Raw genomic sequence first — 115,343 nt, 5'->3', positions numbered from 1 at the left:
GCCAAACCAGTCCACTTCATTTTTTTCATTGTCTTTCGTGTTGTCTATTTATAAGGACTCAACTGATGATAAATGCCAGAATAATTTTGCAATGGCAGCTCAGCTGATAAATATAGGAATTGTAATTTTGAATTCAAATGATACAAGTAATGCTTTAGAATCAGATATTAGCAAATATTAACCTATAAAACATCCCAGATGAAACGAATTTTCTTTACATTTCTTATCACTGCCTTTTCGTTAAGTGCATTTTCGCAGGGACTCCCTGCCGGTTCGGTTATTCCTAAAGCTACTTTTTACAAGGCAGATGGGACCAGTTTTACCACAGATCAGATTCCTAAGGGAAAGAAATCCCTGATCATGTTTTTTGATGCGACCTGTGGCCATTGTCAGACGGTGGCAACCAACCTGTCAAAAAGCAGCAAGGAATTGTCGGGCGCAAACCTGTACCTGGTTTCTCAGGATGTTTTTCGCTCTATCAATTATTTTATGGATACCTATGCAAAACCCCTAAAATCAATGAAGAATGTAACGACCTTACAGGATAAGGACTATGTTTTCATTCCATTGTTTCATCCGAAACAATATCCTTCATTATATCTTTTTGGTGCGGATAAGAAACTGATCATTTTCAGCTCAAGTGAAAAAGATGTGCCTAAGGTCCTAAAACTTGTTAAATAGCGTCCTTAAACACATCTTTTAAAGGGGTGTTACTTTTTATAAGTAATACCCATATTGTAAAACAGGAATGCCCAACGATCGGCAATTTCTTCTATCGCCTTATCTGTAGGTTTACCGGCACCATGTCCGGCATTGGTCTGAATACTGATCAGAACAGGGGCATCACCTGCCTGGTCTTTCTGTAAATTTGCTGCAAATTTGAACGAGTGCGCCGGAACCACACGATCGTCATGGTCAGCCGTCGTCACCAATGTTGCCGGGTATTTAGTTCCTGCCTTTAGCGCATGTACAGGTGAGTATTTATACAAATAATCAAACATCTCTTTCGAATCTTCAGAAGTTCCGTAATCATAACTCCAGCCTGCTCCGGCCGTGAATTTATGGTAACGCAACATATCCATTACCCCTACTGCCGGGAAAGCCACTTTAAAAAGATCCGGACGTTGTGCCAGTGTTGCACCAACCAACAATCCGCCATTCGAACCGCCCATACTGGCCAGGTAATCTTTCGAAGTATATTTATTGGCAATCAGGTATTCTCCTGCTGCGATGAAATCATCAAATACGTTTTGCTTTTGTAGTTTTGTTCCTGCCAGATGCCATTTTTCGCCATACTCTCCACCACCGCGAAGGTTAGCCACTGCATAAATCCCACCCTGGTCCATCAGGATAATATTTGCCGTACTGAAAGAAGGTGTCAGACTCACATCAAAGCCTCCGTATCCGTACAATACTGTTGGATTTTTCCCATTCAGGGCAATCCCTTTCTTATAAGTAATGATCATCGGAACCTTCGTTCCATCCTTAGAAGCATAAAAAACCTGCTTAGATTCATAGTTCGCAGGATCAAAGTCTACTCCCGATTTTTTATAAACTTCGGATTTACCCGTTTCAATAGCATACCTGAAAATGGTAGCCGGATATACGTAAGAGGTAAATGTATAATACAATTCTTTTTCCGATTGCTTACTTCCAAAACCAGAGGCAGAACCGATACCCGGTAACTTAATCTCATGTTCCAGTTTACCATTTCTGTCGTATTGCAACACCATAGATACTGCATCTTTGATGTAATTGGCAAACAGCTTACCACCACCGGTAGAAGGGCTCAATACATTTTCCGTTTCTTTGATCAGGTCTTTCCAGTTTTCAACTCCCGGACTCCCCGCATCAACGGTAACCACCCGCCCGTTAGCCGCATTAAGATTGGTATAAATGAACAGTTTGCTTCCCACATTATCAATGATGTTATGGTTCTTATCGAAATTATTTACAATGGGAACAATTGCGCCATCTTTAGCTTTCAGGTCCTTGATGTAAAGTTCATTTCCAGAAGTTGAATTTGCGGCAGAGATGACGAGATAGCGTTCATCTTCCGTTAATCCTGCGCCAATATAACGTCTTGGGGTTTTATCACCTCCAAAGATCAGCTGATCCTCTTTCTGTGCGGTCCCTAGTTTGTGATAAAATAATTTATGGTATTGAGTCAGACCAGAAAGCTGGCTTCCTTCTGCCGGTTTATCATAGCTGCTATAATAAAAACCATCGTTCCCCTGCCAGGAGATTCCTGAGAATTTAACATCTGTTATGGTTTCTCCAACAACCGTTTTATCGGCAGATTTCATAACGATGACCTTTGTCCAGTCGGAACCACCTTCAGACAACTGATAGGCCAGCAGGCTTCCATCTTTAGAAAAGCTGATTCCGGCAAGTGAGGTAGTGGCATCCTTAGAAAAAGTATTTGGGTCCAGAAAAATCTCTGGCTCCCCTCCTTCTTTCTGACGGTACAATACACTTTGGTTCTGCAGCCCTGTATTTTTATAATAATAGGTATAACCTCCTTCTTTGAATGGCTGAGAATATTTCTCATAATTCATCAAATGTTTCAAACGCTCTTTAATGTCGTTGCGGTAAGGAATTTGCGACATGTATTTCTGCGTCACCACGTTTTGTGCAGTTACCCATTGTTTTGTATCCTCAGAACGGTCATCTTCCAACCATCGGTAAGGATCGTCTACACTCGTTCCAAAATAGGTGTCTTTTACATTTTCTTTTTTCGTTTCCGGATAAATCATAGTTTTCTTTCCTGTATTACTGAGCTGTGCTTCTGCAAAAATCGGAAGCATAGTTGCCAGAAATATCAATGCGTTTTTTGAGCTTTTCATCAGTTAATTATTGTTTTTTCGTTTAGTTTATTGATTTCCAATGGTTCTCAAGCGTTCAAAAGCACAGTTAATGATTCTTAAGCACTCCTAAACCGGTTTTAAGGTGATGAAGATCATCCGCGTTAAAACCCGGTTCCTGATATCGCCTAAGCAACATGATCACGATGACTTTCCAGCTATTCCCTTGAAATTCGAATTTAAGTAATACTTTCTCAATCTTCAATTTCTAAACTTAAAATTACACGAAAATAGAAATCTTGATAAATAATTCCGATTATCAGTTTCCTTGCATTATTATTGCACAAAACGGATAAGAAACGATTTCAATTTTTAATGGCGCACAGAATATACTTATACAACTTAAACCAAGGCCTGCTTCCGGAAAAGATGACTGACACAGCAGAGAATCCGGACTTTTTAGCAAGCATTCTGGCAGGGATAGGTGGCAATACCGAAGACAACCTGCTGATGGTAGAATGGAACTATGAATTCCCTCTATTTTTACACCCTTTGTTTGCACATCAGCCGATGATTTCAACACCGGTATTCAATGGGACTGAGGGCGGAATCTATGCCCCTGCTCCTTTGGGAATTCAACGCATCAAAGCTTTTTATGATTTTATAGACAAACATAAAGCGGAGCTCATCGATGATGAAAACGCTTTTGACATGGCCAAACAACGCATCTTTAAATTTCTGGACGAAAAAGTCGTTCATGATTTTTTCCATCTGGATGCCTGGGACGTCTTTAATATGGATGATGCGCCACATAAAATACAGGCCATTAAAATGCTGAATGACCTCAATACCACCAATGCCATCCTAAAAGAAGCCATGGAACAGGACGATCCTTCCTTATTGGACAACTGTCCGGAATTTAACCAGGGCTCGTATCACTTTCAAAGCTTCAAACCTTACCTGAACCATTCCGGCTATGGTTATGGCTGGCAGGTCATCAGCTCCGGTGTATATGACGATGAAGAAACCGAAGACAACGAGTTTCCTGATCAGATTTTTTACACGGAAAATGACCTTAAAGGAATGAAAGATGATGCCGGGCAGGTGCTGATTCCTGCACTTTACGATGAGATTTATTATTTTCCGGAAGGAGAATCGTTTGCACTCGTCCAAAAGGATGGTAAATATGGATATGTCAACCGTCAGGGAGAAATAGTTGTTCCTCTTCAATATGATGATGCCTTCGACCTGAGTAAAGGAACAGCCATTGTAAAATTAAACGACAAATATGGCTTCCTTCAGCCAGGTCAAAATATGGAGGTGGCTTTCCTTTACGACGACATTACCGACCTCAGCCTCGAGCCTCATTATTTTAATGTTTGCAAAGAAGAAACCTGGGGAGTAGCCAATGCCAGCAACGACATCTTATTGCCTTTTGAATATATAGAGGAAATCATTTGCCATGGATTTGATGGCTATAACTATTATTCTGGCGTCCACAAATCTAATAACCAACGACACTTCTTCCTACAGGACTTCAAAAAAATAGGAACGCATAACGTCATAGAGGTACAATGGGCAGGTTTTGAGCAGGAACAGCATTTTTTCGTACCAACTGAAATTGCATCTGCAGACGGAAAAAAGAGCATAAAACTGCAATCGCTGATCAGACAGGATGGCCAGATCATCCTTCCCCCGGAATATCAGGAGATCATTTACTGCAGCGGAAGCCAGGCTTACATCCTGAAGCAGAAGGGGAAATTCGGACTGTTCCGTATCGCGGATGGCATCTTGCTCCCTTGCATTTACAAGCGCATCGATGAGCTCAATGAGGGGTGTTTCCGTATATTTCAAGACGGAAAAGTTGGCTTCTTTGATGCCATGGACGGAAGAAATATATTTATCAGTCCTCAGTTTGATTCCATGAGGGATGATATCCGTAGAAATAAGGACGGCAGCTGGGAGCTCCTGGGTTTCCTTGACAAGCATGTATTCCTCGTTTACAGTGATCAGCGGATGAAGCCTGTAGACCATGAAATTGCAGCCAGGCAGCTCTCTAAAGGTTACTACCCCGAAAGCCTGGCAGATGAGCAACGGGAAATCCTGGCCGATCTGGCAGGAACCAATGCGCCGGCCCTGGACCTTTACCATAAAGGATCAAAGGCATTTGATGAGGGAGATCTTGATAATGCCATCAAATACCACCTGCTTGCAGCAGAGAAGGGAGATGCTGATTCGATGAACGACCTGGGCTTTATTTACAGCAGCAATGGCCCTCATTACGATGCGGACAAGGCTTACTTTTGGTACCATAAAGGAATGAAAGCCGGTTCCATAGATGCGATAAACGGACTCGCCGTCTGTTACCTCAACGGAATCGGTGTAAAACAAGATATTGACCAGGCGATCCGCTGGTATGAAAGGGCTGCAGAATATGGGGATGGAAGGGCACATGCAAATCTTGCAGACCTTTACGTGGAAGGAATATGGGTTCAGCAAAATCTGGACAAAGCATTAAAACATTACCAGCAGGCAGAGCAGCATGATTTCCCCAATCATGGCAGACATGCCTATGTACTTTATCTGAAGGAAGACTATGTAGCAGCAATCGCTTATTACAAAACAAGTGCAAAAGAAGGCGATGCACAATCCGCCCACAACCTTGCAACCATGTACGAACTTGGTCAGGGTTGTAAGCCGGATATCCGTAAAGCATTGTCGTTTTATCATCAGGCACTAGAACTTGGCCAGACCAGCGCTTATCTGGAACTGATCAGGCTGTACCGATATCACGATGAAGTAAAAGACAAAGAAAAAGCACTGGAATTGGTGGCTTTAGCCAGAGCGGCAGGGATTGATCCGCCAGATGAAAATCCCCCAAAAAAGTGGGGGTGGTTCCGTTAACCTGCCAAAGAATCCAGATAATCGTTAACAATGGGAATATCCGCTGCTGCCCAATCACAACCCCGCAAGGCGGATGTTTCCATCCAGCTATAGGAAGCATGCTCTTTCAATAATACATTACCGGCAATGATCCTGCAAACAAAAGGTATCAGCCGAATGGCAAATTCCGGATATACATGCTGATGTGCGGGCCTTTCGGACAGGATCTGAATGTCGACATTCAGTTCTTCCCTGATCTCCCTGATCAGACAGGCTTCAGCACTTTCTCCCGGTTCGATCTTTCCACCCGGGAACTCCATCTTCAGGGGCAATAACATCCCCGCACTCCGTTGAGCAACCAGGACCTTTCCTTCTCCATCAACAATAATTGCACAACAAACATCAATCATAGCCGAAGATAATTTTTTATCCCTACATTCGCTTCATATTACTTCTTAATACATATCTAAACAGGATTTCTAAGAATCCGACCTTGTAGACAGGAAAGCTATTGCCTGGATATAGAAAAGAGTCTGTTGAAATTTACTGAAGCGCAGTCATTTCAAACAGTCCCGGATAGGAACTGACCAGGCCAGATCCATCAAACTTTATCAATGCTTTAAAATCGTTTTCCGTATTTTCATATTTATACCGGTCGTCCGTTAACCTGGTATATATCTGTTCTACCCGTCTTACCTCAAATTTCAGCAGGTCAAAATACAGTACACTGATGCGCTGGCTTTCGCCCAGTTTCATCCTTAACCGCTTTATTGGAAGTGAGTTGGTAAAGGGACTAAGCATGATGTCAATTTCAATACAGCCTTTAAAATGGCTAAGTTCCAGTCCCTCTGCATCGAACCAGTTCCCTGCACCATCGCTCGTATAGACCAATTGCTTAAAATCTCCCTCGATCCTGTTCAGTACAGATACCGATAAAGTGCGCCAATTGGCATCGGTATGGATCCGGTAAGAAAAATTCACTTCCCTGCCATCTGCTGTACCTTCAACTACGGCAGATGCAATCATCCGATGCTCTTCCAGCAACAACTCACAGTGTTCAGTGGTCTGGAGCTTGTTTAACCCTTTCCAGGTAATGCTTTTCTTCATTAGAATTTTAACTGATCACAATTTCACCCCGGTGATGGGTAACCTCACCTACCGTATGCTGGATCATTTCATATCTCGACATCTGAAAATCACCATGTCCGGGAATATCAAATGTAACCTTTTCTTTTAAGCGCTCTTCCGACAATTCGGAGACATAATCAAGGAGATTTTCAGATTGAATCACCAGGTCTTTCAGCAAGGCATCAATGGCACCCTCAAATACCTTTTCTTCGGGAGAACGGTCTTCCCGACATTGTATTTTTCCCATCCATTCTGCTTCCGCAGATAAGAGCTTCGATAGTTTTTGGTTGATATGGGGTTGTTCAGGAGAAACAGCTGCAGTTCCTTCTTTTCTTTCTGTAAGCCGGCTTACCAGCTCATTATTTGCCCATAAATTATAGGCGCATAAGTCTTTTGTCAGGGTTTGCAAATTCATCTTCATTTCGTTCTATGTTTATGATTCAAATTTCAGTGCCAACACTGACAACCCTATGGCAGTCTGAAAAAATATAATATTATCTTTGAAAAAAAGACAGCCATGCCGATTACTTTCAGAACCATCCAAGCCCGCGACAATGAGCAACTTGCCAAAATCATCCGTACTTCTTTAGAAGAATTTAAGGTTCCTAAAATAGGGACAGCACATTCTGATCCAACAACAGACGATTTATTTAAGCTATTCCAAACAGCAGGAAGTTCTTATTTTGTGGTCGAGGAAAACGGTCAGCTTCTTGGAGGGAGCGGCATATATCCTACTGAAGGATTGCCGGAAGGTTGCGCCGAGCTGGTAAAGCTGTACTTATCAGAAAATGCACGGGGGAAAGGAATAGGAAAACAGCTTTTAGAAAAGTGTTTTGAATCGGCCAGACAGCTGGGCTATAATCAACTGTATCTGGAAACATTGCCGCAGTTGGCACAAGCAGTAGGTATGTATGAAAAGGCCGGGTTCAAAGCATTGGATACTGCGCTGGGAAACTCCGGCCATTTTGCCTGTAATATCTGGATGCTTAAAACGCTGGATTAATCTAAAGAAACGAACAACTCCGACTGTGTCAGCCAGACGCCGTTAATTTTTCGCCACATGGCCGAGTAATTTCCTCTGAAAGCCTCGGTCTTATAACTCCAGCTGCCACTTTCCCAAGCCAGAATACCACTATCGCCAATGATGATGGAGCTAGGTAAACGCTCAAATGAAGGTGATTTTTTCGAAAACATCTCTTTCCATACTTTCAGCAGCTTTGCTTTCCCGGAATACTGACCTCCTTCGCCGGAGATCACGACAATATCTTCCATCCAGTATTTGGCCACTCCGGCCACATCCTGATTGGAGATCGCCATATTTGAATCCATCCTTGACAGGCGGATTGCTTCTTCTTCTTGTCTTTTAAAAAATGTGGTATTGTTCAGTGAATTCATATAAAATCAGGTACCGTTAGGAATCAATTACTGGTCGCTAAGATGAGAAAAAATTTAGGATTTACGCTCCAGTAATGTTCTCCAGGCAATCATTAATAAGGCCATCAGCCCAAAACACATCCCCACCCATGGGCTCTGTTTCACCCCCATATCGGCAATTACCCAGCCACTTAACATCGTTCCGACAGATACGCCGAGGTTCCCAAAAGAAGTGGACAAACTATTGGCAAATTCCAGTGCATGAGGTGCCGCCGAAATCAGGTAAGCGGAAGCATTGAGAAAGGTTGGCGCATATAGAAAGCCCCAGATGGCAATCACCAGAATCGTACTCCAGCCACTCCCTCCGGAATACTCCAGCATAAAAGGGACAAGCACCGTTCCGGTAAGAAAGAAAGCAGTGGTTCCGGGAATACTGATACTCAGCATCTTTCCCGCCAGCCAGTTGGCGAAAACACCAGTTATGCCAAATAAGAACAGCATATAACTAATCATTTCCGTATCCATTCCCTTTACCTTTCCAAGGTAATCTGCAAAATAGCTGTAGGTAGAAAACCAGGCAGCTACCATCAGGGAATTCATCATTGCACTGATCAGAAAAGCAGGCTTTTTCAGGATTTTCAATTGCATTCCGTACGACTTCTTTTCTCTGACCGGCATTGAGGGCATTCCTTTGAATATGGCGAGGAGTGCAAGCCCGGTAACCAATGCCTGGACGACAAATGAGGCTTGCCAGTTAAATACACTGGCCATATAAGTGGCAAAAGGTACGGTCGTCACCATCGCAATTGCAATCCCCCCCAATACAATTCCCATCAGTTGATGTGCTTTCTTTTGATCTGCATCAACAAGGGCCGCTGCGATGGCAGTAGAGATGAAAACGGGTTGTAAAAAGGCCGGCAATAAACGTACAAGTATCAATAACCAGAAAGGTGGCGCCAAAGATGAGACCACACCGGTCAGCAAAAAGATGGCAATACTGAGCATCATGATCTTTTTACGGTCAAATCCGGAGGACAATAGCGTCATCAATGGTCCCGTCAATGCGATCACCAATGCAAATGCACTCAGCAGTATCCCTGCTTTGTCAATGCTGATCTGATAATGTTCCGCGACTTGAGGTAAAATCCCTATAACCCCAAATTCTGTACTGATGATGCCAATTAACCCGAGGCATCCGATATATGCAATTTTCTTCATCTGTCTGTAATATGAGCAGCAAAAGTAAAAGCTAAGCCTTAGATTTGCCGGCCGTACTACCCGTTGTACGGAACTAACAAAAAAGTAAGTATGGCCGAAAGAAAAGAGAACTCCACCAATAGCCTGAACAGGAAGTGTATTGTCGAAAGCAATAACCTTAGTTATGCGATAGACATGGTTGGTGGTCGCTGGAAGCTGCTCATTCTCGTCAATCTGGAAAAGAAAAAGTTAAGGTTCAACGAAATCCAGAAAGCGATGTCCAACATTACCGAGCGGATGTTGACCCTGCAACTGAGAGAATTGGAAAATGACGGATTGATCAGCAGAACAGTATATGCGGAGGTTCCTCCAAGGGTAGAATATGAATTGACAGCAATCAGCACAGAACTCATCCCAATATGGAAAAAGCTCTGTGCCTGGGGAGCAAAACATAGAAAGAGCAGGGCTTAATTATTCACCCTGTTTTTTTCTGCTTCTGCGCCGGTCTGGTTGTGTTTCCGAAGATCAGAGAAGGTTTTACCGAAGCGATAGCTGAAGCTCAGCAATACTGTTCTGGAGTCTGAGCGATTTCGCCAGCCTGCCGTAGTCATTGCCAGGTTATTGATTTCCCCATTAACGATTCTGGTATAAAAGATATCACTGGCATTCAGTTTCAGCGTGGTACTTGGAGATAATTTCTTTTGGACGCCTGCATTTATCGCATAAAGTTTGCCGATGGTAAACTGGGCATCATTGATCTTTGTCCGGTACATCCCTCCCAGCTCTGTGCTCCAGCTCTGGTTCAGCTTAAATTGAAAAGTATTGGTTGAAAAGAAAAATGTCCCCTTACTGTTCAGTACGCCATTATAGAAGTCGCTGCTCTTTGAATTTAAATTGGTCAGCTCTCCATAAAACTGCCAGTTCAGCCAGGAAGTGAGGTCTAGCCCGGCATTTACGCTCATACTTTTTACAATCTTGCGGCCAATATTACCTGGTCTGCTATAATAAAGTCCGTTTTTGATTTCGATGGTTTCATTCACCTCATCCTTGGTGTCGCTATAGCTAAAGGTCGTGGTAATCTTATTTTTAAAAGTATGAGAAAGCTCGATACTATGCGTAAATGAAGGATTCAGGAAGGGATTTCCAAGATAATAGGTAAACTTATCCAGGGGAGAAATAAAAGGATTCAACTGCTGAAAGTAGGGACGGTCTACCCTTCTGCCATAGTTTAAACCGATCTGGTTATGACCTGCGGTATCCAGTTTATAAGAAAGATATATCGTCGGAAACAGGTTGGTATAACTCCTTTTGAATGCAGAATCAGGCTTTAGCGGATTCCCCATCTGATGTCCGTCGGAATTGGTATGTTCCAGGCGCAATCCCATTTGAAAAGACCATTTTCCAGCTTCTTTATTCATATTCAGGTAACCTGAATTGATGTTCTCCTTATAGATAAAGTGGTTACTCTTTTCATAGTCAGGTTTCGTCACCTGATTAATCGTATAGCTATACTCCCCTACATTATCCGTCTTTGTATAACTCGTCTTAGCGCCCAACTCCATTTTCCAGTCGTTTTTAAAAGGCTTGCTGTAATCTGCCTTCAAGGTATAAATCTTAATATTGGAAGGCAGTTTCCCCATCAGGATATCTTCCGATTTTAAGCTTTGATCCGGTAAATAAGAAGAATTGTTGATCACCTGGTCATTTTTTGTATTGTACACCAGATAATCGGCATCAACCGTCAGCTGTTGTCCTTTTTTATCAAACTGATGGCGGTAATTCATATTCAGCCCCAGATTTTTAAAGATCTCGTTCTCTTTGGTCAGCGCTTTCACAATAGAATCCAGTCCGCGTTGTGCATTTAAAAGATTGCTGACATTGTTATTCGTTTCCGGTGAGGTTCTGTGCATTCCTGTAAGCACCATGCCCCAGGTCGTTTTCTCCGTCTGGTAATAATCCATCCCTGCTTTACCGTTAAAACCGATACCTTTTCTGCGGATATAACTGTTTTGTTCAAAATAGGATTTCGTACTTCCATCTTCGTTTTTATACTTGCGGAAAAGATCCAGATCTGTAAAATTATTCTGAAAGGTATTGCTCAGGCTTCCAAAGAAATTCAGTTTATGATGGCGGTAGTTCAGGTTAAAGCTATTGTTGCTTCTGGCCAGTTCTCCCTGGGTATAAGCCAGGTTTATCCCCCCGTTAAACCCTCTGGAATTGGTCTTTTTTGTTTTGATATTGATCACTCCGGCTTTTCCTGCAGCATCATATCTGGCCGGTGGATTGGTCATCAGTTCTATCTGGTCTAAGGAAGCCGAAGGCAGGGAACGCAGGTAACTTTCCAGGTCTGCGCCCGACAAATAAGTAGGTTTATCGTCAATAAATATGGTGACGCCCTGTTTTCCCTTCAAACTGATCACTCCATTCTGATCCACCGATACGCCGGGAGATTTTTCGAGTACATCCATTGCTGTAGTTCCTGAATTGGCAATCAGTGCATCAACGTTGACTACCGTTCTATCGATCTTTCGTTCTACAAAGGCTTTCTGTCCTACAATAGACACTTCCTTTAGGTTTTTCGTCGTCGCCATCAGGCTGATATCAGGCAGTGACAGCCCTGAGTTCATTGCAGTGATGTGAAGCACTTCCGTCTGGTAATTCTGATAACCCATCGCCGAAATTTTTATGCGGTAATCTCCTTCGTTCAATTGCTCAAAAGAAAATTTACCATCCTGTTCCGTAAAGCTGCTCTTCAGCAAGGTGCTATCCTGAACCCTGAATAAGGCTACTGTAGCCAGGTCAAAAGCTTGTTTTTGTTCGTTTAACACCTTACCGGAAATCTGCCCTTTGCCTGTACTTTTAGGCGTTACGGAAGACTGAGCAAAGGCAAAATTAGCGGCAATACCTGCCCATGCGACTAATATAGTCACGATACATAGTTTCATTAATTTAGGTTTAGGGGGCTTTAAGAGATCCGGTTAAAGTATTGCTGATTATTTAATTTCATAGTTGTAGGCCAGGATCCAATCGGGACGCTTCAGGTACTTCTTTGCGTACTTTTTATGGGTACTTTCCGGTAAGGTTTTTCCATTCACCACAAACTCGTTCTTATCAATTCTAAAAGAAAGCTTTTCATTTTTCCAGATCAGGCCATCCCTGGTTAAATCATTGGCGATATAGGTAGATGTATTTTCGTCAAATTCTCCTTTATTCAGATAATCCGCCGTAATTCCAGTCTTTAGGGTTACTTTCCTTTTTTCAGGATTGTTATCACTCTCCCGAACTGTAGTTCTGATCGTCTGGCTCGTCGAGGTTTTTACTTTCAGGTCTAACTTCAAATTTTCTTCCACGCTTAACCGATCTCTTTCTGCAGCGGATTTATCTCTTTCCGAAGCCAACCTATCCCTTTCCAAAGCTAATCTCTCCCTTTCCGCAGCCCTTGCATCCTGACCTTTCGCTAAGCGGTCTTTCTTTTGTGCCTGCAGGTCCCGAAAAGCAGCCTGTTTATTCAGCAAGGTTGCTTGTTGATCTCTGAAAGTAGCTTGCTGGTCGCGGAAAGTGGCTTGTTGATCACGTAAAGCGGCTTGTTGATCGCGTAGTGCAGCTTCCTTATCTTCCAGTATTTCCGGCTCCAGACCAGAACGATTTTCAACAGGAACCAGCCCTTTATCGGTTTTAACCAAATGCTGTCCTGATTTGGTTACCGAACTTTTCTGAATGGTCGAATTCAGCTGTTTCTTCTTCAACCTCAGTGTATCCTGCAAGACGACATTGTTTTTCGGCTCCTTTCCTGCACGTTGTGGTCCTGAGAATGCAGCGGTTAAAGTCACTGCAGCCACCAATCCTACGGCAAGTATCCCTTTTTCAATATTATTCAAACTGGGAGTGTCATTAGAGACCATTCTTTTCACCCGCTGTACCAGCTGATCATTCTTTCCTGAGATCGCCATGGCATACTCCGGATTTCCCGGTTGAAACTCCTGGCAGGAAATCAACGCGCTAATATAATTGACCTTATCATGAGTACTGGAAATCGTCATATCATCGCAGCAGCTCTCTCTTTCTTCCCGGATCAGCTTGCTAACCCACAATACTGCAGGATTAAAGAAGAAAACAATCTCCATCAGGCTTTGTAAAATATTAACCAGATAATCCCTTCTTTTAATGTGTGCCAGCTCATGACAAATGATTGCCTCCACTTCTTTTTCTGACAAACCATTGATCAGCCCTATTGGAACCAGGATCAATGGTTTAAGATGTCCGACCACCATAGGTACCTTTACAATCCCTGACTGAACGATCTGTACCACCTGAGTAATTCCAAACTGGAGGGCCAGGGCTTTCACCTTGTTTTCCCAATATATTCCTGCCGGGCTTACCTGTGTATTTCTGATTCTTTTAATGCTGTAAAGTCCTGCGAAAAGCTGAACGCTTCTTGCGCAAATCACCAGGAACCAGATCAGCACTATAGTAGAAGCATAACCACTAAAATACCGAACCGCCTTTTGAATCAGATCTACCGGCTCTGCTCCGGTAAGGGGAACATTCGCCTGAATTTGTTGATCATCAACCGAAGGAGCAATAACTCTTAAAGTTTCAAAGTCAGTCTGAGTTGATTGCTGCCATTCGTAAACGAAGGAAAAACTGCTGCTGACTGCAAATAATATCAAACCCGAAATCAGCAGGTTATAACGCAGTTTAGCACTGGACTTACTCGTAAACACCAGCATCAATGCTGTGATTAAAGCAAGCGCAAGCCCTTGCCAAAGAGAGTGTAATAAGGTTTTAAAAATGATCGTTTCCATTCCTGTGGTTCTTTAAGGATGAATTATTTTTGTTCCAATTGATTCAATAGTGCTTTAATCGTTTCCAGATCTTCTTTCGAAGTTTTTTTATTGCCCATCAGCTGCATCATCAAGCTGCTGGCAGAACCATTATACATGGTATCAATAAACTTCTCTAATAAAAAATCTTTGGTCGTTTGCTCCTTCTCCGCCACATGATAAATGTGCTTCATCTGACTTTCATCCCTGGTCAGGATTCCTTTATCCGCCATGATCTGCATCAGCTTCAATGTCGAGGTATAATTTACCTCACGGTTTTCATTTAACTTATCATTCACGAGACGAACCGTCAGCGGGCCCTGCTCCCACAATACCTGTAAGATCTCCAGCTCGGATTTCGTTGGCTCTATTTGCCTGTTATTTTCAGTGGTCTGTGCTTTCATAATCTAAAGGTAGGAAACTTTTCGTACGAAACAATACTTAGGTTAATTATTTTTAATTATTTCGTTATAAACACACTTAAAACCTCTTATCACCTTGATTAATAAAGATTAACAAAAGAGATATTGTCTAATAAAATTACCTTACAAAAACACAATATCACTATTATATCAAAATTATTACTAAAAACATAATGCATTTTATAGCTATCTTTCGTTATAATTATTAACGTTTTTTATGAAGGATAATGGCTTTATGATAGATTCGGATGGAATCTGCCTATTCATCACCCTCACACTCAGAACCTCTTTAGCCGGGAGGCTGGTCCTTATTTTTTTGAACACGATGTGTGCAGGCATTATTATTCTGGCCACCACAGAAAGAATTACGGCACTCGCTCTGGTGTCGGCATTGGTCTTTTTGTTTCTGATCAGGTACTCTCTATGGAATTTTTACGGTAAAGAATACCTGACCATCAATACAAAATCTATCCGTTATCAGCACGATTACGGATTCTTCAAAACTACTCCTCAAATCAGTAAGATTGGAACAAGTCTGATGGTTCAGGGTCAAAACATCTACCAAACCGGGAAATCGAAACAAGTGCGGCTGGTTTTCATATCACATAATGAACATGACTTCCCGGAGGAAGTGTATCATGTGGCCATCCCCATCACACAAAAAAATGCCAATGCCGTGATCAGGGGGATCAACCTGCTTTACCTGGACAAAGTAACTGACGATTATTCTTTACCGCCAATACACATGAACTAACGTTTACGGTCCAAAATCGCACGATAAGCGCCATCCCAAAGTCCGATTCGCTTTCTTAAAGAGGCCATACTCATCTCTTCCGCAGCTTTCCAGTAGGATTCATTGTCGCCACAAAGGTCAGACGTCATTTCTAATGCCAAATGGCTATGATGATCGCCATCCACCTCAATATGTCTGTCCAGATAGTACTTAAACAAAGAAATCTGATCAGGGAATTTTTTATTCAGGTCGTTCACAATAGATAAGAACATATTTGGAATCAGGTCTTCTCTTCCGAAAGTAAAAGTGCTGGCCTGTACATGAGTTTGCCCGCCATTGATCACACTAAAGGTGAAATCAACAAAGTCGATGGCCTCCTGAGGAGTTCCGGCCAGCTGATAAGCTGCCTTAAAATCTGCTCCGTTTTTTAACGCATTGATAAATCTGCCAATCTCCGTCGTATCTGCTCCGCATTGTTCCATGGCATCCAGGTACATCTCAAAATGGCTCTTCTTATTTCCATGGGCATCTATATCCGATTCTTCACCAGCTACAATCTCATTGATCAGTGACCTGATGTTACCCGATCCTACAGGAAACCAGGGCAGGCTTGTACAGGTCAGGTTAATTTGCAAGGCTTTCAGTAAGGACATAAAGTCCCACACCGCATAAATATGGTATTCCATAAAGATTCGAAGGTCTTCCAGATCGTTGATCACGGAATATACTTTATGGTTGATGATCTCCTGTCTTAACGGCTCAATATCGCGTTGAATTTGTTCAAGGGTACTGCTTATTCTGTTCTCCATTATCATAAAAATGCAAATGTAAACATTCAGTATGATTGAATATTGCTATCTTCCTCTAACTTATTTAAATATGACAATACTTATCATTACCGGCATTGCACTATTGCTCCTGATTGGCAGTATTTTAACTTACAATCAGCTGGTTAAAAAGAGAAACCTCATGAAGGAGGGCTGGAGTGGAATTGATGTTTATCTTAAAAAAAGATACGACCTCATCCCGAATCTGATTGAAACGGTTAAAGGTTATGCTACGCATGAGCAGCAGCTGATGGAAAACATTACCCGATTGCGCAATAATGCCATACAATCCAGCAACAAATCCGAAAAGATTCTTGCCGAAACGGGACTTACGCAATCCGTTGGACAACTGATGATCCTTGCCGAAAACTATCCCGATTTAAAAGCAAACACCAATTTCCAACAGCTTCAGTCGCAATTGGAAACCATAGAATCGGAGATAGAAATGTCCAGAAGGTATTATAACGGAACTGTAAGAGAAAACAACATCCTCATTGAATCTTTTCCATCCAATCTGCTGGCCGCTGCTTTTAACTTCCAGCAAGGCAGTTTCTTCGAAATACAACGCCCTGAAGAAAGGGAAAATCAAAAAGCATCCTTTTAAAATAACGTCATCATGAACCACAAATTTTTCCGATACTACTGTTACCTGCTCTTCTTTATTCTCCTTCAGTTTCCTCAGCAGCTATCTGCACAAACAGAAAGAATTCTTTCTTTTCATTCCGACATTAAGATTGACAGCTCAGGATTGGTCAGGATCACCGAGCTGATCAAGGTAAATGCCAACGGAGACCAGATCAAAAGAGGCCTGGTAAGAACACTGCCCTTATACCGGAAAGATATTTATAGCACCAGGAAAAAGATGGACTTTTTAGTGGAGCATGTTGTCAAAAATGGTATTGAAGAACCTTTTTCTACGAAAGAGGCCGACGGCATGAGGTCTATTTATATCGGACGCGAAAGCGTATTGCTCGAGCCTGGTATTTATGAATACAAGATCGTTTACAGCACCAGAGGACAGGTTGGATTTTTTAAGGATTACGACGAATTGTACTGGAATGTAACCGGAAATGAATGGGCCTTCCCTATTGATACCGCTTCTGCCAACATCCAATTCCCCAAGGGAGCAAAAGGCGGAAATACCGTTTGCTATACCGGCATTGCAGGGTCTAAAGCCCATGATTGCAATTCTTTTAGCGAGAGCGATGGCAGCATCACTTTTAAAACCAATCAGCCCCTTAACCCTGGCGAAGGATTTACCGTTGCTGCGGCCTTTAGTTCAGGCTTCATCAAAAAGCCATCCTTTACCGAGCGGCTGTTTACAGAATATAAGGAAATCGCCATTACCGCGTTGCTGCTAATTGCACTTGGAGGTTATCTTTTCTTCACCTGGCAACGTTATGGAGTAGATCCGGAAAGCCCGACAGTCATTCCCAGCTTTAATGTTCCCGGAGATTTCTCTCCTGCAATGCTCCGCTACTTCAATAAAAGAAAATCAGACCAAAAAGGTTTTGCCACTTCTGTGGTCAATATGGCCGTTAAGAAAGTCATCAGGATCCGAAAAGAGGCAGATGATTATGTGTTAGAGCGTGCTTCTGACGACATCAGTGTACTTAGCCCGGAAGAACAACAACTCTATCAGCATTTACTGGGTACCAGGTCAAAAATTTCCATTGACCAATCCAATAACAATACCATATCCACGGCCAGAAGAGCCTATGAAACCAGTGTAAAAGTGAAGCTTGACTTTGAGAAATACTTTGTTAAACACAGCAAACACCTGATCAAAGGCGTTCTCGCAACTATCGCGGCATTCGCCTTGTTCATGTATTTTGTAGGCGGAGGTTATCCCCTGGTCCTTCTTTTCTTTGCTCCCTTTCTTGGGGCTGGGTTGTTTTGCATTTATATCGGAATAAAAGGTCTGCGCTCCACCTATGGAATCTCTCTTTTCTTAGTTCTATTCGGACTCGGATTTGCAGGTGCCCCAGGCTGGATGCTTTTCCAGTTCATAGGAAAAATGGAACCTACCAGTGCGGTTTTTATCATTCTTGCGACCCTAATGTTCCTCTCTTTTATTTATCTGATCAAAGCGCCAACCCTTTATGGAGCGGCCATGCTCAGTGAAATCGCAGGCTTTAAAATGTACCTGGAAACGGCAGAACAGCATCGGCTGAACCTGCTGAACCCACCGGAACTCAGTCCTCAGCTTTTCGAGAAGTTCCTGCCTTATGCCATGGCACTGGATGTAGAAAATGCCTGGGGAGCTAAATTTGAACAGATCTTTGACGGAACGGATTACCAGCCGGACTGGTACTCCGGAAACAGCTTCCCTTACCGCTCATTCGGCTCAGGATTCTCGAAACCATTAAGTTCTGCCTTTGAAAGTGCCACACCATCGATCAGTACATCTTCAGGCTCAGGTTCTTCTTCCGGCTCTTCCGGAAGTTCCAGCTGGAGTTCTGGCAGCAGCAGCAGCGGATCTTCCGGAGGTGGAGGCGGTGGAGGTGGCGGCGGAGGCTGGTAAAAGCTTCCGGCCTATTTCCCTGCAGCAACGATCACAATATCGCGCTGAACAGCTGTACCTAAATTACTTTGGGTATTGTCCTTTTCTTCTATAACTTCCAGGATATGAAAACCTGCCTCTTTCAGCAGCTCACTTAACATCTGCGCAGTATAAAGTTGAAATTCCCATTTTGTAAATGGCAGCTGCTCCATAAATTCTTTGGCCGCAAATGCGATACAGAAACGGCCACCGGGTTTTAATACTTTGTAAATCTCCGCTGCATAGGCCTTGGGATCTTTCCAGAAATAAAGGGTGTTCACTGTAAAAATCTTTTGAAAGGTATCTGCCGGAAAAGCAAGGTGTTCTCCATCAGACAGCTCAAAAGAAACTGATCCTGACTGAACCAGGTCCTCGTTAATCCTCGCTGCCTCTTCCATCATCGTTGTAGAAATATCCGTTCCGATATATCGTAAGCCTGTTGCCTTTTCCATCAGCAAACCAATATGGCTGCCGTTCCCCTGCCCGATCTCCAAAACCTTTTCATCAGCACTTAGCTGCAAAGATTCAATCGTTCTGGTAATCATATTTTCATTCGAAATTGCCATCCGCTCACCAGTCTTTATTCCAGCCTCACCTGTAGGTTGACTCAGCTGACTGGCCACTGCTCTCAATTCTTCTTCAGTCCATTCTTTTTTCATTATTACTATGTTTTTATTTATTGGGAATGTAAATCTCCATAAAATACCGTTTATCACCTGCTGTTTTTAAGAAATTTACATTCCTAACAAAAAATCATCAGGACAGACAAACAGCCCAAAAGAATGGGACAATTTGTGATAACCGGGAGTCGCTGATGATCAAACACATAAGTACAAAACCGAAACCCTATAAAAAAGATTTACACGAAAACAGCGTTGATACCGGCCGGAAAAGAGATTTTTTTCCTGCTTAATAATGACGATAAGCCAAAGTATTCCGATATTGCGGCTTTATTGGGCATCTCTATAAATACTGTCAAGACACAGATTATGCTTGCCTATCAGTTTATCAGACCATACAATACGAATTAACAACAATGATATTTGCACTAGTCGCCATTAACACCCTAATCTTTATCTTTCTTTCTTTGTTGCACATCTACTGGGTTTTTGGAGGAACCTGGGCCTTAAAAAATGCGTTACCGGTAAGAGTTAGCGGGGAACAGGCCATGAAGCCGGGTAAGTTTGGAACCCTGATCGTAGCATTGGGACTTGCCTTATTTGCTTTTACTACCCTGGCAAACCTTGGCATTGCCGATTCAATGATCGACAGAAGGTACATTCACATTGGCACTTATGTGATTTCCGGGATCTTCTGCCTTCGTGCCATCGGAGATTTCAAATATATCGGACTGATGAAAAGCATCAAGGGAACCAATTTCGCAAAAGAAGACACCAGGACTTATGTTCCGCTCTGCCTTGTGCTTTCTTTATTTAGCTTATCGATCCCATTGATGACCTGCGGACAATAAGCAGGTCCTTACCACCAGAATCCCTGTACTTTTACCGCAGCATCAAAATCTGGCAGTTTCCGGATTTTTTGTTTCAGGCCAACCACCATAGGCACATTTCCGGCGATATATATCGCATTGCTTCCCCATTGCTGTTCTTTTAACCAGTCGTGCAGGTTATCAATGTTGCTGCTCAGTTTTGCAGGAATCGCTTCGAGTAAGGTATCAAAATAACTGGCAAATTCAGCGCGGTGGTTTTCTTCTTTGATGACCAGTGCACCGGCCACATTTCCTTTCCCTACCAATTGCTCCAAAGCCAGGAAATGTCCGACACAGGAGCTGTCGCCAAGACATAAGATTTTCTTACCATCTATAGGTTTTGCGTTGGTCCCTCCTATCCCGAGGTAACAGATCTGATCCCCTTTACGCAATTGAGAAGCCCATCTACTGCCATCGCCATCATGTGAAGCGTCAATATAAAGGGTACAGGTTTGTGTTTCCGCATCCCAACTGGCAGGCGTATAATCCCGGTATACATGTTCCGCGACCTTTGTTTTCATATGTTGCACCGAAGTCCATTTGTTCATATCTACTCCCGGAAGGTGCAGGTCAACTTCGTAAAAGGTAGAAGGGTTCCAGCTTCTGACCTCCAGGACAATCCCCGTTTTTCCCAATTGACGTTCGATTAATTGCAGTGCTTTCCTCTTTAGCATATTCATACCGTATCATTTTATAATCCATTACAAAACAACATTAAAAAGAAGGCAACAACAATGCAGGATCAAGGGTAACTATTGGACGATTAGCGGTAACTCTTTCTAAACTTCCCTGCTGAACCACCGGAAACCTTGGTAAACAATCTCGAAAAATAGGTATGATCGGTGAAGCCCAGGGAGAAGGCAATCTCCTTTAGGCTAAGGTCAGTATGGTATAATAGCCGTTTTGCTTCCAGGATAATTTCATGATGAATCCAGTAACTCACCGGAAATCCCGTATTGGACTTTACCACTTCATTGAGGTAAGTGAGGGAAATATTCAGTTTAGCTGCATACTCAGCAGGCCCCTTTACCGTTTTAAAGTCCTGAAGCAGCAATGTTCTGAATTGCCGGGTCAGCTGCACTGGCCTGGTATTTAAGGCTTCACTTTTAGGCTTAGTCAGCAGGTAAGCTTCGGCCAGCATCCCGATATAGGAAGAGAGCAGGGAATGAACAATCTGTTTGCTCAGTGGCTGATTCATATCCAGGAACCTTTCATGCACCAGCTGAATACATTGTTTAAACTTATTCTTGCCGCCCTCGTCCAGCAGCAGGGACTCCTGCTCCAGAATCACATGTTCCAGAATCTGACGGTATTCTTCTGCGACCAACAAGGTTTCCACTGCAAGAAACCAACCCGAGGAGTTTTCGGTGTTCAGGATATGGTGTACCTGCCCGGGGATGATGTACAATAAGGCACAGCCCTCCACATTGATCGTTTTAAAATCAAGCATGACCTGCGTACTTCCCTCTTCCTGAAAAATGAAAATATAATGATCATCTCTATGTGCCCCCAACAGGGTTGCACGTTCCTTATTTACGCTTTGGAAATAAAGCATTTCCAGGCCTATGCCATTGCGTTCGGCCATTTTATGGACAGGGATATGTTGTTTCATTTGTATGTAGCTCAATTATTCAAATATTCAGAAAAAAGACGATTAAGGAATTAAAGAAGCGATGATCTGGATTCCCCGTTCCAGTTCTGCTTCGTCCAGTGCGGCATAGCCCAGACGTAAGGCATTTAAGGCTTTTCCATTGAAAGAAAACCTTTCCGTAGAGATCACCTGGACACCATGTTTCAATAAGAGTTCTGAGAAGGCCACAGTGTCAACCGGTTTTTTAAACCTTAACCAAAAGGCCAGTCCACCTTCAGGGAGTTGATAATCCGCTTTTTCTTTTAAATACTGGTCCAGGTATTTACTCATGACCGACCTTCTTTCGCGATAAATGCCCAATGCCCGTTTCGCATGTTTATTGACAATCCCTTCTTCCATCAATTCTGCCACTGCATTTTCCATTACCGGGTCTCCCTGCCGGTCTATGGTCATCCTCAACGCTGCTAAAGAATCAATAAAAGAAGCCGGACCAGCCACATAACCTACCCTTACTGCCGGAGCGATGAGTTTACTCAAAGAACTAATGTAAATCACATTCTCTGCCTGGTCATAACTGGCAAGTGGCAATAAACTCCTCAGTCCAAAATGGTAATCATGGTCATAATCATCTTCTATAACCGCAAATCCATATTGATTGGACAGTGCCAGCAACTGCAACCTCCGGTCGGCTTTCATACTGACGGTAGTGGGAAACTGATGGTGCGGGGTGACATAAACCGCTTTCAGCTGACTTTTCTTACACAGCTGCTCCAGTTCCGCAATGCGAATGCCCTGTTCATCGATCTCTACAGGTGCAATGGTTGCTCCTGCATGCCTGAATGCTTCAAAAGCAGGCCGGTATCCCGGTGTTTCCATGGCCACGATATCCCCCGGCTTGATCAGGATCTGAGCCGTGAGGTACAATGCCATCTGGCTCCCCCGGGTAATGCAAATCTGATCAATTCCGAAACTTAAGCCTCGGTCCATGGTCAACATGGTTGCAATGGCGGTACGCAGCCGCTCTTCTCCCCTTTCATTGGCATAACCCAGCATTCTCCACCTTGCTTTTTGCTGAAAAATCCGCTTATAGGCACGCGCCAGTTCATCCAGAGGCGCCAGTTTTACATCAGGCAATCCATCATTAAAGACAATCAAAGGGACATCCGCGTTGACACTTGCCGGCATTCCGGAACCAAATGCAGTAAAAGAAAAGTTCTTTACCGAAGCGATGCTTTCCTCATTTCTTTGCCTGCGCCGTTCTTTTTGCTTTGGCAGTTTTTCAGAAACAAAAGTTCCTTTTTTATAAGCAGTTTCCAGCCAGCCCTCCGCCATCAGTTCTTCATAAGCAAGAACCACCGTTTTACGGTTTACACCAATGTCGGCAGCCAGAATCCGGCTTCCCGGCAAGGACATTCCCGGTTTTAGCCGCCCCTTTTTGATCTCTCCGATAATCCCGTCCGCAATCTGCTGGAATACAGATTTATGACTTCCCAATTCGATGTTCAGTATGGTTTTCCAAGGTCTCAGCATCTGGCCCATTAGTTTTAGTAAAAACTGGATGATTTTAGTCGTCCAAAAATACACAAAATTTGTCCTGTCAAAAGGAATTGACATTTAATAATTTTTCATTCTTTAAAATTCAATATCATGAAAACAACAGCAGAAAAAACAGCACAACTATCTTCAAAAGATTTCCACCAAACCTTTGCCCGTCCAAACTATGTAAGACCTGAGAAGTTCATACACAGGAATGTAGAGCAGGCAGGCGTTCATAACCAGTTCTCTACAGAAAGAAAACACCCGGTGTTTTTTGTAGACCTTCCTACCAGAAATGTAAGCATGACCATCGGCGGACTTTTACCGGGACAGCTCACCAATAAACACCGCCATACCTATGAAACCGTATTGTTTGTCATTGAAGGAAAAGGTTATACCGAGATCGAAGGTGAAAAAGTAGAATGGCAGGCCGGAGATGCAGTATATATTCCGGTATGGGCATGGCACCGTCATCAGAACCTGAGTGATACAGAACCGGCAAAATACATTGCCTGCGAAAATGCACCTCAGCTACAACACCTGGGTGTAGCCTTAAGAGAAGAAGAAGGCAGAGACCTGTAAAAATTTATTTTTTAATTCAAAATTCCAATTACATGAATAACCATACATTTAAAGGCATTATCGCCTACCCCATTACCCCTTTTAATACCCAGGAACAAATAGACCTTCCCCTCTTCAAAAAACTCGTAGAGCGTTTGGTTACTTCTGGTTCCCACGGTATTGCACCGCTTGGCAGTACAGGAGTAATGCCTTATCTCAACGACGAAGAAAAGGAAGCCATCACTGAAGCCACCATTCAGCAGGTTGCCGGAAGGCTTCCTGTAGTTACCGGGGTCTCGAATCTGACCACAGAAAGGACCATTTATCATGCTAAATTTGCAGAGAAAGCGGGAAGTACAGCAGTAATGATCATTCCTATGAGTTACTGGAAACTAACGGACAACGAGATTTTCAGTCATTATGAAGCCGTAGCCAAATCGATCTCTATACCGATCATGGCCTACAATAACCCGGCTACAGGAGGAATAGATATGTCTCCGGCCCTGTTGAAAAAGTTACTGGAGATCCCGAATGTGACGATGATCAAGGAAAGCTCCGGAGATCTGCAGCGCATGCATACCCTCCGCAGAGATTTAGGAGAAGAGGTCGCCTTTTTTAACGGTTCTAATCCCCTTGCTTTGGGCGCTTTTGCTGCAGGAGCTTTAGGCTGGTGCACCGCAGCGGCGAACCTGATTCCTGAATTGAACATTGGTTTGTACGATGCCATTCAAAAGAGCGACTTACCTTCCGCTCAAAACCTTTTTTACAAACAGCTTAATTTGTTAAAATACCTCTTGGCAAAAGGTCTTCCAAGGGCAATTAAATCTGGTCTGGAAATCCTTGGCGAAGAGGGTGGTGAACTGAGAGGTCCGTTAAAACCACTGAACAGTCAGGAAGTAACAGAATTGGCTACTTTGCTAAATGCGCTAAAAGCATAAGTCTAACGATTCTTAACCCGGGCATTCCCAACTGGGTTAAGAATTATCTTTATTCACGTGATCTGCAAGTTCATAACCACCAGGTGCTCCTTTATCCTCTAAAAACAGCAACACGATCAGCGAGACAATAGGAATCAGAAAAGAAATGAAAAACCAGAAGAAAAAGCTCCTGCCCATACTTTTCGCAAGAATCCCCGCCACGGTCTGTGGAATCATTAAAACGCAGATTAAGAGTATTTCCGGCATACTGAACGCACTATTTAAAGACCATCACCTGGTTCAAATATAGCAAAACAGGTGATAAAATTTCAGTATAGAACTACAGATATCTGAAAACACAAAATCCCGGCAATTGCCGGGATTTTGTGTTTTCAGATATTAAAGAAATTAATTCCTGGAAATCATCACTATTGATAACCTGGGTTCTGCTGACCTTTTAAAATAGGGTTCGCATCTGTTTCTACCTGTGGAATTGGGAACACCAATTTGTTATCGCCTGGTTGGAAGTTTACAATTTTCCAATGGCTGACTCCAGATCTTGTAACCGGGGTTTTCGTTCTCAACAAGTCAAAAAACTTATGTCCTTCTCCATACAATTCTTTATCTCTTTCCACCATAATTTCGTCAATCAAAGCCTGACCGGTATTTAGTGAAATTACGGTAGCCGTTCCAGCTCTTAACTGAATTGGCAGAAGCGCAGCTTTTGCAGCAGCCTCATGCGTCAATCCCTGCCTGGCTTCAGCCTCCGCTTCAATGAGATACATTTCTGAAGAGCGAATCAGCACCTGATTATTGGCAGGCGTCGTATTAAAATCAAATTTATTGATCAGATACCCTTCAGTACCTCTCCTGCGGTACATTGCCGTACTTGGAGACGCATTTAAACTTTCCTTCACTAAAAACTGTTGTTTACGAACGTCTGTTTCACTAAATGAATTTAAAAACTCATCCGTTACCCTGAAACTAGAGTAACCAACATCATAAGGATCGTAGAAAGAACTCACTGCAATAAAGCCCTGGTTATCATCTGTTCTTACGTTAATGGCATAAATCCATTCCGAACTTGGGTTGCTAAAACCGGCCAGCAAAGAAGCCGCATTACCTAATGGTCTTGATGCTCTTGCCAATTTAGCATATTTACTTGCTTCCGGATAATTTCCCATGTTAAGGTATACCCTGGCAAGCAGTCCCTGAATGGCAGCACCATTCATTCTATAGATATTGCTTCTGGCAGGAAGGTTTGCTTCTGCAAATTTCAGGTCTGCAAGAATAAAATCATAAACTTCTTTAACCTTAGCTCTACCCGGAGGGGTGTCGTTAGGACCTAAAGGAAGTTTCACAATAGGAACCCCAGGTGCTTCCGGATCCAGATTATATGGTTTTCCGTACCACCTCACTAACCAGAAATAAGCATCGGCGCGAATTGCTCTTGCTTCTGCAAGGTAAGCCGTTTTTTGCGCTTCAGTGATGGGTGCAGTTGGAATATTTGCTTCAAATTGATTCGCATTTCCAATTACCCTGTAGGCAACAGTCCAATAGTTCGAAGGCTCTACGGAGTTCACTGTTTCAATGAACTGGTATCCGTTTACAAAGCGACCATAATTTCCCGCTCCGCTCACCACCATCACATTACCACCTTTTACATCATTATTTAAGATCATGTTATTGGTGTAATCTCCGGTACTGGTCAAATCATACAGACCCGTCATCGCTACTGCGATTTTTTCCGGAGAGGAGAAAGCGTCCTTTGCATTTGTCTTGTCATTTGGCGTCACTTCCAAAAACTCTTTTTTACATCCACCAAGTCCGGCAAGGCAGATGACCGCACCATATACTGCGATTTTATATATATTTTTCATGTCCTTTTCTGTATAAAAATTAAAATCCTACGCTTAAACCAACAGAGAATGTCTTGATATTAGGGATATCATTGTTACTCAATCCGCCCAAATCTGTCTCAGGGTCCAGACCTTTATGTGCAGCCCATGTAAGTGGATTTTCAGCCATTACATAAACACGAACGTTAGACATCTGAACAGGGTTCAACCATTTTTTCTTCAAGGAATAACCAAGGGTAATATTTTTAACCCTCATATAAGAACCATTGAAAAGGAACCTGTCTGAAACACTGTTTGAAAGATCTCCGTTACCGGTAGGTAAAAATCTTGGAATGCTGTTCACCTCTCCCGGGGTTTTCCATGCTTTCAATACATCTTTACTCATTTGCTGTCCCGGACTGATCCCGTTGTGCATTAGAGAAGCATACAAATTGTCGTAAATTTTTCCTCCAACTGAAAAATAAGTAAGTACGCTCAGGTCAAATTCCTTGTATTTGAACGTATTGGAAAGACCTCCGTTAAATTTAGGAAGAGAGGTCCCCAGGCCATCATATCTGGTCGCCGCTGAGTAGCTCTTAGTCGTGATTTTATTTCCTGTACGGACGCCGTTTGCATCAAGCTCATCAGTATACCACATCGGACTTCCATCATTAGGATCAACACCTGCGTATTGTCTTAGGAACCAAGCATATCTGTCGCCACCAATTTTTAATCTTTTCGTTCCATCCTCAGTATCAATGATCTCATTCTGAGTCATTTTCTTGATTTTATTCTTATTTGAGGTGATGTTAAAAGAGACATTCCAGGTAAAGTTGTCATTCTGAATCGGGGTACCGTTTAACAAAATCTCCACACCGGAGTTGTCCATAGAGGCCAGATTGGTTTTGATCAGGTTAAAACCGGTAAGTCTTGAGATCGGTTTATCAAATAGTAAACCTTTAGATCCTCTTTTATAGTAAGAAACTTCCCCGGTAATTCTATGGTTCAACAATGCAAATTCAAGACCTATGTCTGTAGTTGCATTTTCTTCCCATTGCAATGCCGGATTTTCCAATTGAGTATATACCATACCCGATTGTCCTTCATAGTTTCTGCCTAAAGTATACAGACCTTGTGCATCGTAACGTCCAATCCTGTCATTTCCTGAAGTACCGTAACTTGCGCGAAGCTTTAAATCATTCAATACAGAACCTGTATTGAAGAAGGATTCTTTGCTGATTCTCCAGGCACCACCTACGGAGTAGAAGTTTCCATATTTATTTCCGACACCGAATACGGATGAACCATCTCTTCTAAAACTTCCTGATAAAAAGTATTTTTTATCATAATCATAGGTTGCTCTGGAGAAGTATGATGATAATCTTTTTTCCGTAAAAGAAGAAGTTGCTGTATTTGGCGTAGAAGCTGCGATCAATTCCGTTGCTCCCGGAAAAGCAAAGTTCGTTGCCTGTGCGTAGATGTTATCCAGTTTAGTACGATAAGCTTCCTGACCTAACAATACATTCACGCTATGCAGACCAAAAGTTTTATCATAAGTAATTGTATTTACAAAGGTCACGGTAACATCTTCCCTGGTATAGCGATATCCTCTTCCTTTTACACTTACTCCGTTTCCATGAGTAGGGTTATAGAATTGGCGCTCGCGGTTGTTGATGTAATCAATTCCGACTGCAGACTTTGCCGTAAAGTCTTTTAAGAATTTAAGCTGAACATAAGGACTGGTAATGACACGTGAAGTAATCGTGTTATACTCGTCCAGTTCAGCAAGCCCTACCGGGTTAAAGTCAGGAGAAACCGGGTTTAGATAGCTATATGTAGGCTTACCTTTTGCATCCAGCACTGGATTTCCTGCAGCATCTCTTACATATAAAGAATAAATATTAGCCGCCAGATCTCCGAACCTTACCGGGTTTGCACCTCCACCAGCACCTGCCGGTGTATTTTGATTGGTACGTGACAGGCTATTGGTAATTCCAAAAGAGAAATTTTTAGTCACATCATTAGACAGGTTAAATTTACCTGTAAATCTTTCAAAATCAGAACCGATAACGATACCTTTTTGATCAAAATAACCCCCTGAAACGTAATACTTAAGCTTTTCAGTACCACCACTTGCCGAGACATTTACGTCTTTTGTTACTCCACGACGCAGCACTTCATCTCTCCAGTCTGTATCATAAAGCAGGGAAGCACCTGAGCTCAATGCGCCATCAGCACCAAATGGGTTTGGGGTATTGAAAGGATTTACCGTTAATTTGTCTCTGGTCAATTTATTAGCCTCAGTGGCAGCAAGATCAGGTGCAGATCCTGCTGCAATACGTCTTGCATAATAGCTGTCAAAATATAACTTATAATATTCCATGGCATTGAGTGTCTCATGTTTTTTCACCGCCTGCGAAGAATAACCACCTGAAACACTTGCCGAAAATTTAGTATCTCCCCGCTGACCTTGTTTGGTTGTAATCAAAATTACCCCGTTCGCAGCTCTAGATCCGTAGATTGCAGCAGCGGTTGCATCTTTCAAAACGGTTACTGAAGCAATATCATTAGGATTTAAAGAAGAGAGTACATCAGAAGTTTGTGCAACCTGACTAAGATCACCATTTGTAATGGCGATACCGTCAACTACATATAAAGGTGAGCTCAGTGCATTTGAGAATGAGCCGACTCCGCGGATACGAATAGAAGAAGTAGCACCTGGCTGCCCCGACACACTAGTCACCTGTACCCCCGCTGCCGCACCCTGAAGCGCTTTCTCAAAGGAAGTATTTGGCCTGTCGGCGAAAGTCTTCGCACCTACACTGGAAGCCGATCCGGTGAAGTTCTCCTTTTTTACCGTTCCATAGGCGATGACAATCACCTCATTCAGGTTTTTGGTGTCTTCTGCTAAAACGACATTAATCACGTTTCCGGAAGCAATAGAAACGGTTTGGCTGACATAACCCAGGGAAATAAATTCCAATGCATTGACTGATGCAGGCAAGCCAATAGAATACTTGCCATTTGCATTTGTTTGGGTGCCACGTGCGACACCTTTAGCCTGGACTGTAACGCCTGGTATTGGAAGTCCGTCCGCCCCCGTTACTGTTCCAGATACTGTCCTTTCCTGTGCCATTGCCGAAAAAGCAAAGAACATAAGAATGGTCAAACTTTGTAAAAGTTTTTTCATAATCAATAAAATTTAGGTTAGTTATTAAACCCGAATATATCAAATCCGACTATTTTGCTTGATTTATCAAGGAAAGCAATCCTACAAATGACACTTTAATGACTGAAAAATAAATTATTTTAAGTATGGTTTCAAGATAAAAAATATAATAATACTTTTAAAACGATATACAATTCAGATATCTATTCTTAAATACAATAAAAATAGCTTTGTAACGAAAATGTTTAATTTTATTTAACATAAAATACCGGATAAAATTCACATATAAATGTTACTCAGCGGATGCAATAATTAGAGAAAAAGAGCGTCTTTGCAGCGGCAAAATTGCTGGAAATCAAAAAAGCCCGGCTACGCTTGGTAACCGGGCTTCCATGTCAAACAGGAAAAAGGCAATACCTAATGATCGTAACTGATCACCCTTGTCATTTTCCATGCACCATCTTTAAGTTCCCAGATCTGGACAAACTTAAAAATACCGACCTCTTCTTTGCCATTCTCTACATGGGTAAACTGATGAACCCCTACTTCTATTGCTCCAAAATCTTTAAGCGGATACACCTCAATATTACCAACCAGAGTTCTTTTCAACGGAGAAGCAGTATTGCTGGCAAACATTTTTTTAAAACTTTCCATCGTTTGCTGATAATTGGTCACCTTCCCGCCATCGTTATAAAACTCTACGTTCTCTGCAAAAACACTACTCAATGTTTTCAAATCCCGGGCATTAAAAGCATCAAAACAAACGCTGTCCATGTGCGCAATTGTCCGATACAATTCGGCATCTTTTATTACATAGGCTTTCCCCTGAGCTTTCAGAGCGGAACTAAAAACAAAACTACTAAGCAACAGGACCGTTGCGCTAAAAAAATGGACATTGATTCTTTTCATGGTTTGTTGTTGATTATTCAGTTTTAAGACATTTAACCGGATCTGCAGCCGCTGCCTTGATCGATTGTACGGCCACCGTAAGCCAGGAGATCAGTAAAGCGAGAAAACCTGCTGCAACAAAATACCAGATTTGTAATTCTATTCTGTAGGCAAAGGTATTGAGCCAATATTTGGTCATGATATAACTTAGCGGAAGCGCGATAAAGATCGCTCCTATCACAGGCTTGGTAAAATCTTTTGATAAGATCATGATGATGCTCATCTCTGAAGCCCCCAATACCTTTCTGATGCCAATCTCTTTTAGCCTTCTCTCCGCAGTAAAGGTAGCCAGTCCGAATAAACCCAAACAAGAAATGATCACCGCCAGTGCGGTGAAATAACGGGATAAAATGGCTACTCTATTTTCCGCCACATATTGTGCCTGAAAATCCTGATCCAGGAATTTATAGTCAAATACGAAGCCGGGGTTATAACCTTTATAAAATTTCTGCAAGGCCGCAACCGTCTGTTTTTCCTCTCCTGCTTTGATCCTGATCATCACCCGGGTTAATTCGTTAGGCTCAAACCTAAAGAACATCGGCTTCACATCGGTATGAAGGGACTCAAAATTAAAGTCTTTCAATACCCCGATAATCTGATAATCTTTACCCCAGAGTCCAAAGACCTTACCTACCGGATTTTTGAGCCCGGTTACTTTGATTCCTGCTTCATTGATCAGAATCTTAGTGCTATCCGATCCATATTGACCTGAAAAGCTACGGCCGGCAGCCATCGTCATCCCCAATGTTTCAATCAAACCAGCCCCAATCCTTCCTTTTTGAAATTTGATCAGCTCTTTAGGGTTGCGCCCCTCCCAGTTGAAATCACCAGTGGTCGCACTGAGGTCACCCAGCAGATTCCGATCCATTCCCGCAGCATTCAGCACACCAGGAACCTTTTTAACCTCCGATAAAAAAGCGTTTACATTCGTCTTTAACCGGCCTTCCGTTTCAAAATACAATACATTGTCTTTTTTAAAACCCGGACTTTTAGTCTGTACAAATTCTATTTGTTTATAGACTACAAAAACGGATACGATTAAAATAACAGAAAGGGTAAACTGAAAGACCACCAGACCTCTCCTGGTCCACAATTCACTCATCGTAGATCCAAGTCTCCCCTTTAATGCAGCAGCTGGATTAAACCCAGAAAGATAAAGCGCAGGGTAACTGCCGGAGAACAACCCCGTAAACAAGGCGATCCCCATGAAGATCAACACCATATTCAGGTTAAAATCCAGTACTAAATGTTTATCTGTAATCTGGTTAAACTGTGGAAGAAACAACTCTACGCCTAAAAGCGCCAGGAACAGCGCTAGAAATGTCAGCAGCACAGATTCCGATAGGTACTGCAGGATCAATGACTTTCTGCTCGCACCCATTACCTTTTTTATGCCTACTTCTTTCATCCTTCTGGATGCTTTGGCGGTCGACAAATTCATAAAATTGATACAGGCAATCACCAGGATAAAGATGGCGATCAGCGAAAACAAATGCACATAATCGATTCTCCCTCCGGTCATCACCCCATTTTCGTACTTACCATACAGATAGGCATCGGCATAAGGCCTGATGAACAATTCCCGGTAAGCATGGCCTTTTCCAGCCATGTATCCTTTAATTTTTTGTTCAAACTGACCGGGATCTGCCCCATCCTTCAGGACGACAAAAGTGGATGGGCCATGATTTCCCCATTTAAGGTAGTTGGAGGTTTTAAACAAAAATTCCAAAGGAACCAGAAAATCAAAGTGATCTGAGGAACGGTCTGTTGCATTTTTGAAAACTCCGGAGATCAGCACATGATTTTCTCCTTTTAGTTCTGAATTTCTCCAGGCCATTTCTTTTCCGACCACATCTGTGGTATGGAATAATTTCATCGCCAGCGCTTCAGAAATCACGATATTATTGATGCCACTTAGTATCTGATCTTTATTTCCGGAGATCAGGGGATAAGAAAATACTTTTAAAAAGTCTTTACCTGCAAATTTCCCTGCTGCTTTAATCGCCGTGCCGTTCCCAACATATACTTTACTCTCTTCCAGCCAATAGCTGGGAGAAGCGGTTACCGCCAGCCTCACTTCGGGCATTTCTTTGGCCAGTGATTCTCCGAGTAATCCTGAAGTCCCGTCTCCCGTGCTGACACCCGTTGCCGTCTTTTCATTTTCCATCACCTGAAAAAGCCTGCTGTTGTTCGCATGGAATCTATCCATTCCCAGTTCATCCGCTACCCAAAGGTAGATCATCAGCGCACAGCAGAGCCCCGCTGAAAGCCCAAACAGGTTGATTAAGAAAGAGCTCTTATATCTTTTGAAGTTCCGGTAAATCAGTAACAGGTGATGTTGAAACATAATGCTGGTTGTTTTCATCCTTCAATGCCAATCACATGCCATAGCCAAAAACCTTTATTAATGCTATGGAGAGGCGCTTTTCAAATAAAGGTGTTCATATACGGACAGTTTTGCTGTACAAATTCGGACAGGACCACCAGCTCCTAAATCGTTACTTTGATTTATGCTGATCTTCTTTGATCTGGTTAAAGGCATCCGAACCTCCCCTTGGGATCGACAAAGAAGTCCAGCTTTCCGAGCACAGCATTTTACCTATAAATACAATTTGTCCGATATGGTAAGGATAATGAGCCAATTGCCTGTTGACCGCCTCCGTTACAGAGAGGGCTTCATGACGAATCAAAATTTCTCTGGTAAGATCGGCTTCTTTTAAATCATAAATCACCTCCAGAAAACACTTCCATCCTGCATCCCAGCAGCGCAGGAGCGCTGTCCTGGATTGCAGGTCATTGTCGAATTCTGATTCCCGGTTTCTGTTCTCTTTCTCTCCATCGGCGGTAAAGAAATCCGTCCACCTGGAGATCATATTTCCGGAAAGGTGTTTTACAATCGTTGCGATGCTATTGCTTTGAGGATCATATTGCCAGAACAGCTGTTCATCAGAAAGCTGGGCAAAAGTTTTCTCTCCCAAAGCCTTATAATACTCCAGTTGCTGCTTTACACTTTCAAGATAGTTTTTAGCCATCCGATAAAATTAGAGAATTATTTAGCCAAAACCATCTTTTTGTTTCTGCTGATCAACATCCAGGCAAAAAGTGCTCCTGTTAAAGCCATAACCGTTCCTACCCATACCGGCGAAGTATAATCATAACCCGCAGCCAATGGCAATCCGCCCAGAAAAGCACCCAATGCATTTCCGATGTTAAAGCTCGCCTGACTCACCGAAGCGGCAATCATTTCAGAACCTTTAGCCGTATTGATCATCAACATTTGAATTGGCGCAGCAAGCGCAAAAGCAACAGCACCAGTGATAAAGGTCATCACAAGAGAAAGCACCTGATTGCCGGAAATATAGTGGACAATGAACAAAGTGATGGCCATTGTGATCAATAAAGACACAGAAGCTTTTGCCGGAGAGAAACGGTCTGCCAGTTTACCCCCGATAAAGTTCCCAACCAACATTCCCAGGCCTGCCAGCACAAGGATATAGGTAATGGAATCCGGAGAGAAACCGGAAACATCGGTCAGCAATGGTGCAATATAACTGTACCAGGAGAATAGCCCTCCGGTTCCGATAGCGATCATCAGAATGATCAGCCATGCTTCAGGCAGTTTGAAAAAAGAAAGTTCTTTTTTTAAATCCCTGTCTTTGGTTGCAGGAAGGTTCGGCATCCATAGTTTAAGGCTTAACAAGGTGATCAGCCCTACAATGACGATGATCACAAAGGTATACCTCCAGGAATAATGATGTCCGATATAAGTTCCCAGGGGAACGCCGATCACATTTGCGATGGTTAAACCGGCAAACATGAGTGATACGGCTTGTGCTTCTTTTCCTTTTCCGGCGATGCGGCTGGCCACAACAGAACCTACACCAAAGAAGGCACCATGTGGAAGACCGGCCAGAAAACGGGCGGCAAGCATGGTGGTATAATCCGGAGAGAAAGCGGAAAGGGCATTAAATGCGGTAAACATCACCATTAATGCCAAAAGAATCTTTTTCGGAGGATAACTTCCGGCAATGGCAACGAGTACCGGAGCCCCTACTACCACACCTAAAGCATAGGAAGAAATCAGGTGCCCTGCCTGAGGGATAGTAATATTGAGGTCTTTGGCAATATCGGGCAACAAGCCCATCATTACAAATTCGGTAATGCCAATCCCAAGTCCGCCAAGGGTTAAGGTGAGTAAACTTTTCTTCATATTCCGCTAAACGTTAGTGTAAAAAATACACCGCGCAAATTTAGCAAAATTAAACAGGGAGATTCGTCGTACTTAGGTCATATCGAACCTTCACAACTACAGGTTTCTTTTTCCTTTTCTTCCACCAGATGATAAATCCGGTAACGGGCAGACTTGCAGAGATTAAGCTGGCAATAAAAGCAATGATTTTACCAAGCCAACCAAAGAGTTGTCCGGTATGCAGGTCGTAGTTTGTAGCCTCGTAGAAATCGGCTTTGTTAAAATCCTTGTACAACTTGGAACGTAGCAATTGTCCACTGGTTTCATCGAAAAAGAAAGAATTCTGATTTCTTGCCCAGCGATAAGGATACATTGTTCTCAACCGGATTTCTCCATTTTTCCTAACCGATATCGAGGAAGAAGTTACTCCAGGATACTGAAGCAATATGGACTGATACATCTGATGATAACGGCTTGCAAGCGGTTCATGATTTTCCTTCGCTGCAACATTTTTCTCTTTCCTGCCTTCGCTTAGCTTGCTGCCTGTGAAAAAGCTGACCCCGGTTTTCACCTCTTTAAAAGCAAAATACAATCCTGATAAAGAAACCACGATTAAAATCCCGGAAGCATAAAAGCCAAGCACGTTGTGAAGGTCATAATTGACTCTTTTAAAAGAGGCTTTCCATTTGATAGAGAGCGACTGCCGCAACAAACGCATTTGATTGGGGAACCATAAGACCAGCCCCGTCAGCAACATCAATACGAAAACCACCACAGACCAGCGTTGAATAAACTTCCCTGTTTCTCCCAAAAGCAGGGTCATGTGAAGATCCAGCACCACACTCAGCCAATCAGCCGCTCCTTTATTGACCAGCTGACCATCATAGGGGTTAAAATAATACACCTTTTTCTTCTTGCTGCTCACCGCAACCGTTGCATTGGGTTCAGATTCTGTAATGCGGATCAGTGTGATCTTTTCTTTTGGCGCCAGCTGTTCGAAGTTCCTGATGATCTGATCCAGTCCGACAAATGGCTTTTGCTGAACCGGAACATATTTATATTCCTTTTGCGTTAAATCCCTGATCTCTTCTTCAAAAACATAAAGACATCCGGTTACACTGATGATAAACACCACCAGCCCGGTACCTAAACCGAGCCAGAGGTGAATTTGTCTTATCGCATTTTTAAATTGCTTCATTCTTTTTATTAAAAGGCGTAGCCTACAGCAAGGTTAAACCTTCGTCCATTGCCCCTTACATAGTTGATGTCACTTCCGTAGAACTGAGATATACTCGGGTAATAGCTTTTGTTCAATAAGTTTTCAATTCCAAGGTTTAGGCTCAAAGCCTGATTTACTTTATATGCCGCGGCAAAATTAAACAAGTCGTAAGCCTTTACCGGACCTTCGCCTATCAAATACTTCCCTGTTTTTTCGTTGCGCTTGAAGCGGTCTCTACTGCCCACATGCACCCAGTTCAGGTCTATGCTCAGGCTTTTAATTCCTGAATACTTTAGGTAAGCCGTAGTTTTAGAAGGAGGAATCCGGGTGGTATTCAGGTAAACATCTGTTGGCCCATCGAATTTACCGTTGTCATCCACATCTCCTTTACCTTCTACTTTTGCATAGTTACCACCGATCAGCAAACCATCCATGATCGGATAATCCGCCTGAATTTCAAATCCATATACCCTTTCCGGGATTCTTTGAGAAATGTAAACACCATTCACCTCAAGCAGGTTTGCACCCAGCTTCGAGGTACTTAAATAATAGGCTGCACTTAAGTTTAGTTTGCCCAATGCACTGCTGAAACCCGCCTCATAATTATTAACGATGATCGGCTTTGTTTCCAGTTGGGATAAAGTATTGCTGGTGGCCACTCTAAGTACTCTTCCCACTTCAAATACAGAAAAAGACTGGGCATAACTCACAAAAGGATTGAACACTTTCCAGGCAGAATACCTTGCGCCTGCATTAAACACAAATGCATTATAATTTAAGGTTCCACCTTTTACTGCGATATTTCCCGCGCCATTTGGCCCGGCCAGGGTGGTAAAGTCATTCACCTTAATGTCCATATTTTCAGACCTTAAGCCTGCTTTAATCGTCAGATCGCTCAGGATATTTGCGGTAGCCTGAACATAAGGAGCCAGGTTCAGCATGTTCATTTTAGGCACCCATTCCCGGCCATCAACCAGGTTCTGGGATGTTTTATCATTCAACACATCCAGGCCATAATTTACCTGCATCAGCACAGCCGGAGAAAGCGAAAAAGGGGTATTTAAGTTTAAACGCGCTCCCTTTTTCGTAGATAAAAGGGCCGATTGTCCGCCGCCCAGGAAGGAAGCACTATTGGAATAGATGGTATAAAAATCCTGATAATATACGTTTGCAGTAAGGTCTGTATTTCCTGCTATTTTCTGATTGGTATATTGAAGGTTTGCATTGTGGTTAAAACGGGTCCCTTCATCCACACCTGGCCTGATCCCCCGGACACCAATAGCCGGTGAGCTGCCATAAACTCCGGCCTTGGTTACATAACGGGAATCCTGTCTGGAGCTAAAATAGTTATACATCAGGTCCAGTCGTTGTTTTTCAGAAATGTCGTAACCCAGTTTTGCGTAACCATTGTAGGATTTAGTTTCTCCAAGACCGTATTCCGGCGAGATCACCAATGCTTTGGCATCCCGGTATACCCCTGTTTTTTCATACATACCGCTAACGATATAATCGAACTTTTTCAGTTTACCATAGAACTGCTGCGTTGCGCGATAGCCAATGGTGCTGTCTCCTTTCGTATTTCCAGTCAGGCCGATTTGCGAATACCCGCCAAATGTTTTTCCGGAATTGCCTTTTTTTGTGATGTAATTGATCAATCCACCTTCTGCACCATTTCCATAAATGGCAGTTGCTCCTTTGATCACTTCCACACGTTCGATCACAGAAGGATCAATGCTTCGGATATCCCTTCCTCCTGCCCTTAATGGCGTAGATTGAGGAATTCCATCAATCAGGACCAATACATTTCTCCCGCGAAGGGTTTGTCCGGAATTCCCGGTTTGATTGGTCGCCATTCCCAATCCCGGAACGCTGTACGACAGAATATTTGCCAGGTTAGGACTGATGATGGATTGGGTATTGATGTCTTTTGCGGTCAATATCGTTACCGAAGAAGGTGTTTGCGACAATGATTCTGCCCTTCTGCTGGCAGAAACGATTACCTCCGACAAGTCCGCTTGTTGTTCTTTTAAGATGACCTGAAGATCTGTGGTCTCTGCCGCTGAAACAGAGACTTCTTTTTGTTGTTTTTCATATCCGGTTATCGAGATCGTTAGCGCATGATTTCCCGCTGGAACTCCGCTAAGCATGAACTTGCCGTTTTTATCTGAGCTGGTTTTCAGTCCCAGTTTTTTGATGCTGATGTTAGAAAAAGGGATATGTTGATTTAAGGAATCTGTTACTGTTCCTGTAATTGTTCCTTTGCCATTCTGGGCAAATAGATTCCAAGGCAAAAAGAGTACAAACAGTGCGGTAAGTAAAAGTAAAGGTTTAAGCTTCATGAATGGAGGTTTTGAGCGGCAAATATATATTAATTTAGATTAATTACAAATAGAATACGATATTGTGATCCATCCTGTTCTTTGAGCTAATTCATTTTTTTTCAAACACTTTGAAAAATCAGCTGTTGCTATACCAAAGGGTAACTCCCTATTATATGTGATCTACAAAAACATAATCCTATGAAATACAATAATTTTCGAAAAGCAATCTCTTCTTTAACGACTCAGAAATCAGATTCCACCCTGCCTGTTGTGGCGCTTTTAACCGGACTTGCAGTGGGTGCTGTTATTGGTGTTTTATTTGCACCTGAAAGAGGAGCTGACATCAGAACCAGGATTTCGGATAAGGCAAAAGACCTTTCCGATACTGCGAAAGACAAATTGCAAACGGTAAAGAATAAACTCCGGACCAATGGCCAGGAATTATCTGAGCTGAAAGATGAGGTCGTGGATCAGGTAAAGTCTAAAGCGAAAGAAGCAGAAGACCTGAAAGATGAAGTGGTAGATGAGGCGAAGTCTAAAGCTAAGGATATCTCAGAAGACGTTAAATCTGCTGCAGATAAGGTAACAAACAGCTAGTCTAAAAACATACAGCATAAAAAGAGAATTGGGTATATACTTTATCAGGAGGTTTCCTGCATAAAGTATATACCCTTAATTGTAAGCAACAATACCCTATTGAAGCTTGAAGCTATCGGATAACAGGTGTTTAACAAAAGTTTCCTTCAAATAATGTTCATCGCCCTTTTGCGTAATGAAATAGAAACATCTTTTAATATCAAGGCCTTTCACATCAATAACTTTTAATTCTCCGCTTTTAAGCTCCTTTAGCATCGAGTGAATAGAAAGAAATGCAAATGATTGTGAATTCAGAAGATAAGATTTTATACTCTCTGTGTTTTCCAATTCCATATCGATATTTAAATTTGATAGATTTACATCTACATTTTTTAGCGCTGAGGTGATTACTTCCAAAGAGCCTGAACCAGGTTCTCTGAGCACCATAGGTAATTTTTGCAGTTCAGCGGTAGATATGGTTGTTTTTTTCGAGACCGCATTGACATTACTGGTACATAGAACAATTTCATCCCTGGCAAACGACCTGTAATTAATGTACTGACGTTTGGTTTGTCCCTCCACTAAACCAATATCTATTTTATTCTCTAACAACAAATTCTCGATCGTCTCTGTATTATTTGAAATGAGCGCAATTTTCACTTCAGGAAACTTCAGTTTGAATGATGCAAGATATTTTGGTAAAAAATAATTTGCAATCGTTGTGCTGGCCCCTATCTTAAGCGACCCCTTAATATTCTTTGAAAGTGCTGCAAGATCAGACGCTATATTACGGTGCAGGTTAAGCAGTTCTTCCGAATGTTTCAAAAGCAAAACCCCCGCTTGCGTTAACTTAATTTTTGTCCCGTTACGTTCAAAAAGTTTAGTTTTGTAGAATACCTCAATTTCATGTATATGCCGGCTTACTGCTGGCTGAGTGATAAACAGCTCTTCTGCTGCCCTGGTAAAATTAAGTCGCTTTGCTACGATATAAAAAACCCTGAGTCTAAAATCAAACATAAATCCCCCTTGCTAACCTCTCAATTTTCATGCTTTAAAAGTATCTTTTTCTTAAGAATTCGCCTAATGATTATAACCGTTAGTCGTTTGTGGTAAAACCATATTTACGATAAATTTCCTTGCCCTTTTTACTGATTATAAAGTCCATAAAATCTTTCGCCGCCTGTTTATGTGGTGCTTTTTTTAACTGCCCCGCCATATAAGTCGCCTGAATATTTTCTTTATCGGGGATTTCAATAATTTCTATAGGGTGATTGATCATCTTCTGATAATATGCTTCAGAGTACCAGACCGGTCCGGCCTGCGATTCTCCATAAAGAATGCGCATCGGGGTTTGCCGGTGATGTATTTGCGTAAGATAAGTAGATTTATCCTGCACCTTATCTATCATAATCTTCTTTTTTAACGCTACTCCACCTGCTTTAACATAAGCTTCCTCTATTCTTTTTCCAATTCCCTCCCATTCAGGATTTGGCATTGCAACTTTAACATCAGCTCTACTCAGATCTTGTAAGCGTTCAATTCTGGCAGGGTTTCCTTTTTGAACCATGATTGCAAGCTTATTTTTAGCATAAACTTCAGTTCTGGAGAACCAATCTGAAAACGCTATAATCCTTGACTTGCCGGCAGTATATACGTCCGGTAGATGTGAGATTCTCATATTACCAATAGTTATTGAACCGCTCTGTATTTGCTTCGCCAGGATCCCCGGAGGAAGCGTTTCTGCAAAGATACGGGTATATTGAGGGTAAGTTTCCTTAAAGCCCTTAAGCAAATCATCGATCACCATAAATTGGTTCCCGGCAAAAAAAATGACCAATTGCGGGTCAGTGATATCTCCATAAAGATCGGGTACATTGTCAATTCCTTTGATCGTAAAATTCAGTCCATCATTGAAAGGCTTATTCCATGGAGGGTCGAATTTATATTCCTGGGCATGCGTATTGAAGGTCAGCAACGTTGTCGTGGTTGCCAGTAAAGCGGCATAAATCAGTTTCATGTTATTTCAGATAAGATTAAAATTAAGGATGAAGAATTGCCCAACCCTCACTTTGGCGGATGATCAGTTCTCCGTTACCGCTAGGCACAAAGGAAATAAAGCTATAAAGTTCATCTTTTCCAATGTTGCGCTCTTTGAGCGTATTCTCACACTGCGCAAGTAAAACACCTTTTTTTTGGAGTTCCAGAAGCTGCTGTTCATAGGCTGAATCTTTTTTAAATGCAACAACACCTCCGCCATGAACAACCAATTCCACCTTAAGCTTTCCTTTCAGCCTTGGGTCTTGTAAAGCATTGTTGATATTTTTTAACGTAGCAACAATCTTCTTGTCATCTTCTGTATTCAACTGATATACCACCTTATAGATTTTCTTTACTGCAATGGCTCCATGGAAGGGTTTCGATACGTCTTGCTTTTCCTGAGCTACCGCATTTAAGCTGAACAGCAAAGCAGCTGTGACCGCCAGGAATTTAATTTTTTTCATAGGATCTTTAGTTTATTTTGAGTTATTGATGAGTTGTACCATTGGCTTGAATGGCCCGTATTTGTGTTGCCGCTCTGTAAATCTATCACTATAGGGCCCATAGGGATAATCAACCGGTTTTTTCGAAATGTCTTTCCAATCGTCCGCCTGATTTTTATGAGGTCTGGGTTGCGAATTTACGAAAGCAGCGATGTCCCATGATTCCTCATCTGTCAATAGCTGATTTTCGTAAGATGCGCCAAAAGGCATATTATTTTTAACGTATCCTGCAAAATTGGAAATTCTGTACAAGCCTGCGGCATCATTATAACTTTGCGGTCCCCATAAAGGAGGATACACAAAGGAATTTTTATCTTCTGTCAATATCCCCTCGCCCTTAGCACCATGACAAGAGCTGCATTTTGATTGATAAATCAAAGCTCCCCTTACCGGATCAGCTGCCCGGTCAAGATACGCGAGCTTTTCCAGTCCTGCGCCCTGTGGAATGCTGTCTTTTTTTACGCCTGTCCCCAAAAACCTGATGTATGCGACCATTGCGTTCATTTCCGCAGGTCCAGGTCTGCTGCCATTAAGGCTTCTTTCAAAGCAATCTGAAATGCGCTTCACGATCGTTTCCTTAGTTCCTGATCTTGCCCTGAACTTTGGATAAGTAGAATAAACAGCTGAATAATTATTTCCAAATGGTTTAGTGCCAGCATCCATATGGCAATTCTGACAATTCATACCATTAGTCAGTTTTCCAACCGTACCATTAGGTCCTAAATACCTGGAAGTATTGGCAATCAGGTCTCTGCCATATTCCACCAATTTCTTTTCATCCTCATCTGTTAGGGAACTAATGTCCGGAGCTTTCCACATCGTCTTTTTTCTAGTTTCTTCGAATGATGATGCAGGATCTTTACCTTCCACTTTAGCCAATAAAGAAGATTCAGGGAGTATATTAACGACCACCATACCGACCATCAAGCCTAACATTACAACGATAAGTAAGATGACTACAATCAGGCCACGGCGAAGCTGTTTTAAAATATCTTCCATTATTTTCAGGGTTTTCACAGCAGCTAATAGCTTTTACTGCCTGACAAAAGTGGATGAAACCGGAATGAAGAAGAAATTCAATAATGTTATCGCCTATAACAAAAAGTTATCAGAAAACACAAAATATTTAACCTATATAATAGATAGATTTTATTAAAGATCAAGCCGTATTTTACGACAAGGTGTTTTTTGGGTTTTTTAAGTATACTTTTCCTATCCTACTTAACTTTCGTTCCCATCTTCAAGATTGGTGATCTGGCTGTCAAAAGCAGCATAAAACATCTATCATAAAATTATGTTTCAATTTTTGACGCTACCCTATTTTTTGCTGATGGTTAAAGAATAAGCGGGTAATCGGAATCAGTAATAAACCGCAAAGTGCGAAGATGATGAAAGAAACCCTCAGGTTGAAAGCGTGTGCGAGATAGCCGATCAATGGTGGTCCCAATAACATCCCTGTAATAGAATAGGTGGCAATAATAGAGATTGCCATTCCCGGGGAATATTTTTTTGAAGCTCCTGCCAGTGCATAAGACATGGGAATGATGGAGGCCGTACCAAAACCTACCAATGAAAAGCCCGCCATAGCCGTCCAGAAAGTCGGAAAGATAATCGCAAGGCTAATACCGGATATAATAAAGGCCGCACTCATAATATAAGTTTTAGGCATTCCAAATCTGGCAATAATAATATCTGAGAGGAATCTGGAAGCTGCCATAAAGGTCATAAAGATCAGGTAACCATAAGTAAAGATTTCTACTTTGATAATTTCCTGAAAATAGATTCCACTCCAGTCAAACATCCCTCCTTCACAGATGGCGCATAAAAACACCACTACTCCAAGGTAAAAGATATACGGGTCAGGTTTGCTTATAATGAGCTTATTTCCCGTTTTAGAGCGATCACCACCAAGTAAGAACTGATAAGAATATACGGTTACCAATAGCATAATGGCCGCTACAATAGAAAAATGGAGGTGAATAGATACATTTAAGCTCAACAATAAGGTAGAGAGCAAAATTCCCGCGATTCCACCGATGCTCCAGTATCCATGAAACGAGCCGATGATCTTCTTGTCAAATTGCTTCTGAAGGGTCAATGCCTGCGTGTTTACAGAAATGTTAAAGATCCGCGTAGTGAAAGCAAACAGGACCACCGCCACAACAAGGCTATAGACATTTTGGGCAAAACCAATTAATGCCAGGGAAAAAGCATTCAATGCATATCCGCCAGCCAATGGTACTTTACTATTGAACCTGGAAATCAACCAGCCTGAAATGGGAAGCCCCAGCAAGGAGCCAACTGGCAGTGCCAGTAAGATGCTCCCCAGCTCCGCTTCATTAAAGTCGAATGTTGTTTTTATCGTTGGAATTCTCGATGCCCAGGTGGCAAAGCTAAAACCTGAAATAAAAAAAAACAGACTTAGGAAGAAACGGTGTTTTTGCTTGGAAATCATTGGGGGTTATTTTTATGCTGCAAATTTAGCAATTCATTTTGGTCCATCCCCTTAATCAGGCATAGAATATAGATTTCATTTGTACCGCTTCAGTTCCCGTTTATCTCATTTTCATTACAAATCAACTTATTAAGTAGAATTGTTCTAAATAACTTGCGTAGCTAGTGTAAAATTTACACTTTTGCGGCAGGGATTAGAATCAGTCTAAATTGAAATTACTTTACAAACACTTACCAGTCATAGCATTATGCATGCTTAGTCTGCATAGCTATGCGCAAAAAACATCGATCAACATACAGGGCTCGGTTAGGGATGAGCAGAACAAACCTTTGGATTTTGTAACCGTTAAGCTCAAGGAGGCAGATCGGGTTACCTATACCGACCGGGAGGGAAAATTCAACTTTTACCTTAACCCGGGCGAATTAAAAACCCTTTCTCTTTCTATAGCAATGGTAGGAATGGCGGGTAAAGACACGTCAATTGTGCTCGCCAATTTCTCAAAGGAACTTCATATCGTACTCAAAAACTTAACGCTGAAACTGAACGAAGTTCAGATCAGTGAAGAAAGAAAAATTCTTTCTTCTAATTCTTCCATCCTATTTGGAAGACAGGCCATAGAACAGATCCAGGCATTTAGTCTGGCAGACATCCTCAATAACCTGCCTGGTAAAACGATCACTCCACCCGATCTTCAGAAGCCACTCAGCATCACTTTAAGGGGACAAGCCTCAGATCTACACGGCATGAACAATGCGATGGGTGTGGCCATTATCATGGATGATATCCAGCAATCGAACAATGCCAACATGCAGAATCGAAGTGTCGGAAAATGGGGAATGATGAGTTCAGGAATTAACAATAGAACTTATGGAGGCTTTGATGTCGCCTTTTCAGGCATTGACATCAGGGAAATTCCGGCAGACAATATCGAAAGTATAGAAGTCATATCCGGAGTTGCCCCCGCAAAATATGGAGACTTAACAGACGGTGCGGTGATCATCAACCGCAAAGCAGGGAGAACTAATTATCAGTTTACCTCCAGAATCAATGCTGCAACCAGCAATTTTGCCCTATCCAAAGGCTTCCAGTTACCTGGAAAATCCGGTGCATTAAACCTCTCTCTAAACTACCTGCTCAGCGAACAGGATCCCAGTGATCCGCTGAAATCATATAAAAGAATCAGTACAGGCTTAATGTGGAGTACGAAGCTATCGAAAACGATCAAGAACACCATTTCTTTTGATTACAACACACGCCTTGACAATGTTAAAAAAGATCCTGATGTAGGACAGGATTACATGACTTATGCAAAAACAAGAAATCTGTCGGTATCCAACAGAACATCTATTCAAATTAATGGAGCCATAGTCAAATCGTTAGATTTCAGCGCAGGTTACAGTTCCGCTTTTCAGGAAACCTATAATCAACAATACCTGAACGGCCCACCCGAAGCAATTGCAGATAAAGATACCATAGGCCTATACGAAGGCTATTTTATTCCAGGAAATTTTGTAGCTGTAGATCATGTTAAGGGCAATCCTAAAAACCTGAATGCTAACCTCAGCTTAAATAACGAATTTACAACAGGCAAGCTCATTCACAGGTTAAGTATGGGCCTTAACGCTTATTATTCAGCAAACAGTGGCCAGGGCGTTATCGTAGACCCTACCACCCCCCGCTGGGCAAACCAATCCTACCAAAACGAAAGGCCGTATGATTACGAGTCCCTCCCTTCTATATTCAATTACAGCCTTTATTTACAGGATGGCTTTCAATTCGACTTTCTAAAAAGACCAATGAACGTGAATGCAGGACTCCGTTACGACATTCAGAACAATATAGGAACCTTACAGCCCAGGGTAAACATGAATTATGCCCTTGCTAAAAACTTCGGCATCAACGCGGCATTCGGCCTCTCTACTAAATCGCCAGGCCTTTCTCTCCGATATCCAGCCCCGGTTTATTTTGATCTTCCAGTACACAACTCCTATACAGGATACGCAATCGAAAGCCTTTACCTCGTTTACACCGACAAGATCATCCCGGATAACAGTAAATTAAAACCTGGCAGATCCAGTCAGCTTGAGCTTGGATTAACTTACAAAGACCACTTTTTCAATAGCTCACTAACCACTTATTACAAACAAAATAAAGACGGCTTTAGCAACAGGAACAATTACAGAACCTATACAACGGATGAATATACCTTCGTTTACCATCAGGGGCAACGTCCGGATTATTTCCCGAATGGGAAGAAAAAGGATTGGATTACCAATTACAACACCTCAGTCAATGACCTTAGCAGCAATAACTTCGGAATAGAATGGATCATCAGCACCAAAAAGATCTCCGCAATCCAAACCAGCTTTAACCTCAGCAACTCCTTCGGCTATTCCAGTTCCAAATCAGCCATGGAATACACTCAAAAAGCAAACGAGCAGTACACAAATGACAACTATAAAGGCTGGTTTGGGGTCTATAAAGGAAAAAGTACAGAAAACTACGTAATAACCAGCAAGTTATCTACCACTACACATATTCCCAAACTAGGATTTGTGATCAATCTCCGGGCAGATATTTTCTGGCAGAGCTACGAAAAAATACGGAACGACACCTACCTTCCAATCGCCTGGCTGGACAAAAACATGGTAAAGCATGAAATCCCCTCCTTTGACGCAAACAATCCGGACTATAATTACCTGGCACTAAGCTCTAAAGCAAACGCTGCAACCAAACAGCCATTCGTTTACACCAACTTAAGCATGTCTGTCGCTAAAGAAATAGGCAAACACATCAAAATGTCCCTAAGCGCCAATAACGTGTTTAATATCAGAAACAGATATTACAACCCCAATACAAATGATGTAGTAAACTATACTTACCCGGTAAGTGTAGGCGCAGAACTTTCCATTAAATTTTAAAATCAATAAAATGAAAAAAAAACAACTACTTTCTACCCTTTTTCTATCCATAGCGATGCTAACCGCATGCAAGAAAGACAATCCTGAAGCAGAAGCGATCTCCATATCTTTCCATGTCAAATTTGATGAGCAGGCAGCTGCGTTAGGACTATCTCCTGCAAATACGGAAATCACCATCACCAATCAAACCAATGGCCTTTCCAACAAGGGAAAAACAGATGCCAGTGGAAATGTTAAATTCGAAAGCATTACTCCCGGTAATTATAGCGTAGTTTCCAGCTTGACCATCAGCGCCGCTGATTACAGCATCGCATCGGGCTCCCTTACACAAGAAGATGTGGTGTTTAATGCCAACCTGAACCAGTTCCTCAATAAAGCCACTGGCAACTTAGAACTGGTACTCAAAACCGGCAGGCTTGGCGACTGGTTGCTGAAGCAAATTTATTACGGTGGCTCGCACAACATAAACGGAGCGGTATTCAGAGATCAGTTTATAGAAATATACAACAACTCGAATGCAGTAATGTATGCAGACAGCCTATACATCGGATTGGTAGCTGGTGTTGCAAATACAAATTCTGATGTTAGCAAATCCTGGTTTTTACCTTCCGGGCAATACAACTGGACAGACGCTTTAAATATGAATAATGCGAAAGCAAATACAGATTATGTATACCTGACCACGGCCGTACGAATTCCCGGAAACGGAAAACAATACCCTGTACAACCAGGAACAAGTATCATTATTGCACAAAATGCGATCAACCATAAAGTGCCTTATACAGACAACGCCGGAAAAGCCATCAGCGTAAAAAATCCGGAGCTGACCGTAGATTTAAGCAAAGCCGATTTTGAAGTTTACTACGGAGACCAGCCAGGCATTAACCGCCTTTCCTCGGATATTGACAACCCATTGGTTCCGAATTTAGAGGTGATATACCGGGTTTCAGACAGAGACTTTATATTAGACAACAATGGAAGAGAAGCGGTGGTGTTGTTTAAAACAACGGCAAACCTGAACAGCTATCCTAAATTCCCAACGCCGAATGTAAAAACCATAACCGGGGCCACTTCACAATACATTCAGATGCCAACCTCCATCCTTATCGATGGGGCAGAAATGGCCTATACTTTAGAAACCAAGCGTGTTCCGCACAGACTTCCAGCGACCATCGATGCAGGTTTCACTTTTTCTACCGGTGGACCATACAGCTCTCAATCCGTCATCAGGAAAACGAGTAAAACGGTAAATGGCAGAAGAATCCTTAAAGATTCGAACAACTCTTCACTGGATTTTGAATCCTTAACCAAGGCCGACCCAAGCAAAGCGGCTTTTAAATAATAATGAAAGTACAATTACTAGTTATACTATCCTTACTGTCGGCCGACTTATTTTCCCAGGAGAATAAGTCGGCGGATAGTGTATTTTTCTATGAGCAGCGAGAAAGACACTTTGAATTCAGCAAGCAAAACGCAACCCTGCTGCTGAAAAACACCGAAAATCAAATCGGAAAAGTTTCATTGATCTACGACTACAGCTCCGGAAATCTGAAAAATGCACAGCTGCCTGCCAGCAGCTCCAACATTCAGTTCAGCTCGGACGGAATCAGAACACTGGGCCGGTTAAAATTGTATGGAGATTTCAGCTATTCCAGAATCAAAGACCGTGGACTGGGAAACTCATTAAGAGGAGAAGAGATCGATGATCAGCCTTTCTATTACCTTGCTGAAAAAGAAAGTGATGTCCAGCGACAAAAGTACCATGCTAAAGGAATCATCAGTTATGAACTGATCAGGGACAAAATCTATCTTTCTTCCGGCTTTAACTACATCTATTACCTCGCAGACCGACCGGTTGACCCTAGAATGTCCATAAAATGGTTCGATTTTATCGTCAAACCTGAATTGACATGGGTAAACAAACATTTCCATCTCGGATTAAGTGGACTTTGGGGTTATGGGACAGAAAATACAGCCATAAAGTATAAAAACAAGGACTATTCCAATGGAAGTGCTTACCCTGACCGCATTACTTATCTCAACTACGGATACGGCTACACGAGAAAGATGTACGAAAATTTTTCACGCAGAAAACAGTACAAAGGATTGGGGGTTCATTTGGCAACAACGCTTGATTCCTGGAATACCTTGCTGAACCTGGATTATAAGGTAGCTGAAGACATCAATAATAAATCGTTAGAGTCTTCTTTAAAAGATCAGGTGTTTAGCACTTATCAAAGTGATCAACTGGAAGGACAGCTCCTGTTAACCCAACAAAAGGATCATCAGATTCAACAAATAGAAGCGACTTACCGTACCCTGATCGGCGAAGATTACCTGGAAGCCCTCGCCGCAAAGAATTACACCGCTAAAAATCAAATGGCTTATTTGTCCTATTCAAATTTGAAGACCAAAGGAAATCATTCCTTTGAATGGGGTGTACATACCCGTTATTTATCTGCTTACAAAAAAGACGCGATCACCAGTCATTTATTTGAATACAGCTACATACAACCAGGATTAAAAGCCGGATATTATCAGTCGAATCCCGGAAAATACAGGTTCTCGGCAATTGTCTCCCCATCTTTGATCCTTCCCTTGCAAACCATTGCCAATGTTGCAACAACCCAGGTAACGGAATTTACAACCACCGTCACTTATCCGGACTACGCCTTCCGAAAAATCACTTCAGGAAGGGTTGACCTTAAACTGCAATACATCAATCAAACATTCAGCAAAGATTTCAGAACCGGCATCACCTTAAACGCAGGGATGAGCAAAGCACTGGATAAACCAACCATTGAATATGACAGTAAATTTTTACCCGGAGATCAGCGGTTTTCTATGAATCTTTCCTTAAATCTTTATTTTTAGCCTATGAAAAAGGTCTTTTCTACCCTTAGCGGATTATTGTGCATTTTGTTATTTCTCTCCTTCAGGTCTTACGATTTTCTTCCTGATGATGAAATTCCAATAGACTCTTTGCGTAAGGTTTATTCCAAATCTCCGGATCAATGGCCAAAACCGAACCTGGATTCGGGAGTTAAATTTGTAGAATTAGGTGTACTCCCACCTTCCCCGCTGGAAGGACAAAAAGGAAAACTAAAAGGCATCATCGCATTGGGAAAAACATTATTCTTTGACCCACGCCTTTCAGGCTCCAATCAGATTTCCTGCTCCAGCTGCCACGCATCGGACTTAAACTGGACGGATGGCCGTGAGGTCGCAATCGGTCATGATCATGCCGCAGGGAAGCGGAATACGCCTACACTGGAAAATATATGGGCCTTCAAGAAGCTTTTCTGGGACGGCCGTTCGGAAGGACTGGAAGATCAGGCTGCAAATCCAATCAGCAATCCAATAGAGATGCACCAGGATTTGAAAAAGCTGCCCTCAAAATTAAAGCAGATCAAAGGTTATCAGCCCTTGTTCAGCGCCGCTTTCGGCGATAAAAAAGTAACAGAAGAACGGATCCTCTCCGCCCTTGCCACCTATCAAAGAACGATTGTAAGCAGAAAAGCAGATTTTGACTATTTTCTGGAAGGGAATAAAAAAAGAATGTCTGATCAGCAAATCCTGGGTTTGCATCTGTTCCGTACCAAAGCCCGTTGCGTCAATTGCCATAACGGACCGCTGTTTACGGACGGGGACTTTCACAATTTAGGACTGACCTATTACGGCCGGAAATACGAAGACCTTGGTTTGTATAACATCAGTAAAAAACCAGAGGATGTAGGAAAGTTCAGAACTCCGGGATTACGCAACGTGATGCGCACAGGTCCATGGTTCCACAATGGTTTATTTGACAATATGGAGGGCGTCATGAACATGTACAATGCAGGCATGCCTCACCAAAAGCGCAGACCGGGACAGGAAAATGATCCGCTATATCCAAAAAACGATAAGCTGCTCCGTGGCTTGATGTTGAGCAAAATGGAAAGAGATGCGATTATTTCTTTTATGGAGGCGATTTCCGGAGCGTCGTGGAAAGAACGATCGCCGGAATTGCCTCAGTAAACAGGCCTAATCAATAAATGATTTGCATAATGACAGCAGGAGATGTTATGTTTGTGGAAGGAAAAAATAAAACCATCCCATGAAACAAATATTCATCTGCCTGCTATTTTTTTGTTTAAAAGGATATGGACAGGAACTTAAAGAGTTCCGCCCTCCTGCCGGTTTCAAACAAGTAATGAAAGCAGAAGGAGATCTGGATAGGGATGGCATCAATGAATTGGTTTACGTCTATAATACCACCCGAAAAAGTGGAGAAGAGGGATTTTTCAGGGTGCTTTACCTCTGTAAAAAACAAAACGGGAAGCTGAAGCTATGGAAAGAGAATCACTCCGTGATCTGGGAATATGAACGTTATGGCCGCATCTTTGAAGAAGTTCCGGACCTGAACATGAGCATCAAAAACAACACCCTGATCGTTGAACAGGTTTTCAATTCCAACTCCAGGCATTCTCATAAATACAAAAGCATTCTCCGCTATCAAAATGGAGACTTTTACCTGATCGGTTCTACCTACAACGACTTCGACACCTGCGAATGGGACTTTCAGTACGACATCAATTTCTCTACCAAAAAGGTAAATATCGATTATACTTATGGAACATGTGAGGACGACAAAACCCCTCCTGAAGATGAATTCCTGAACTTCAGCTACCCGTTTAAAAAGATGCTAAAAATGGACGAATATATTCCCGGGCAAACGGAACATAAAATACCAGGCAAATCCAAATACTTTTATTACTAGCGCCATGCTGACCGGCTACCTTCCTGACCAGGCTATAAACATATTATTCGATTTTAATTTATGATTTCTAAAAAACAGCCTGCAAAGCGACCATTCGTGTTTTCCGGCAAAAATCAGGTACAGCTTTAGACTTTTTTCATGGTACAGCATCAAATGGACAAGATGACCTGCCACTGCCCAAAAGATTCAAAAAAAACAGCAGCTTTGTCTAAATAAAGTCATTATTTAAACCTTATAATTAATCTAAAAAATATTAATTATCAAAATTAAGTACATTTATTTAACCCGAAAATCACCTGCTTTCCGCTAAATAACCTTTCCGGCATTTCCCTTATTCCGCCTTCTTAACCTCTGTTTTCCATCTATACCCAGGCCTATATGACGCCGTACTAAGTCCACAGTAAGTCCACAGTGAGTCCACGGTGAGTCCACGTTTTACTGAAAAAAGCTGGACTCACCGTGGACCTACTATGGAGCAGCCCTGGATTCAGTACGAACTTAACTTTGACGAGACCTTAATTATGATTAACTTCAACTTAAATAAACCTAGAAAATATGGCAAGATTTAAAGGGAAATTTCTTATTGGTTCAATAGGCAACCTCACATTTAAGAAAAACAGAAAAGAACAGATCGTTCAGACCAAACCTGGAAAGAGAGGGATAAAACAGACCATAGCCACGAAAAAGACAGCCCTCGTGTTTGGCAAAGCGAGTAAATTCTCCAATTGCATCAGGACAAGTTTTAGTTGGTTAACCGGACGCAGTTATGATGGGGAAATGATCAACCGTTTAAACAAAGAGAACTTTGCGATCCTCAAGCAATGTTATCAGCCTGAAACGGAAAGGTACGAGTTTAAACCGGATAGTTTCAGAAGACTGAATGGTTTTGATTTTAACAACAATTCGCCGCTAAAGGATAGCTTATGGATAGAACTTTCCGTTCGGCTGGAGGAGCAGGAATTGCGGATTCAACTTCCATCCCTTGAAATTCCCGCTGACCTCAAATTCCCGAACCGCAGCAATACCTGCAACCTGATGTTAAAAGTCTACCTCCTATCGATCAGAACAGGCTTTGAGAAAGAGATAAACCTGGAAACCCTGCAAATTTCCAATGACCAGAAAACCCTGCCCGCCAGGGAATGGAAACTGGAAATCCCGGATGGATGTATCTGCGTTACCGGCATGGTCTTGGATTATTACCGCATTCAGGGGAATTTGATGACCGCGGTAAATCATAAGGAATTTAATCCGGCAGTGATTTTAAATGCGACCGTCAGCGATGGAGAATTTAACCTGCCCTGGGATTCCAGCTGGCAATATTCCAGATTCAGCTTCCAGCCCGATGTCGAAAATGAGGATGCCCCGAACGACCTTTCAAGTTCTGAAACGAAAACGGAATAAAATGACAACCGCTCCATCATGAAGGAAGCATCATCAGTATGCCGCAACAGAATTGAAACGTTACTCCCAGGAGCAACGTTTCTTTTTTTCAAAAAAATAATCTAGTTTTACAAAAAAACTTTAGGGGTGCCTTGCGCTGAGAAATACCCTTTGAACCTGATGCAGTTAGTACTGCCGAAGGGAAAAGTAGAAGCAACTTACGTTGCCGTCTTTTCATGCCTGTAAAAAGGTCATGCCTATAGTTTTTCCAATTTTTTAAAATATGGAAATAACTGTAAATCAAAAAAACTACCAGCTTAACGACACTTGTTCCCTGGAACAAATGCTAACAGAGGTCCTCAAAATTCCTGTTCAGGGAATTGCTGTGGCCATCAACCAAAACATTATTCCTAAAACCGACTGGCCCAAACGGGAACTTCAGGCCGGCGACCGCATCACGGTCATCAAAGCCACCCAGGGCGGCTAGACTCATCGAAACATACCAATTCCAACAAATAAATCTGCTTAACCAAGAAATCATAAATTATGAAACACGAAAAGACACCAGACGAACAAGTCATCAGCCGAACTCCTTTTCCGGCATCCAAAAAGATTTTTGTTAAAGGCCAGCTCCATGATATCCAGGTGGCAATGCGTGAAATTACGTTGAGTGATACCAAAATCCACAACGGATTTGGTGCTACAGAACCCAATCCACCGGTAACGATTTACGATACAAGCGGTCCTTACACAGACCCGAATGCAGATATCGACGTCAAACGCGGCTTACCAAAACTACGGGCAAGCTGGATCACCGACCGGAAAGATGTGGAACAACTGGATCACATTTCTTCAGATTATGGTCAGGAGCGCCTGGCAGACCCAAAACTGAACGAACTCCGCTTCGCCTACATCAACAAACCTTACAAGGCGACTCCCGGCAGCAATGTTTCTCAGATGCATTATGCCAAAAAGGGAATCATTACCGCCGAAATGGAATACATCGCCATCAGGGAAAATCAAAGGATCGATCTTTTGAATGAACAACTGGGCGCACAATACGGCGTAATGGCACATCAACATCAGGGACATAGCTTTGGCGCAAATACGCCAAAAGGATACATCACTCCGGAATTTGTCAGAGCGGAAGTGGCATCCGGAAGAGCAGTCATCCCTTGCAACATCAACCACCCGGAACTGGAACCCATGATCATCGGCCGGAACTTCCTGGTAAAGATCAATGCCAACATCGGAAATTCAGCAGTCACCTCTTCGATCGAAGAAGAAGTAGAAAAAGCGGTATGGGCCTGCAGGTGGGGCGCAGATACGATCATGGATCTATCTACGGGTAAGAATATCCATGAGACCAGAGAATGGATCATCCGCAACTCCCCTGTTCCGATTGGAACGGTTCCGATTTACCAGGCTTTGGAAAAAGTAAACGGCAAGGCCGAAGATCTAACCTGGGAATTGTTCAGGGATACCCTGATCGAGCAGGCAGAACAAGGGGTGGATTATTTTACCATCCATGCCGGTGTACGCCTTCGCTATATCCCTATGACCGCAAAAAGGGTGACAGGCATTGTATCCCGGGGCGGATCTATCATGGCAAAATGGTGTCTTGCACATCATAAAGAAAGTTTCCTGTACACTCATTTTGAAGAAATCTGCGAAATCATGAAAGCTTATGATGTTGCTTTCTCACTGGGCGACGGCTTAAGACCGGGTTGCATCGCAGATGCAAACGACGAAGCGCAATTCGCAGAACTGGAAACCCTGGGTGAACTGACCAAGATCGCCTGGAAACACGACATCCAAACCATCATCGAAGGTCCGGGACATGTACCGATGCACCTGATCAAGGAAAATATGGAGAAACAACTGGAACATTGTTCTGAAGCCCCATTTTATACCTTAGGTCCGCTAACGACTGATATCGCCCCTGGCTATGACCACATCACTTCTGCAATTGGCGCTGCGATGATCGGATGGTTCGGAACCGCGATGTTGTGCTATGTAACACCTAAAGAACACCTCGGACTGCCCAACAAGAAAGATGTGAAGGATGGCGTGATCACCTACAAGATCGCGGCACATGCTGCTGATCTTGCCAAAGGACATCCAGGCGCGCAGTACCGCGACAATGCATTGAGCAAGGCGAGGTTTGAGTTCCGATGGGAAGATCAGTTTAACCTTTCCCTGGATCCGGATACGGCAAAAGAGTTTCACGATGAAACCCTTCCTGCAGATGGTGCCAAGATCGCACACTTCTGCTCGATGTGCGGGCCGAACTTCTGCTCGATGAAAATCACACAGGATGTGAGGGACTATGCGGCCAAACAAGGAGTAGACGAAGCGGATGCTTTGAGCAAAGGCATGGCCGAGAAATCTAAAGAGTTCACAGAGAAGGGCAGCGAAATTTATTTGTAATTGGAACTGATCGTCATTTCTAAACCAAGCTTTTTTGAAGGGGAAGCAGCACTCATCAACCAACTTTTTGAGTCGGGGATGGAGCGCTTTCACCTGCGGAAAGAGGGGGCAGAAAAACACGAATATGAAGAACTGCTGGGCAACATCCATCCGGAATATCTGGAGCGTGTTGCCTTGCACCAGTTCCATGAACTTGCCGCTGATTTCGGAATTCAAAGACTCCATTTTCCGGAGGCACAAAGGAAGAGCGGGCAACACCTGCTTCTTCGCAGTTCTGAGGCACAAAACTTAAGTACTTCTATACATCAAACAAATCAATTGGCTGATTTAGAAAATTTTAAATATACTTTTTACGGACCAGTATTCCAGAGCATCTCCAAAAAAGATTACCCTTCTGTGGTTCCGGATGGATTTAGACTAAGGAATCCAGAGGGGCCTAAAGTCATCGCCCTTGGCGGGATCACACCTGAAAAAATTGACCTGGTCAGACAGATGGGTTTTGACGGCGCCGCCATTTTGGGGCTGCTTTGGACCGTACCGGAACTGGCCGTAAATCATTTCAAAAAAAGCTTAGAAAAATGTCAGACCACAGACCCTATGTAATCAGCATCGCCGGCTTTGACCCCAGCGCCGGAGCAGGAGTCCTCTCCGATCTGAAGTGCTTCGAAGCACATCGGGTTTACGGCTTTGGGATTTGCTCCGCCCTGACGATTCAGACGGATTCAGATTTTTTAAAAAATGACTGGCTCAGTGCCACGCAGATCATCGACCAGCTCCATCCATTGTTAAAAAAGTTCGAGGTTCCGGTGGCCAAAATCGGATTGATTCAGGACCTCGGCACCCTGGAAGAAGTCTGCATTCATTTGAAGCAGCTCAATCCGGAGATTAAAATTGTCGTAGACCCGATTTTAAAGGCCAGTGCCGGATATAAATTCCATGAATGGAATACGGAGGCCGAAAAATTAAAAAGTGTCTTAAAACGGCTCTATTTGATTACTCCTAATTTTCAGGAAATGAAAAGTCTTGGAGAAGGCCGGGAGGTACATTCACTAAGCGAAGAGTGGTCGGAGCATGTTGCCGTACTGCTGAAGGGCGGCCACAATCCGGATGCACCGGGCTGGGATTTTCTCTATACCGGGAAACAACGTCTGGAGCTGAAGCCGGAACAGACAGAGGTCTTTCAGAAACATGGTTCCGGATGCGTACTCTCCGCCGCCATCACCGCCCGCCTTGCCCTGGGAAATTCCCTCGCCGAAGCCTGCCTTCAGGCCAAGCAATACACCTATACTTTTCTTCACAGTAACACCAGCCTTTTGGGCTACCATTCCTCATGATAGACAGACTACATTACATCTCCCAATCCAGTGCAGAACTCAGCCATTTGGAGGCCATAGAACAGGTCCTGAATGCCGGCGGAAAATGGATTCAGCTCCGGGTAAAAGACCAGTCAGAAATAGAAGTTTTAAACCTGGCTAAAGCTGCAAACGAGCTCTGCAAAAAATTTGCAGCCCACTTAATTATCAACGATTTTCCGGAGGTTTCCAAGGCCGTTTTTGCCCATGGATTACATTTAGGATTAAATGATATGAGCATCATAAAGGCCAGATTAATAACAGGTAATAAAATTACAATAGGTGGAACTGCAAACACTTTTGCAGACATCCAAAAAAGAGTTGCAGAAGGGGCCGATTATATCGGTTTAGGCCCCTACCGCTTCACGGGTACGAAGAAAAATTTAAGCCCGGTTCTCGGACTGGAAGGCTATGCAGAAATCATGAAACAAGTCAAAAAGTCAGGCATTAATATACCGATAATTGCCATTGGCGGAATCACTCCGGAAGACCTTCCGGCACTCCTGAAAACAGGGCTCTACGGGGTCGCTGTCTCGGGCGCATTAACCGGAAAACCCGATGCCCGGGAACGGATAAAAAACATGTATACTGAGCTCGAAAAACACCCGGTTCCACACTCCCTAAACCCTTAAAGAAAATGTTAAAAATAGCAGACAAAACATTCAACTCCCGCCTGTTTACGGGCACCGGAAAGTTCAGTTCTCCGGAAGCCATGGAGGCCGCATTACTCGCCTCCGGCTCGGAATTGGTTACGGTTGCCTTAAAACGGGTAGACCTGAACGATGCGGCAGATGACCTTTTAAAGCACCTCAGACACCCACAGCTGAACCTTTTACCCAACACCTCCGGCGTCAGAAATGCCAAAGAAGCGGTCTTTGCTGCACAAATGGCCAGAGAAGCACTGGAAACCAACTGGATCAAACTGGAAATCCATCCGGACCCGAAATACCTGATGCCAGACCCCATCGAAACGCTCAAAGCAACAGAAGAACTGGCAAAGCTAGGCTTCATTATCCTGCCTTATATCCATGCAGACCCTGTTTTATGTAAACGGCTGGAAGATGCGGGAACGGCTGCTGTGATGCCACTGGGTTCCCCGATAGGCAGTAACAAAGGCTTAAAAACCATAGACTTCCTGGAAATCATCATCAGCCAGAGCAATGTTCCGGTCATCATTGACGCCGGAATCGGCTCCCCTTCTGATGCCGCCAAAGCCATGGAAATCGGTGCAGATGCAGTATTAGTGAACACCGCTATTGCCGTATCCGGAAATCCGACAAAAATGGCAGAGGCCTTTAAAATCGCTGTTCAGGCAGGCAGAATGGCTTATGAGGCGAGATTAGGTGCTATTTATTCACATGCTGTAGCCAGCAGCCCTTTAACTTCATTCCTTGACGATGAGTTTTAACGAAATTTTTGAAACCTATAGCTGGGAAGAGACCAGCAGGAGCATTTACGCGAAAACAAGCGCAGATGTAGAACAGGCATTAACTGCGACAAAAAGAACTTTGGAGGACTTTAAAGCACTGATCTCCCCTGCGGCGGCTCCTTATCTGGAAAGAATGGCGCAACTGAGCCAACAGCTTACTTTAAAGCGGTTTGGGAACACGATTCAGATGTATGTGCCTTTGTATCTCTCCAATGAGTGCAACAACATCTGCACGTATTGCGGCTTCAGCTACGACAACAAGGTGAAACGCAAGACCTTAACTTCGATGGAGATCATGGAAGAAGTTGCCGTAATTAAAGAAATGGGTTACGACCATGTGCTTCTGGTGACTGGGGAAGCCAATCAAAGCGTCCATACCGATTATTTCAAAAAGGTGCTGGAGCTGATCAGACCACATTTCGCACACATTTCGATGGAGGTACAGCCTCTTGACCTTTCCGATTACCAGGAACTGACCCCTTATGGCCTGAACACGGTATTGGTTTATCAGGAAACCTATCATGAGGAAGATTATAAGAAACATCACCCAAAGGGTAAAAAATCAAACTTTCAATACCGGCTGGATACGCCAGACCGCCTGGGGCAGGCCGGAATCCACAAAATGGGCCTGGGCGTACTGATCGGCCTGGAAGACTGGCGGACAGATTCCTTTTTCACCGCCCTGCACCTGAACTACCTGGAAAAGAAATACTGGCAAAGCAAGTATAGCATCTCCTTTCCCAGACTCCGTCCATTTAGCGGCGGACTGGAACCTAAAGTCGTCATGAACGACCGGGAGCTGGTGCAGCTCATCTGCGCCTACCGTCTCTTTAACGAAGAAATAGAATTGTCGATCTCGACGAGGGAATCCATCGCCTTCCGGAATAACATCATCAAACTGGGCATTACTTCCATCAGTGCAGGCTCAAAAACCAATCCCGGAGGTTATGCTGTAGCGCCGCAATCCCTGGAACAGTTTGAAATTTCGGACGAAAGAACAGCTCCGGAAATCGCAGAAATGATTCATCAACAGGGATATGAAGCAGTATGGAAGGACTGGGACATGAACTTAACCAGGTAAAACAATGAACAATCAGGAACTTAAACGATACGATCGCCAGATTTTACTGGAAGAAATGGGCATTGAGGGGCAGGAAAAGCTACAAAAGGCCTCGGTACTGGTTATTGGTGCCGGCGGACTGGGCTGCCCGCTCCTATCCTACCTTACCGGAGCTGGAATAGGAAAAATTGGGGTGATTGATGGCGATGTGGTGGAAGAAAGCAACCTGCACAGACAGGTAATTTATCAGCAGAATGACATCGGAAAGAACAAGGCTCAGGCCGCTGCAGCAAGGCTCAACCTGCTCAATCCAGGGGTAGAAATACAGGCCTACCCCCATCAGCTGAACGCTCAAAATGCAGTAGAAATCATTTTGGATTACGACCTCGTGATCGATGGATCTGATAATTTCCCCACGCGTTACCTGGTCAATGACTGCTGCGTAGCACTGAAAAAAACACTGGTATTTGGTTCGATATTCCAGTTTGAAGGACAGGTTTCTGTGTTTAATTACAAAGGAGGTCCGGACTACCGGCTTTGTTACCCGGAAGCTCCGGCAGCAGAAGAGGTGCCAAATTGTGGTGAGAGTGGTGTTCTTGGCCCCCTGCCGGGCATGATCGGGAGCATCATGGCCAATGAGGCCCTAAAAATTATTTGTGGGTTTGGAACAACGCTCTCCGGAAAACTACTTATATTGAATGCTTTAAATTATGACATGCAGATTTTTAACATTCAACCTGAAAATCCAGAGAAAGACCAGCCAGGCCCGGTAAAAACCAAGACAGCAGCCTATCAGGAAATCGACATCAGGGACCTGGAGGAATGGAAAGAAAATGCAGAACCTTTCCTGTTGATCGATGTGCGGGAAGCCTACGAATTCGAAGAACACAACATCGGAGGAACCCACATTTCCCTTTACGATCTGAAAGAAAAAATAGACAGCATCCCCTTCCAACACAAGCTTGTTTTATGCTGCGCCTCAGGAGCAAAAAGCAGAATGGCGGTCAAAATCATCAATAAAAAAAGAAAAGAAGAATTATTTATAATCAGCCTGTTAGCACAAAATAACTAAACCTCCTGTTTAGCAGGAGGCTTTAAATTTCCCGCAGGTCTTTCTTGTCGTACAAGAAAGAAAAGTACAGGAGATATCCGAGTAAAATCAACAGGCTATAAAGCAGGTAGTAATGTGTGAGCACGATAAACATGCTGACAAAAAAGAAACCGAGCAACCATTTCAGGTATTGATCCTGATCGAGTTTCACCCGGTATAACATCAATTGTAATCCCATTAAACCGGATAAACCAAAGAGCAATCCAGCGCCAATATGCAGGGGTTGATATCCTGTCCTGTGGATATAGAAAATGATCTCGGGAACAAAGAGCAAGAGCAAAACCAGGATGCGCTGCCCCATCTTTGCACTTAAAGTGATGGGCAGACTTCGGGTAAAAGAAAGGCGGTCGACCTCATTTTTCAAGAGTGCATGAATGAGCATGCTGTGCGCCAGTACGGCGGCCAGAATCCCGATCAAGGCGACCCGAATATCTCCGGACACATCAGCAAAAACCCACATAACGGCATTAAAAAGGGCGAACGACAAGACTTTACTCCCTACGAGCATTAGCGTTTGCTCTTTCAACAGGTAATAAAAAGGCCATGTCCAGTAAGGCTTAGTCCATCGGGGGAGGGAGGTTTTTAAATAAACCTTTACTGGAACATGGCTATAATTGATGATCCGGAACATGTATCCGGATACGGCAAATAACAAGGTCATAATGCAGAGCAGAACGGCGCACACACTGAGATAATAAGCATAAACTATGCCTATATAAACCAGGGGAAGGGCATACAGCAAAATCGGCAGAAACAATACTGCATACAGCTTCAGCCATAGTATAAACTGTGTTTTCCTTGCTGTGGTCCCCAGGAGGAATACAAAACGGTAGGTTTCCAGTTTCAGCTGTTTCTTCATAAAAAACAGGCATTTGAGGAGGTATAAGGCCCAGCAGATAAAGACCAGAAAAAGAACAAGTGGGGAAGAATAGATCAGCATCATCAGGGTTTTATGATAGCTGATGAGCTGTGAAGCTTCTACAATTCCAAACAAAAGGTAGAAACCAAACAGGAATAACCCGGCATGAGCGGCGTAAAACTCTTTACTTAAAGTCTTTAAGAATAGCTTTAACATGCTTCAATTTTCCTGTCCTTAATTTGAAATGTCGCTTTAAGTGCTAACTGTCCGGGTTCCAGCTCCTGGTGAGAAGACAAAAGGAAGCTACTCCCCTTTGCCTGGTATTGATTGATTAACCGATAAAGGACCTGAGCGGAATTTGCATCTATGGTAATTAAGGGTTCATCGAGGATATACAACTGAATATCACCGGTAAAAGCACAAATAAGAGAGAGTTTTTTGAGCATCCCACTGGAATACCCCCCGATCTTATTGTTCATAAAAGCGGTCATCCCGAACTGCTCAATGGTATCCTCCACAGCCAGACGATCTGCTTTCCTTACCTCTATATGGTAGTCTAACAGTTCATTTCCAGTAATAAATGAGGGATATTGGGGCTCGGCTTCGGCATAACTGATCATTGTGCGATAAGCGACGGGCTGTTTTTTTAAGTTGATCTGATTTAAACTGAGTTCCCCATGGAATGGCGTTTGCCCGGAAATGATCCTGAAAAGTGTGGTCTTTCCGGTCCCATTTCCCCCTTTAATCCAGTAAACACCTGAATCCAGCTGCCATTTCTCAAAGGAAAGGATGGTATGATCTCCGTATTTCTTCTCTATATTCTCTAAATCTAAGCTGATCACCCGGTATATTTTTACATTTAGATACACCGCACACCGATATGTTACTAACGATATCGCTACCTTTGCAAAAATGCCCGCAAGAACATGATAGAAATAGGAAGATATAACGATCTCAGAATTATAAATAAAACCGAACACGGCCTCATACTTACCGAAGGCGAAAAAGAAGTGCTTCTCCCTTATGTAGATGTCCCTAAAAACATCGAAATTGGCGAGAATATCAATGTTTTCGTCTACATGCACAAAGATGGCAGGCTGATGGGAACCACCAAAAGACCTCATGCCTGTGTAGGAGATTTTGCCTATCTGACTGTGGTTGATGATGGGGAAGACGGTGCATTTATGGATCTGGGCCTTGATAAAGACATCTATGTTCCTCAGCGTGAGCAGAAACGCCCGATGTTTAAAGGGGAAAGTCATGTGGTTTATGTCTACCTCGACGAAAGTAACGACCGTATGGTGGCTTCTTCCCGTTTAACCAATTATGTGGAGGATCAGGACATTGACCTCGAAGAAGGTGATGAAGTAAGTTTACTGATTGTAGACCGTTCTGACCTGGGATACAATGCCATCGTAGACAATAAATACATTGGCTTATTGTACACCAATGAGCTGTTTGACCAGCTGAATCCGGGAGAATTCAGGAAAGGATGGATCAAAAAGATCCGTGTAGAAGGAAAAATCGATTTGAGCCTTCAGCCAATGGGTTATGGCCATATCCTGGAAAACAAAGATGTCATCCTGGATGAATTAAAAGAAAATGGTGGTGTGATTGCCCTTGGCGATAAAAGCGCACCTGATGAGATCTACGACCGCTTTAAAATCAGCAAAAGTGCCTTTAAAAAGGTAATTGGCGGATTATATAAAGACAGACTGATCACGATCTCTGATTATGAAATCAAACTTTTCGTAGATAACGAAGCCGATTAAATAAGTCCTGAATTAAACTCAGGTCATAAAAAAGCCGGAATCAATGTTAATGATTCCGGCTTTTTTGGTTTTAAACTTCCATGGCTTCCGCCTGTTTTATTTTCGGAGTCTTCTGCCCCGCCCCTTTTTTCTGGGTCAATATGGGTGCTTTTCCCGTCTTTTTCTTCTTTTTAAACTTCCTGTTGTACCAAATGATAAAACCGGTGACCGGTAAACTGGCTGAGATCAAACTGGCCAGAAAGGCCAGAATCTTTGTCGGAATCCCCAATATCGCACCAATATGCAGGTCGTAATTCATCCGTCTGAGCTTATCTGCAGCACTCGCGTCCTCATATCTTCCTGAAAAAGGAGAACCGTCTGTGATGGGCTTAAGGCTCAGCTGATCAAAATTATAACGGTTGGTCTTATACAATGTTCCCGCTTTCAGGTAAACCACAAAGCCGATGGCGTCTGATGGTTTTTCGGGCAATGAAACCAGGATATTTTCCATCTGGTCTGAGGCGACAATCCTGCTGTAAAGCCGGTCTACATCTGTTGGTTTAAAAGTTCCTGTTGTGGTAGTATCCGAAAGCGCTCTTTTAAATTCCTTCATAGGCCGCCCTCCCGAGCTTAACCAATAGACGGATTTACTATACCATTTATAACTGTAAACAAGCCCGGTTAGCGAAATCAGTAGTAAAAAGAGAAATGTATAAAAACCGAGCACATTGTGCAGGTCGTAATTTTTCCGCTTAAAACTGGCATTCCACTTAATTTTAAAGCTTTTATCACGAATAGATTTAATCCATTTCTTTGGCCACCATAAGGTGATTCCGGAAATGAGCAACAACACAAAAATCAACACTGCCGCCCCAACGATAGGCCTTCCGATAGGATAGGGCAACCACAATGCACGATGTCCATTTAAAATAAAACGGAAGAAATCGGCATTGCTTTTCCTGTTTTTCTTTTCCGTATGAATCAGTTCCCCTGTGTATGGATTCATGAAAACCACCACACTAGTCCCCTTTTTCCGGTTAAAATTACTGACGGTAACCGCTTCATCTTTTTGTCCATAACGGATGGAATTCGGCTTTAAACCTCCCATTTTCGCAGTAGCCAGACCGGTCAGCTGTGTAGGAAGCAGGAAGGCCTCCTGCTGGGGTTTTACATATTGCCAGGGCTCGTACAAGCTTCTGATCTCTTTTTCAAATACATAAATACAGCCGGTAATGCTCACTATAAACACAATCAGGCCCGAACCAAGTCCGAGCCATAAGTGTAAAAAGGCGTTGATCTTTTTAAAAGTCATTATTTAAATTTATATAGCGCCGTAATTCTTGCGTTTCTCGGCATGTCATAAATCCAGGTATAGTATCCTGCCGCATTTGCAGGGGCAGTTCCCTGGGTAAACAACCTGCGGTCCAACAGGTTATTGACCACTGTAGAAATACTGAATTTCCCTTTAGTATAAGAGAGTCCGGCATCAAAACGGATATAATCAGGAAGATTTGGTTTTGTAAATCCTTGTCCGGCGATGCGTTTTCCCTGGTACTGGTATCCGCCTGACAGTCCAAAACCATTCAGTAATGCGCCTTGTTTTTTATAGGTATAGCTTAACCAACCGTTGCTGATGTGTCTGGCTGAATTCGTTAAATAGGTACCTTTAAGGTTCTTATTCAATGCCTGATCTTTCGTCACTTTGGGATCCGTATAAGCATAATTCAAGGTCACATTTAATCCCTCAACCAACTCTCCCACCACATCGATCTCTATTCCTTTAGACTGAATTTCACCAAGTTGCACTTTGTATCCTGCCGGATCACCCGGGAACCTCGGATCTTCGGTAAGGACATTCTTTTTAGTGATCTGATAGGCCGTTATCGAGGTATTCCATTTTCCATCGAACCAGTCTTTCTTGACTCCGATTTCAATATTATTTCCTCTTAAAGGCTTAAAGATCTCTCCTTCTTTATTGGCTCCTGGTTGAGGGAGGAAGCTTTGATCAAATAAGGTATAAACAGACATGTTTTTTGTAATGGAATAGCTCAATCCCAGTCTTGGAGAAAATGCATTATCAGAGAGTTGTGTGGCATTGGTCTTTCCAACCGTCACCGCATGCGTAAACCTTCCGGCAAGTGTCAGGCGTAATTTTTCCTCCAGAAAACGAAGCTCATCCTGAACATAAACTCCGGTATAACTAACATTTGTCGCATAGATATTAGCTCCGGAACGAACCTGAATGCTCTTTGACCTGTCAAATACCGGGATATTTGCCAAAGGAATTCCATAAATCGGATTGTAAATGTTAAATGGCACATTGCCTGCCAATTGAAGGTCAGGGTGTGTTGAACTGCTAAAGTCGCCCCATGTTTTCAGGTTTCCCATATCCAAGCCCCCTAAAACCCGATGCGCGACTTCTCCGGTTTTAAATTCTCCCTGTAAACTGAACTGTGCATTTTTATTAATGGCCAACTCATCACCAATATTGTAATAACGTTTCATGTTTCCCTGATCGTCCAGAGAAGAAAGCCATACAGATCCTCCTTCTAAGGAATAATTCAGATAGGCCAGTTGCGCATTGAAAGTCCAGTCTTTATTTAGCTTATGGTTTAAATAAAGCGTAACATTATGGTCATTCAATTTTGCAGGATCTAAAGCCGGATCTCCCAGAAAAAAGCTTGGAGGGACATCACCGAAACCTTTTTTAGAGAAACCATAATTTCCCAATGCCTGCGCTTCTACATGCTGACGGGTATATTCTGCCGTAAATTTAGTATTACTATCTATCTGATAGCTGATTACCGGAGCGATGACATATTTATCGGTGTAATTGTATTTATTAAAACTACCCTTGGTTTGTCCGGCAACATTCAAACGAAACAGCAATTTACCGTCCTGACTCAGTTTGGTATCCAGGTCGACTGCCGCACGGGCAAGGTTATAACCACCTGCACTGACGCTCACCGAACTGTTGTTCTGACCAGTAGGTTTTTTGGTAACAATATTATACATTCCACCGGGTTCTCCGTTGGCCATCATGAAACTGGCCGGGCCTTTCACAAATTCAATGCGGTCAATGGTGGCTGCATCATCAGCCAATGGCCCCCATGGCGTCTTCATATTCATACCGTTACGAAAAGCAGGAATGGTCGTTCCACGCATATAGATATTAGCGTATTGTGCATCCCAATGGCCTACTCTGATCGCTCCGCTGACATTTCTCGTCACCCCATCCACAATATCAAAAGCCATCTGATCGGCCATCACCTGACTGGTCACCACACGAATATTCTGAGGCAATTCCAGCAATGGAGTTTGTAAACGCAGTGAAGAAGACACTTTATCTACTTTAAACTTCTTTTTATTACCGGAGATCTGAACGTCATCCAACTGAGATAAGTTCTCTTTCAAGGAGAAATCAACAATAACGGTTGATTTTCCGGTCACTATGATTTGCTTTTCTTTTGTAAGTAGTCCAACCCCGGAAACGACAATAGTGTGAGTTCCTACAGGAACTTTTCGGATGTGGTATTCACCATCCTCATTCGTGATCACGCCAACTGAAGTACCCGCCAGTTTTACAGAGATATTACTGGCTACGCTCCCATCCGCTGTAGTGATCCGTCCTTTGACACTACTGGTTTGTTGCGCAAGTACGCCGGAACTGAGGAAGAGAAAAAATAAAAGATGAAGTAAGGATTTCTGCATGTACTATACTTATTAAGATTAATTATAAATAAAATGCAAAGAAAGCTAAATGGGAGTTACCTTCCTAATAATATTTAAAAAAACCTTTTAGCACAATACTTTTGTCCCGACTAATCAGATAGCAGGACAAAAGCGAGGATGGATCTAAACTTTAATTAAGCGTGTAGCACCATTTTTAAGCAGGTATTGTTTGACTTTCCCTTCTTTTTTGATGTTGATCCGCATGCGGTTCTTACCGATTCTGGAAATCTCGATATCAAACGTACTTCCAAAGGAATGAACGTTGCGCAAAGCCATCTTATTCCAGCCGTCAGGCAGCCTTGGGGTACAATTAAAACGATCAAAGCCTACAGGGCGGATCCCGAACAGGCCTTCGGTAAAGACCCGGCAATACAGGCCGCTTTCTGCGGATAAATGTCGTTGTCCGCCTTCCGGGAAGGCTTCCACAGGATAGGGAACGTGTTCGCCCAGCAAGCGTCTTCTGGAATAATACCTGAGGTAAGCCATGGCTTCTTCCGTCTCTCCGGCGGATAGAATCCCCCTCAATGCGTATAAAGTGGCCCGATCCCAGAAGGTCTTATCCCCCGATTGGGTCAGGAGTCCATCGCTGGTGAATAATTTGGAGGAAAACAGTGCCTTGATGGTGCCTTCTTTCCGGTCTTCAATCCCGACGGTGAGCGGCATACAAATCCAGGAACGAAGTACCTCATTGCCTTTATAATACCTGTAGGTATCGAATCCTTCCACATTGGCAGAAAAATAACGAGCTATTGCAAGCCTCAGTGTTTCCGCCTGTTTTCGGTAAGCCTGCTGTATTCTGACGCCTTTATGGAGCAAAGGAGCGAGCTCCGCAGCGGAGATCAAAGCATCATAATATAAACAGCTGGTGGATAAGTTAGCCTCTCCGGCGGGAAACCTCCCTTCCAGCTCATCGCTTTTAGAAGCCACTACCCCATCTTTATTCAGCTTTCGTCTGGAATATTCCAGGCACCATTCAATCAAAGGCCATAATACGCGCGCGGAGTCTATGTTTCCATTCGCAAGGGCATATCGGGAAGCCCCATAAGCGATCATTGCCTGATCCCCACGGTCGCCGGCCCCATTCCAAAAGCCCTCTCCTTCTGCAATGATGGAGCTGGGAATGGGTTTGTATTCGGGGTTCATATACGCAGCAAACATGCGATAGGCATTCATGGCCGATTTATTTCCCAGATCATCACCTAAAAATGCGAAAAAGGGGTTTACATACTCTGCCTGGTCATTTGCCCAGATGGCGGCGTAATAAGAAAGGCCACCCGGACCATGCATCAGGCCTCCTTTGGTGTTAAAAATACTCTCTGTCGCCCTGAGCTTGGCAAAGGCAAAAGCAGTGTTTAAAATGGGTTCAGGAGTGATCAACTGTAGTTTTTGGGAGATCTCTCCGATGCGGTTCTTTTTTTTTGATTCTTCCGCAAGCACATCAATATCAATTGCTGCTGCTGCATTGGCAGCGGCCTGATAAGTGATGGAAAAGCGGATGGAATCGCCGGGTTTAACCAGTTCATTTCCGCTTGCGGCGGAGCGGAGGATGAGGTGGTGTGGCTTCAGATAGCTTCTGGAGGTATCGATCAGGATGTCCCGAAACTGATGGTCCATTGAAATTCTGACTGGTTTAACGCCTTGATTTACAAAAACCAACTGTTCTATCGCCATGGCCTGACTAACCGCAGGAAACAGCGTTCTTTTCAAAGTAACGAGGCCTTTTTCGCCTATTTTGCTGTAAATCTCCATTCTTCCATCGAGCCGGATTCCCGTCAGGACATTCGGAAAACCTTTCAGCTGATGACCGTTAAAGCGTTCCTCTTTCATCGGTTTTCCATCTACAAGAATCTGTGGAAGCTCCTCATCCTTAATCTCCTGCATCAGGCTGGAATGGGTATCATTGGGTTTCATTCTAAAGGTTGGAAATACCACAGTACGCTTCAAATGAAGCCTTTTTTCTGCATCTACTTCGTATTGCAGCCATAAAGAAACCTTTTGTCCGCTCATTTCAATATGGTCGGCATGGGGTAACCGGTCTGTAATCGTCCAAAAAATGCTGCCATCCTTCCTGATCTCCCAGCGGTCTGTCTGAACCGGCAGGTCCAGCTGTTGGGCGAAAACCAGGTTTCGAATGGTCATCAGGACCAACAGGATTAAACAGATCTTCAAGAGTTTCAATTTAATTTTTATCATTTCAATGGGTTAAATGGGTTAAAATAAAAAAGTCATGACATCGCCTTTGCAATGGCCAGCGCCATTACCGTTTATTAACTGAAAATGAAATTGTTAAAGAGATTTCCGCCTCTTGAGCACGGTAGGAATCACCTCTTGTATCCGCTCCTGACCAATGACAAATTGTGCTGCTTTCTGTGCCATCAGGTTAAAATCTGTAGAATAAGTCGTGATGCCACCGCAAATGATTTCCTTAATGGGATCATCATCCTGAGATAAAATACCGACCTCCTTTCCGAGGGTAATGCCTTGATTTTCACAATCTTTAAGCATCGCCCACAGCTGCCTGTCGTTACAAATAAAATAGACTTTCCCTTGTTCTACTGAACCGGACAGATACTCCTTTTTTATTTGATATTTGATGTCATAATCCTTCACAAACCTTTTAAAGGCTTTCATGATTTCAATCGGCAGGTCTGAATTGGGTCTGGAAAAGAAGACCATTTCCTCAAATTTTCTGATCGTATCCAGCAATTCGACAAATACCCGGTAACTGGACTCTTCAAATTCCTGACTGAGGTAGGAAAAATCGCCCTGCATAGGCTCAAAACGGTCAATCATCAACATTTTCTGAAGCGGAAGCAGCTTTAAGATCTTTGCCGTTTTGGGATGAGGCATCGGCGTGACAACATATATTCCATATTTTCCGCTGATGTTATTGATGATGCTTTCGAAAGTATCAATATTCTGATGATGAAAGAAGACATCAATATGAACGTTCGGCACGAGAAGGTCTCTAAAGGCATTGTAAAAGGTCTCCTGAATGGAATCAAAGGCGTACAGCACCAAAGCAACCTTTAAAGGCTGACCAGTATCTACATTAGAGATATAATAGCCCATTCCTCTTTTTGATTCTATAATTCCACGCTCAATCAGCTCCTTATACCCCTTCACGATGGTTTCCCGGGCAAATCCGGTTTCCCTGATCATGACGTTTACAGAAGGAAGCTGATCCCCTTTCACCAGAATCTTACTGTCAATTGAGTTAATAAAGCCCTGAACCAACTGCTCGTGTTTAGAATAACCCGGAATTACTTCCAACTCTTGTATTTTCTCAAAAACATTCCTCATATATCTTATCTAATTGCAGGCCTGACCGGGATCAGGAAAACAAATTTAACATTCCAATTATTAAAAACCGTACAGCATTTGTACACTGTACGGTTTTTCTTCAGTATATCTATTTTTTTTAGGTTGATGAACCTCCCTATTGATAACCAGGGTTCTGGATCAGCAATTTATTCTTTTGTGTTTCATATTTAGGGATAGGAAACAAATAATTGGCTTCCAGAAACTTGCGCGGCTGTAAATCAAAGTAATCGTAGCTAAAGGAACCGTTCTGGTTTTTAGTGATGTTCACTGCCCTGATCGGCTTATTCTCTGTAACTGCGGCGATTTTCCACCTGCGTACATCATAAAAACGATGTCCTTCAAAGCACAATTCAATCTCCCGCTCATGTCTGATGGCATCCCGAAGTGCGGTAGAACCGGCAGTAACGGGAGGCATATTTACGGATGGCCTGCTACGAACCAGGTTGAGATAGTTCCTTGCTTCCGCTTCATTTCCCAGTTCGTATTGTGCTTCTGCATAGTTTAAATAGACTTCTGCCAGGCGAAAGATGACCCAGTTTTGTGTGCTGCCGGTCGCATCCATATCATGCGTTTCATCCGCGTATTTACGCCAGTTGTATCCCGTCAGACTGGCGTTCCAATTCTCCACGGGACTCTGCGGGCTATCTAAGCCACCTTTAAAGTACTCTGCATTGCGTCCTTTAAAGGGTGTTCCGTTAAAAATAATGGTGGCATTGAAGCGTGGATCCCTGTTTAAATACGGATTGGTGGGGTCGTATCCTGATGCCGGATCGGTGATCATCTTTCCGTTTTTCATTTCAAAATCGTCGACCAGGTTTTGGGAAGGTGCATATACAGACCAGCCATGGTATCCGTTTGGTGCAATCATGACATCAAGTGAAGATTCCCAATCCGTGCCATTCATCCCATAAGACATGATAATTTCGCGGTTGAATTTTTCTAAAAACAGTTGTTTATAGTCCGCTCCATTGTATAGGCTAAAACCAGGTGCATCGAGCATGGCTTTGGTGGCATCGGCCGCTGCCTGCCATTTCGCCCTGTCGTTGGAAGGATTGTTCAAAGCACTTGCGGCATAGAGTAAGGCCCTGGATTTCAAGGCAAGAACGGCTCCTTTGGTTGCCCGGCCAAGGTCTTTTCCACTGTAACTGTCTGGCAACATTGGAATCGCCTCATCGAGTTCCTTTACGACGAAAGCCATACATTCGGTATATGAATTTCTCGCTGCCAGGAAATCAGGATCAGAAAGGCTATAGACTTTAGTGATCAGTGGCACACCACCATAGCGGGAAATGAGGTTAAAATAACACCAGGCCCTGATAAACTTCATTTCACCAGTCATCCTTTTTTTAATCCCCTCATCCCCTTTCACCGCTCCTATTTTTTCAAAAAAGGAGTTACAATCGCGGATAAAGCTATAATCCGGGGTCCAGCTGTCCATAGAAAGGTTGTCCGGACTTATTTCTCCTTTATTCCATAAAAAGACATTTTCATAGTTAAATTTGGAATATCCTTCATCGGATGCGGCGGATAAACCGGGTCCATTTGCTGCTGCTCCCCAGTTATAAAAATGGGGTAAGGCGCGGTATTTGGAGTTGATAAAGGTCTGTATCAGGTTCAGATCTGTCCAGACATCGAGCTCTGAATAGGTATCCAGGGGCTTTCTATCCAGAAAATCCTTTTTACAGGAATTCAGGTTCGTTAAAAGCAATAAGCCCAAAAAGCATATAGATATAGTTTTCATCTTCATTATTGTTTCATTTAGGATTAAAGAGAGATATTGATTCCTGCGCTCATAATTCTGGTTTGCGGGTAATAACTTCCGGTTACGGCATTGAGTTCAGGATCATAATCCTTGATCTTGCTCAGTACGAACAGGTTACTGCCATTCAGGAAGACACGCAGGTGCTGCAGGCTTAACCTGTAGGTCAGCTCTTTAGGAAGAGTATAAGAGAGTTCTACATTTTTGAGCCTTAGAAATGCCGCATTGCGCAGCCAGAAGTCAGAATACCGGTTATTTATCGCATCATTACGGTCAAATGAAGCAGGATATTTTCCTCCTGGATTATTGACACTCCAGCGGTCTTCGAACAACCAAACAGGAGGCGTGATGGCATTGCCCTGTTGTGGCAAAATCAACTGCCGGGCCTTTCCCTGACCTTGCAGGAGGATGTCCAGCCCAATTCCTTTGTACTGAAATCCGGCAGTAAAGGCGAATACACTGCTGGGTGTCGGGCTTTCAAATATGCGAATCCTATCGTCAGAAGTGATTTTCTGATCTCCATTGATGTCCTGATAGCGGATATCTCCGGGCTTAGTACCTGCCAAATGTACAGAATTGTCGATCTCCGCCTGTGTGCTGTAGATCCCATCCGTCTGGTATACCAGCCAGGAATCCATGGCATGACCCTGAACTTTTTGCCATTCCGGTACATTGGCGGCCTCATCCATAAACACGACTTTGTTCTTCGTGAAGGTATAATTTCCACCAAGCTGATAAGAGAAATCCTTATTGACAGCATGCCGGTACGTCAATTCCAACTCAAAACCCCTGTTGTTTACTTTTCCGATATTTTCTGCAGGTAATTTACCTGTTAGCCCTGTACTTGAAGGAACGGAAGCATTCCGGGCAATGAGGATGCGGTTACGTTTAGAGACAAAATAGTCTGCATTGAAATTCAGATCCCCGTTAAAAAAGGAAGACTCGATCCCCACATTGGTATTATTTACGACCTCCCAGGTGATTCCGGGATTGGGTGCCACACCTGCCGACAAGCCCTGCTGTTTCTCGCTATCCGGTCCAAAATAAAAGCCCCCATCCAGGTTATATTGTTGTAAATTCTGGTAAGGTGCAATTTTATCATTTCCGAGTTTACCCCATGAAGCCTTCAGTTTCAACTGGTTTACAAAGCTGACATTGTGCTTAAAGAAGTCCTCTTCGGAGATCCTCCATCCCAGGGAAAGTCCTGGAAAAGTGCCCCATTGTTTACCTTTAGGAAAGTTAAAAGAGCCATCATGACGCAGAATAAACTCTGCAAGATACCTTTCCTTATAACTGTAGGTAAAGCGGCCAAAGAAGTTTCTGCGTGCAGATTGCGAAGCCACACTGCCATTGTTCTTGTCTTTATCCCCACCTATAAATATCTGATCAATTTTGCTGCTTAAATAACCTGTACGGTAGGCACTGATCCCTTCATCATAGTTTTCGCTTTGCTCAAATGCCGCGAAAGCCGTCACCTGATGTCTGCCAAAACTCCTTTCATACCCCAGTTTCAGGTTGTAGGTCGAGAGTTGGTAGTTCCTAAAATCTTCATTCAGGTTAATTGGTCCTTCTGTATCCCTCAGGTTCACATATTCCTGCGTGTTCTTATTATAGCGGAAGGCATCCCAATTGTCATATAATTTCTTACCGTTGCGAAAGCGGAAATCAAAAGCAGCAAGTCCGGAAAGGTATAAGCCCTGCGTGATATATGGCATTTTAAGGTTAAAAGAGGCATCGGAGATCAAGGAATAATCCTTCGTTTTATTATAACCTGTCGCCCCTGAAGCCATTAACACCGGATTACGTCCACCGGCAAGGCCTGGTCCGGGAAGGCCATTTGGATAATAAGCGGGCAAGGTCGGATAAGCAGAAAGTACCTCTGCAAAGATCGTCCCGCTGCTGTAGTTAGAATAACGCCTGTCTTCGATCCTTCCTGCAACATTCAAGGACAGCTTCAGGTGATCGCTCACCTGAGAACTGACGTTGGAGCGCAGGTTGTATTGTTTGTATTTCGTGGCAGATTTGTGAAAGATCCCATCCTGATTCAGGTACTCTCCGGAAATAAAATGGTCGATCTTTTCGCTCCCACCACTTAAACTAATGGCATGACGGGTTTGCGGAGAAAAATCCTTTAATACCGCATCGTACCAGTCTGTATTGGGAAAATTCAGTGGATCGGTTCCGTCTTTATATTTCTGTACATCTGCATCTGAATACTGATGCGGCTGTCCGAGGCGGTCGTTTACCTCGTTGATATAAGTGGCATACTGTCCGGCATCCACCAATTTCGGCAATTGTGTAGGCTGAGTAAAGCCATAACTTCCGGTATAAGTAACCGTTGGTTTCCCAAGTTTCCCTCTTTTGGTCGTAATCAGAATCACACCATTGGCGGCCTGAGCACCGTAAATCGCGGCAGAAGCATCCTTCAGCACGGTAATGCTTTCCACATCATCGGGATTGATCCTTTCAAATGCCCCTCTGTTGGCTACTCCATCGATCACAATCAGCGGACTATTGTCGTTCAATGTTCCCTTACCCCGAATCAGCAAAGTAGAAAAATCATTGCCAGGTTCCCCAGATCGGTTGGAGGCAATTACCCCAGGAATACGGCCTGCAATGGCATTACTCAGATTGGCCGCAGGACTTTGTCTCAAAACATCCCCCTTCAAGGTTGCAACGGATCCGGTTACCGTTACCTTTTTCTGCTGGCCATATCCCACCACGACAATCTCTTCCAATACCTTTTGATCTACCTGAAGCTGTACATTAACTTTTGAACCTTCATTTACAGTAACTTCCCGGGTGATATACCCTGTAAATGAAAACACCAATACTCCTTTCCCGGAAACATTGATGCTATAATTTCCTGATCCATCAGAAGAAACAGCAGCCCCTGTTCCTTTAACTGTAACTGAAACTCCCGGCAGTCCCCCACCTGTTTCGTCTGTTACCTTTCCCGTTACGCGCGCTGTTGTTTTCAGCACAGACTGGGCATTGACTACATTGGTCATCCCCACCTGTCCTCCACATACAGCGCATAGCATTAATACTTTAAGGGTCAATTTTAATTTCATACGCATTTTTGATTAGTTGGTTTGGTTTATATTCTGGTTTATATTTTGGTTGAAAACTTACAGTACCGTACTATTCTATACTGTTCTAGTTTAACACAAACATATAAACATTTTTACACTTCCCAAATTTTATTTCAGGAAGCCCCAACAACCTTGTATTCAGCGCATAAAAAAAGCCGTATCTAAATGATACGGCTTAAAATATTGTCCCTTAAATAATCCTTTATATACGCTCTCCTTTATACATTATCCAGGTTTGGCGCAAGAAAAAGTATGCGTTCTGTGAGCAGGCCTAGAAATACCTGCCCTTTTTCAGGGCATGGATTTCAGTCTGCGAACAGATATGCTTACTTTTTCACTTCATTAAACCTTCTCTCCACCTCTGCCCAGTTGACCACAGTCCACCATGCATTAATATAATCCGGGCGTTTATTCTGATATTTCAAATAATAAGCATGTTCCCAAACATCCAGTGCGAGAATTGGTTTCCCTTTCTCCGCCACTACATCCATCAAAGGATTGTCCTGATTTCCAGTAGTGGTAATTTTCAATTTTCCATTCTGAACAATCAGCCATGCCCATCCTGAGCCAAATCTTTTCGCTGCAGAATCTGCAAAGGCGGCTTTAAACTTATCCATAGTACCAAAGGCACCATTAATTTCTTTCAAAAACGCCGGAGAAACAGGTTTAGGCTTGGGTGCCATGACCAACCAAAACAGGCTGTGGTTAAAATGTCCACCTGCATTATTTCTAATTACAGCAGGATACTTAGATACCTGAGCAAGCAGGTCTGCAAGCGACTTTCCTTCAGCGGAAGCACCCTTTAAGGCAGCATTCAGGTTATTTACATAGGCAGCATGGTGTTTACCATGATGAATTTCCATCGTTTGTTTATCGATAGCAGGTTCCAATGCATTGGTAGCATAAGGAAGTGTCGGCAATTTAAATTGCGCGCTCACCACTTGTGTGCTGAGTAACAATAAAGTAACGGGCAAAAAGCTTTTTAATAGTCTCATTTGATGATATAATTTGTAATGATAGAACGTTTTCTGGAAGATTTTAGTTTAAAAGTTAAAACCTACGGAGAAATAAGGCATTGTTGCTTCCTTAGAGAAGCCTACTGTTCCCTGAATCAGGATCTGATCTCCCGGCATAATGTACAGACCACCACCATAACCATGGTGCCATCTGCCGCTGGATTCTCCGGGTTGCCAAACCCGGCCTACATCGTTAAAACCGATCATTCCTACTGTTCCTGGAACCAGGTAAGAGGTAAAATTGAATAGTTTTAGTCGCAGGTCCAGGTTATGATAAGCCCCTGTACGGCCTGTAAACCTCCTGCTGTTGAATCCGCGAAGGCTATTTACCCCTCCCAGTTGAATATTCTGAAAAAATGCAGGATTCCCTACTGTGGTTCCTCCACCAATCCTGTTGGCGATCACCAATCCAGATTTCCCCGGGTTAAGATAAAAACGAAACTCCGACGTGACGATCCCATAGCGCTGATCATCACCGGTTACCCGTTGTTGAGCCGAAAGTGTGGTTTTCCAAAAAACGCCTTTTTTAGGAATGGCGATATTATCCCTTGTATCGTAAGACCATCCGGCGGTTAATCCGGCATAGAAGCGGTTAGAAAAAACATCTTGTCCGGGATTGGCCAGGTCATAATCAAAGAGAAAGCGTTCGTCATTCTCTGAACGCTCACTGGCATAATAAGACAGCAGTAATCCCCCTTCTACGCTCCAGAATTTATCGAGATCTCTTTTGAGTTTAATATTGGCATTTAGATAATTATAACGGTTCCGATAATAAGAAATCCCGTCTTCTTTATCATTCTCCTCCTCATGATGATCATCTTCCTGATCCTTTACATAGTCGGTATTGTTCCCCAAACCAAAGAAGTTACTTAGATTGTTAGGCCCCAACATGTTGACCGTTACCTTAAGGTCATTGTTACCGATTGCTTTCTTAAAATCACCTGCATAATCCAGGATAAAAGACTTCCTTCCGGTAGAGTAATGGGCCCAAATCTCTTGTTTAGAGGCATAAGGTGCTTTTCTAAACCCCTGTTTCTCTATAATATAACCCAATCCAATCTGTACCCCCTGATCAATATTATAGTTCAGGTCAAACAAGATCCCGGATCTGTCGTACAGAAAACCGGTTTTATTAAACTGGTTTACGGCGGTATCTTTTGCCAGTCTGAGTTTCGCAAATCCTTGCTCCGGGAGCTGGTTTATTTCATCCTTACGGTCGTAAATGAATAGTCCTGATTTATTGCTTACATTTTCTGCTACTTTAAACTGATCTTCCTCATCTCCACCGATCATTCTTACTTTTATCGGGGAATTGGCTTTGCCATGCACCTCAAAAACATCTTTTCCTCCCAATCCGAACAACCTGATTTCCTTAGTCACCTGCGGATCGAAAGTCCGGTCAAAGAACAGGCGGCCTTTAGTGCCATCCTTCTTAATGTTGTAAACATGCAGTCTGACCATGCCATCTTCCAGATGTTTCACCTCAAAATATTCGGTCTTATCTGATCCGGGAACATCTACATTAATGGACAAGAAGCGGTAATATTTCAGCGCCAGGGTTTCCAACTGGTCTCTCCTTGACGTAAAATTACCAATCAGCTCTGCGCCACATTGTTTAAATATCGGCTCCGGCATCTCCCTGAAAGATTTAGCGATCAGTTCATCGGTCATTTTAGACTGTACCAGTTTCACCTGTTCTTTCCAATCCTGTTCCGTCAGTTCATTTAAAAAGAAGCGGTCAAAATACCGTTCATTAAAGTTCCAATGCTCCACATCTCTGATCGTTGGGGAGTAAGGTTGTAAATGCGATTTCAGCCATTGATGGGTCAATACCCATGGGAATACCCCTGAAGTTTTATAAAATACTTTGTCACGGTCTCTGGGAACGGGACTATAGGTTGTACCATCGACGGTTTTGTCTACAGACCAGCGCCAATTGTCTTCATGCCTGTCCCAGTCTCCCAATAAGAAATCCAGTAAACGGGCCCTAAGGGTCATTTTCTGATCTGCATGGGTATCATTATCTTTAAGAATCTTCTTTTGTGCTTTTTCTGTATTGTCGGTTTTCTCTTCAAAAGGAGATCTTTCTTCAAATACGTATGCTGCATTGGCGAAGTCTTTCCGGTATTCACCCAGTCCGGGATCATCACCTACGTATACGATTTCCGGTTTTGCATGGGCCAGGTCGAGTGCTCCGGCCAGTGTTGGAACGATCAGGGAAGCAAAAGGATGGTTGGTAGAAACCTGATCCTGAGTAATGTCCTTTGCAATGGTAGCCCTCAGGTTTTCCGGCAGACTTCTATCGGCATATTTCTGAACGGTTCTCAAGACCCATTCTTTGCCCGAAGCATCTTTTAGACGCAGCGATCGGGTTTGCATTCCCCCACCAAGCTTGGTAATGGTGAGCCCTCCTTTTTCTTTCTGAAGGTCCATGATGCGGAGCTTTACCGGTGTAGCCCATATTTTACGGTAGCTTTCTCCCAGCCAGAAGCGGTGAAAGCTACTTACTTTATCATATTCAGGCGCAATAGCCACTGTAATTGAGTCCGCTTTACCCGCATTTTGTGCGATGCCAAGCGAAGGAATGGCTACAAGAGCCAGGTTTACTAATAATGCCGCTTGCAGCTCCTTTTTAAAACGCATGGTTGATGTTAATGTTTAAGCGTTACCCCTATTCTAAGGGCCTTTAATCCTTCTACTCCTTGTAGTTCTTCAATATCAAGATACTCAAGATCGTCATTTAAAAGACCAATATCCTGAAGAGTTTTAATATATCCTACATATTCATGTGCTTCCCAGCTATTAAAATACACAATTGCAATCTTTCCGGGCTGGGTAATCCGCTCCATCGTATCTTTAATATGTGCTTTATCGATCCGTTTTTTGACCATCTGATAGCGGATATTATAACTTCCTTCCACATCGAAACGTTGTTCATCGATCCTGAAACTGATGTCTATCAATTTTTCATAGACAAAGATCAGCTGTGTCGTTTCCAGTGGCAGGGAGAAATAAGGCGCCAGACTAAAGGTCGTCTGTGCCACTTCTGCCAGGACTTTCAATTGTTTCAGGCGGAATTCATGGAGGATCTCCTCCGAAAACTCCTGATCCGGTGCAATTGAAGGGCCCAGGTAAATGTCAAACTCTACCCCATCTGTTCTGAATTTTTCAAAATAGCAAGGGTAAATGCGTTGAATTTCTCTGTTAAACTCATCCAAATGCCTGGTTACTGCCAGGTTAATCATCTGAAGGCTTTTTTCATACCGGTCCCTGTGTTCGTAGCTTTTTCCATCAATCGCGGTGAGCTTGAAATACTCGTCTACGGTTTCGGTCAGCTCCGGATAAGTTTCCATTAAATGGGTCAGTGCATATGGAATCTGGCGCTGCAGGTAGTCTTCCGTCTTCAGGATCTCGCGGTCAGAAAGGTCTTCAAACTGTTCTTTATTCCAGATCTGATATTGTGGTGGAATGTCCTCATCCGGCATCTGACAAACCTTTTCCTTCACTGCATCCAGTGTTTTTTCCAGGATTTCGAAATGGACATATAAGTCTTTTCTAATCGCCATATTGCGAAGCACACTGGAATTCCGGATGTCTACTGCTCCATAAAAAGGGTGTACATCTTTAAAGAAAACAGGTTCTACAGGCAGGTTTCTCGCTTTGCCTCCCGATTGAAGGTAATGGTATGCTGCCTGATGGAAACGCCATTCCACAGAAGGCTGCAGGGCTGTAAATTTATCGGTTACAATTTCGGAGATCTCCTGATTGAAATCGGTAATGATATCCTGATATAGCTGTGCCAGCAATGGGAAGGCCAGGTCAATTTTCGTCAGCGTACTTCCATTAAACTGGGTTGGATCTTCAGTATACAATTCCAGGCATCCCACCAGTTTCGCATTATAATATAAAGGAAAGAGGGCATATGCCTTGATTCCTTTCGCCCAAAGGAGGCGGAGCATCGGATATTTCTCCTGATCTTCCTGGGTAATTTCCGGAAAGATCATCGTCCTTGGATTGCTCAGGTACTCTTCAATCAGGTTCAGTTCATCCTCATATTTCCAGCCATCTTCTTCGGCCAGTTTAATCAGCGTGCTGTAGAAACCTGATTTTTCATTCACCAGGAGTTTATTGTTCAGCTTTGTATAAGGCAGCATTCCAAACTCCAGCTTTTCAGTCCCCACGAGGGTCTTTAAGGCGGTAGCAATTTCTTTACTATGGTTTACATCCTTAGATTCATGGTGTTCTATGATGATGTTCTTGATCGACTCCAGCACATATTCACCGGTCACATCTACCATCGTCACGATAGAAATCCCTTCTATGGTAAAGATTTCCGGTGGAATTAACTTCGTTAAAATGTCTATGGTATTTTTTTCGTCCTGAATATAGTCTTTCACCATATTGAGGTCGTATACCGGCATTTCCACATTTGCGGTAATGTCCAGAAATCTGGTATCTATAATTAAACGGTAATACTTAGGCAGTTTTGTTTCCGGATCGATGATCGACTTAACGGTAAACTCATTGGCTGTCAGAGAGAAATTGTAAAATCTGCGGAGTACCAGGTTATAAAATGCCGACAAGAGGCTCTTCTCCATTTCCAGCTTTGAAGGCAGACTTAAATCCGCTTTCAAGGTGCAGGTGGAGGGCTCCATCAGTATATTATAAAAGGCATTTGTTCCGTAATGAAAACAGGGCATCAATGGGGTACTGATGGCCCATAAATGTTCTTTCTCTTCATTTATAATCGGCGATAATGCCGTATAGATCAATTCAAAAAGCACGTTATACCGATGGACATTTTCCTTTGGAATCGGCTCCTGCAATTCAGGAAATTGCTTAAACTGTTCGAGAATGTATTTATAAAAGTTGATTTTTGCGGTTTTCTCCGTGTTTGCCATGTTCTCCACATAGGCAATAAAAGGCCTCAGCGACAGCTTTATTTCTGTGCCAACCGGTCTTTCCCCCGTTCCAACAATACTATTATTTAAATCCAGCGTGATCGCTTGCATCTGTTGTATTATTTATTTTTTCGTATTATTTGCCTGCGGCGGTATACTTAAACTTGAGGATATTGCCATTGGTCAGCTCATCTCCCTCGTTCGAAATATACAGGTTCAGGTCTTTGTCGAAGGCTATGCCCTCCGGCTGGTTGTAGAGCGCAGAGCTCAGGCGGTGTACCGCTTTCACTTTCCAGTTTTCATCTGCAATCAATAGCAATTTATTGGCGGATGCGAGAATGTACCATTCTTTTGTTTTCGGGTTCCTGGTTAATGCAGAAGGGCTTAAACTTGCTTTAAGCTTAGGATTCATCGCTTTGATCTGCTCCAGGTCAATGCTGAAAGTGCTTTCCGGAATCAGGCTGTCGATTTCAGAATTATAATTGAGCACATACCCTGTTGCCGTTTTCTTCTTCTTATCTACCGGGCAAGATTTACATAGTATATAGACCTTACTGCTTTCTTCATCCGCATACAAGCTTTCATACTCTCCTTTTGGGACCAGTCCTTTACTGTGTTTTACATTTTCTGCTTCTTCTTTAACCGCTTCCGCAAAGGGAAAAGAGAAAAGGTGTCCATTGCTTTTCAATACAAAGATCTTTTCTTTTAAGATGGCGATGTCTTCGTAATCCCCTTTTGCTGCAAAACGCACATTCTTCTGGTCTTTGATGTCCCATTTCTGGCGGAACACCTTTCCATCTTCATCCTGAATGGAATACACCGTATCTGGTTGTCCTTTATAAAAAGTGATGCCGGAGATTTCCAACAGGCTTTCGGGCATGTTGAACTTATCCGGTTTCTCCAGGTTATAGCCTGCAGGGCTGCTAAATTTAGAGGCTATGGGTTTACAGGCATAAAAAATCAGTAAGGCCAGCACCGGAAGAATATAGAATAGTTTAGTATAGACTTTTTTCATAAATACGTTCGTTAATTAACATTGAACTTTTGTAACAACTGATAAATGGCTTCCTGAGAGCGCAATGGGTTTGGGCCATGGAGTTCTTCATTTTGCATGGTAGCACTGATGTTTACCGCCTGCACATTATCTTGAAGCTGCAAGGTAATAATTTCCGTAATCAGACGTTTCAACTCAGCGTCATATAACGGAAAACACACCTCAATCCGGCTATAAATATTTCTGTTCATCCAATCCGCAGAGCCCATATAGATGTCGTTTTCTCCTTTATTGTGGAAAATAAAGATCCTTCCATGTTCCAGATAACGGTCTACAATACGCCTAACAGTAATGTTTTCACTCAACCCAGCTTGTCCGGGAATGAGGCAACAGATGCCGCGGATGATGAGCTGGATCTTTACCCCCGCCTGCGATGCTTCATATAGTTTAGTGATGAGGACCTGCTCTTCCAGGTTGTTCATTTTGATTATAATGCTGGCAGGTAATCCTTGCTGCGCATGGTTAATTTCCCTTTGAATCAGGTCAAGAAAGGTCTTTTGCAGGTTAAACTGTGCCACCAGCAGGTGTTCAAATGAGATCTGATCTTCATCGGCTGGTGTTTTCTTTTTCTTGCTTAAAAAGCCAAATAACGATTCCAGTTCCTGCAGCATCGGCTGATGTGCAGTCAGTAAAATATGATCGGTATAGAATTTCGCCGTGCTTTCGTTCAAATTACCCGTCGCCAGTAAACCGAGGTATTGGCTTTCCCCTTCAATATTGCGTTTGACCAGGCCTACTTTGGCATGAACTTTCAGGTCCAGGTTGCTATAGACAATCCTTACTCCCGCCGCTTTCATCTGTTTGGCCCACTTGATGTTATTTGCTTCATCAAAACGCGCTTTCAGTTCTACCAGGACCACGACTTTCTTTCCGTTTTTTGCGGCAGTCATCAGTGCATTGACGATTCTGGAATTGCTGGCCACCCGATAAAGGGTCACATAAATCTCTTCTACGGAAACATCATTTGAAGCTTCATTGAAAAAGCGAAGTACGGCATCGTAATTCTGGTAAGGCACATTGATCAAAATGTCTTTCCGGAGGATATGGTTAAAAAGTGTGTCTTTTTCTGCAATTCGCTCCGCCACCGCTGCAGGCCATTTCGGATATCCGAACTGTTTGCCATCCAATGGGAAGTTATTGAGGTCTTTTAAATTATGGTAAGTTCCGCCTTCCACCACTGCTGCTTTATGCAGGTTCAGGGCATGGATCACACGGTATATGTTTCTCAATGGAATTCCCGGTTCATAAAGGAAACGGGTAGCAAAACCAAAATCACGAGTCTCCAGTTGTTTTTCCAGCGCAATGGTGATGTCTTCGGCATACTCCTGCCCTATCTTTAAAGCGGCATTCCGGGTGATCTTCAGGTTAAAAGCACCATGAATCACATCATGAGGGAATAAATACGCCAGGTGATGTTTGATGATGTCTTCCAGAAACACCACATATTGTTCTTCTCCGGAAGGAATGGCATACAGGCGTTGCAGTACTTCCGAAGGAATACTGATCAGCTCCATGCGCTCCGTACCTTCCTGATCTCTTAAAATGATAACCTGGTACAGTTTATTGTTTTCGGCAAAGAAATCCGTCAGGTCCCGGTCAATACAAACGGAGTGGATATAGGCGAGCACTTCATTAAAAAAGATGTCTGAAACCTGGGCAGAAATCTCCGCAGGAATAGGTTTATTATATAACCAATGGATATTTTTCGCTTCCAGTTCCGGTAGAATCTGTTTGACCATGATCTCACCGAACTTTTGCTGCTGCTGGTTGATCTTCTGTTTCGCCAGTTCAAAATCCCACATCAGGACCGGCATTCTCACCCTGTAAAACTCATCCAGATTGGAAGAATAGATAGAGAGAAATTTAATGCGTTCCAGAATGGGTACCGTCGTTTTAGAGGCTTCCATCAGCACACGTTCATTAAAACTTAGCCAGCTTAAATCCCGGTTAAAAAATACTGCAGACTCCATATTATAAGGTAACCAGGAACGAAGCCAGGATAAAGGCCACAACAGAGATGACAATTCCAAACATAAATACGTTGTAGGCGATCCTTAAAAGACGGTATTTACGGCCAAGGACTACCCCCTGGGAGTAAAGATCTTTGATCAGACTTCCGTAAAGGAAATCCCTGTCTTCCATCATTTTTATCATTCCTCCTTCATAATCAGGAAGGCTCATGCGGTAAAAGTTACCGAAGAACAAAAGGTTTACCTTTTTATTATTGATGTCTTCAGGTGTAAAAACTCCTTCAGGAATGGAAGGACGCGTTGCAAGGATGGAAAACACCATGGTCACGACGCAAATCACGAGTAATATTAAGGTAGGAATAATCAGGTGCGGGTTGTCTTCCAGTTTTCTTAACAGAATACTCAGGATAACCGATAAGATAATGGAATTGGTAGAAATCATGATGTGCGCCTTATTATCGGCCATATCACTCAGGCGCTGATGGTTGGTAGAAGTGATCCTGAACATGGTTTCAATTCCCCTTTCCGGCCTCTCGCTCTTTTTCTTCTTATCTTTTTTCGTTTCCACAAGTTCAACAGGTTCATTGGCCACCGCAAGCACCTCTGTTTCTTTTTGTGCGGCTACTGCCTTATGCTCCAATTCGGCCAGGTTCTCTGCTTTTTTCGCATTCAGCAGGTTCTGACAATAAGCGGTATGGTAATGGTGTGCCTTAAAAAGAGCGATGGTTTTCAATCTCCATTCATCTTTATCGAGTGTCCTGTCGCAGAAAGCCTCTGCTTCCTTGCGCATCAGTTTGTTTCTTTCTTTAAAGCTGTTGCTGCCTAAATGATAGAGGTCTGCATCGCAAACGATCTGTTCCAAAAGTCCTTCAGGGCTCTGGGGCATTTTGGTGGCCAGGATACAGTTGATCACTTTATCGATCACTTCTGCGCTGACGCCTTTCTCTTTCAGGAATTCCGTGGCCAGGCCTGCCCCACTGGCCTCGTGTTGCTGACAATCAAAAAAGTAGCCAAGGTCATGGAACCAGCTGGCGGCGATAACGATGAAAAAGTCTTCATCTGACAACTGATAATGATTGGCAATTTTCACCGCATTCTCTACGACCTGTTCGGTATGGTTTAGGTTATGATATATAAGTCTGACATCGTTTTTTGCATGGAATACATTGGCAACGTGCGATCTCAACTGGTCTAATATTTCCCTATAATTCATCTGGTATGCTATTGTTTTTCTTAGTAAATACTTCTTTTCATGGCTTAAGAAACGATTATAAGCCTGTTTTATCCTCTTTTACATTTGCAGGCTGAGGCTGGTTTCTTAATAAATCACGCGCTCTTACTTGTTGGTTGATGATATAAATATGGGGGTTTTAATTTTCATATTTAAAATTACTTTAAAAGATGTCATAACTTCTATTTTTCATCAGGATTATATTTGTTTTTTAAAGGTGATAAAGCGAACATAAGCATAGTCATTCCTGTTTGTAAGAGCTATGCTTATGATGGTTTCGAAATGGTTTCTGATCTGTATCAAGTGAGAAAGTGATGCTCGTCATATTTATCTGAACCCGGAAGCCGGAACTTTGGAAATATCGAATTTCCTTATGTTAGCACAGAAAACCATAGTCCAGGAAACCCAATGTTACCATTGTGGTGACGACCTCCCAAAAAGCCCTTACACGTTGGACGACAAGCATTTTTGCTGTCTGGGATGCCAGGGAGTTTACCAGCTTTTATCAAGCCATGATCTTGGGAATTATTACGCTTACAACGATGTCCCCGGACAAACACAAAAGAATGGAGCGCAGCATTTTGAGTACCTCGATGAGGCAGGTATTGCTGCGAATTTGCTGGATTATAGTGATGAAAAAATCAGTGTCATTACCTTATATATCCCTGCCATCCATTGCAGCTCCTGTATCTGGCTATTGGAACACCTCCATAAAATAAAGCCAACCATTCTTCAATCCAGAATTGATTTCCTGAAAAAGCAGGTAGTGGTGACCTATAAAAACAAAGAATTGTCCTTGCGACAACTCGTGGAAACCTTATCAGCCATCGGCTATGAGCCCCTGATCAGTTTACAGGATGTAGTAAAAAAGCAGAAATCTGATCATTCTGAAAGGAACCTGATCACTAAAATTGCGGTCGCAGGTTTCTGCTTTGGCAATGTCATGCTGCTCAGCTTCCCCGATTATTTCGGAATTACAAACCTGGATCAGGAGTTTAAATCTTTCTTCGGATGGATGAACCTCGCGTTTTCTATTCCTGTCGTATTTTATAGTGGAAGGGATTATTTTATCTCGGCCTGGAACAACTTAAAAAACGGCATCTTAAACCTTGACTTCCCACTTGCCTTGGGAATTACCGTCATGTTTTTCCGCTCTATAGCAGAAATCGTCAGCAATACAGGTGCAGGCTTCGTAGATACGCTCTGCGGACTGGTATTTTTCCTGCTCGTTGGGAAATGGATGCAACAACATACCTACCACCATCTTTCCTTTGAAAGGGATTACCGTTCTTATTTCCCGGTTGCCGTTACGCTGATCGGAAAAGATGGTGAAAAACCCATTCCACTGAATGAGCTGAAGGTAGCAGACCGCATCCTGATCCGCAGCAACGAGATCATTCCGGCAGATGCCATCTTGTTAAAAGGAGATGCAGAAATGGATTTCAGCTTTGTAACCGGCGAATCCCTACCGGTAAAAAAGGTCTTGGGGGAAGTGGTTTATGCTGGCGGCCGGCAACTTTCAGGCGCCCTGGAGCTGGAAGTCGTAAAGCCTGTCTCTCAGAGTTACCTCACCCAATTGTGGAACAATGAAGCTTTTTTTGGAGAGAAAAACCGCATCAGAACCTTTAGCGACCGGGCGAGTAAATACTTCAGCATTGTGCTGTTGAGTATTGCTATCGGCGCTGCCGCCTTCTGGATGTTTAAAGGAGATACCGGAAAAGCGGTGGCTTCCTTTACTGCGGTGCTCATTATTGCCTGCCCTTGTGCCCTGGCTTTAAGCTCTCCATTTACACTTGCTGCCGTGCTGAGCATTTTCGATAAGAATAAATTCTACCTGAAAAACACCGCGGTGATCGAAGAACTGGCCCGTATCAATACCTATGTATTTGATAAAACAGGGACAATCACCAATCCGGATGTCAGCGGATTTACTTTTGAAGGATCTGTTACGGAAGAGGAGAAACAGCTGATCAATGATCTGGCCAGAAACTCCGGACATCCCCTGAGCAGGGAGCTGGTGAAATGGCTGAACAGACCTGCGAAGTATGCAGTTGGAAAGTATATGGAAAAAGTAGGCCGCGGGATTACGGGAACAGTCAACGGCAATACTTTAAAGCTGGGAAGCGCCTCCTTTCTGGGTTTAGAGATTCAGCAAGTGGCTAAAGGTGCGGTCGTACATATTATTATCAATGAGCAATACCGGGGTTTCTTTTGTTCTGAACAACAATGGAGATCGGGGTTCAAAGAGCTGATCTTTAAGCTGGGTAAGGCTGCAGACCTTCACCTCTTATCGGGTGATCAGGATCAGGACAAACAGACCCTGATTCCCTTTTTTCCCCGCGCACAGCAGATGCATTTTAAACAAAGTCCGCAGAATAAACTGGATTATATCGTTCAGCTTCAATCCTCCGGCAGGAAAGTTTTAATGTTTGGAGACGGGTTGAATGATGCCGGAGCCTTAAAGCAGAGCGATCTGGGCGTTGCGGTAACCGACAACATCAATAACTTCTCTCCGGGTTGCGATGCCATTCTGGACGGAGCGAGCTTTTATAAGATCCCTCAATTTATTCAGCAGGCAAAAGATGCGGTAAAAGTGATTCACATGAGCTTTGCCATTTCCCTGACTTATAACGCGCTGGGGCTATACTTTGCCGTTCAGGGGATGCTTTCTCCACTAATTGCAGCGGTGTTAATGCCCATCAGTACCGTTACCATCATTCTATTCACCAGCATTGCAGCCAGACTGTACGCGAAGAAAAACCAATTGCTATGAACATCATTTACTTTCTGATCGGATGCAGCATCCTGCTCGCACTGATCTTCCTGGCGGCCTTTTTCTGGGCCAGCCGAACGGGGCAAAACGATGATACGTATACCCCTTCTGTACGAATCCTGTTCGATGATGAGGTCCAGCCTGTGAAGGAGGACATAAAAAGTGATGAAGATCACACTTAGTGGAAATTCTTGTCATTCTATAGTCACACACACCGCCCTAATTTTACAAACAATAAACAACCACTCATTATTTTAACATGACTGATAAATTTTACTACGACAACAAGATCGTCAGGAACTTCGCAGTAGCCACCATCGTCTGGGGCATCATCGGAATGACGGTCGGATTGCTCATCGCTATGCAGCTCTTTAAACCTGCATTAAATATGGGCTCCCAGTACACGACTTTCGGCCGGATCAGGCCATTACACACCAATGCGGTGATCTTTGCTTTTGTGGGTAACGCCATTTTTATGGGCGTTTATTATTCCCTGCAGCGACTCCTTAAAGCGAGGATGTTCAGTGATGTACTCAGTAAAATACACTTCTGGGGATGGCAGCTGATCATTGTCTCGGCGGTGATTACCCTTCCTTTAGGGTTTACCTCTTCCCATGAATACGCAGAACTGGAATGGCCGATAGATATTGCCATTACCTTAATATGGGTGGTTTTTGGGGTTAATATGTTTGGTACAATTATCAAAAGAAGAGAGAAACACATGTATGTGGCCATCTGGTTCTATATTGCCACATTTGTAACGGTTGCGGTCTTGCATATCGTGAACTCTTTCCAGCTTCCGGTATCTGCATTTAAAAGTTATTACCTGTTTGCAGGGGTTCAGGATGCACTGGTACAATGGTGGTATGGTCACAATGCGGTGGCATTCTTCCTGACCACCCCTTACCTGGGAATGATGTATTATTTCCTTCCAAAAATGGCCCAGCGTCCGGTATACTCTTATAAACTGAGTATCCTTCACTTCTGGTCATTGATCTTTATCTATATCTGGGCCGGCCCACACCACTTATTATATACCTCTTTACCAAGCTGGGCCCAATCTCTGGGTGTTGCGTTCTCGATCATGTTGATTGCACCAAGCTGGGGCGGTATGATCAACGGACTCCTGACCCTTCGCGGTGCATGGGACAGGGTAAGAGAAGATTCCAGGCTTAAATTTATGGTAGTCGGCATTACCGCTTATGGTATGGCCACCTTTGAAGGTCCAATGCTTGCCCTAAAACAGATCAATGCGATTGCCCACTATACCGACTGGATAGTAGCACACGTACACGTAGGCGCTTTAGGCTGGAATGGTTTCTTAACCTTCGGAATTTTATACTGGTTGATTCCCCGCATTTACAGAACAGAATTATACTCTAAAAAACTGGTTTCCTTCCACTTCTGGATCGGAACACTGGGAATTATATTTTATGCAGTGCCTTTGTATTTCGCCGGTTTCACACAAGGATTAATGTGGAAAGAGTTCAATGCGGATGGAATGCTAAAGTATCCAAACTTCCTGGAAACAGTAATTCAAATCCTTCCAATGTATGTCTTGAGAGCGATCGGTGGTGCTTTATACCTTACCGGAGTCATCGTGATGACCTACAATCTGATCAGAACAGTTCGTCTGGGAAAACTGGTGGCCAATGAGGCTGCTGAAGCGATGCCACTGGCGAAAGATTATGTTCCTCAGGGATCTGAGAAAAAATTACACCGCGTCCTGGAACGTAAACCAATGGTATTCATGGTGCTTTCCTTAGTGGTGATCCTGATTGGTGGAATGATCGAAATGATGCCCACCTTCACGATCAAATCTAACATTCCTACGATTGCCAGCGTACAGCCTTATTCTCCTTTGGAGTTACAGGGACGTGATTTATACATCCGTGAAGGTTGTGTCAGCTGTCACTCTCAAATGATCCGTCCTTTCCGTTCAGAAACAGAGCGTTATGGAGAATACAGTAAAGCGGGAGAGTTTGTATACGACCATCCACATTTATGGGGTTCCAAAAGAACCGGACCGGATTTACAGCGTGAAGGTGGTAAATATGGCAATGTATGGCATTACAACCATATGCTGGATCCACAGACGATGTCGCCGGGAAGTATCATGCCTCCTTACGAATGGTTGATTACCCAGAAACTCGACACAACGACCACGATCAGCAAGATCAATGCGATGCGCAGTTTAGGTGTTCCTTATGAGGAAGGTTATGAGCATAAGGCCAACAGAGACCTGGACAAACAGGCAAAAGCCATTGCTGCAGACCTTCAGAAGAACAACATCAAAGTGAAAAGTGATAAAGAAATCGTTGCGCTGATTGCCTATCTGCAACGTTTGGGAACGGATATTAAAGCAAAGTAAAATCTAAACAACAACACCATGTTTAAGCAATTTTTAAATCAAGTAGATGGAAGCCAGGTGTATTTACTCACCTCTCTGGGGATTTTCATGGTCTTTTTCTTACTGGTCGGCATTCTCCTGCTGACCATGAAAAAAGACGAAATAAAATATATGAGTGAATTACCTTTAAAAGACGACGAGTAATGACAGACCTACTTATCTGGGCCCTGCTATTTGTTGCAGCGCTCATCCTTATCGTTTCCTTACAGGTATTGAAGGTAATCAAAATCTTTATTAAGGAAAGCATCAGCCCTTCCCCATTTGCCACTGAAGAGGAGAAAGAACAATTCCGGTTACTGGCCGCAAAACGTGAAGCTGAAGAACAGGCAAAACCTTCGATCTGGACCAAACTCATGGGCTTAAAACCTATGGCAGAGGAGAAAGACCTGATGATGGACCATGAATTTGATGGCATTGCGGAATTGGATAACCCTACTCCGGCCTGGTTTAGCGTATTGTTTTATGGAACCATCATTTTCGCCATCGGATATATGTTCAATTACCATGTTTTCAACTGGGGAAAATCACAGGAAGAAGAATATGCGATAGAACTTCAGCAGGCTGCAGATGATCGCCTTGCTTTTCTTCAGAAACCAGGTGCCGCAGGCCCTCAGATCAATGAGAGCAATGTAGCACAAAGCAATGATAAAGAAGTGATTCAAAAAGGGGCAGCCTTATTTAAAACCGTTTGTACGCCTTGTCATGGGGCAAATGGAGAAGGTGGTGTTGGCCCTAACCTGACTGATGAGTTCTGGCTGCATGGCGGAAGCGTAAAAGACGTATTCAAAACAATCAAATATGGTGTTCCTGAGAAAGGAATGGTGGCCTGGGAGAAATCCATGAATGCCAAACAAATCTCAGACATCACCAATTATGTATTGTCATTAAAAGGAAGTAATCCTGCAGGAGCGAAAGCACCACAGGGCAAAAAAGATTAATATGTCGTCGCAAAGTCCCGGACAGTTCAGAGACCAGATCTCCACCCTTACCGATGATGGTAAAAGCCGTAAATGGCTTTATCCTCATGTGATCAAGGGGAAATTATATCAATACCGCTCCATCGTCAGTTATTTTTTCCTGACATTACTATTTGCTGCCCCATTTCTTAAGTTAAATGGGGAGCAATTGGTTCTTTTAAATGTGCTGGAACGAAAGTTTGTATTCTTTGGCGTCATCTTCTGGCCTCAGGATTTCTACCTCTTTGTATTGGCTTTGCTGATTTTCATTGTATTCATCGTACTGTTTACTGTCGTCTTTGGACGGGTATTTTGCGGATGGGCATGCCCGCAGACGATCTTTCTGGAAATGATTTTCCGGAAGATAGAAATCTGGATTGAGGGCGACCATCATAAACGCAAAAAGCTGGATGATGGTCCTTTGACCGGACAAAAGGTCTTTAAAAAAGGATTAAAACATGGAATTTACCTGGCGATTTCTTTTCTGATCGCCAATATCTTCCTCTCCTACCTGATCGGCTCTTCCGTGTTGATCAGCATCATAACGGAACCGGTATCCATGCATTTAAGCGGCTTTATCGCGATCTGCGTATTTACCATCGTATTTTACCTGGTATTTTCCAGAATGCGGGAACTGGTGTGTACGGTGATTTGTCCTTATGGCCGTCTGCAAGGCGTATTACTGGACAACCAGAGCATCATTGTTGCCTATGATTACGAACGCGGAGAACCTCGCGGGAAGCGCATTAAAGAAACAGAAAACCAAATCGGCGACTGTATCGATTGCAAGCTTTGCGTACAGGTTTGTCCTACCGGAATCGACATCAGGAATGGTACTCAGCTGGAATGCGTAAACTGTACGGCTTGTATTGATGCCTGCGATATGGTGATGGAGAAAATCAACCGTCCAACACGCCTGATTGGGTTTAAATCTGACGATGAGATCAAGTTCAAACAGGGTTTTCATCTCAATAAAAGGGTGTATGCCTATACCGGTGTACTGCTTGTTTTAATAGCGGTACTGAGCTACCTTTTAATCGTCAGAAGTGATGTCAAAACTACGATTTTACGTGCAGGGGGCACACTTTATCAGATGCGGGAGAAAGAAAAGGAAGTCAGCAATTTATACAATGCCGAGCTGATCAATAAAACAAATAAATCATTGAAGTTTGAAATCATTCCGGATGATCCATCCACCAAAATTCAGTATATCCAGAAACAGGATTCCATCGCCTATGGCGGTGTGGCAAAGCTGACTTTCTTTGTGATCATGCCTCAGTCGGCATTAAAGAAATACAAGTCAGACATCGGTTTCAAACTGGTATCGGATGGAAAGGTCCTGGATAGATTTGAAACTACATTTATAGCACCAATAAACGATTAAGCATATGGAATGGAACTGGGGAACAAAATTAGTGATGGGTATGGTATCGTTCATGACCTTCATTGTCGTACTGGCAGTGATGATGTTTAACAGCAAACCTGACGCCCTTGTAGATAATGATTATTATGAGAAAGGGCTCAATTACGATGCAGATTACCACCTGAAGGAACAGGTAAAGGCAGACCATGCTGCACCGGAGATCCTTGTTTTACCAGGAGAAATTCTGCTGACGTTTAAAGCTGCTGCAGAGGGAAAAGTAAAAATCGTCCGTCCATCGGATAAACGAATGGACAAGGTGGTTAATTTCAAAACAGCTGCAGCCTATAGATCGGCCATCCCTTCGAAAGAAATTGCCAAAGGGAGATGGAAACTGATCATTACATGGAATAGTGCAGGTAAATCCTATTTGGATGAGCAGGAGGTCATGGTGAAATGAGTACGGAAAGACTTGCTTTCATGATCGGACTGCTGGGGAGCGTGCATTGCATAGGTATGTGCGGTCCCCTTGCCTTCGCTGTGCCCTCCCTGAAACAGGGCTGGGCATTTCTGGTGTTGGATAAGCTATTGTATCAATTGGGAAGGATCATTTCTTACTGTTTTCTGGGCCTGATGATTGGCCTGATCGGACAACAGATCTGGATGGCCGGTTTTCAACAGGGAGTTAGTATTTTCAGCGGTGTATTGATTGTGATGGCAGCCTGTTCCAGGTTATTCAAATTCCAGGTCTTTAAGCACACGCCTTCCTTCTTTTTAAAGCCTTTTCATAAGGCTTTTAACTATGCCTTGAAACATAAGGCCAATCACCTGATCATTGGGCTGATCAATGGATTTCTGCCTTGTGGTTTTGTTTATCTGGCGATGGCAGGAGCCTTAAATACCGGAAATGTAAGCAGTTCCATGACTTATATGTTCTGGTTCGGGATGGGGACCCTCCCCCTGATGTTCATTGCAACGTTAAGTATGGGATTTACAGGTGCATTATTGCGGAAGAGGATCAACAGGGTGATTCCTTACTTTATGCTTTGCCTGGGCATCTGGTTTATTTTCCGGGGACTGGAGTTAAACATCCCCTATCTAAGTCCGGCAGGAACCGCGCAAGGGGTTGCAGAATGCAGGTAACTCTTTTTTTAACGCATTAAACGTAAATTTGTAATGAAAAATATGAGAGATATAAAAGACAGCAATGACATTCGCCTATTGGTAGATGCTTTCTACAGCAATGCACTTATTGATCCGGTGATTGGTCCGGTATTTAAAGCGGCAGATTTTTCATTGGAAAGACATATCCCGGTGATGGTTACTTTCTGGGAGACGATCTTATTGGACGTGGTGACCTACAAAGGCAATCCAATGTTAAAGCACATTGCCTTAAATAAAGAAGTGCCCCTGCATCCGGAACACTTTGATCAATGGATGAAAATATGGACAGCTACCATCAGCGCTAATTTTGAAGGACCGGTAGCGGATAATGCCATTTCCAGAGCCTCTTCTATCGGGCAGCTGATGCAATATAAGATTAAACAAAACAGCTCGCTTTAAACGTTCCCAATCCCTTTTTCAAGGTCATTGCTGCGTTCAAAGCGAGCTATTTTAGTTTCTTTTGATATTTTTGCTAATGCTAATGCTTTTGTTGGTTAAGCGTTCAAGTATGTTCTTATCAGCTTAACCCGGATTATCCGGTAAGACTAAACAACTGCGTTGTAGGCTGATTGGCCCATAACCGCGCATCCAGCGCCATACAGATATTTCTTAAAAATCTTTTACCCAGCGGCGTTACCCTCAGGTTCTCCTCCGACAATAAGACAAGGCCGTCCAATGCCAGCCAGCGCATGCGCTTTAATCCTTCGTTCAGTGCTGCAGACTGTTCTTCAGCCCTGTTCCAGGAAGTATATCCCCTGCACATGATGTTTAAGATATGTTTACGGATCACCAGATCTTCTTCTGTCAGTAAGTGCCCTTTAAATACAGGCAGTTCCCCATCGTTTACGATCTTCATATAATCCTCCACCTTTTTCACGTTTTGAGCAAAGGCAGACCAGGTATCACTGATTGACGAAACACCTAATCCGACCATTAAGCGACTGTATTGATGGGTATAGCCCATAAAGTTCCGGTGCAGATTTCCTTTGATCTCCGCGCCGTATAAACTGTCGGTATCAAGTGTAAAATGGTCCATACCGACATCGATATATCCTGCTTCTTTTAGTTTTTTACGGCCCAGCTCATAGAGCTCCTGCTTCGCTTTTGGCAAAGGCAGATCAGCTTCTGTATAGCGTCTTTGGCCGGGTTTTACCCAGGGCACATGCGCATAACTGTAAAAAGCGATGCGGTCTGGTCTTAATTTCACAACGGCATCAAGGGTATCGGAAAGCCCTTCAAAACTTTGCTTAGGCAAACCATAGATCAGATCGTAATTAATTGAGGTATAGCCGGACTCCCTGGCTTTGAGGGTCACCTCTTCTACCTGTTCATAGCTTTGAATTCTGTTGATGATCAGTTGTACCGTAGGATCAAAATCCTGAATCCCAAGACTCAGCCTTCTGAATCCAAGTTTATTCAAAGTGCTCAGGTGTTCCGGGTTTGTATTTCCGGGATGACCTTCAAAACTAAACTCTGCATCCTCATGAAGGTCTGCGTAGTTAAGAATTCCTTCAATCAGGATCTGGAGGTTTTCTGCACTGAAAAATGTTGGTGTACCACCACCCAGGTGTAATTCTTTGATTTTTGGCCTGCTGACAAATAAATTCAGATACAATTGCCATTCTTTTAGAACGGCAGCGATATAAGGTTCTTCCACCTGATGGTTCTTTGTGATCCTCGTATTGCAACCGCAATAGGTACAGAGGCTTTCACAAAAAGGAAGGTGGATGTATACGCTGATCCCATCTGAATCGTTGCTTTCTTTAAAGGATTGTGCTACGGACTTAGCCCAGTTTTCCGCATTAAAATCAGTCAGGTCCCAGTAAGGAACCGTAGGGTAACTGGTATAACGTGGCGCAGCAACATGGTATTTTGAAACGATGCTATCCATATTAATGCTGATGAGGTTGTCCTTTGATGTGCACTTTACTTCCCGCCTGATCACATGCCCTTGAGCAGACACAAGCATCGCCGAGGCAACGGTTTTGCTGCCAGTTGTCCAGGTTGATGATGGTTTCTGTGGCCAGGGCCATTGGTAATTCCTTCTCGCTGAGGCCAGATAAGGAAGCCAATGGAACATTGGCGATCTTAAGGCTTCTTAAAGCAGCGGCTTCGGTGTCGATATGTGAGGTATCCGTAGAGCGTGTAGCAATAAATTTCACCCCCAGATCGGCCAGCTTATTGATCACCATGGCAGAAACATTATCCTCTTCATTGAAAACAATCACCGCTTCTTTACCTTCGGCATAAGAAACCGTTTCCAGGCCCAGCGAATTGGAAATCAGTGTGATCTCATGTTTTTTATTGTTGGCAATGGCCAACGGTTCTTTTTCAAAAGATTTTATACTATATGCGACGACTCTCATGCGGTTCGATTATTTAATAATCAAAGTTAGCATGAAGGCATGGCGGGGAGAATGAGTTCGGTCAGCCTAAAAAGTGATCTTCGTCAGTTTTTCATTTGCTGCAGTCGAATCTGGTCAAGGATAACGATCTGGCTTCCTTTTCTTTCAATAATCCCTTCATCTTTGAAGTCGCTGAGGATCCTGCTGACCGTTTCTGTGGCCATTCCTGCCATGGCAGCAAGGTTATCCCTGGAAATACGCAAGGTCAACTCGGTTCCTTCCTGCTCCTGTTTGCAAAGCCTGGCCAATACTTCCGCCATGCGTTTTCTAACAGAATGATAGGCCAATTGCAGCAATTGTTCTTCTTTTTCCTGAAGGTTATTGGAGAGAATTTCTATAAACTGTCTGGCTACATCCGGATAACGGTGGAGTAAATCTTCCATTAAATCCTTTGGCAGCATGCAAACCGTACTGTCTTCCATCGCCTCTGCCGTTTCTGTATATGGGGCATTGAGCAATAAGGAAGTGATCCCAAAGTATTCTTCCTGACCATACATCCCGGTGAGCAATTCCCTTCCGTCTTCGCTCAGCTTAAAGGTTTTCACCTTCCCTTGCATCACGAGGTAAACGCCGGAAACATTGTCTCCTTCGTAATAAACGATTTGTTTTTTCTTAATCGCCCTGACTTTGCGTGCGGCAATAATTTTCTCCAGCTCCTGCATACCTGAAGTATTGCTAAACAGCGCGCTGAGTTTTTCCAGCGACTGGCTATAGAAATGTTGTTGTTTCTCTTTTTTACTGAGCCTGCTTTCTATCGCATTCATCAGTTCTACATCGTCAAAAGGTTTGGTGAGGTAGTCATCTGCTCCCATTTCCATTCCTTTGCGCATGTCCAGACGTTCCGCCTTGGCGGTCAGAAAGATAAAAGGAGTAGCTGCAGTTCTTTCATTTTTATTGAGCAAATACAATACCCCATAGCCATCCAGCTCGGGCATCATGATGTCACATAAGATCAGGTCTGGCAGGTGCGTTCCCGCCAGTTCGACGCCTATCCGGCCATTGCTGGCCTGCAATACCTCATAATTGGCAAGCTCCAGAATTTCTGCAGTACTTTCCCTGATGTCGTCGTTATCTTCTATAATGAGTATCTGTATCTTCTTCATTTGTGTTTAATCGTATTTGTTATTTATGGAAAGACAGGACAAATTTAGTCCCGGTATGAATGCTGCTTTCAAAATATAAATCCCCCCTCATTAAGGAGGCATAACGGTGTACAATGTTTAAGCCCAGCCCTGTTCCCGGGATGTTACCGGTATTGTGGGCCCGGAAAAAGGGCTGAAATAAATACTTATGGTCTGATTCCGGAATCCCGATCCCATTATCTTTGATGGTCACTACACATTGCTGGTCGTTGATTTCCGTATTAAATTCTATGAAAGTATTTTCTCCGGAGTATTTGATGGCATTGGAAATCAGATTGATCATACAGTTTTTCAAGAGGTTTGGATCAAGCAGTACCATACTTTGCAATCCGGTATGCTGGTAAATGATGTTCTGATCCTGTTTGGCAATCATCTGCATTTCTTCCGTAATCTCTTCCGCAAGTTTCACGAGGTCAAATGCAGTAAATGTAGGTTCGACCCTTCCTGCTTCCAGACGCTCCAGAGATAGAAAATCATTCAGGATGGTGGTTAAGTTCCCTACTGCATTTTTGATCTTGCTGACATGCTTTCTGATACTGGGATTGTTATAAGGCTCTGCATATTTATCGATTAGCGAAGCAGAAAGTTGTACAGAGCTCAGCGGCGTTCTGAATTCATGAGAAGCCATAGATACAAACCTGCTTTTCAATTGATTGAGTTCTTTCTCTTTTTCTAAAGAAAGACTCACTTCTTCTTTTGCTTCGCTTAGCGCTTTTACCGTTTTTTTAAGGGATTTGGTACGTTCTTCTACCAATTCCTCCAGCTCTGCAGCATATTCGCGCAATCGTTCTTCTGCTTCTTTCTCCCTGGAGAGGTCATGTATAAATCCGGTATAAATGATCCGGTCATCATATTGAACCTCACTGACCGCCAGTCTGAAAGGGAAAGTGGAACCATCTTTCCGCAGTCCTTTTACTTCTCTTCCCTTACCGATGATCCGTTTCTCCCCGGTGGTCTGGTATCTGGAAATATAGCCGTCATGCCCGCTTCTATCTGGTTCAGGCATTAAAACAGAAATATTTTTTCCTTCTACCTCTTCCAGCGCATAGCCAAATAACCTCAATGCTGCCGGATTAAGGCTCTCTATCCTGCCCCGGTTATCGATGGTAATGATCCCATCAATTGCCGTTTCAATAATCGCCTTAAGTAACCTCGCCTTTTCCATGTTTTACTTTTTACAAATATAGTCAATACGATTGCAGGAGCCAGATAACCTAAATCACGCAAAAGTGTGACTAATATCATGTTTTTAAAATTAAATACTCTGTTCTTTTGCGACTCACCCCGCTATTTTATATTTAAATGAACCATACTTTTCACATTCCCGTACTCGGCTTAGGCTATTCCATTGACACTCCTTTAAAAGTTGCCAGATACGGCATCTCTTCCGTAGTCTCCATTGTGGATGATGAACTGACGGAGCGCATGAGAAAATACCATCAGGAAAATACGGCGGGAGGATACACCTTAATTGATAAAAAAGAAGAAGACAGCAGGGCAAGGAGGATCACAGCTTACCTGAATCTTTTGGATACACTGGTTAAGGAGCAGTTTAACGCATTGAAAACACAAGCTTTTGAGGAAGGAACAGACCTGTCCCGATATTTTGAACTTTTGCCGGACAGTGCGCCGATAAAACAAAAGTATGCGCAAATGAAGACTTTAGAAGCAGGAATATCCAGAGATACTGTTCAAAAGGAACTGCTGGCCTCGATGATCCCTGGAGCCATAGATGTCAACATCATGTCTAAAGTTGACAAAGCCAATTACAAGGCAAATCATGAATATGCCGGTGATGATTTTACCGATGCCCTGGCTGCCATGCGCGGTTTTGCCAATAGCACACTGGATTCTTCGGTAATCATTTCTGCAGGTTTAAACCCCAGGCTATATGCTTACATGGAAAAATGCAATGCCTTTTTTCCTGATACGGAGGGAAAACTTCAAAAGAAAATTATTCTCAAAGTAAGCGACTTCCGCTCGGCATTGATCCAGGCAAAGATGCTGGCTAAAAAAGGTTTATGGGTCTCCGAATTTAGGGTAGAATCCGGTTTGAACTGCGGAGGCCATGCATTCGCTACGGAAGGTTTTTTATTGGGACCTATCCTGGAAGAATTCAAACAGAAACGGACGGAGCTGGCGGAAGAACTGTATCAAATGTATAGTTTCGCGCTGACCAGTAAGGGGCTCCCCGAAATGGCAAAACCGATCCAACGCATTACTGCACAGGGAGGAATTGGCACCGCTGAAGAACATGAGTTCCTGCTCAACTATTATCAGCTGGATGCCGCAGGTTGGGGAAGTCCATTTTTACTGGTTCCTGAAGCGACAAATGTGGACGAAGAAACCTTGAACGATCTGGTTACCGCAAGGGCGGATGATTATTACCTGAGCAACTCTTCCCCATTGGGCGTACTTTTCAATAATTTCAAAAAAAGTACCGCAGAACAACAACGATTGCAGCGCATAGAAAAAGGGCGGCCAGGAAGTCCATGCACGAAGAAATTTCTATGTACCAATACCGAATTTACGGAACTGCCCATCTGTACGGCATCGAGAGAATATCAAAACCTAAAGATCAAACAGCTGAAAGATCAGCAGCTGCCCAAAGAAGATTACGACAAACAGTTCGATTCCATTACGGAGAAAGTATGCCTGTGTGAAGGTTTATGTGCTTCCACGTATATTAAGGCAGGGATATTAAAGCCAAGAGAAAACAGGGCAGTGAGCATTTGTCCCGGTCCAAACCTGGCTTTCTTTCATGCCAAATATTCCCTTAAGGAGATGATCAATCATATTTATGGCAGAGAAAATTTACTTTCAGAAGTCCTGCGTCCCAACCTGTTCATCAATGAACTTAACTTATATGTAGACTATCTGAAGAAAGACATCGCCACCCAACTGGAGGAGTTTAATGCTAAAAAAGAGAAATATTTCAGCAAGTTTAAAGCACAGTTATTGAATGGAATCGATTATTACAGAGCGCTTATTCCTGAACTAAAATTCCAGGACAGCTTATCTGTGGAAGAAATGCTCAAACAACTTCAGCTTGCAGAGCAACGCTTAAGCTAAATTGAGCTTAAATTTATTAAACCAGGGATTGAAAAAGAATTAGGTGCATTTCTTCCCCCCTTCTTTCCCTGGTTTATCAAACCTTCATCCCTTATCCCTCCTATCCCGCCCCTTATCCTTCATTTCTCCTTCCGTCATCAGCGTTTCAGTTTACAAAGTATAATTGCAATACTGTTGCATTTAATTTATGTTTGCAATACCCAATTGCACTAATAAACATGAAAAGCCGCCTATTCCTTATTTTGGCCCTGTTGTTTTTTACAACCAGCGCCCTTGCCCAAAAAAGAGCGCACACCCCTTCGGATGTGATCCGTTCCATGAACTGGGATGTTATTGGTTCCGTGAATTTTGAAATGGACAAGCAAAACAAAATCCTTCCTGTGTATGGAGAGATGATCAGGCGATTTGCAGACCGGGATTTTAGTTTAAAAGGTTACATCATTCCCATTAAAGCAGGACTGAAACAGCAGCAATTCCTGCTTTCGCCATTGCCGATCAATCAATGTTTCTTTTGTGGGCAAAACGGAGTCCCTGCCATGATTTTAGTGAACATGACCAGCCCTATTACCTATACCACCAAGCCGGTACTCATAGCGGGAATCCTGAAGCTGGAAGTCGTCGATGCTGCGAGCGCAGCTCCAATCAGCCTTCAGAAAGCAACCGCATCCCAGGCCAAGTAAGACGGATCATTACCTGATAAAAAGCACCATTACCTGTCAAAATACCAAACCATCATAAAATGGAACATTTACTGAGCAGCTACGAAGCTGAAGGGGAAGCGCATTTCTCTGCAAATACCCAAACCCCATTAAGGCCTGATGCCTTCTTGAAAACCGATGAAGAAAAGATCCTGGCGATCAGCGGACATTTTGCCGCAATTATGGAAGAGCTTGGTTTAGACCTGAGCGACGACAGCTTACGGGGAACGCCGCACCGTGTGGCCAAAATGTATGTTAAAGAATTATTTTCAGGACTGAACCCTGCCAATAAGCCGGACATCTCTATTTTTGAAAACAAATATGGCTACCATCAGATGCTGATTGAACAAGACATTGAATTTATCTCTGCCTGTGAACACCATTTTCTGCCGATACCGGGAAAAGCACATATTACCTATATTCCGAATGGCAAGGTCATCGGTCTTTCCAAGATCAACAGAATCGTAAAATACTACGCCAAAAGACCACAGGTGCAGGAAAGGCTGAGCAAACAGATCTTCCAGGAGCTTCAGGAGGTCCTGAATACTTCAGACATCATCGTGGTCATCACCGCACAACATATGTGCGTGAGTATGCGTGGCGTGGAAGACCAGAGCAGCAAGACGACCACGATCAGTTATGGCGGAAAATTTGAAGAAAAAGAAACGAGAAAAGATTTTTTCCAGGTGTTAAACATCGGCACTGATACCGTTCTCAGATGAAGGACATCAAGGAAGTCAGCATTTTAACGGGATTTTTAGGCTCAGGAAAAACCACCTTAGTCAACGCGATCATTTCCGGAAAAACAAAAACCCGTTTTGCAATTATAGAGAATGAAATCGGAGAAGAAAGCATTGATGCAGAACTGCTCATCAAGGGGGATGACAATATTGTGGAGCTTAATAATGGTTGTTTATGCTGTTCCTTAAATGACAATCTGTATGATATCCTCAATCAACTATGGCTTAGAAGATCGTCCTGGGACCAGTTGCTGATCGAAGCCACCGGCATCGCCGATCCCGCCAATATTGCCAGGCCCTTTCTGACCAACGAATCAGTTCAGGAGAGTTTTCAATTGAAAAGAGTCATCTGTGTCGTTGATGCCGAGCTGATTGAAGACCAGCTGAAAGAAACAGAAGTAGCCATCCAACAAATTGCGTTCAGTGATGTCATCCTGCTCAATAAATCTGAAAAAGTAAGTTTCGCTTACCTTCGGGAATTGCAGGCTATTTTAAAGACCTTAAATCCATTTGCAGAGATTTTAGTGGCTTTGGAGAACGATTTCAAGATAGATGTTTTATTTAACCGGGAAAGGTTTGCCAATTTCTACAGCAATCCTAAACCTTTTCTAACGCCTAAAGGCATGTTTAACCTGATTCCTGCGGAAGGCGAAGCAATTCCACAGTTTGGTTTGGGAAGTTCTCATCGCCGGCATCAGCATAGTGACATTGAAACCATTTTGCTCAGGTATCCTGAAAATATGGACATAGAAGCCATTCAGCATCGGATGATGGTTTTTCTGTTGACCCAATCCATCGGTGTTTACCGGATTAAAGGGATTCTTTTTAATGCAAACTATCCTGATCGGGTGATCTTACAGACGGTTGGAAAGGGAATGTCGGTGGGCAAAGGTCATCCCTGGCTGGAAGGGGATAAAAAAGAAAGCAAAATTGTGGTCATTGGCAAGCGCCTTTCCCTTTATGGCTTCGACAGAATGTTTCGCAGCTGTCTGGAAAGCTGATTGATTAAGCTTTTTTTTTTCTTATATTAGGTAGAAAGAAAAATCCGCTACAATAACCAATAAATGCCATGGAAAAAGAAGCTATGAAATCATTACTGGAAATTATTGACCAGCAAGTTAGTTCCTCAATTTTAGGAGGAATGGAAGAACAGTACGAAGAATTGGAAAGATTGGGATACATCCGGATCAACAGATCCAGTGTCCAGCACTCCTCTTCTATTACACCGGAAGGAATGGAATTTTTATATCATGACAAAGAATAGGGCATAGCGGCCTAAAGCATCGCTAAATCGATTGCAATTGTCATCAAATTGTTTTTATTTTTAAACCTTAAAACTTTTTAACAACATCCGCCGTTATATGATCAGTTTGTTTGGTTTAGGTTGATCTGTGGTGGATCAACCACATTATAACAGGGATAGATCGCTCGATTTATCCCTGTTTTTATTTGAAGTCTTTTTTTAAGCTTATTGGATCAGAATCGACCTGCCCCCTCGTCCTGCCCCATCAAAAGCGCGCAGTTTTACTGCTCCTTTAAAAGGGATCGCTGATTTATAAATCTGACTGTTTTTTCCTGGCTCTGTCCCATCAGTGGTATATCGAATGGTAAAGCCCGGGAGCTTTAAGTTCGCCTCCAGCTGTCCATTGTCGACCCGCACACCAGGAGTTGGAATTCTGTATTGATAACCTCCCGAATAATAACTTAAACGTGGAAGTTCTTTCTTACCCAAAACATTGACAAATTCCGACCATGCCTGATCATAGGCTGCTTTCTCCTTTGTGGCATCTGTTGTCGTTGCCCATTCCGGGTCTTTTGCCCAGGCTCTTTCAGCAAGGCCCAAAAGTTTTGGCAATAGCATGTACTCCAATTGCGCTGGTGTTTTTATCGTTTCACTCCATAATGGTGCCTGTAAACCGACGATATTCGATTTTCCTTTTTCCGTCAGACGCTCTTTATCTTTAAAAATCCGGAGATCAACAGGGTTCCCCTGCTCATCTTCTTTTACATTTTTATAATAGTCGTAAGGGATAAAGTAAAAAGGTTTATCGACATCTACATAACCACCCCAGTTCTGCCCTCTTTCTTCAAAGCTTGGATTTACCGCAAGGTCAATATAGAAATTGGTTACCGGCGTTAAAACAACTTTATATCCGGCATTCGCCATTTTATAGGCCAGGTCTTCGTTACCGCTCAGGTTGTTCCAAACATCCGCATGAAAGTTCTCATTGACAAAACGAGGTTCCGGCAGCATTTTCTTTTCGCCGTTAACCTCCATTTTACGGAGTCCGATTTCTTCCCATCCGGACAGGTATAGTCCCCTGGACTTTAACAGCTGATTCATTTTACTGAAATAGTAAAACCAAAGTGCATCCGTTCCTTTAACTTCAGGATCTGTTTTCGACAATTGATCCGCAGCAGCTGATTTTTCCCAGACACCTGCAGGGACTTCATCCCCTCCGAAATGAATCGTAGTCAGCGGTGCTCCTGCTTCTTTGTGCATGGCGATCAGCTCGTCGGTTACTTTTTCCAGAAAAGCATAAGTAGAAGGAAGTGCAACATTGACCACATTATCGTCAAAACCCTGAACAGAACGGTATTTAGACTGGTCATTCAGGTCTCTTAACAAGTAACGTTCCGCCTCGGCTTTCTGGCCGGCTTTCATCAACCTGGAATACCTGGCATCCATGGATTTGATCGCTGCCCGGGCATGCCCCGGAGTTTCAATTTCAGGAATCACCAGGATGTGTCTTGCAGTAGCATATTTAAGAATTTCCACATAATCTGCTTTGGTAAAAAAACCACTTCCTGAATTTGTTCCTGCGACAGCTGCTGATCCATAAGAAGGAAGGATACTTTTTTGCTCCCCCTCGCTATGTCCACGCTGTGCACCTACAGTGGTGAGCTCCGGTAATCCCGGAATTTCCAGTCGCCAGCCTTCATCTTCTGTTAAATGAAAATGAAAGACATTCAGTTTATACAGCGCCATCAGGTCCAGTACCTTAAACACCTCTGATTTGGGCTGAAAGTTTCTGCCTACATCCATCATAAAACCCCTGAATCCGAATCGTGGTTGATCTTTAACCGTTGCTGCCGGAAGGTTGATGACCGTTTGTGTGCTTGCCCAGGCTCTTGCCGGAAACATGGTTTTTAACGATTGAATCGCATAAAATGCTCCGGCTGCATCTCCGGCTTTGATGACTATTTTCTGCGAACTAATGCTCAGTTCATACGCTTCTTTAGCCATCGAGCTTTCCTGCTCGAAGAAAATCCCTCCTTTTTCTGACGCTTTGACCACCACCGGCGTCTTTCCTAAAATTTTAGTAAGCTCATCCGCAAATCCCTTTGCTTCATTTTCAAAAACACCTCCTGTGACCAATTGAACCGCAGCGGTCAATTTAAAAACGCCCTCCTGCTTTACATAGCTAAGCGGAGTTGGAAATACCGCTGGCAAATCACCTTCAGGAATCTCTTTAACTCCTGTATTTCGCTGGTAAATCTTCGCCGCGAGTTCCTGTTCTTCTTTTAAATGTTCCGGAAATGGCTTATAGGTCAGTTTAGAGATGGACTCCCCATGATCAGGACTTTTATCCCATACCAGGTAAAATCCCTGTGGGCGTTCGGTCACATTGTTCATCGATTCCAGGGCCAGCTGGAGTTGAAGCTCCGCTCCGGCAGGAACTGTTTTAAAGGCTTTCAGTGGAGATAAACAGAACAGATCTCCGTTTACATGTTTTATAGTGGCAATGGTAGAATCCTTAGCCCATGTTTTTACTACTCTGGAGTTGAAATAAATCTTCCATCCTGAGGCTGGGAGCTCTGCTTTACCATTGTTTTTGAGGCGCAGAATTGATTGTATCCTGCCATCCTTCCTGCTAACCGTCTCCAGGTCAATGCTCAGGTCTGCGGCTTTTAAGCTGGCTGTTTTTTGTGCAAATCCGGTTTTCATTACCGCCAGAATCAATAAAGAGCCGATCACATATTGTTTCATTTAAATTATCTTATAAGGTGATGTATTCCATTTTATTTATAAAATTATCAGACACGAATGTATATTTTCTTCCGGTCAAGGAAGTAGCCTACCAGCCAGCAGACCAACATAAAGCTAATCGCAAAGAGTAAGGAACCAATTGGCCCCGGGGCGATGGCCTGGAAAAATACGGTATTGATCCATCCGCTAAAATCGGATTTCGGGAATAGTGTGTTGATGATGATCAGCAACAGATCAGCAACGATATAGATAAACAAAGGATTTTTACCGAATACGGTAAAAAAGCCGGTCCATTTGATCGATTGTTTCACTTCGATGAGGTAAATCAGTCCTGCAATAATGATCAGGTCCAGTCCGCAGGTGATCAGCACAAATGAACTTGTCCATAATTTTTTATTGATCGGGAAGGCCGAATTCCAGCACCATGCCAGGAAAACGAGCAATACCCCCGCCAGCAATAATTTCGCAATGCTTTCAAAACCTTTTCCTTTTTCCTGAATAAAGCGGCCTGCATAATAACCGATGATCACATTTACGCAGGAAGGAATGGTGCTGAGGATCCCTTCAGGATCAAAGGCAATCCCTTCTCCATGGTACAGGTGCTTATCTCCGAGCAGGAACAGATCCAGATATTGGCCTGCATTTCCGGTCATGCTGAAAGGGTCGGCCGGATTTCCGAAGAATAGCAATACCAGCCAATAACCGACCAGGAACAATACACTGAGGACGATGACCCACCTGGTGGACAGGTAATGGATCATAAGGGAGACGATTCCATAACACAAACCGATGCGTTGTAATACGCCGAGGATCCTTGTATTTCCGATTGGAGAAAAGCTGATCCCTCCGGCATCATTATAACGGAAAAACGGAAACCAGTACATCAGGTATCCGATCAGAAAAATCAGTAGGGTTCGCTTAAATATTTTGCCCAGCACTTCCTGATCTTTCATCAGTCCGAACTTTTTCATAGAGAAGCTCATGGCATTTCCTACGGCAAAGAGGAAAGAGGGAAAAACCAGATCTGTGGGAGTAAATCCATGCCAGGCTGCATGTTCCAGCATGGCAAATGGCTGGGCGCCGCTTCCCGGAGTGTTGACAATAATCATAAAACAGACTGTCATTCCCCGAAAAACATCGAGTGATAAAAAACGTTGTGGTTGGTTCATTTGAGGAGGAAGTTACAAATAAATATGAAAAATGAGTAGGGGCATCCGCCCCTACTTCATTATAGGGATAAGAAATGGGGGAACAATTTCGCCCTAGTTATAGCCGGAATTTTGTTTCAAAACCGCTGCACCATTGGCCTGGCTCAAATCAATTTGTCGTTGTGGGATCGGGTAATATTCACTTTTACCTTTAATATATTTTCCATTTCTTACATCAGAAGTCAGCTTACCCTGGAAATTAAAGTAAGCATTCAGCTCCTGATCGGCAATACCCCAACGCACGAGGTCAAAGAAGCGGTGTCCTTCCATCGCCAGCTCTATCTTTCTTTCAAAATAGATGGCGCTTAAAGCATAATCTTTTCCTTTTGCGGAGAAATCCCCAACCGGATATTCATTTACCTTATAATTGGCGGCCGGAATATTGGAGAATCCCTCCATCGGCTTGGCATCGTTTTTATACTTGTACACCCATCCTGCAGGATTGGCCGCACGTGCCCTAACCAGGTTCACATAACCTTCCGCTTTACTCAGGCTTCCTGCCTGCGCCTCTGCCTCTGCACCCATCAGCAATACATCGGCAAACCTGATGACCAGGTAATTGATGGCTGAACCTGGCGCCCAGGTGGTCAGATCGGCATCGGTTGCCTGTGATTCCTGCCAGTAAATGTTCTTTTTAGGTCCATATGGTCCACCATAGCGCTGATCTCTGATCCATGGCTCTCCAGGATAGATTCCCCAGTCCAGGTATGGAACACCACGTCTTCCCGCGGTCCAGTCGATCCTTGGATCCAATGTCCCTGCATCCGGAACAAAGGCTTCATTTCCTTTGATCCCCATATCATTCTTCACTGCAAAATCATTGTAGTTGTTCAGGTAAGGAAGGCCATTTGCGGCATTGGTTCTAAAATGATTGACCATATCAATCGAAGGCTGGAAAAATCCGCAGCAACCAAAAGGGCTGTTACCATAAGGGAAGTTCAGCATGTCTCCATTATTCCCATTAGATGGGCCATTGGGATCCACATTTGCGGCCATTTGAATGGCAAAAACCACTTCTGAATTGTCTTCTTTACTCGGCTTAAAATTGTCCGAAAATTCAGCATTCAACTGATATTTTTTACCACTGGTCGTTACTCCTTGTGAGATGACAATGTCAAATAGTGCTTGTGCTTCGGGAAATTTATGCTGGTATAAATAGGCCTTTGCAAGGTAAGCCCCCGCTGCCCATTTATTTGCCCGTCCAATTTCTGTTTGAGTACCCGGCAGGTTATCGTAAGCATATTTAAGATCCTCGTTGATTTTAACCCAGATATCCGTATTGTTTGGCTGGTTAAAGATTGTGGTCGTTTCATCGATCCAGGGTACCATATTCCATAACTTCTTCAATTCGAAATAATAGTGTGCCCGAAGGAATCTCGCCTGACCAGCGATATTTTTACGATCGGCATCAATGATGTCCGTCGCTTTCGCCATGACTTTTAACACGTTATTAGTTCGGGTTACGCCTTCATACAGCGCCTTCCATTTTCCGTTGAAATAGGCATTGGTGGCGTCAGAATAGAAGTTCGCAATTGGATCTACAGCAGGTTGATCTGCTCCGTCACTTCCTTTTGAAGCGTCGCCACCGGTGATCGATCCAAAGACCCAGTTGCTTGGTGAAGCATGCCATGCCTCACCTCCACCTAAACCCTGATTTTCACCTTGTTGTCCGTCTAATGCCGCGTAGGCACCAATTAACAAACCGTTCACGCCATTTTTATTGGCTAAAATCTCCTCTGTCAAAGAGCCCAATGGTGGTTGCTCCAATGCCTTTTTGCAGGAGAAAAATAACTGCGTTGTAAAGCACAATACAGTTAACAAAATGTATGTTGATCTTTTCATCTGTCTAAAACATTAAATGGTTAAAAATTTAAATTTAATCCCAACAGGAAAGTACGCTGACTTGGATATGCGCCTTCGTCTACCCCATAAGCAGTCTGGCTTCCCGTTGCACTGGAAGTACCAATCTCAGGATCCAGTCCTGAATACTTGGTAATCGTAAACAGATTGGCCCCGGAAACATAAACACGAAGCTTTCCGACCCCAATTTTCTGAAGTGTTTTTGCAGGGAAGGTATAACCGATCTGTGCATTTTTTAGTCTGAGGTAAGATCCACTTTCTACGAAATAAGAATTGGGAACACCATTAGAACTGAAAGACTGATTTTTTTCCTGAATAGGCGCTTTGGCGTTCATATTAGATGGTGTCCAGGAATCATACAATGCCGTATGGCTTTTTGCCCCTCCGAATGAAGAAGAAAAATCCGTCCACCATTTCACCTGATTCCAGATGGAATTGCCCTGCGCACCGTAGAAAAACATACTCAGATCGAAATCTTTATAAGTCATTCCCAGATTCAGACCGTAACTAAAATCAGGATTTGCATTTCCCAAGAAAGTACGATCGGCGGCAGTAATCAGCCCATCACCATTCACATCCTCATACTTGAAACGGCCCGGAGCAACAGCACTTTGATACACTGAATTGGCATCACCCGTGATTCCTCTTGCTTTTAGATCTGCCGCATCAATTTCTGCCTGAGAATTCCAGAAACCTGCTACTTTATAACCAAAGAATTCACTTACAGAACGACCTACTTTATTCCGGATAATCATGCTGCCATCAAAACGACGCGGATCTTCATCATAATAATCTGCATCGGCTGAAATCTTTTTAATGAGATTATTGTAAGTGGTCAACGTAGCTGTTGCATTAAATTTCAGATCCTTACCAATATTGGTATGTGCAGAGATTGCCAGATCCAATCCATCGTTCTTCATTTCGCCGATATTTACATAAGGCTGTCTTGAAGCACCATTGGAAGCGATCATTTCCGGATTATACAACAGGTCTTTGATCGTTTTACGGTAGTAATCAGCGGAGATTTCAAACTTTCCACCAAATAAAGTCGCATCTATCCCGATGTTTGAATTGGTATTTTTCTCCCATTTTGCACCAGGGTTACCAGTCGCATTTTTATAGAAACCGGAAACCACATTGTTTCCACCACCTATCGCATAATACGAAGGTGCAATAGAACTGCTAAAAGTATTAAATCCGTTTCCATTGGTCACGTTCAGCTGGTTACCCATTACACCGTATCCTCCTCTGATTTTCAGATCGGTAAGCCATTTCACGTCTTTTAGGAAAGATTCCTGAGAGATTCTCCACCCCCCACTTACGGAAGGAAACCAACCATATACATTTTCTGTGAATTTGGACGAGCCGTCTCTTCTCAACGTTGCACCGATTAAGTACCTGTCGTTGAAGCTATAATCCAAACGTCCGATCAAAGAGAACATCGCACTGGCATCACGCTCACTTGAAGAATCTTTTGGACCACTTCCGGTATTCAGATTGGTAAAGTTAGGATCAAAAGAGAAATAGCCCTTATTGCTTCCGCTCAGCGTATTGTCACGATTTCTAAGGTATTCTGTACCTACTACTGCTTTCACACTGTGTCTGTCAAAGACTTTCGTAAAGGCAAGTGTGTTTGTCCAGGTATATTCAAAACCTGTATAAGAAGATTCAGAATAGGTATTGGTAATGTTATTTTCAGAATTTTCATACTGAGGATGAACAAATGATCTGGAATCACCGGAATAGTTGGCTCCTCCAAATGAACTGCGAAGCGTAAGTGATGCCGGCAGGTCGACTTCAACAAAGACATTTCCAAACAACCTGTTGTCCGTTGCCCTGTTATTTTTTGTTCTGTTCAACATCGCTACCGGATTATAACCATCACCCAATCCACCGCCAAAAGAACCACCGTAATTCCCCATGATGTCATATACCGGGATGATAGGTTGCTGACGGAAGGCATGACCAATGGCATTGTCACCCGTCAACCCGCCAATTTTAGGATTATTTTTAAGGGAATAAGCAAGATTTTCACCTATCCTGATTTTTTTACCAATGTTGTACTGTGTATTGGAACGCACTGTATATCTGGTGAGAAAAGTTTCCATCAAGGTCCCATCCTGATTAAAATAGTTGGCAGAAAACAGGTAATTTCCCTGATCTGAACCACCGCTCACCGTGACGTTATGACTCGTAATTGGTGCCGGACTGAAGATTTCTTCATACCAGTTTGTTCCGTTTTTGTTGGAACGGGTGATCCTGTTAAAACCAGCATACTCTGCAGGGGTGAAAAAAGGTTTCACATTATACAAAGAAGGATTTGTTCCCGGATCGCCTTCCTTTGCGCCTCTCGGTAAAATGTAATCGGGAACGACATAGCTAGGGCCATTTCCATAGAGTGCATCATTGAGGTCAGTTTCTCCGGAGTTGATCAGCATCTGACGCTTTAAATTCGCCATTTCCTGAGGATTCAGGATATCCCATACATTTCCGCTTTTAGGGCGTTGCGTTCCATAATACGCATCATAGTTCACCTGGATCTTTCCTTTTCCTTTTTTAGTCGTCAGAATGATCACGCCATTTGCAGCCCGGGAGCCATAAATAGAAGCCGAACCCGCATCTTTAAGCACTTGTGCCGATTCAATATCGTTGGGGTTAATGTCGGAAGTACTTTGGGTAGGCACTCCATCCACGACGTACAGCGGACTGTTGTTTCCGAAAGTATTGATCCCCCTGATCTTCACCTGAGGTTCCTCACCCGGTTGTCCGGAGCCCAATACGGTTACACCGGATGCTTGTCCCTGTAACAGGTTGTTTACCGATGAGACCGGTTGTTTGATCATGGAAGAAACGTTGACCACCGAGACTGCTCCCGTCAGGTCCTTTTTCTTCTGCGTCGAATATCCGACCACCACGACCTCACCGAGGGAAGTGGCTTCTTCTTCCAACTGAACATTGACCGTAGTTTTTCCTGCAGCGGCAACCTCTTTGGTTTTAAAACCGATGTAAGTAAACACCAAAACCGCATCTGCTGCGGTTGTGGTAATCGCATAATTGCCATTTACATCAGTCATTGCACCAATGGAAGTTCCTTTTATTTTAACACTTACGCCAGGCAGGGTTTCTCCTTTGGTGGAGCTTACCTGTCCTTTGATGACGATCTGTGGTTTTTTCGCTTCTGCTTCCGCAGCGGCAAAGGTGTCTTTATCGTATAATAAAATGTGCTGATCCACCACCCGATAAGTGATGTTAAGGGCAGCGAGCGTTTCCGACAGAATATCTCCAAGACGCTTGTTAACTACGTTTAAAGAGACGATCCGCTCGGATCTGATCATGGAAGGGCTATAAATAAACTTTACCTTAGTCTGGTTTTGGATTTCCTTTAAGATCTGTTTTATTTTACCTTCAGTAATATTAATAGAAATTTCTTTGTTCAATATTCCCTGGGCCTCTACTTTTTTTGCAAAGGTGCTACAGGTAAATAAGATCACAAGAAATATTTGGCTTACAGATATTCTCATTGCTGTTATTATTAAAGCAACAAATCGCTTTTTATTCATACCTTTAGAAGTTTTGTTCGTTAATGTGAAAAATTTCGTTCAGAATCAATTTAACTGGCAATGTCCCGCAACATTGTCAGTTTTTTTTTGGAAGGTGGTCTAGTAAAAGTTTCTCTTTTTCATACGCTGTTGGTTTGGTTGGTTAGTTGATTGGTTAATTAGATTACTAATGCTTATTCAGATCGGATTCGCTCCTGCAAGGTCCCGCAACGCTGCTGGTTTAAATCTTTTGACCCGTTATTTCTTATCGTTTGTTATTTCTTACTCTTAATGATGATGCTTGTTCCCGAGATTTCATAGGTCGCTTTAATAGACTCACAGAGAAAATCCAGTTTGTTATATAAGCTCTGTTCAGAAAGGTCTCCCGTAAACGTATTGTTGTATAAAGCCCCGCTTTCTACCACAAAATCGATCTCATAGGTCTTTTTAAGCTGTGCGATCACCTCTGCCAATGGCGCATCATTGAAAGCAAAAGCATCTTTAACCTCGGTAACGCGCAGTTCTGCCATTACCGGTTCAGGATTGCTGACCAGCGTTTTTTCAAATACTTTCTGATCACTGATGAATACCGCTTTTTGATTAGGAGTTAAGAAAATGGCTTTATCCGTACCTAAGATTCCTTTCACAATGGCCAGTCTGCCGGAAACCGGAGAAACCTGAACTTTCCCCGTATGCACAGAAACTTCAGTTGATTTACCGGAGGCACTTGTTCTGATCATGAAACTCGTTCCAAGAACTTTGGTGATCACATCTTTACTATAGACCATAAAAGGTCTGGAAGCATCTTTACTGATCTGGAAAAATCCTGCCCCTTCCAAGGTCACTTCCCGGACATCGCGACTAAAATGAGCCGGATATTTAACTACCGCATTTTTTTCGAGGATGACAGAGCTGCCATCTTCAAAGGTAATTTTCTCGGGTTTTCCCGAAGTATTGGTACATTCTTTAACACCTTGTACAGATTGAACTGCCAGGAATGTTGGAATGCGGGTTTCTTCTTTAAAAAACACATAACCGGTGATCAGCAGAAAACCAGCAACCGCAGCAGCAATACCAGTCCACATTCCTGAAGATCGCCTGCTGTGTTTTATGAAAACAGGGCTTGCTGTTTCCGGAGTGGAGATGTCCACATGAATCCTGTCCCAAAGCTTTTGCTCCATAGTATTGATTTCCCTGGGGTTAATCTCCTCAAGGTCTTCTTTATCAAGCATTCCGTAAAGTTCTTCAACGATTCTTTTTTCCTCGTCTGTACATGTTCCCTGGAGGTATCTGTCCAATAAAAGATGAAATGCTTCTCTACTCATTATTATAGCTTTTAAACTATATGTAAGTTAAAGGCAGGCTATCCCTAAAGAAAATAAAAATATTTTCTGTTTTTATAAAAACAGGCTGAGAAGGAGGGGCAAAAAGAGGTAATCTTTCAAATGAAAACGCATCGATTTGAGGGATTGGGTGATGTGGTATTCCACCGCCTTTTCGGAGATGTTCAGCTCCCGGGAGATGTCCTTTACAGAATAGTGTTCGAGTCTGCTCAGCTTAAACACCTCTCCTGTTTTCTTGGGTAACCTGGCGATCCCATCGGTCAGGGCACCAGACAATTCATTGAGCATCAACAGGTAATCGGTGTTTTCTACCGTATCATTCTTTAGCACCTTCAGGTGATCCTGATAGTTCTCCCTTACCAGCTGAGATTTATAATGATTAATGATGCTATATTTCAAGCCTCCAAAAAGATAATTACTGATGGAACCAATGTTTACAGTCTCCCTTCTGCGCCAAAGGTCTACAAAAAGATTTTGTGTGAGTTCTTCAGCAAGCTCCTTATAATGTGTTTTTTTATAAGCCACCTGGAACACCCCTTTCCAATACCGTGTGTAAATCTCCCTGAACGCACGTTCGCTGCCGTCTTTAAAAAGAACGACCAGTTCATCATCTGTGAGGACGGAAAGGTTCATAAGGCAGTTAGGATAGTTAGTTAGTCCGGTTCTAACAAATTTAACAATAAAAGTCAAAGGGCGATAAAAAATTATCTGCACCTAACTAACAAATCACTCAGCAGGATTGACAGCCCCTGCTGAGTGACGCTAACCTAAAAGGGTAAAGACATATGTACCATTACCCGGTTTCCGGCTTTCGCTCTCCCTCCTGCGAGGTCCTGGGAACGTACATTCTGGTAATTGGCACCAAAAGAAAGGCCTTTCATTGCTACTTCTACCCCCACAACAGCGGATAAGGAATAGCCTCCGGATACTTCCACATTGTATTTATTATTTTCTACATCTTTATCGGCGGTCTCATATAAAACACCTGCATTAGGCGCTACAGTAACCACATTTGCGAGTCTGAATTTGTAATAGGCCAGCATATTTGCCGTCAGCTTATTTCCATAACGGTAATGGTATTTGTTTTCCGTATTGATCTTATAGTTCACATTTGTATTCAAACCCAGGTCATTGTAACGGATGTCATAGGCCGCATTGAGGGTAAAATCAGTGCTCGCTGTCCCCAGCTGGAAGTTATTCGGGGATTCCTGAATGGCCAGTCTTTCCGAAGGTTCATATTTTCCTGTGGGCACTTTTAGCCCTCCTCCAATCCAGACCGATTGCACCAGCAGGCGTTCTCCAAGGGTTCCACTTTTGTCCAGCAGCTTATAATAGCCCATCAGTGCAATGTCTCCAAGGCCGTTTTTAGTGCCATTGCCAGTCTGACTTTCTCTTTTATTGAAATTATAAGGTACAAAAGCCAAAATCCGAAAGCGGCTTCCGATGTTCCAGCCTCCCCAGAGCTC

Annotated in this window: 94 protein-coding genes and 1 riboswitch (2 of these 95 only partly in view); of the genes, 40 read left to right on the top strand and 54 right to left on the bottom strand. The window is 43.2% G+C overall.

Features of this window, described 5'->3' with window-relative positions; genetic code table 11:
- Positions 1 to 29 carry the 5' portion of a signal peptidase II gene (gene lspA / locus AAFF35_RS09810; protein WP_342332271.1) on the bottom strand. It extends 490 nt beyond the left edge of the window, so only the first 29 of its 519 coding nucleotides appear in the window; the start codon lies at positions 27 to 29; its stop codon lies off the left edge, out of view.
- A 169-nt stretch (positions 30 to 198) separates the two neighbouring features.
- On the opposite strand from lspA, the gene AAFF35_RS09805 reads away from it, so the two are divergent.
- Entirely contained in the window at positions 199 to 681 is a 483-nt protein-coding gene (locus AAFF35_RS09805; RefSeq protein WP_342332270.1) for a redoxin domain-containing protein, read from the top strand.
- A gap of 29 nt (positions 682 to 710) precedes the next feature.
- Here AAFF35_RS09805 and AAFF35_RS09800 read toward each other — a convergent pair whose 3' ends face one another.
- Positions 711 to 2,846 (bottom strand): prolyl oligopeptidase family serine peptidase, encoded by a 2,136-nt coding sequence (locus tag AAFF35_RS09800; protein WP_342332269.1) that lies wholly within the window; start codon positions 2,844 to 2,846, stop codon positions 711 to 713.
- A 333-nt stretch (positions 2,847 to 3,179) separates the two neighbouring features.
- Between AAFF35_RS09800 and AAFF35_RS09795 the strand changes: the two genes are divergently transcribed.
- On the top strand, positions 3,180 to 5,708 hold the full coding sequence (locus tag AAFF35_RS09795; protein WP_342332268.1) for an SEL1-like repeat protein: 2,529 nt from the start codon (positions 3,180 to 3,182) through the stop codon (positions 5,706 to 5,708).
- Here the strand turns inward: AAFF35_RS09795 and AAFF35_RS09790 are convergent.
- From AAFF35_RS09790 to AAFF35_RS09780, 3 genes are all read right to left on the bottom strand, one after another.
- Positions 5,705 to 6,097: a (deoxy)nucleoside triphosphate pyrophosphohydrolase gene (locus AAFF35_RS09790; RefSeq protein ID WP_342332266.1), complete on the bottom strand. Its 393-nt coding sequence runs from the start codon at positions 6,095 to 6,097 to the stop codon at positions 5,705 to 5,707. The two genes, AAFF35_RS09795 and AAFF35_RS09790, sit on opposite strands and share 4 nt — an antisense overlap.
- A 133-nt stretch (positions 6,098 to 6,230) precedes the next feature.
- Positions 6,231 to 6,794, bottom strand: a complete 564-nt coding sequence (locus AAFF35_RS09785) for a putative glycolipid-binding domain-containing protein (RefSeq protein WP_342332265.1) — start codon at positions 6,792 to 6,794, stop codon at positions 6,231 to 6,233.
- 7 nt (positions 6,795 to 6,801) lie between these two features.
- Positions 6,802 to 7,236 (bottom strand): DinB family protein, encoded by a 435-nt coding sequence (locus tag AAFF35_RS09780; protein WP_342332264.1) that lies wholly within the window; start codon positions 7,234 to 7,236, stop codon positions 6,802 to 6,804.
- Positions 7,237 to 7,332: 96 nt separating this feature from the next.
- On the opposite strand from AAFF35_RS09780, the gene AAFF35_RS09775 reads away from it, so the two are divergent.
- Entirely contained in the window at positions 7,333 to 7,818 is a 486-nt protein-coding gene (locus AAFF35_RS09775; RefSeq protein ID WP_342332263.1) for a GNAT family N-acetyltransferase, read from the top strand.
- On the opposite strand, the gene AAFF35_RS09770 is transcribed toward AAFF35_RS09775, so the two are convergent.
- Both AAFF35_RS09770 and AAFF35_RS09765 read right to left on the bottom strand, forming a co-directional pair.
- Entirely contained in the window at positions 7,815 to 8,210 is a 396-nt protein-coding gene (locus AAFF35_RS09770) for a DUF4440 domain-containing protein (protein ID WP_342332262.1), read from the bottom strand. The two genes, AAFF35_RS09775 and AAFF35_RS09770, sit on opposite strands and share 4 nt — an antisense overlap.
- A gap of 54 nt (positions 8,211 to 8,264) precedes the next feature.
- Positions 8,265 to 9,407: an MFS transporter gene (locus tag AAFF35_RS09765; RefSeq protein ID WP_342332261.1), complete on the bottom strand. Its 1,143-nt coding sequence runs from the start codon at positions 9,405 to 9,407 to the stop codon at positions 8,265 to 8,267.
- Positions 9,408 to 9,497: 90 nt separating this feature from the next.
- Between AAFF35_RS09765 and AAFF35_RS09760 the strand changes: the two genes are divergently transcribed.
- Positions 9,498 to 9,857 carry a helix-turn-helix domain-containing protein gene (locus tag AAFF35_RS09760; protein ID WP_342332260.1) on the top strand — a complete coding sequence of 120 codons (360 nt, stop codon included), beginning with the start codon at positions 9,498 to 9,500 and terminating at the stop codon, positions 9,855 to 9,857.
- Here AAFF35_RS09760 and AAFF35_RS09755 read toward each other — a convergent pair.
- The 3 genes from AAFF35_RS09755 to AAFF35_RS09745 are packed head-to-tail and all read right to left on the bottom strand — an operon-like array spanning position 9,854 to position 14,613.
- Entirely contained in the window at positions 9,854 to 12,331 is a 2,478-nt protein-coding gene (locus AAFF35_RS09755) for a TonB-dependent receptor (RefSeq protein ID WP_342332259.1), read from the bottom strand. The two genes, AAFF35_RS09760 and AAFF35_RS09755, sit on opposite strands and share 4 nt — an antisense overlap.
- 48 nt (positions 12,332 to 12,379) lie before the next feature.
- Positions 12,380 to 14,191, bottom strand: coding sequence for a M56 family metallopeptidase (locus AAFF35_RS09750; protein WP_342332257.1), 1,812 nt, complete (start codon positions 14,189 to 14,191; stop codon positions 12,380 to 12,382).
- Between the two features lie 23 nt (positions 14,192 to 14,214).
- Positions 14,215 to 14,613 carry a BlaI/MecI/CopY family transcriptional regulator gene (locus AAFF35_RS09745; RefSeq protein WP_342332256.1) on the bottom strand — a complete coding sequence of 133 codons (399 nt, stop codon included), beginning with the start codon at positions 14,611 to 14,613 and terminating at the stop codon, positions 14,215 to 14,217.
- Positions 14,614 to 14,848: 235 nt separating this feature from the next.
- On the opposite strand from AAFF35_RS09745, the gene AAFF35_RS09740 reads away from it, so the two are divergent.
- The gene (locus tag AAFF35_RS09740; RefSeq protein ID WP_342332255.1) at positions 14,849 to 15,385 is read left to right on the top strand and encodes a hypothetical protein; all 537 of its coding nucleotides are present in this window, start codon (positions 14,849 to 14,851) and stop codon (positions 15,383 to 15,385) included.
- On the opposite strand, the gene AAFF35_RS09735 is transcribed toward AAFF35_RS09740, so the two are convergent.
- Complete coding sequence (locus tag AAFF35_RS09735) at positions 15,382 to 16,173, bottom strand: DUF3050 domain-containing protein (protein ID WP_342332254.1); 792 nt, start codon at positions 16,171 to 16,173, stop codon at positions 15,382 to 15,384. The two genes, AAFF35_RS09740 and AAFF35_RS09735, sit on opposite strands and share 4 nt — an antisense overlap.
- Positions 16,174 to 16,243: 70 nt before the next feature.
- Between AAFF35_RS09735 and AAFF35_RS09730 the strand changes: the two genes are divergently transcribed.
- Positions 16,244 to 16,795 carry a LemA family protein gene (locus AAFF35_RS09730; RefSeq protein WP_342332253.1) on the top strand — a complete coding sequence of 184 codons (552 nt, stop codon included), beginning with the start codon at positions 16,244 to 16,246 and terminating at the stop codon, positions 16,793 to 16,795.
- Between the two features lie 12 nt (positions 16,796 to 16,807).
- Entirely contained in the window at positions 16,808 to 18,715 is a 1,908-nt protein-coding gene (locus tag AAFF35_RS09725; RefSeq protein WP_342332252.1) for a DUF2207 domain-containing protein, read from the top strand.
- Between the two features lie 11 nt (positions 18,716 to 18,726).
- Here AAFF35_RS09725 and AAFF35_RS09720 read toward each other — a convergent pair whose 3' ends face one another.
- Positions 18,727 to 19,392 carry a class I SAM-dependent methyltransferase gene (locus tag AAFF35_RS09720; RefSeq protein ID WP_342332251.1) on the bottom strand — a complete coding sequence of 222 codons (666 nt, stop codon included), beginning with the start codon at positions 19,390 to 19,392 and terminating at the stop codon, positions 18,727 to 18,729.
- Positions 19,393 to 19,769: 377 nt separating this feature from the next.
- Between AAFF35_RS09720 and AAFF35_RS09715 the strand changes: the two genes are divergently transcribed.
- Positions 19,770 to 20,204, top strand: a complete 435-nt coding sequence (locus AAFF35_RS09715; RefSeq protein ID WP_342332250.1) for a DUF3995 domain-containing protein — start codon at positions 19,770 to 19,772, stop codon at positions 20,202 to 20,204.
- An 8-nt stretch (positions 20,205 to 20,212) separates the two neighbouring features.
- Here the strand turns inward: AAFF35_RS09715 and AAFF35_RS09710 are convergent, their stop codons facing one another.
- The 3 genes from AAFF35_RS09710 to AAFF35_RS09700 form a co-directional block, all read right to left on the bottom strand.
- Positions 20,213 to 20,902, bottom strand: a complete 690-nt coding sequence (locus AAFF35_RS09710; RefSeq protein ID WP_342332249.1) for a siderophore-interacting protein — start codon at positions 20,900 to 20,902, stop codon at positions 20,213 to 20,215.
- An 83-nt stretch (positions 20,903 to 20,985) separates the two neighbouring features.
- Positions 20,986 to 21,834, bottom strand: coding sequence for a helix-turn-helix domain-containing protein (locus tag AAFF35_RS09705; protein ID WP_342332248.1), 849 nt, complete (start codon positions 21,832 to 21,834; stop codon positions 20,986 to 20,988).
- Between the two features lie 42 nt (positions 21,835 to 21,876).
- A complete protein-coding gene (locus AAFF35_RS09700) occupies positions 21,877 to 23,427 on the bottom strand; it encodes a PLP-dependent aminotransferase family protein (protein ID WP_342332247.1) in 1,551 nt (516 codons plus the stop codon).
- A gap of 33 nt (positions 23,428 to 23,460) precedes the next feature.
- On the opposite strand from AAFF35_RS09700, the gene AAFF35_RS09695 reads away from it, so the two are divergent.
- Both AAFF35_RS09695 and AAFF35_RS09690 read left to right on the top strand, forming a co-directional pair.
- Positions 23,461 to 23,931, top strand: a complete 471-nt coding sequence (locus AAFF35_RS09695; protein ID WP_124577169.1) for a cupin domain-containing protein — start codon at positions 23,461 to 23,463, stop codon at positions 23,929 to 23,931.
- Between the two features lie 32 nt (positions 23,932 to 23,963).
- Positions 23,964 to 24,848, top strand: a complete 885-nt coding sequence (locus AAFF35_RS09690) for a dihydrodipicolinate synthase family protein (RefSeq protein WP_342332246.1) — start codon at positions 23,964 to 23,966, stop codon at positions 24,846 to 24,848.
- Positions 24,849 to 24,884: 36 nt separating this feature from the next.
- On the opposite strand, the gene AAFF35_RS09685 is transcribed toward AAFF35_RS09690, so the two are convergent.
- The 9 genes from AAFF35_RS09685 to AAFF35_RS09645 form a co-directional block, all read right to left on the bottom strand.
- Positions 24,885 to 25,064, bottom strand: coding sequence for a hypothetical protein (locus AAFF35_RS09685; RefSeq protein ID WP_342332245.1), 180 nt, complete (start codon positions 25,062 to 25,064; stop codon positions 24,885 to 24,887).
- Between the two features lie 191 nt (positions 25,065 to 25,255).
- Positions 25,256 to 26,707 (bottom strand): RagB/SusD family nutrient uptake outer membrane protein, encoded by a 1,452-nt coding sequence (locus AAFF35_RS09680; protein ID WP_342332244.1) that lies wholly within the window; start codon positions 26,705 to 26,707, stop codon positions 25,256 to 25,258.
- Between the two features lie 19 nt (positions 26,708 to 26,726).
- On the bottom strand, positions 26,727 to 29,855 hold the full coding sequence (locus AAFF35_RS09675) for a TonB-dependent receptor (RefSeq protein ID WP_342332243.1): 3,129 nt from the start codon (positions 29,853 to 29,855) through the stop codon (positions 26,727 to 26,729).
- 396 nt (positions 29,856 to 30,251) lie between these two features.
- Positions 30,252 to 30,743, bottom strand: a complete 492-nt coding sequence (locus AAFF35_RS09670; protein WP_342332242.1) for a nuclear transport factor 2 family protein — start codon at positions 30,741 to 30,743, stop codon at positions 30,252 to 30,254.
- 13 nt (positions 30,744 to 30,756) lie between these two features.
- The gene (locus AAFF35_RS09665; protein ID WP_342332240.1) at positions 30,757 to 33,129 is read right to left on the bottom strand and encodes an FtsX-like permease family protein; all 2,373 of its coding nucleotides are present in this window, start codon (positions 33,127 to 33,129) and stop codon (positions 30,757 to 30,759) included.
- Positions 33,130 to 33,280: 151 nt separating this feature from the next.
- On the bottom strand, positions 33,281 to 33,814 hold the full coding sequence (locus AAFF35_RS09660) for a DUF1572 family protein (RefSeq protein ID WP_342332239.1): 534 nt from the start codon (positions 33,812 to 33,814) through the stop codon (positions 33,281 to 33,283).
- 17 nt (positions 33,815 to 33,831) lie between these two features.
- Positions 33,832 to 34,992 (bottom strand): MFS transporter, encoded by a 1,161-nt coding sequence (locus AAFF35_RS09655; protein WP_342332238.1) that lies wholly within the window; start codon positions 34,990 to 34,992, stop codon positions 33,832 to 33,834.
- Between the two features lie 49 nt (positions 34,993 to 35,041).
- Positions 35,042 to 36,169, bottom strand: coding sequence for a PepSY-associated TM helix domain-containing protein (locus tag AAFF35_RS09650; protein WP_342332237.1), 1,128 nt, complete (start codon positions 36,167 to 36,169; stop codon positions 35,042 to 35,044).
- A gap of 8 nt (positions 36,170 to 36,177) precedes the next feature.
- Positions 36,178 to 38,529, bottom strand: a complete 2,352-nt coding sequence (locus tag AAFF35_RS09645; protein WP_342332236.1) for a TonB-dependent receptor — start codon at positions 38,527 to 38,529, stop codon at positions 36,178 to 36,180.
- A gap of 180 nt (positions 38,530 to 38,709) precedes the next feature.
- Between AAFF35_RS09645 and AAFF35_RS09640 the strand changes: the two genes are divergently transcribed.
- A complete protein-coding gene (locus tag AAFF35_RS09640; RefSeq protein ID WP_342332235.1) occupies positions 38,710 to 39,108 on the top strand; it encodes a YtxH domain-containing protein in 399 nt (132 codons plus the stop codon).
- A 96-nt stretch (positions 39,109 to 39,204) separates the two neighbouring features.
- On the opposite strand, the gene AAFF35_RS09635 is transcribed toward AAFF35_RS09640, so the two are convergent.
- The 5 genes from AAFF35_RS09635 to AAFF35_RS09615 all read right to left on the bottom strand — a co-directional run bounded on the left by AAFF35_RS09635 (position 39,205) and on the right by AAFF35_RS09615 (position 44,082).
- On the bottom strand, positions 39,205 to 40,104 hold the full coding sequence (locus AAFF35_RS09635) for a LysR substrate-binding domain-containing protein (RefSeq protein ID WP_342332234.1): 900 nt from the start codon (positions 40,102 to 40,104) through the stop codon (positions 39,205 to 39,207).
- Between the two features lie 79 nt (positions 40,105 to 40,183).
- On the bottom strand, positions 40,184 to 41,104 hold the full coding sequence (locus tag AAFF35_RS09630) for a substrate-binding domain-containing protein (RefSeq protein ID WP_342332233.1): 921 nt from the start codon (positions 41,102 to 41,104) through the stop codon (positions 40,184 to 40,186).
- Between the two features lie 22 nt (positions 41,105 to 41,126).
- Positions 41,127 to 41,588, bottom strand: a complete 462-nt coding sequence (locus AAFF35_RS09625) for a DsrE family protein (protein ID WP_342332232.1) — start codon at positions 41,586 to 41,588, stop codon at positions 41,127 to 41,129.
- A 12-nt stretch (positions 41,589 to 41,600) separates the two neighbouring features.
- Positions 41,601 to 42,626, bottom strand: coding sequence for a c-type cytochrome (locus AAFF35_RS09620; RefSeq protein WP_342332231.1), 1,026 nt, complete (start codon positions 42,624 to 42,626; stop codon positions 41,601 to 41,603).
- 313 nt (positions 42,627 to 42,939) lie between these two features.
- Positions 42,940 to 44,082, bottom strand: a complete 1,143-nt coding sequence (locus tag AAFF35_RS09615; protein WP_342332230.1) for an MFS transporter — start codon at positions 44,080 to 44,082, stop codon at positions 42,940 to 42,942.
- Positions 44,083 to 44,333: 251 nt separating this feature from the next.
- Between AAFF35_RS09615 and AAFF35_RS09610 the strand changes: the two genes are divergently transcribed.
- The 14 genes from AAFF35_RS09610 (at position 44,334) to moeB (ending at position 60,485) form a co-directional block, all read left to right on the top strand.
- Entirely contained in the window at positions 44,334 to 47,003 is a 2,670-nt protein-coding gene (locus AAFF35_RS09610; protein ID WP_342332229.1) for a TonB-dependent receptor, read from the top strand.
- A 10-nt stretch (positions 47,004 to 47,013) separates the two neighbouring features.
- Entirely contained in the window at positions 47,014 to 48,345 is a 1,332-nt protein-coding gene (locus tag AAFF35_RS09605) for a DUF4876 domain-containing protein (protein WP_342332228.1), read from the top strand.
- 2 nt (positions 48,346 to 48,347) lie between these two features.
- The gene (locus tag AAFF35_RS09600; protein WP_342332227.1) at positions 48,348 to 49,877 is read left to right on the top strand and encodes a DUF6850 family outer membrane beta-barrel protein; all 1,530 of its coding nucleotides are present in this window, start codon (positions 48,348 to 48,350) and stop codon (positions 49,875 to 49,877) included.
- A gap of 3 nt (positions 49,878 to 49,880) precedes the next feature.
- The gene (locus tag AAFF35_RS09595; protein WP_342332226.1) at positions 49,881 to 51,020 is read left to right on the top strand and encodes a cytochrome c peroxidase; all 1,140 of its coding nucleotides are present in this window, start codon (positions 49,881 to 49,883) and stop codon (positions 51,018 to 51,020) included.
- 79 nt (positions 51,021 to 51,099) lie between these two features.
- Entirely contained in the window at positions 51,100 to 51,762 is a 663-nt protein-coding gene (locus AAFF35_RS09590) for a hypothetical protein (RefSeq protein WP_342332225.1), read from the top strand.
- Between the two features lie 555 nt (positions 51,763 to 52,317).
- Positions 52,318 to 53,163 carry a hypothetical protein gene (locus AAFF35_RS09585; RefSeq protein ID WP_342332224.1) on the top strand — a complete coding sequence of 282 codons (846 nt, stop codon included), beginning with the start codon at positions 52,318 to 52,320 and terminating at the stop codon, positions 53,161 to 53,163.
- A gap of 112 nt (positions 53,164 to 53,275) precedes the next feature.
- A riboswitch (TPP riboswitch) is annotated at positions 53,276 to 53,363 on the top strand.
- A 62-nt stretch (positions 53,364 to 53,425) separates the two neighbouring features.
- Positions 53,426 to 53,629, top strand: coding sequence for a sulfur carrier protein ThiS (gene thiS / locus AAFF35_RS09580; RefSeq protein WP_342332223.1), 204 nt, complete (start codon positions 53,426 to 53,428; stop codon positions 53,627 to 53,629).
- 59 nt (positions 53,630 to 53,688) lie between these two features.
- Entirely contained in the window at positions 53,689 to 55,572 is a 1,884-nt protein-coding gene (thiC, locus tag AAFF35_RS09575; protein ID WP_342332222.1) for a phosphomethylpyrimidine synthase ThiC, read from the top strand.
- Positions 55,573 to 56,175 (top strand): thiamine phosphate synthase, encoded by a 603-nt coding sequence (locus AAFF35_RS09570; RefSeq protein WP_342332221.1) that lies wholly within the window; start codon positions 55,573 to 55,575, stop codon positions 56,173 to 56,175. It abuts the gene before it with no gap.
- Positions 56,151 to 56,906 carry a hydroxymethylpyrimidine/phosphomethylpyrimidine kinase gene (locus tag AAFF35_RS09565; protein WP_342332220.1) on the top strand — a complete coding sequence of 252 codons (756 nt, stop codon included), beginning with the start codon at positions 56,151 to 56,153 and terminating at the stop codon, positions 56,904 to 56,906. Before AAFF35_RS09570 ends, AAFF35_RS09565 begins: the two co-directional genes overlap by 25 nt.
- Positions 56,903 to 57,556 (top strand): thiamine phosphate synthase, encoded by a 654-nt coding sequence (locus tag AAFF35_RS09560; protein ID WP_342332219.1) that lies wholly within the window; start codon positions 56,903 to 56,905, stop codon positions 57,554 to 57,556. The genes AAFF35_RS09565 and AAFF35_RS09560 overlap by 4 nt, the downstream gene beginning before the upstream one ends.
- Positions 57,557 to 57,561: 5 nt before the next feature.
- On the top strand, positions 57,562 to 58,332 hold the full coding sequence (locus AAFF35_RS09555; RefSeq protein WP_342332218.1) for a thiazole synthase: 771 nt from the start codon (positions 57,562 to 57,564) through the stop codon (positions 58,330 to 58,332).
- A complete protein-coding gene (thiH, locus tag AAFF35_RS09550) occupies positions 58,322 to 59,434 on the top strand; it encodes a 2-iminoacetate synthase ThiH (protein WP_342332217.1) in 1,113 nt (370 codons plus the stop codon). The genes AAFF35_RS09555 and thiH overlap by 11 nt, the downstream gene beginning before the upstream one ends.
- 4 nt (positions 59,435 to 59,438) lie before the next feature.
- Positions 59,439 to 60,485: a molybdopterin-synthase adenylyltransferase MoeB gene (gene moeB / locus AAFF35_RS09545; protein ID WP_342332216.1), complete on the top strand. Its 1,047-nt coding sequence runs from the start codon at positions 59,439 to 59,441 to the stop codon at positions 60,483 to 60,485.
- Between the two features lie 22 nt (positions 60,486 to 60,507).
- On the opposite strand, the gene AAFF35_RS09540 is transcribed toward moeB, so the two are convergent.
- Both AAFF35_RS09540 and AAFF35_RS09535 read right to left on the bottom strand, forming a co-directional pair.
- A complete protein-coding gene (locus tag AAFF35_RS09540; RefSeq protein ID WP_342332215.1) occupies positions 60,508 to 61,599 on the bottom strand; it encodes a hypothetical protein in 1,092 nt (363 codons plus the stop codon).
- Positions 61,593 to 62,225 carry an ATP-binding cassette domain-containing protein gene (locus AAFF35_RS09535; protein WP_342332214.1) on the bottom strand — a complete coding sequence of 211 codons (633 nt, stop codon included), beginning with the start codon at positions 62,223 to 62,225 and terminating at the stop codon, positions 61,593 to 61,595. Before AAFF35_RS09535 ends, AAFF35_RS09540 begins: the two co-directional genes overlap by 7 nt.
- Before the next feature lie 84 nt (positions 62,226 to 62,309).
- On the opposite strand from AAFF35_RS09535, the gene AAFF35_RS09530 reads away from it, so the two are divergent.
- Positions 62,310 to 63,155 (top strand): S1-like domain-containing RNA-binding protein, encoded by an 846-nt coding sequence (locus AAFF35_RS09530; protein WP_342332213.1) that lies wholly within the window; start codon positions 62,310 to 62,312, stop codon positions 63,153 to 63,155.
- A 70-nt stretch (positions 63,156 to 63,225) separates the two neighbouring features.
- On the opposite strand, the gene AAFF35_RS09525 is transcribed toward AAFF35_RS09530, so the two are convergent.
- The 12 genes from AAFF35_RS09525 to AAFF35_RS09470 form a co-directional block, all read right to left on the bottom strand.
- Entirely contained in the window at positions 63,226 to 64,446 is a 1,221-nt protein-coding gene (locus AAFF35_RS09525; protein ID WP_342332212.1) for a PepSY-associated TM helix domain-containing protein, read from the bottom strand.
- Positions 64,446 to 66,845, bottom strand: coding sequence for a TonB-dependent receptor (locus AAFF35_RS09520; RefSeq protein WP_342332211.1), 2,400 nt, complete (start codon positions 66,843 to 66,845; stop codon positions 64,446 to 64,448). Before AAFF35_RS09520 ends, AAFF35_RS09525 begins: the two co-directional genes overlap by 1 nt.
- 144 nt (positions 66,846 to 66,989) lie before the next feature.
- Positions 66,990 to 69,059: a hypothetical protein gene (locus AAFF35_RS09515; protein WP_342332210.1), complete on the bottom strand. Its 2,070-nt coding sequence runs from the start codon at positions 69,057 to 69,059 to the stop codon at positions 66,990 to 66,992.
- Positions 69,060 to 69,152: 93 nt separating this feature from the next.
- The gene (locus AAFF35_RS09510) at positions 69,153 to 70,169 is read right to left on the bottom strand and encodes a substrate-binding domain-containing protein (RefSeq protein WP_342332209.1); all 1,017 of its coding nucleotides are present in this window, start codon (positions 70,167 to 70,169) and stop codon (positions 69,153 to 69,155) included.
- Positions 70,170 to 70,305: 136 nt separating this feature from the next.
- Positions 70,306 to 71,931 (bottom strand): RagB/SusD family nutrient uptake outer membrane protein, encoded by a 1,626-nt coding sequence (locus tag AAFF35_RS09505; protein ID WP_342332208.1) that lies wholly within the window; start codon positions 71,929 to 71,931, stop codon positions 70,306 to 70,308.
- A gap of 23 nt (positions 71,932 to 71,954) precedes the next feature.
- A complete protein-coding gene (locus AAFF35_RS09500) occupies positions 71,955 to 75,023 on the bottom strand; it encodes a TonB-dependent receptor (protein ID WP_342332207.1) in 3,069 nt (1,022 codons plus the stop codon).
- Positions 75,024 to 75,370: 347 nt separating this feature from the next.
- The gene (locus AAFF35_RS09495) at positions 75,371 to 76,039 is read right to left on the bottom strand and encodes a superoxide dismutase (RefSeq protein ID WP_342332206.1); all 669 of its coding nucleotides are present in this window, start codon (positions 76,037 to 76,039) and stop codon (positions 75,371 to 75,373) included.
- 48 nt (positions 76,040 to 76,087) lie between these two features.
- On the bottom strand, positions 76,088 to 78,703 hold the full coding sequence (locus AAFF35_RS09490; RefSeq protein WP_342332204.1) for a BamA/TamA family outer membrane protein: 2,616 nt from the start codon (positions 78,701 to 78,703) through the stop codon (positions 76,088 to 76,090).
- Between the two features lie 8 nt (positions 78,704 to 78,711).
- Complete coding sequence (locus tag AAFF35_RS09485) at positions 78,712 to 81,072, bottom strand: GAF domain-containing protein (RefSeq protein ID WP_342332203.1); 2,361 nt, start codon at positions 81,070 to 81,072, stop codon at positions 78,712 to 78,714.
- 25 nt (positions 81,073 to 81,097) lie between these two features.
- Positions 81,098 to 81,976, bottom strand: coding sequence for an SdiA-regulated domain-containing protein (locus AAFF35_RS09480; protein WP_342332201.1), 879 nt, complete (start codon positions 81,974 to 81,976; stop codon positions 81,098 to 81,100).
- An 11-nt stretch (positions 81,977 to 81,987) separates the two neighbouring features.
- Entirely contained in the window at positions 81,988 to 83,985 is a 1,998-nt protein-coding gene (gene ppk1, locus AAFF35_RS09475) for a polyphosphate kinase 1 (RefSeq protein ID WP_342332200.1), read from the bottom strand.
- 1 nt (position 83,986) lies between these two features.
- Positions 83,987 to 85,198: a Pycsar system effector family protein gene (locus tag AAFF35_RS09470; RefSeq protein WP_342332199.1), complete on the bottom strand. Its 1,212-nt coding sequence runs from the start codon at positions 85,196 to 85,198 to the stop codon at positions 83,987 to 83,989.
- Positions 85,199 to 85,589: 391 nt separating this feature from the next.
- Between AAFF35_RS09470 and AAFF35_RS09465 the strand changes: the two genes are divergently transcribed.
- The 9 genes from AAFF35_RS09465 to AAFF35_RS09425 all read left to right on the top strand — a co-directional run bounded on the left by AAFF35_RS09465 (position 85,590) and on the right by AAFF35_RS09425 (position 94,278).
- A complete protein-coding gene (locus tag AAFF35_RS09465; protein WP_342332198.1) occupies positions 85,590 to 87,989 on the top strand; it encodes a heavy metal translocating P-type ATPase metal-binding domain-containing protein in 2,400 nt (799 codons plus the stop codon).
- Entirely contained in the window at positions 87,986 to 88,171 is a 186-nt protein-coding gene (gene ccoS, locus AAFF35_RS09460) for a cbb3-type cytochrome oxidase assembly protein CcoS (RefSeq protein WP_342332197.1), read from the top strand. The genes AAFF35_RS09465 and ccoS overlap by 4 nt, the downstream gene beginning before the upstream one ends.
- A 77-nt stretch (positions 88,172 to 88,248) precedes the next feature.
- A complete protein-coding gene (ccoN, locus tag AAFF35_RS09455; protein WP_342332196.1) occupies positions 88,249 to 90,360 on the top strand; it encodes a cytochrome-c oxidase, cbb3-type subunit I in 2,112 nt (703 codons plus the stop codon).
- An 18-nt stretch (positions 90,361 to 90,378) separates the two neighbouring features.
- On the top strand, positions 90,379 to 90,543 hold the full coding sequence (locus tag AAFF35_RS09450) for a hypothetical protein (RefSeq protein ID WP_342332195.1): 165 nt from the start codon (positions 90,379 to 90,381) through the stop codon (positions 90,541 to 90,543).
- Positions 90,543 to 91,337 carry a cbb3-type cytochrome c oxidase N-terminal domain-containing protein gene (locus tag AAFF35_RS09445; protein ID WP_342332194.1) on the top strand — a complete coding sequence of 265 codons (795 nt, stop codon included), beginning with the start codon at positions 90,543 to 90,545 and terminating at the stop codon, positions 91,335 to 91,337. Before AAFF35_RS09450 ends, AAFF35_RS09445 begins: the two co-directional genes overlap by 1 nt.
- A gap of 1 nt (position 91,338) precedes the next feature.
- Positions 91,339 to 92,739, top strand: a complete 1,401-nt coding sequence (ccoG, locus tag AAFF35_RS09440; RefSeq protein ID WP_342332192.1) for a cytochrome c oxidase accessory protein CcoG — start codon at positions 91,339 to 91,341, stop codon at positions 92,737 to 92,739.
- A gap of 4 nt (positions 92,740 to 92,743) precedes the next feature.
- Positions 92,744 to 93,175, top strand: a complete 432-nt coding sequence (locus AAFF35_RS09435) for a FixH family protein (RefSeq protein WP_342332191.1) — start codon at positions 92,744 to 92,746, stop codon at positions 93,173 to 93,175.
- The gene (locus tag AAFF35_RS09430) at positions 93,172 to 93,858 is read left to right on the top strand and encodes a sulfite exporter TauE/SafE family protein (protein ID WP_342332189.1); all 687 of its coding nucleotides are present in this window, start codon (positions 93,172 to 93,174) and stop codon (positions 93,856 to 93,858) included. The genes AAFF35_RS09435 and AAFF35_RS09430 overlap by 4 nt, the downstream gene beginning before the upstream one ends.
- 42 nt (positions 93,859 to 93,900) lie before the next feature.
- Positions 93,901 to 94,278, top strand: coding sequence for a group III truncated hemoglobin (locus AAFF35_RS09425; protein WP_342332188.1), 378 nt, complete (start codon positions 93,901 to 93,903; stop codon positions 94,276 to 94,278).
- A 133-nt stretch (positions 94,279 to 94,411) separates the two neighbouring features.
- Here the strand turns inward: AAFF35_RS09425 and hemN are convergent, their stop codons facing one another.
- From hemN to AAFF35_RS09405, 4 genes are all read right to left on the bottom strand, one after another.
- Positions 94,412 to 95,770, bottom strand: coding sequence for an oxygen-independent coproporphyrinogen III oxidase (gene hemN / locus AAFF35_RS09420; RefSeq protein WP_342332187.1), 1,359 nt, complete (start codon positions 95,768 to 95,770; stop codon positions 94,412 to 94,414).
- 1 nt (position 95,771) lies between these two features.
- On the bottom strand, positions 95,772 to 96,245 hold the full coding sequence (locus AAFF35_RS09415) for a lactate dehydrogenase (protein ID WP_342332186.1): 474 nt from the start codon (positions 96,243 to 96,245) through the stop codon (positions 95,772 to 95,774).
- Between the two features lie 83 nt (positions 96,246 to 96,328).
- On the bottom strand, positions 96,329 to 97,387 hold the full coding sequence (locus AAFF35_RS09410) for a response regulator (RefSeq protein ID WP_342332185.1): 1,059 nt from the start codon (positions 97,385 to 97,387) through the stop codon (positions 96,329 to 96,331).
- Between the two features lie 19 nt (positions 97,388 to 97,406).
- On the bottom strand, positions 97,407 to 98,591 hold the full coding sequence (locus AAFF35_RS09405) for a PAS domain-containing sensor histidine kinase (RefSeq protein ID WP_342332184.1): 1,185 nt from the start codon (positions 98,589 to 98,591) through the stop codon (positions 97,407 to 97,409).
- A gap of 137 nt (positions 98,592 to 98,728) precedes the next feature.
- On the opposite strand from AAFF35_RS09405, the gene AAFF35_RS09400 reads away from it, so the two are divergent.
- The 5 genes from AAFF35_RS09400 to AAFF35_RS09380 all read left to right on the top strand — a co-directional run bounded on the left by AAFF35_RS09400 (position 98,729) and on the right by AAFF35_RS09380 (position 103,200).
- Positions 98,729 to 100,498 (top strand): hypothetical protein, encoded by a 1,770-nt coding sequence (locus AAFF35_RS09400; RefSeq protein WP_342332183.1) that lies wholly within the window; start codon positions 98,729 to 98,731, stop codon positions 100,496 to 100,498.
- Between the two features lie 218 nt (positions 100,499 to 100,716).
- Entirely contained in the window at positions 100,717 to 101,178 is a 462-nt protein-coding gene (locus tag AAFF35_RS09395; protein WP_342332182.1) for a hypothetical protein, read from the top strand.
- 59 nt (positions 101,179 to 101,237) lie between these two features.
- Positions 101,238 to 101,918 (top strand): GTP cyclohydrolase I FolE, encoded by a 681-nt coding sequence (folE, locus tag AAFF35_RS09390; protein WP_342332181.1) that lies wholly within the window; start codon positions 101,238 to 101,240, stop codon positions 101,916 to 101,918.
- A complete protein-coding gene (locus tag AAFF35_RS09385; RefSeq protein WP_342332180.1) occupies positions 101,915 to 102,937 on the top strand; it encodes a GTP-binding protein in 1,023 nt (340 codons plus the stop codon). Before folE ends, AAFF35_RS09385 begins: the two co-directional genes overlap by 4 nt.
- A 68-nt stretch (positions 102,938 to 103,005) precedes the next feature.
- On the top strand, positions 103,006 to 103,200 hold the full coding sequence (locus AAFF35_RS09380) for a hypothetical protein (protein WP_124577282.1): 195 nt from the start codon (positions 103,006 to 103,008) through the stop codon (positions 103,198 to 103,200).
- Between the two features lie 204 nt (positions 103,201 to 103,404).
- Here the strand turns inward: AAFF35_RS09380 and AAFF35_RS09375 are convergent, their stop codons facing one another.
- The 7 genes from AAFF35_RS09375 to AAFF35_RS09345 all read right to left on the bottom strand — a co-directional run.
- Complete coding sequence (locus tag AAFF35_RS09375) at positions 103,405 to 105,927, bottom strand: family 20 glycosylhydrolase (RefSeq protein WP_342332179.1); 2,523 nt, start codon at positions 105,925 to 105,927, stop codon at positions 103,405 to 103,407.
- A 47-nt stretch (positions 105,928 to 105,974) separates the two neighbouring features.
- Complete coding sequence (locus AAFF35_RS09370; protein ID WP_342332178.1) at positions 105,975 to 107,036, bottom strand: DUF5009 domain-containing protein; 1,062 nt, start codon at positions 107,034 to 107,036, stop codon at positions 105,975 to 105,977.
- A 153-nt stretch (positions 107,037 to 107,189) separates the two neighbouring features.
- Positions 107,190 to 108,977, bottom strand: a complete 1,788-nt coding sequence (locus tag AAFF35_RS09365; RefSeq protein WP_342332177.1) for a RagB/SusD family nutrient uptake outer membrane protein — start codon at positions 108,975 to 108,977, stop codon at positions 107,190 to 107,192.
- 20 nt (positions 108,978 to 108,997) lie between these two features.
- The gene (locus AAFF35_RS09360; RefSeq protein ID WP_342332176.1) at positions 108,998 to 112,516 is read right to left on the bottom strand and encodes a TonB-dependent receptor; all 3,519 of its coding nucleotides are present in this window, start codon (positions 112,514 to 112,516) and stop codon (positions 108,998 to 109,000) included.
- A gap of 293 nt (positions 112,517 to 112,809) precedes the next feature.
- Entirely contained in the window at positions 112,810 to 113,859 is a 1,050-nt protein-coding gene (locus AAFF35_RS09355) for a FecR domain-containing protein (RefSeq protein WP_342332174.1), read from the bottom strand.
- A gap of 72 nt (positions 113,860 to 113,931) precedes the next feature.
- Positions 113,932 to 114,510: a sigma-70 family RNA polymerase sigma factor gene (locus AAFF35_RS09350; protein ID WP_342332173.1), complete on the bottom strand. Its 579-nt coding sequence runs from the start codon at positions 114,508 to 114,510 to the stop codon at positions 113,932 to 113,934.
- A gap of 134 nt (positions 114,511 to 114,644) precedes the next feature.
- Positions 114,645 to 115,343, bottom strand: the 3' portion of a protein-coding gene (locus tag AAFF35_RS09345; protein WP_342332172.1) for a transporter. Its footprint extends 225 nt past the window's final position; 699 of the gene's 924 nt are visible here — the last part of the coding sequence; the start codon falls outside the window, past its right edge; its stop codon occupies positions 114,645 to 114,647.

The organism is Pedobacter sp. FW305-3-2-15-E-R2A2 (assembly GCF_038446955.1).
Lineage (GTDB): Bacteria > Bacteroidota > Bacteroidia > Sphingobacteriales > Sphingobacteriaceae > Pedobacter.
This window is presented reverse-complemented; position numbering and strand designations above follow the sequence as displayed.

What these genes read in the sequence shown, in the direction of transcription:
- AAFF35_RS09805 (WP_342332270.1), top strand. Translation starts at nt 199, where the DNA reads ATGAAACGAATTTTCTTTACATTTCTTATCACTGCCTTTTCGTTAAGT.
- AAFF35_RS09800 (WP_342332269.1), bottom strand. Translation starts at nt 2,846, where the DNA reads ATGAAAAGCTCAAAAAACGCATTGATATTTCTGGCAACTATGCTTCCG.
- AAFF35_RS09795 (WP_342332268.1), top strand. Translation starts at nt 3,180, where the DNA reads ATGGCGCACAGAATATACTTATACAACTTAAACCAAGGCCTGCTTCCG.
- AAFF35_RS09790 (WP_342332266.1), bottom strand. Translation starts at nt 6,097, where the DNA reads ATGATTGATGTTTGTTGTGCAATTATTGTTGATGGAGAAGGAAAGGTC.
- AAFF35_RS09785 (WP_342332265.1), bottom strand. Translation starts at nt 6,794, where the DNA reads ATGAAGAAAAGCATTACCTGGAAAGGGTTAAACAAGCTCCAGACCACT.
- AAFF35_RS09780 (WP_342332264.1), bottom strand. Translation starts at nt 7,236, where the DNA reads ATGAAGATGAATTTGCAAACCCTGACAAAAGACTTATGCGCCTATAAT.
- AAFF35_RS09775 (WP_342332263.1), top strand. Translation starts at nt 7,333, where the DNA reads ATGCCGATTACTTTCAGAACCATCCAAGCCCGCGACAATGAGCAACTT.
- AAFF35_RS09770 (WP_342332262.1), bottom strand. Translation starts at nt 8,210, where the DNA reads ATGAATTCACTGAACAATACCACATTTTTTAAAAGACAAGAAGAAGAA.
- AAFF35_RS09765 (WP_342332261.1), bottom strand. Translation starts at nt 9,407, where the DNA reads ATGAAGAAAATTGCATATATCGGATGCCTCGGGTTAATTGGCATCATC.
- AAFF35_RS09760 (WP_342332260.1), top strand. Translation starts at nt 9,498, where the DNA reads ATGGCCGAAAGAAAAGAGAACTCCACCAATAGCCTGAACAGGAAGTGT.
- AAFF35_RS09755 (WP_342332259.1), bottom strand. Translation starts at nt 12,331, where the DNA reads ATGAAACTATGTATCGTGACTATATTAGTCGCATGGGCAGGTATTGCC.
- AAFF35_RS09750 (WP_342332257.1), bottom strand. Translation starts at nt 14,191, where the DNA reads ATGGAAACGATCATTTTTAAAACCTTATTACACTCTCTTTGGCAAGGG.
- AAFF35_RS09745 (WP_342332256.1), bottom strand. Translation starts at nt 14,613, where the DNA reads ATGAAAGCACAGACCACTGAAAATAACAGGCAAATAGAGCCAACGAAA.
- AAFF35_RS09740 (WP_342332255.1), top strand. Translation starts at nt 14,849, where the DNA reads ATGAAGGATAATGGCTTTATGATAGATTCGGATGGAATCTGCCTATTC.
- AAFF35_RS09735 (WP_342332254.1), bottom strand. Translation starts at nt 16,173, where the DNA reads ATGGAGAACAGAATAAGCAGTACCCTTGAACAAATTCAACGCGATATT.
- AAFF35_RS09730 (WP_342332253.1), top strand. Translation starts at nt 16,244, where the DNA reads ATGACAATACTTATCATTACCGGCATTGCACTATTGCTCCTGATTGGC.
- AAFF35_RS09725 (WP_342332252.1), top strand. Translation starts at nt 16,808, where the DNA reads ATGAACCACAAATTTTTCCGATACTACTGTTACCTGCTCTTCTTTATT.
- AAFF35_RS09720 (WP_342332251.1), bottom strand. Translation starts at nt 19,392, where the DNA reads ATGAAAAAAGAATGGACTGAAGAAGAATTGAGAGCAGTGGCCAGTCAG.
- AAFF35_RS09715 (WP_342332250.1), top strand. Translation starts at nt 19,770, where the DNA reads ATGATATTTGCACTAGTCGCCATTAACACCCTAATCTTTATCTTTCTT.
- AAFF35_RS09710 (WP_342332249.1), bottom strand. Translation starts at nt 20,902, where the DNA reads ATGAATATGCTAAAGAGGAAAGCACTGCAATTAATCGAACGTCAATTG.
- AAFF35_RS09705 (WP_342332248.1), bottom strand. Translation starts at nt 21,834, where the DNA reads ATGAAACAACATATCCCTGTCCATAAAATGGCCGAACGCAATGGCATA.
- AAFF35_RS09700 (WP_342332247.1), bottom strand. Translation starts at nt 23,427, where the DNA reads ATGTCAATTCCTTTTGACAGGACAAATTTTGTGTATTTTTGGACGACT.
- AAFF35_RS09695 (WP_124577169.1), top strand. Translation starts at nt 23,461, where the DNA reads ATGAAAACAACAGCAGAAAAAACAGCACAACTATCTTCAAAAGATTTC.
- AAFF35_RS09690 (WP_342332246.1), top strand. Translation starts at nt 23,964, where the DNA reads ATGAATAACCATACATTTAAAGGCATTATCGCCTACCCCATTACCCCT.
- AAFF35_RS09685 (WP_342332245.1), bottom strand. Translation starts at nt 25,064, where the DNA reads ATGATTCCACAGACCGTGGCGGGGATTCTTGCGAAAAGTATGGGCAGG.
- AAFF35_RS09680 (WP_342332244.1), bottom strand. Translation starts at nt 26,707, where the DNA reads ATGAAAAATATATATAAAATCGCAGTATATGGTGCGGTCATCTGCCTT.
- AAFF35_RS09675 (WP_342332243.1), bottom strand. Translation starts at nt 29,855, where the DNA reads ATGAAAAAACTTTTACAAAGTTTGACCATTCTTATGTTCTTTGCTTTT.
- AAFF35_RS09670 (WP_342332242.1), bottom strand. Translation starts at nt 30,743, where the DNA reads ATGAAAAGAATCAATGTCCATTTTTTTAGCGCAACGGTCCTGTTGCTT.
- AAFF35_RS09665 (WP_342332240.1), bottom strand. Translation starts at nt 33,129, where the DNA reads ATGTTTCAACATCACCTGTTACTGATTTACCGGAACTTCAAAAGATAT.
- AAFF35_RS09660 (WP_342332239.1), bottom strand. Translation starts at nt 33,814, where the DNA reads ATGGCTAAAAACTATCTTGAAAGTGTAAAGCAGCAACTGGAGTATTAT.
- AAFF35_RS09655 (WP_342332238.1), bottom strand. Translation starts at nt 34,992, where the DNA reads ATGAAGAAAAGTTTACTCACCTTAACCCTTGGCGGACTTGGGATTGGC.
- AAFF35_RS09650 (WP_342332237.1), bottom strand. Translation starts at nt 36,169, where the DNA reads ATGAAGCAATTTAAAAATGCGATAAGACAAATTCACCTCTGGCTCGGT.
- AAFF35_RS09645 (WP_342332236.1), bottom strand. Translation starts at nt 38,529, where the DNA reads ATGAAGCTTAAACCTTTACTTTTACTTACCGCACTGTTTGTACTCTTT.
- AAFF35_RS09640 (WP_342332235.1), top strand. Translation starts at nt 38,710, where the DNA reads ATGAAATACAATAATTTTCGAAAAGCAATCTCTTCTTTAACGACTCAG.
- AAFF35_RS09635 (WP_342332234.1), bottom strand. Translation starts at nt 40,104, where the DNA reads ATGTTTGATTTTAGACTCAGGGTTTTTTATATCGTAGCAAAGCGACTT.
- AAFF35_RS09630 (WP_342332233.1), bottom strand. Translation starts at nt 41,104, where the DNA reads ATGAAACTGATTTATGCCGCTTTACTGGCAACCACGACAACGTTGCTG.
- AAFF35_RS09625 (WP_342332232.1), bottom strand. Translation starts at nt 41,588, where the DNA reads ATGAAAAAAATTAAATTCCTGGCGGTCACAGCTGCTTTGCTGTTCAGC.
- AAFF35_RS09620 (WP_342332231.1), bottom strand. Translation starts at nt 42,626, where the DNA reads ATGGAAGATATTTTAAAACAGCTTCGCCGTGGCCTGATTGTAGTCATC.
- AAFF35_RS09615 (WP_342332230.1), bottom strand. Translation starts at nt 44,082, where the DNA reads ATGATTTCCAAGCAAAAACACCGTTTCTTCCTAAGTCTGTTTTTTTTT.
- AAFF35_RS09610 (WP_342332229.1), top strand. Translation starts at nt 44,334, where the DNA reads ATGCTTAGTCTGCATAGCTATGCGCAAAAAACATCGATCAACATACAG.
- AAFF35_RS09605 (WP_342332228.1), top strand. Translation starts at nt 47,014, where the DNA reads ATGAAAAAAAAACAACTACTTTCTACCCTTTTTCTATCCATAGCGATG.
- AAFF35_RS09600 (WP_342332227.1), top strand. Translation starts at nt 48,348, where the DNA reads ATGAAAGTACAATTACTAGTTATACTATCCTTACTGTCGGCCGACTTA.
- AAFF35_RS09595 (WP_342332226.1), top strand. Translation starts at nt 49,881, where the DNA reads ATGAAAAAGGTCTTTTCTACCCTTAGCGGATTATTGTGCATTTTGTTA.
- AAFF35_RS09590 (WP_342332225.1), top strand. Translation starts at nt 51,100, where the DNA reads ATGAAACAAATATTCATCTGCCTGCTATTTTTTTGTTTAAAAGGATAT.
- AAFF35_RS09585 (WP_342332224.1), top strand. Translation starts at nt 52,318, where the DNA reads ATGGCAAGATTTAAAGGGAAATTTCTTATTGGTTCAATAGGCAACCTC.
- thiS (WP_342332223.1), top strand. Translation starts at nt 53,426, where the DNA reads ATGGAAATAACTGTAAATCAAAAAAACTACCAGCTTAACGACACTTGT.
- thiC (WP_342332222.1), top strand. Translation starts at nt 53,689, where the DNA reads ATGAAACACGAAAAGACACCAGACGAACAAGTCATCAGCCGAACTCCT.
- AAFF35_RS09565 (WP_342332220.1), top strand. Translation starts at nt 56,151, where the DNA reads ATGTCAGACCACAGACCCTATGTAATCAGCATCGCCGGCTTTGACCCC.
- AAFF35_RS09560 (WP_342332219.1), top strand. Translation starts at nt 56,903, where the DNA reads ATGATAGACAGACTACATTACATCTCCCAATCCAGTGCAGAACTCAGC.
- AAFF35_RS09555 (WP_342332218.1), top strand. Translation starts at nt 57,562, where the DNA reads ATGTTAAAAATAGCAGACAAAACATTCAACTCCCGCCTGTTTACGGGC.
- thiH (WP_342332217.1), top strand. Translation starts at nt 58,322, where the DNA reads ATGAGTTTTAACGAAATTTTTGAAACCTATAGCTGGGAAGAGACCAGC.
- moeB (WP_342332216.1), top strand. Translation starts at nt 59,439, where the DNA reads ATGAACAATCAGGAACTTAAACGATACGATCGCCAGATTTTACTGGAA.
- AAFF35_RS09540 (WP_342332215.1), bottom strand. Translation starts at nt 61,599, where the DNA reads ATGTTAAAGCTATTCTTAAAGACTTTAAGTAAAGAGTTTTACGCCGCT.
- AAFF35_RS09530 (WP_342332213.1), top strand. Translation starts at nt 62,310, where the DNA reads ATGATAGAAATAGGAAGATATAACGATCTCAGAATTATAAATAAAACC.
- AAFF35_RS09525 (WP_342332212.1), bottom strand. Translation starts at nt 64,446, where the DNA reads ATGACTTTTAAAAAGATCAACGCCTTTTTACACTTATGGCTCGGACTT.
- AAFF35_RS09520 (WP_342332211.1), bottom strand. Translation starts at nt 66,845, where the DNA reads ATGCAGAAATCCTTACTTCATCTTTTATTTTTTCTCTTCCTCAGTTCC.
- AAFF35_RS09515 (WP_342332210.1), bottom strand. Translation starts at nt 69,059, where the DNA reads ATGATAAAAATTAAATTGAAACTCTTGAAGATCTGTTTAATCCTGTTG.
- AAFF35_RS09510 (WP_342332209.1), bottom strand. Translation starts at nt 70,169, where the DNA reads ATGAGGAATGTTTTTGAGAAAATACAAGAGTTGGAAGTAATTCCGGGT.
- AAFF35_RS09505 (WP_342332208.1), bottom strand. Translation starts at nt 71,931, where the DNA reads ATGAAAACTATATCTATATGCTTTTTGGGCTTATTGCTTTTAACGAAC.
- AAFF35_RS09500 (WP_342332207.1), bottom strand. Translation starts at nt 75,023, where the DNA reads ATGAAATTAAAATTGACCCTTAAAGTATTAATGCTATGCGCTGTATGT.
- AAFF35_RS09495 (WP_342332206.1), bottom strand. Translation starts at nt 76,039, where the DNA reads ATGAGACTATTAAAAAGCTTTTTGCCCGTTACTTTATTGTTACTCAGC.
- AAFF35_RS09490 (WP_342332204.1), bottom strand. Translation starts at nt 78,703, where the DNA reads ATGCGTTTTAAAAAGGAGCTGCAAGCGGCATTATTAGTAAACCTGGCT.
- AAFF35_RS09485 (WP_342332203.1), bottom strand. Translation starts at nt 81,072, where the DNA reads ATGCAAGCGATCACGCTGGATTTAAATAATAGTATTGTTGGAACGGGG.
- AAFF35_RS09480 (WP_342332201.1), bottom strand. Translation starts at nt 81,976, where the DNA reads ATGAAAAAAGTCTATACTAAACTATTCTATATTCTTCCGGTGCTGGCC.
- ppk1 (WP_342332200.1), bottom strand. Translation starts at nt 83,985, where the DNA reads ATGGAGTCTGCAGTATTTTTTAACCGGGATTTAAGCTGGCTAAGTTTT.
- AAFF35_RS09470 (WP_342332199.1), bottom strand. Translation starts at nt 85,198, where the DNA reads ATGAATTATAGGGAAATATTAGACCAGTTGAGATCGCACGTTGCCAAT.
- AAFF35_RS09465 (WP_342332198.1), top strand. Translation starts at nt 85,590, where the DNA reads ATGTTAGCACAGAAAACCATAGTCCAGGAAACCCAATGTTACCATTGT.
- ccoS (WP_342332197.1), top strand. Translation starts at nt 87,986, where the DNA reads ATGAACATCATTTACTTTCTGATCGGATGCAGCATCCTGCTCGCACTG.
- ccoN (WP_342332196.1), top strand. Translation starts at nt 88,249, where the DNA reads ATGACTGATAAATTTTACTACGACAACAAGATCGTCAGGAACTTCGCA.
- AAFF35_RS09450 (WP_342332195.1), top strand. Translation starts at nt 90,379, where the DNA reads ATGTTTAAGCAATTTTTAAATCAAGTAGATGGAAGCCAGGTGTATTTA.
- AAFF35_RS09445 (WP_342332194.1), top strand. Translation starts at nt 90,543, where the DNA reads ATGACAGACCTACTTATCTGGGCCCTGCTATTTGTTGCAGCGCTCATC.
- ccoG (WP_342332192.1), top strand. Translation starts at nt 91,339, where the DNA reads ATGTCGTCGCAAAGTCCCGGACAGTTCAGAGACCAGATCTCCACCCTT.
- AAFF35_RS09435 (WP_342332191.1), top strand. Translation starts at nt 92,744, where the DNA reads ATGGAATGGAACTGGGGAACAAAATTAGTGATGGGTATGGTATCGTTC.
- AAFF35_RS09430 (WP_342332189.1), top strand. Translation starts at nt 93,172, where the DNA reads ATGAGTACGGAAAGACTTGCTTTCATGATCGGACTGCTGGGGAGCGTG.
- AAFF35_RS09425 (WP_342332188.1), top strand. Translation starts at nt 93,901, where the DNA reads ATGAGAGATATAAAAGACAGCAATGACATTCGCCTATTGGTAGATGCT.
- hemN (WP_342332187.1), bottom strand. Translation starts at nt 95,770, where the DNA reads ATGGATAGCATCGTTTCAAAATACCATGTTGCTGCGCCACGTTATACC.
- AAFF35_RS09415 (WP_342332186.1), bottom strand. Translation starts at nt 96,245, where the DNA reads ATGAGAGTCGTCGCATATAGTATAAAATCTTTTGAAAAAGAACCGTTG.
- AAFF35_RS09410 (WP_342332185.1), bottom strand. Translation starts at nt 97,387, where the DNA reads ATGAAGAAGATACAGATACTCATTATAGAAGATAACGACGACATCAGG.
- AAFF35_RS09405 (WP_342332184.1), bottom strand. Translation starts at nt 98,591, where the DNA reads ATGGAAAAGGCGAGGTTACTTAAGGCGATTATTGAAACGGCAATTGAT.
- AAFF35_RS09400 (WP_342332183.1), top strand. Translation starts at nt 98,729, where the DNA reads ATGAACCATACTTTTCACATTCCCGTACTCGGCTTAGGCTATTCCATT.
- AAFF35_RS09395 (WP_342332182.1), top strand. Translation starts at nt 100,717, where the DNA reads ATGAAAAGCCGCCTATTCCTTATTTTGGCCCTGTTGTTTTTTACAACC.
- folE (WP_342332181.1), top strand. Translation starts at nt 101,238, where the DNA reads ATGGAACATTTACTGAGCAGCTACGAAGCTGAAGGGGAAGCGCATTTC.
- AAFF35_RS09385 (WP_342332180.1), top strand. Translation starts at nt 101,915, where the DNA reads ATGAAGGACATCAAGGAAGTCAGCATTTTAACGGGATTTTTAGGCTCA.
- AAFF35_RS09380 (WP_124577282.1), top strand. Translation starts at nt 103,006, where the DNA reads ATGGAAAAAGAAGCTATGAAATCATTACTGGAAATTATTGACCAGCAA.
- AAFF35_RS09375 (WP_342332179.1), bottom strand. Translation starts at nt 105,927, where the DNA reads ATGAAACAATATGTGATCGGCTCTTTATTGATTCTGGCGGTAATGAAA.
- AAFF35_RS09370 (WP_342332178.1), bottom strand. Translation starts at nt 107,036, where the DNA reads ATGATTATTGTCAACACTCCGGGAAGCGGCGCCCAGCCATTTGCCATG.
- AAFF35_RS09365 (WP_342332177.1), bottom strand. Translation starts at nt 108,977, where the DNA reads ATGAAAAGATCAACATACATTTTGTTAACTGTATTGTGCTTTACAACG.
- AAFF35_RS09360 (WP_342332176.1), bottom strand. Translation starts at nt 112,516, where the DNA reads ATGAGAATATCTGTAAGCCAAATATTTCTTGTGATCTTATTTACCTGT.
- AAFF35_RS09355 (WP_342332174.1), bottom strand. Translation starts at nt 113,859, where the DNA reads ATGAGTAGAGAAGCATTTCATCTTTTATTGGACAGATACCTCCAGGGA.
- AAFF35_RS09350 (WP_342332173.1), bottom strand. Translation starts at nt 114,510, where the DNA reads ATGAACCTTTCCGTCCTCACAGATGATGAACTGGTCGTTCTTTTTAAA.